Origin of the sequence: Paenibacillus sp. OV219, from assembly GCF_900110075.1 — a bacterium.
Taxonomy (GTDB): domain Bacteria; phylum Bacillota; class Bacilli; order Paenibacillales; family Paenibacillaceae; genus Paenibacillus_Z.
On record NZ_FOCJ01000001.1, the window covers coordinates 346029 to 461371 of the forward strand.

Annotated in this window: 92 protein-coding genes, 1 tRNA gene and 1 pseudogene (2 of these 94 cut by a window edge); 69 read left to right on the forward strand and 25 right to left on the reverse strand. The window is 49.7% G+C overall.

Going from position 1 to position 115343, the window contains the following annotated elements:
- Positions 1–538, forward strand: partial view of an excinuclease ABC subunit UvrA gene (gene uvrA / locus BMY11_RS01405; protein WP_090573480.1) — the end only. Its footprint begins 2381 nt before the window's first position; 538 of the gene's 2919 nt are visible here — the last part of the coding sequence; its start codon lies beyond the left edge, outside the window; the stop codon is at positions 536–538.
- 72 nt (positions 539–610) lie between these two features.
- On the opposite strand, the gene fabV is transcribed toward uvrA, so the two are convergent.
- Entirely contained in the window at positions 611–1801 is a 1191-nt protein-coding gene (gene fabV, locus BMY11_RS01410) for an enoyl-ACP reductase FabV (RefSeq protein ID WP_090572687.1), read from the reverse strand.
- 207 nt (positions 1802–2008) lie between these two features.
- Between fabV and BMY11_RS01415 the strand changes: the two genes are divergently transcribed.
- A complete protein-coding gene (locus tag BMY11_RS01415) occupies positions 2009–3814 on the forward strand; it encodes an MBL fold metallo-hydrolase (protein WP_090572688.1) in 1806 nt (601 codons plus the stop codon).
- A gap of 565 nt (positions 3815–4379) precedes the next feature.
- Here the strand turns inward: BMY11_RS01415 and BMY11_RS01420 are convergent.
- Positions 4380–5111, reverse strand: a complete 732-nt coding sequence (locus BMY11_RS01420) for a YwaF family protein (RefSeq protein WP_090572689.1) — start codon at positions 5109–5111, stop codon at positions 4380–4382.
- 78 nt (positions 5112–5189) lie between these two features.
- Here BMY11_RS01420 and BMY11_RS28680 point away from each other — a divergent pair, with 78 nt between their 5' ends.
- Positions 5190–5333, forward strand: coding sequence for a hypothetical protein (locus BMY11_RS28680; protein ID WP_177182455.1), 144 nt, complete (start codon positions 5190–5192; stop codon positions 5331–5333).
- Positions 5334–5424: 91 nt separating this feature from the next.
- On the opposite strand, the gene BMY11_RS01425 is transcribed toward BMY11_RS28680, so the two are convergent.
- Both BMY11_RS01425 and BMY11_RS01430 read right to left on the reverse strand, forming a co-directional pair.
- Positions 5425–6411, reverse strand: coding sequence for a phytanoyl-CoA dioxygenase family protein (locus BMY11_RS01425; protein ID WP_090572690.1), 987 nt, complete (start codon positions 6409–6411; stop codon positions 5425–5427).
- A gap of 93 nt (positions 6412–6504) precedes the next feature.
- On the reverse strand, positions 6505–7398 hold the full coding sequence (locus BMY11_RS01430) for an AraC family transcriptional regulator (protein ID WP_090572691.1): 894 nt from the start codon (positions 7396–7398) through the stop codon (positions 6505–6507).
- 208 nt (positions 7399–7606) lie between these two features.
- Here BMY11_RS01430 and BMY11_RS01435 point away from each other — a divergent pair, with 208 nt between their 5' ends.
- The 3 genes from BMY11_RS01435 to BMY11_RS01445 all read left to right on the forward strand — a co-directional run bounded on the left by BMY11_RS01435 (position 7607) and on the right by BMY11_RS01445 (position 10129).
- Positions 7607–8359: an IclR family transcriptional regulator gene (locus BMY11_RS01435; protein WP_090572692.1), complete on the forward strand. Its 753-nt coding sequence runs from the start codon at positions 7607–7609 to the stop codon at positions 8357–8359.
- Between the two features lie 28 nt (positions 8360–8387).
- A complete protein-coding gene (locus BMY11_RS01440) occupies positions 8388–9161 on the forward strand; it encodes an SDR family NAD(P)-dependent oxidoreductase (RefSeq protein WP_090572693.1) in 774 nt (257 codons plus the stop codon).
- A gap of 62 nt (positions 9162–9223) precedes the next feature.
- Positions 9224–10129, forward strand: a complete 906-nt coding sequence (locus tag BMY11_RS01445; protein WP_090572694.1) for a fumarylacetoacetate hydrolase family protein — start codon at positions 9224–9226, stop codon at positions 10127–10129.
- Positions 10130–10173: 44 nt separating this feature from the next.
- Here BMY11_RS01445 and BMY11_RS01450 read toward each other — a convergent pair whose 3' ends face one another.
- Positions 10174–10830 (reverse strand): endonuclease/exonuclease/phosphatase family protein, encoded by a 657-nt coding sequence (locus BMY11_RS01450; RefSeq protein ID WP_090572695.1) that lies wholly within the window; start codon positions 10828–10830, stop codon positions 10174–10176.
- A 116-nt stretch (positions 10831–10946) separates the two neighbouring features.
- Here BMY11_RS01450 and BMY11_RS01455 point away from each other — a divergent pair, with 116 nt between their 5' ends.
- The 4 genes from BMY11_RS01455 (at position 10947) to BMY11_RS01470 (ending at position 15747) form a co-directional block, all read left to right on the forward strand.
- Positions 10947–11789: an amidohydrolase family protein gene (locus tag BMY11_RS01455; RefSeq protein WP_090572696.1), complete on the forward strand. Its 843-nt coding sequence runs from the start codon at positions 10947–10949 to the stop codon at positions 11787–11789.
- Between the two features lie 103 nt (positions 11790–11892).
- The gene (locus BMY11_RS01460; protein ID WP_090572697.1) at positions 11893–13341 is read left to right on the forward strand and encodes an S-layer homology domain-containing protein; all 1449 of its coding nucleotides are present in this window, start codon (positions 11893–11895) and stop codon (positions 13339–13341) included.
- A 195-nt stretch (positions 13342–13536) separates the two neighbouring features.
- Positions 13537–14157: a PadR family transcriptional regulator gene (locus tag BMY11_RS01465; protein WP_090572698.1), complete on the forward strand. Its 621-nt coding sequence runs from the start codon at positions 13537–13539 to the stop codon at positions 14155–14157.
- Between the two features lie 54 nt (positions 14158–14211).
- Positions 14212–15747: an MDR family MFS transporter gene (locus BMY11_RS01470; RefSeq protein WP_090572699.1), complete on the forward strand. Its 1536-nt coding sequence runs from the start codon at positions 14212–14214 to the stop codon at positions 15745–15747.
- 76 nt (positions 15748–15823) lie between these two features.
- On the opposite strand, the gene BMY11_RS01475 is transcribed toward BMY11_RS01470, so the two are convergent.
- The gene (locus BMY11_RS01475) at positions 15824–16402 is read right to left on the reverse strand and encodes a GNAT family N-acetyltransferase (RefSeq protein ID WP_090572700.1); all 579 of its coding nucleotides are present in this window, start codon (positions 16400–16402) and stop codon (positions 15824–15826) included.
- 344 nt (positions 16403–16746) lie between these two features.
- On the opposite strand from BMY11_RS01475, the gene BMY11_RS01480 reads away from it, so the two are divergent.
- The 7 genes from BMY11_RS01480 to phoU all read left to right on the forward strand — a co-directional run bounded on the left by BMY11_RS01480 (position 16747) and on the right by phoU (position 24606).
- Positions 16747–18150 (forward strand): stalk domain-containing protein, encoded by a 1404-nt coding sequence (locus BMY11_RS01480; protein ID WP_090572701.1) that lies wholly within the window; start codon positions 16747–16749, stop codon positions 18148–18150.
- Between the two features lie 36 nt (positions 18151–18186).
- Entirely contained in the window at positions 18187–19050 is an 864-nt protein-coding gene (locus BMY11_RS01485) for a phosphate ABC transporter substrate-binding protein (RefSeq protein ID WP_090572702.1), read from the forward strand.
- An 87-nt stretch (positions 19051–19137) separates the two neighbouring features.
- Positions 19138–20097, forward strand: a complete 960-nt coding sequence (pstC, locus tag BMY11_RS01490; RefSeq protein ID WP_090573481.1) for a phosphate ABC transporter permease subunit PstC — start codon at positions 19138–19140, stop codon at positions 20095–20097.
- Positions 20094–21008 carry a phosphate ABC transporter permease PstA gene (pstA, locus tag BMY11_RS01495; protein ID WP_090572703.1) on the forward strand — a complete coding sequence of 305 codons (915 nt, stop codon included), beginning with the start codon at positions 20094–20096 and terminating at the stop codon, positions 21006–21008. Before pstC (BMY11_RS01490) ends, pstA (BMY11_RS01495) begins: the two co-directional genes overlap by 4 nt.
- A 365-nt stretch (positions 21009–21373) precedes the next feature.
- On the forward strand, positions 21374–22597 hold the full coding sequence (locus BMY11_RS01505; RefSeq protein ID WP_090572705.1) for a methyl-accepting chemotaxis protein: 1224 nt from the start codon (positions 21374–21376) through the stop codon (positions 22595–22597).
- A gap of 507 nt (positions 22598–23104) precedes the next feature.
- Positions 23105–23875, forward strand: coding sequence for a phosphate ABC transporter ATP-binding protein PstB (pstB, locus tag BMY11_RS01510; protein WP_090572706.1), 771 nt, complete (start codon positions 23105–23107; stop codon positions 23873–23875).
- A gap of 71 nt (positions 23876–23946) precedes the next feature.
- Positions 23947–24606, forward strand: a complete 660-nt coding sequence (phoU, locus tag BMY11_RS01515; protein WP_090573482.1) for a phosphate signaling complex protein PhoU — start codon at positions 23947–23949, stop codon at positions 24604–24606.
- A 112-nt stretch (positions 24607–24718) separates the two neighbouring features.
- On the opposite strand, the gene BMY11_RS01520 is transcribed toward phoU, so the two are convergent.
- Positions 24719–25615: a LysR family transcriptional regulator gene (locus BMY11_RS01520; RefSeq protein ID WP_090572707.1), complete on the reverse strand. Its 897-nt coding sequence runs from the start codon at positions 25613–25615 to the stop codon at positions 24719–24721.
- A 185-nt stretch (positions 25616–25800) separates the two neighbouring features.
- Here BMY11_RS01520 and BMY11_RS01525 point away from each other — a divergent pair, with 185 nt between their 5' ends.
- From BMY11_RS01525 to BMY11_RS01585, 13 genes are all read left to right on the forward strand, one after another.
- Complete coding sequence (locus BMY11_RS01525; RefSeq protein WP_090572708.1) at positions 25801–26742, forward strand: phosphate ABC transporter substrate-binding protein; 942 nt, start codon at positions 25801–25803, stop codon at positions 26740–26742.
- Positions 26743–26851: 109 nt separating this feature from the next.
- A complete protein-coding gene (gene pstC / locus BMY11_RS01530) occupies positions 26852–27790 on the forward strand; it encodes a phosphate ABC transporter permease subunit PstC (RefSeq protein ID WP_090572709.1) in 939 nt (312 codons plus the stop codon).
- Positions 27787–28674 (forward strand): phosphate ABC transporter permease PstA, encoded by an 888-nt coding sequence (gene pstA, locus BMY11_RS01535; RefSeq protein WP_090572710.1) that lies wholly within the window; start codon positions 27787–27789, stop codon positions 28672–28674. Before pstC (BMY11_RS01530) ends, pstA (BMY11_RS01535) begins: the two co-directional genes overlap by 4 nt.
- 16 nt (positions 28675–28690) lie before the next feature.
- Positions 28691–29452: a phosphate ABC transporter ATP-binding protein PstB gene (gene pstB, locus BMY11_RS01540; RefSeq protein WP_090572711.1), complete on the forward strand. Its 762-nt coding sequence runs from the start codon at positions 28691–28693 to the stop codon at positions 29450–29452.
- Positions 29453–29609: 157 nt separating this feature from the next.
- Positions 29610–30632 carry a CBS domain-containing protein gene (locus BMY11_RS01545; protein WP_090572712.1) on the forward strand — a complete coding sequence of 341 codons (1023 nt, stop codon included), beginning with the start codon at positions 29610–29612 and terminating at the stop codon, positions 30630–30632.
- Between the two features lie 98 nt (positions 30633–30730).
- Complete coding sequence (locus tag BMY11_RS01550; protein WP_143069190.1) at positions 30731–31162, forward strand: nucleotidyl cyclase domain-containing protein; 432 nt, start codon at positions 30731–30733, stop codon at positions 31160–31162.
- A 1-nt stretch (position 31163) separates the two neighbouring features.
- Positions 31164–32333: an EAL domain-containing protein gene (locus tag BMY11_RS01555; RefSeq protein ID WP_177182456.1), complete on the forward strand. Its 1170-nt coding sequence runs from the start codon at positions 31164–31166 to the stop codon at positions 32331–32333.
- Between the two features lie 126 nt (positions 32334–32459).
- The gene (gene polA, locus BMY11_RS01560; protein WP_090572715.1) at positions 32460–35120 is read left to right on the forward strand and encodes a DNA polymerase I; all 2661 of its coding nucleotides are present in this window, start codon (positions 32460–32462) and stop codon (positions 35118–35120) included.
- A gap of 133 nt (positions 35121–35253) precedes the next feature.
- Entirely contained in the window at positions 35254–37395 is a 2142-nt protein-coding gene (locus BMY11_RS01565) for an ADP-ribosylglycohydrolase family protein (RefSeq protein WP_090572716.1), read from the forward strand.
- Positions 37396–37551: 156 nt separating this feature from the next.
- Positions 37552–38424 (forward strand): DNA-formamidopyrimidine glycosylase, encoded by an 873-nt coding sequence (mutM, locus tag BMY11_RS01570; RefSeq protein WP_090572717.1) that lies wholly within the window; start codon positions 37552–37554, stop codon positions 38422–38424.
- 97 nt (positions 38425–38521) lie between these two features.
- Positions 38522–39244: an MntP/YtaF family protein gene (locus BMY11_RS01575; RefSeq protein ID WP_090572718.1), complete on the forward strand. Its 723-nt coding sequence runs from the start codon at positions 38522–38524 to the stop codon at positions 39242–39244.
- A 66-nt stretch (positions 39245–39310) separates the two neighbouring features.
- Positions 39311–39907 carry a dephospho-CoA kinase gene (gene coaE / locus BMY11_RS01580; protein WP_090572719.1) on the forward strand — a complete coding sequence of 199 codons (597 nt, stop codon included), beginning with the start codon at positions 39311–39313 and terminating at the stop codon, positions 39905–39907.
- A complete protein-coding gene (locus BMY11_RS01585) occupies positions 39904–40494 on the forward strand; it encodes a lytic transglycosylase domain-containing protein (protein ID WP_090572720.1) in 591 nt (196 codons plus the stop codon). The genes coaE and BMY11_RS01585 overlap by 4 nt, the downstream gene beginning before the upstream one ends.
- 84 nt (positions 40495–40578) lie before the next feature.
- On the opposite strand, the gene BMY11_RS01590 is transcribed toward BMY11_RS01585, so the two are convergent.
- On the reverse strand, positions 40579–40788 hold the full coding sequence (locus tag BMY11_RS01590; protein ID WP_090572721.1) for an alpha/beta-type small acid-soluble spore protein: 210 nt from the start codon (positions 40786–40788) through the stop codon (positions 40579–40581).
- A 133-nt stretch (positions 40789–40921) separates the two neighbouring features.
- Between BMY11_RS01590 and nrdR the strand changes: the two genes are divergently transcribed.
- Both nrdR and BMY11_RS01600 read left to right on the forward strand, forming a co-directional pair.
- Positions 40922–41386, forward strand: coding sequence for a transcriptional regulator NrdR (gene nrdR, locus BMY11_RS01595; protein ID WP_090572722.1), 465 nt, complete (start codon positions 40922–40924; stop codon positions 41384–41386).
- Positions 41387–41589: 203 nt separating this feature from the next.
- The gene (locus tag BMY11_RS01600) at positions 41590–42609 is read left to right on the forward strand and encodes a glycoside hydrolase family 130 protein (RefSeq protein ID WP_090573483.1); all 1020 of its coding nucleotides are present in this window, start codon (positions 41590–41592) and stop codon (positions 42607–42609) included.
- A gap of 721 nt (positions 42610–43330) precedes the next feature.
- Here the strand turns inward: BMY11_RS01600 and BMY11_RS01605 are convergent.
- The 3 genes from BMY11_RS01605 to BMY11_RS01615 form a co-directional block, all read right to left on the reverse strand.
- Positions 43331–43987, reverse strand: coding sequence for a transcriptional regulator (locus BMY11_RS01605; RefSeq protein WP_090572723.1), 657 nt, complete (start codon positions 43985–43987; stop codon positions 43331–43333).
- Between the two features lie 185 nt (positions 43988–44172).
- A complete protein-coding gene (locus tag BMY11_RS01610; RefSeq protein ID WP_090572724.1) occupies positions 44173–44880 on the reverse strand; it encodes a histidine phosphatase family protein in 708 nt (235 codons plus the stop codon).
- A 99-nt stretch (positions 44881–44979) separates the two neighbouring features.
- Positions 44980–45522: a pyridoxamine 5'-phosphate oxidase family protein gene (locus BMY11_RS01615; RefSeq protein ID WP_090572725.1), complete on the reverse strand. Its 543-nt coding sequence runs from the start codon at positions 45520–45522 to the stop codon at positions 44980–44982.
- 120 nt (positions 45523–45642) lie between these two features.
- Between BMY11_RS01615 and BMY11_RS01620 the strand changes: the two genes are divergently transcribed.
- From BMY11_RS01620 to BMY11_RS01645, 6 genes are all read left to right on the forward strand, one after another.
- On the forward strand, positions 45643–47046 hold the full coding sequence (locus BMY11_RS01620) for a MocR-like pyridoxine biosynthesis transcription factor PdxR (RefSeq protein ID WP_090572726.1): 1404 nt from the start codon (positions 45643–45645) through the stop codon (positions 47044–47046).
- 93 nt (positions 47047–47139) lie between these two features.
- Positions 47140–47212: transfer RNA gene (locus BMY11_RS01625), tRNA-Ala, on the forward strand.
- A 154-nt stretch (positions 47213–47366) separates the two neighbouring features.
- Positions 47367–47957 (forward strand): TetR/AcrR family transcriptional regulator, encoded by a 591-nt coding sequence (locus BMY11_RS01630; RefSeq protein ID WP_090572727.1) that lies wholly within the window; start codon positions 47367–47369, stop codon positions 47955–47957.
- A 135-nt stretch (positions 47958–48092) separates the two neighbouring features.
- Positions 48093–48494 carry a DUF6220 domain-containing protein gene (locus BMY11_RS01635; protein ID WP_090572728.1) on the forward strand — a complete coding sequence of 134 codons (402 nt, stop codon included), beginning with the start codon at positions 48093–48095 and terminating at the stop codon, positions 48492–48494.
- Positions 48491–49192: an NAD(P)-dependent oxidoreductase gene (locus BMY11_RS01640; protein WP_090572729.1), complete on the forward strand. Its 702-nt coding sequence runs from the start codon at positions 48491–48493 to the stop codon at positions 49190–49192. Before BMY11_RS01635 ends, BMY11_RS01640 begins: the two co-directional genes overlap by 4 nt.
- A 375-nt stretch (positions 49193–49567) precedes the next feature.
- Complete coding sequence (locus tag BMY11_RS01645; RefSeq protein ID WP_090572730.1) at positions 49568–51838, forward strand: ATP-binding cassette domain-containing protein; 2271 nt, start codon at positions 49568–49570, stop codon at positions 51836–51838.
- 17 nt (positions 51839–51855) lie between these two features.
- Here BMY11_RS01645 and BMY11_RS01650 read toward each other — a convergent pair whose 3' ends face one another.
- The 4 genes from BMY11_RS01650 to BMY11_RS01665 all read right to left on the reverse strand — a co-directional run bounded on the left by BMY11_RS01650 (position 51856) and on the right by BMY11_RS01665 (position 55410).
- Complete coding sequence (locus BMY11_RS01650; RefSeq protein ID WP_090572731.1) at positions 51856–52233, reverse strand: TroA family protein; 378 nt, start codon at positions 52231–52233, stop codon at positions 51856–51858.
- Between the two features lie 22 nt (positions 52234–52255).
- Positions 52256–53104, reverse strand: a complete 849-nt coding sequence (locus BMY11_RS01655) for a carbohydrate ABC transporter permease (protein WP_090573484.1) — start codon at positions 53102–53104, stop codon at positions 52256–52258.
- Between the two features lie 5 nt (positions 53105–53109).
- Positions 53110–53991, reverse strand: a complete 882-nt coding sequence (locus BMY11_RS01660) for a carbohydrate ABC transporter permease (RefSeq protein WP_090572732.1) — start codon at positions 53989–53991, stop codon at positions 53110–53112.
- 99 nt (positions 53992–54090) lie between these two features.
- Positions 54091–55410, reverse strand: a complete 1320-nt coding sequence (locus BMY11_RS01665; RefSeq protein WP_090572733.1) for an extracellular solute-binding protein — start codon at positions 55408–55410, stop codon at positions 54091–54093.
- Positions 55411–55663: 253 nt separating this feature from the next.
- Here BMY11_RS01665 and BMY11_RS01670 point away from each other — a divergent pair, with 253 nt between their 5' ends.
- The 4 genes from BMY11_RS01670 (at position 55664) to BMY11_RS01685 (ending at position 68876) form a co-directional block, all read left to right on the forward strand.
- Positions 55664–60103: an AAA family ATPase gene (locus BMY11_RS01670; protein ID WP_090572734.1), complete on the forward strand. Its 4440-nt coding sequence runs from the start codon at positions 55664–55666 to the stop codon at positions 60101–60103.
- A gap of 183 nt (positions 60104–60286) precedes the next feature.
- Positions 60287–65740: an S-layer homology domain-containing protein gene (locus BMY11_RS01675; protein ID WP_143069192.1), complete on the forward strand. Its 5454-nt coding sequence runs from the start codon at positions 60287–60289 to the stop codon at positions 65738–65740.
- 193 nt (positions 65741–65933) lie between these two features.
- Positions 65934–66986 (forward strand): cysteine peptidase family C39 domain-containing protein, encoded by a 1053-nt coding sequence (locus BMY11_RS01680; RefSeq protein WP_090572736.1) that lies wholly within the window; start codon positions 65934–65936, stop codon positions 66984–66986.
- A 222-nt stretch (positions 66987–67208) separates the two neighbouring features.
- Positions 67209–68876 (forward strand): methyl-accepting chemotaxis protein, encoded by a 1668-nt coding sequence (locus tag BMY11_RS01685; protein ID WP_090572737.1) that lies wholly within the window; start codon positions 67209–67211, stop codon positions 68874–68876.
- Between the two features lie 127 nt (positions 68877–69003).
- On the opposite strand, the gene BMY11_RS01690 is transcribed toward BMY11_RS01685, so the two are convergent.
- Entirely contained in the window at positions 69004–69846 is an 843-nt protein-coding gene (locus BMY11_RS01690) for an ABC transporter ATP-binding protein (protein WP_090572738.1), read from the reverse strand.
- Positions 69847–70302: 456 nt separating this feature from the next.
- Here BMY11_RS01690 and BMY11_RS01695 point away from each other — a divergent pair, with 456 nt between their 5' ends.
- The 8 genes and pseudogenes from BMY11_RS01695 (at position 70303) to BMY11_RS01730 (ending at position 78069) form a co-directional block, all read left to right on the forward strand.
- Positions 70303–70905, forward strand: coding sequence for a class I SAM-dependent methyltransferase (locus BMY11_RS01695; RefSeq protein WP_090572739.1), 603 nt, complete (start codon positions 70303–70305; stop codon positions 70903–70905).
- A 148-nt stretch (positions 70906–71053) separates the two neighbouring features.
- The gene (locus BMY11_RS01700) at positions 71054–71422 is read left to right on the forward strand and encodes a DoxX family protein (RefSeq protein WP_090572740.1); all 369 of its coding nucleotides are present in this window, start codon (positions 71054–71056) and stop codon (positions 71420–71422) included.
- Between the two features lie 503 nt (positions 71423–71925).
- Positions 71926–72324 (forward strand): annotated as a pseudogene (locus BMY11_RS29625) (D-alanyl-D-alanine carboxypeptidase family protein); the annotation flags it as partial.
- A 182-nt stretch (positions 72325–72506) separates the two neighbouring features.
- Positions 72507–73034: a VanZ family protein gene (locus tag BMY11_RS01710; protein ID WP_090572742.1), complete on the forward strand. Its 528-nt coding sequence runs from the start codon at positions 72507–72509 to the stop codon at positions 73032–73034.
- A 34-nt stretch (positions 73035–73068) separates the two neighbouring features.
- Positions 73069–73770, forward strand: coding sequence for a response regulator transcription factor (locus tag BMY11_RS01715; protein ID WP_090572743.1), 702 nt, complete (start codon positions 73069–73071; stop codon positions 73768–73770).
- A complete protein-coding gene (locus BMY11_RS01720; RefSeq protein WP_090572744.1) occupies positions 73763–74887 on the forward strand; it encodes a sensor histidine kinase in 1125 nt (374 codons plus the stop codon). The genes BMY11_RS01715 and BMY11_RS01720 overlap by 8 nt, the downstream gene beginning before the upstream one ends.
- 111 nt (positions 74888–74998) lie before the next feature.
- The gene (locus BMY11_RS01725; protein ID WP_143069193.1) at positions 74999–76234 is read left to right on the forward strand and encodes a plastocyanin/azurin family copper-binding protein; all 1236 of its coding nucleotides are present in this window, start codon (positions 74999–75001) and stop codon (positions 76232–76234) included.
- Positions 76192–78069, forward strand: a complete 1878-nt coding sequence (locus tag BMY11_RS01730) for a multicopper oxidase domain-containing protein (RefSeq protein ID WP_143069194.1) — start codon at positions 76192–76194, stop codon at positions 78067–78069. The genes BMY11_RS01725 and BMY11_RS01730 overlap by 43 nt, the downstream gene beginning before the upstream one ends.
- Here BMY11_RS01730 and BMY11_RS01735 read toward each other — a convergent pair.
- From BMY11_RS01735 to BMY11_RS01745, 3 genes are all read right to left on the reverse strand, one after another.
- Complete coding sequence (locus BMY11_RS01735) at positions 78066–80144, reverse strand: ATP-binding protein (RefSeq protein ID WP_090572746.1); 2079 nt, start codon at positions 80142–80144, stop codon at positions 78066–78068. The two genes, BMY11_RS01730 and BMY11_RS01735, sit on opposite strands and share 4 nt — an antisense overlap.
- A gap of 190 nt (positions 80145–80334) precedes the next feature.
- Positions 80335–81234, reverse strand: coding sequence for an NAD(P)/FAD-dependent oxidoreductase (locus BMY11_RS01740; RefSeq protein ID WP_090572747.1), 900 nt, complete (start codon positions 81232–81234; stop codon positions 80335–80337).
- Between the two features lie 34 nt (positions 81235–81268).
- Positions 81269–81763, reverse strand: a complete 495-nt coding sequence (locus BMY11_RS01745; protein ID WP_371262748.1) for an MOSC domain-containing protein — start codon at positions 81761–81763, stop codon at positions 81269–81271.
- Positions 81764–82056: 293 nt separating this feature from the next.
- On the opposite strand from BMY11_RS01745, the gene BMY11_RS01750 reads away from it, so the two are divergent.
- The 4 genes from BMY11_RS01750 (at position 82057) to BMY11_RS01765 (ending at position 90840) form a co-directional block, all read left to right on the forward strand.
- The gene (locus BMY11_RS01750; protein ID WP_090572748.1) at positions 82057–83496 is read left to right on the forward strand and encodes a MocR-like pyridoxine biosynthesis transcription factor PdxR; all 1440 of its coding nucleotides are present in this window, start codon (positions 82057–82059) and stop codon (positions 83494–83496) included.
- A 181-nt stretch (positions 83497–83677) separates the two neighbouring features.
- Positions 83678–84844 carry an epoxide hydrolase family protein gene (locus BMY11_RS01755; RefSeq protein ID WP_090572749.1) on the forward strand — a complete coding sequence of 389 codons (1167 nt, stop codon included), beginning with the start codon at positions 83678–83680 and terminating at the stop codon, positions 84842–84844.
- A 155-nt stretch (positions 84845–84999) separates the two neighbouring features.
- Positions 85000–86301, forward strand: coding sequence for an epoxide hydrolase family protein (locus tag BMY11_RS01760; protein WP_090572750.1), 1302 nt, complete (start codon positions 85000–85002; stop codon positions 86299–86301).
- A gap of 303 nt (positions 86302–86604) precedes the next feature.
- On the forward strand, positions 86605–90840 hold the full coding sequence (locus tag BMY11_RS01765) for a GGDEF domain-containing protein (protein WP_090572751.1): 4236 nt from the start codon (positions 86605–86607) through the stop codon (positions 90838–90840).
- Positions 90841–90953: 113 nt separating this feature from the next.
- Here the strand turns inward: BMY11_RS01765 and BMY11_RS29630 are convergent, their stop codons facing one another.
- Together BMY11_RS29630 and BMY11_RS01770 are read right to left on the reverse strand one after the other, a co-directional pair.
- Positions 90954–91265, reverse strand: a complete 312-nt coding sequence (locus BMY11_RS29630; RefSeq protein WP_143069215.1) for a metallophosphoesterase family protein — start codon at positions 91263–91265, stop codon at positions 90954–90956.
- A 218-nt stretch (positions 91266–91483) separates the two neighbouring features.
- Complete coding sequence (locus BMY11_RS01770) at positions 91484–91891, reverse strand: MerR family transcriptional regulator (protein ID WP_090572752.1); 408 nt, start codon at positions 91889–91891, stop codon at positions 91484–91486.
- A gap of 117 nt (positions 91892–92008) precedes the next feature.
- On the opposite strand from BMY11_RS01770, the gene BMY11_RS01775 reads away from it, so the two are divergent.
- The gene (locus tag BMY11_RS01775) at positions 92009–92773 is read left to right on the forward strand and encodes an SDR family NAD(P)-dependent oxidoreductase (RefSeq protein ID WP_090572753.1); all 765 of its coding nucleotides are present in this window, start codon (positions 92009–92011) and stop codon (positions 92771–92773) included.
- A gap of 290 nt (positions 92774–93063) precedes the next feature.
- On the opposite strand, the gene BMY11_RS01780 is transcribed toward BMY11_RS01775, so the two are convergent.
- On the reverse strand, positions 93064–93804 hold the full coding sequence (locus BMY11_RS01780; protein WP_090572754.1) for a spermidine synthase: 741 nt from the start codon (positions 93802–93804) through the stop codon (positions 93064–93066).
- Positions 93805–93904: 100 nt separating this feature from the next.
- Here BMY11_RS01780 and BMY11_RS01785 point away from each other — a divergent pair, with 100 nt between their 5' ends.
- The 5 genes from BMY11_RS01785 to BMY11_RS01805 all read left to right on the forward strand — a co-directional run bounded on the left by BMY11_RS01785 (position 93905) and on the right by BMY11_RS01805 (position 99463).
- On the forward strand, positions 93905–94891 hold the full coding sequence (locus BMY11_RS01785) for an ATP-binding cassette domain-containing protein (protein ID WP_090572755.1): 987 nt from the start codon (positions 93905–93907) through the stop codon (positions 94889–94891).
- Positions 94888–95709, forward strand: coding sequence for an ABC transporter permease (locus tag BMY11_RS01790; RefSeq protein WP_090572756.1), 822 nt, complete (start codon positions 94888–94890; stop codon positions 95707–95709). Before BMY11_RS01785 ends, BMY11_RS01790 begins: the two co-directional genes overlap by 4 nt.
- A 157-nt stretch (positions 95710–95866) precedes the next feature.
- The gene (locus BMY11_RS01795; RefSeq protein WP_090572757.1) at positions 95867–97186 is read left to right on the forward strand and encodes an MFS transporter; all 1320 of its coding nucleotides are present in this window, start codon (positions 95867–95869) and stop codon (positions 97184–97186) included.
- Positions 97187–97368: 182 nt separating this feature from the next.
- On the forward strand, positions 97369–98364 hold the full coding sequence (locus tag BMY11_RS01800) for a cell wall hydrolase (RefSeq protein WP_177182457.1): 996 nt from the start codon (positions 97369–97371) through the stop codon (positions 98362–98364).
- Between the two features lie 184 nt (positions 98365–98548).
- Positions 98549–99463 (forward strand): DHH family phosphoesterase, encoded by a 915-nt coding sequence (locus BMY11_RS01805; protein ID WP_090572758.1) that lies wholly within the window; start codon positions 98549–98551, stop codon positions 99461–99463.
- 41 nt (positions 99464–99504) lie between these two features.
- Here the strand turns inward: BMY11_RS01805 and BMY11_RS01810 are convergent, their stop codons facing one another.
- Entirely contained in the window at positions 99505–99714 is a 210-nt protein-coding gene (locus tag BMY11_RS01810; RefSeq protein WP_090572759.1) for a uracil-DNA glycosylase, read from the reverse strand.
- 62 nt (positions 99715–99776) lie between these two features.
- The gene (locus BMY11_RS01815; protein WP_090572760.1) at positions 99777–100250 is read right to left on the reverse strand and encodes a DinB family protein; all 474 of its coding nucleotides are present in this window, start codon (positions 100248–100250) and stop codon (positions 99777–99779) included.
- 340 nt (positions 100251–100590) lie between these two features.
- Between BMY11_RS01815 and BMY11_RS01820 the strand changes: the two genes are divergently transcribed.
- From BMY11_RS01820 to BMY11_RS01840, 5 genes are all read left to right on the forward strand, one after another.
- Positions 100591–102513 carry a methyl-accepting chemotaxis protein gene (locus BMY11_RS01820; protein WP_143069195.1) on the forward strand — a complete coding sequence of 641 codons (1923 nt, stop codon included), beginning with the start codon at positions 100591–100593 and terminating at the stop codon, positions 102511–102513.
- A gap of 119 nt (positions 102514–102632) precedes the next feature.
- Positions 102633–104021, forward strand: coding sequence for a GGDEF domain-containing protein (locus BMY11_RS01825; RefSeq protein ID WP_371262749.1), 1389 nt, complete (start codon positions 102633–102635; stop codon positions 104019–104021).
- Positions 104022–104109: 88 nt separating this feature from the next.
- Positions 104110–105126, forward strand: coding sequence for an NAD-dependent epimerase/dehydratase family protein (locus tag BMY11_RS01830; RefSeq protein WP_090572762.1), 1017 nt, complete (start codon positions 104110–104112; stop codon positions 105124–105126).
- A gap of 3 nt (positions 105127–105129) precedes the next feature.
- Positions 105130–106197: a dihydrodipicolinate synthase family protein gene (locus BMY11_RS01835; protein ID WP_090572763.1), complete on the forward strand. Its 1068-nt coding sequence runs from the start codon at positions 105130–105132 to the stop codon at positions 106195–106197.
- A gap of 193 nt (positions 106198–106390) precedes the next feature.
- A complete protein-coding gene (locus BMY11_RS01840) occupies positions 106391–109627 on the forward strand; it encodes an ABC transporter substrate binding protein (RefSeq protein WP_177182458.1) in 3237 nt (1078 codons plus the stop codon).
- Between the two features lie 93 nt (positions 109628–109720).
- Here BMY11_RS01840 and BMY11_RS01845 read toward each other — a convergent pair whose 3' ends face one another.
- On the reverse strand, positions 109721–110401 hold the full coding sequence (locus tag BMY11_RS01845; protein ID WP_090572765.1) for an MBL fold metallo-hydrolase: 681 nt from the start codon (positions 110399–110401) through the stop codon (positions 109721–109723).
- 112 nt (positions 110402–110513) lie between these two features.
- On the opposite strand from BMY11_RS01845, the gene BMY11_RS01850 reads away from it, so the two are divergent.
- The 4 genes from BMY11_RS01850 to BMY11_RS01870 all read left to right on the forward strand — a co-directional run.
- A complete protein-coding gene (locus BMY11_RS01850; RefSeq protein ID WP_090572766.1) occupies positions 110514–112604 on the forward strand; it encodes a response regulator in 2091 nt (696 codons plus the stop codon).
- 239 nt (positions 112605–112843) lie between these two features.
- Positions 112844–113209, forward strand: coding sequence for a GGDEF domain-containing protein (locus BMY11_RS01860; protein WP_090572768.1), 366 nt, complete (start codon positions 112844–112846; stop codon positions 113207–113209).
- A gap of 177 nt (positions 113210–113386) precedes the next feature.
- Entirely contained in the window at positions 113387–114832 is a 1446-nt protein-coding gene (locus BMY11_RS01865; protein ID WP_177182459.1) for a diguanylate cyclase domain-containing protein, read from the forward strand.
- 167 nt (positions 114833–114999) lie between these two features.
- Positions 115000–115343, forward strand: the start of a protein-coding gene (locus tag BMY11_RS01870; protein WP_090572770.1) for a methyl-accepting chemotaxis protein. Its footprint extends 1549 nt past the window's final position; the window shows 344 of its 1893 coding nt (coding positions 1–344); its start codon is at positions 115000–115002; its stop codon lies off the right edge, out of view.

Sequence of the window (115343 nt, forward strand, 5' to 3'; positions counted from 1 at the left end):
GCTGCTGAATGGGCGGAACATCGCACAAGTGCTCGATATGAGCATTGAAGATGCGGTATTGTTCTTCTCCGATCAATCGTACGTTCTACATAAATTAAATGTGCTAAATCAATTGGGCCTAGGCTACCTAAAGCTCGGCCAATCTTCTACTACCCTCTCTGGGGGCGAGGCGCAGCGAATTAAACTGGCGACCGAAATCAGTAAGCTGAAGCGAGGCTCACATAATCTATACATTCTCGACGAGCCGACGACTGGACTGCATCTGCACGATATTCAGAAGCTGATCGACTGTATGAACCAGTTGGTTGACAATGGACACTCCGTGCTTGTCATCGAGCATCACTTGGATGTCATTAAAGTTTCCGATTACTTAATTGATTTGGGACCAGATGGCGGAAGAGACGGCGGGACCGTCGTTGCACAAGGGACACCGGAGCAAGTAGCAGCAGTTGAAGCGTCGTATACCGGTAAGTTTTTGAAATCGATTTTATCCACGGATCATCAATATTGGGCTGAGCCTGTAGTTAGCCCTATGTAAACAAAGAGAAACCCGCGTACCTTGTGTATACGCGGGTTTCTAAGTTTTAAGTTTGTTTGCCCGTTTGGGGCATTAGTATACGTTTGGTGCTTCCACGGTCGGTTCAACGTCTGCTTCATAATCGACGCCTTCGGTCTCGAAGCCGAACAGCTGGAAGAACTCTTTGCGATAGCCTTCGAGATCCGACATTTCGTTAATATTCTCAGTCGTCATCGCTGCCCATAGCTTCGCTACTTCTTCCTGTACATCCTCGCGCAGCTCCCAGTCGTCGATTCGGATGCGGCCTTCAGCGTCCACCGGCACTTCGCTGCCAGTGTAGAGGCGCTCTGAGAACAGACGGTATGTTTGCTCGATGCAGCCCTCGTGAATTCCTTTCTCCTTCATCACTTTGTACAGTGCGGAGATATAGAGCGGGACGACAGGAATTGCCGAGCTCGACTGCGTGACAAGCGCTTTGCTGACGGTTACGTATGCGTGGCCGCCACTGGAAGACAGCTGTTCGCTTAGCTTCTTCGCTGTCGCTTCCAGATGATCCTTTGCCTGGCCGATGGAGCCTTCTCTGTAGATCGCTTGTGTAATTTGCGAGCCGATGTAGGAGTAGGATACCGTCACTGCACCTTCAGCCAGCGCGCCGCCTTGCTTCAAGGCATCAATCCACATCTGCCAGTCGTCGCCGCCCATAACATGAACGGTATCTGCGATTTCTTGCTCCGATGCCGGGTCGATGGACACCATGCTCACTTCGCCGGTATGGAAGTTAACGGTCTTGTTCGTGTATGTATCGCCGATCGGTTTCAGCACGGAGTTGAACGTTTCTCCAGTGCGCGGGTCGGTTCTGCGTGCGGATGCAACGCTATATACAACGAGATCGACTTGGCCGAGCTCTTTACGGATCAGCTCAACCGCCTTCTGCTTCGTCTCATCTGTAAACGCATCGCCAGTTACGCTGAACGATTTCAATCCAGCTGCCTGCGCCGCTTGCTCGAATGCAGCGGAGTTGTACCAGCCTGCGGACGCGGTACGACCGTTCTTGCTCTCGCCTTGGCGGTAAATGCCGACTGTGTTCGCTCCAGCACCAAATGCTGCTACGATGCGGGATGCAAGGCCATAGCCTGCGGATGCGCCGATAACGAGGACGTTCTTCGGTCCTTGGATGGGTGCATGCTCTTTCACATAGTTGATTTGCTCCTGCACTTGAAGGGCACAGCCTGTCGGGTGAGCGGTCGTGCAGATAAAACCGCGTGTTCTAGGTTTGATAATCATTGGATGGATTCATTTCCTCTCATGCAAAGTCGAATGGATAGTCGTGTAGAACCTCAATGTTCTGATAGTACCTTTATTGTAGGGAAAATTGCAACATTCCTGATGCCAAGCGGCAACTTTTTTTGTATGAGGTACAGGAGGCGCACACGCAAGTGGAGAAATTTTACAGAGTAAAGTGACTAGGAATATAAAGGAGCAGATGTAACGATGAGACAGCTGACCGAGCATTTATACCAACATGAGGATACTTGCCATGTGTATGTGATTGTTAATGGTTCTGAGGCGGTGCTCATTGATTTCGGATCGGGCTCCATTCTGGACGAGCTTGCGGCAATCGGCGTGGAGCGTGTAACAGATGTACTGATGACCCATCATCACCGGGATCAGGGTCAGGGGCTTTCGCGAGCTGAAGCTTGTGGTATACGGATTTGGGTACCGCATCACGAGCAGGATTTGTTCGCGAACGTCGATTTGCACTGGAATGGACGAGGGATTTACAACAATTATGATGTTCGACAGGACCGGTTTTCATTGCTTGCGCCTGTTGCGATTGCGGGAACATTGAAGGATCACTCGCGGCATGATTTTGGCGGTAGATCTTATCAGATCGTGCCGACGCCTGGTCATACAATCGGTTCGATCTCCATTGCTTCGGAGGTGGATGGACGGAAGGTAGCGTTCACAGGAGATCTCATCGCTGGACCAGGCAAAGTGTGGTCGATGTCTGCAACGCAGTGGACGTATAACGGCAGCGAAGGTGTAGTGAGTACGGTGCTGTCCGTCTCGGACTTGCGTGAGCTGGAGCTGGATATGCTGCTGCCGTCGCATGGCTTCGTCATGGAGGAACCGGCTGCTGCTATTGATCCTCTGGTTGCGAATATGAAGCAGCTGTTGCGGCTGCGCGGCAATGATGAAGTTTTGGAACAATGCAAGGAGCCGGACTATAGGGAGATTACGCCGCATTTGCTTTGGAATACGCGCTCTTTTGCCAATTCGTATGTATTGCTGTCGGAGAGCGGCAAGGCGCTGATGATCGATTACGGCTATCCATCGATTAATCAGGCGTTTTATGCGGGGACAGATCGTTCCTCGCGGCGGCCGGATTTGCGTCAAATTGCTTTCTTGAAGAAGCGGTATCATGTGCAAGCCATCGACGTTGTTATGCCGACGCATTATCATGACGACCATTTAGCGGGCTTCAATCTGCTGCGGGATGTGGAAGGCGCTAAAACATGGGTAGCGGAGAGCTTCGCGGATGTGCTGGAACAGCCGGGGCGATATGATGTGCCGTGCCTCTGGTACGATCCGATCCCAGTGGATCGGCGGCTTCCGCTTGGTGAGCCGATTACGTGGGAGGAGTATACATTCCGGCTTTATGAGCAGCCGGGCCACACATTGTATGCGGTGGCGATTTCGTTCGAGGTGGACGGCAAGCATGTGGTTGCAATTGGGGACCAGCAGGGCACGGATGGGAAGCTGAACAATTATGTGTATCAAAATAAATTCAGATCTCACGACTATAAGTTAAGTGCGGAGCTGTATCGGCAGCTGAAGCCGGATCTCATCATATCGGGCCATTGGGACCCGCTTGAGGTGACGGACCACTACTTGGAGAAGCTCGCTCGCGATGGCGAGAGCTTGAAGCAGCTGCATGACGAGCTGCTGCCTTTGAGCGAGATTGATATGGGCGCGGAGGGTTTCTGCGCTTGGATCAAGCCTTATCAGATCGAGCTAGTCGCTGGGGCGACGGTGGCGATCACGGTTGAGGTGCTGAACCCGCTGCAGGTGAAGGAGCGGGTAACGGTCCGGCTCGTTGCAGCTTGCGAGGGCCTCGTAATCGAGGCGTCGGAGCAAGTGGTGGAGCTTGCGGCGGGAGCAGCGGACGAGCTGCGCTTCGAATTGACAGCGGAAGCGGGCACGCGCGGCGTGAAGCGCGCGCGCATCGCCGCTGACGTCACCGTCGGCGCGCGAAGGCTCGGCCAGCAGGCCGATGCGATTGTGACCGTGGTGTAGGGTAGGGGGCGAGAGGACTGCTGCAGCCTTGGGTGCGGTTCAGGTGCTGAGAGCACGTATGTGATCTCTCACCGCCAAAGTGGCAGCAAGCAACTCGATTCGTGCTGCTGAGAACGTATGTGATCTCTCAGCGTTTGAAACCGGCAAAAAGTAGGCTGAGAGAACGTAATTGATCTCTCACCGCCAAAGGGGTAGCAAGCAACTCGATTCGTGCTGCTGAGAGCACGTGTGTGATCTCTCAGCGATAATTCGGGTGTGTTTATTGAGTTAAGAGAACGTATGTGTTCTCTCAGATTTAGGATAAGTATGGAAGATGTTGTGAGTCCCTATCTCGAGATTTGAAGCAACCGCAAGCTCGCTCAACTCCCCCTGAGAGAGGAAAAATCCTCTATCAGCTCCCGAAAGCCGTCTAAGACCGCAACGAGGGAGGAAAAACTCTCTCTCAACGCTATTTTCAGCGGATGGAGAGGCCGAGAAAACGTATTTGATCTCTTAGAGTTATTTTAATAGGTGGGAGATGCTGCTCTCTCAGAGTCGTCTCCCGTCGCTGGAGCTAGTCGACTGGCTATACCGATCTTCGCTGCCGTCGCCGTCGCCCAACCACAAAAGGTAAATACATCAAAGTAAAGATCACAACAGCGATCGCTTCCTCGACCAGCAAGTAATACGGGTAAGGTCCCAATACCGAGAGCAGCGAGGCGCCAGCAGGTTTGTGACGAAGGAACATATAATTGGCATCGAGCCAGAAGTCGATTCCGCCGACTACGATAACGAGAATGTTGAGGAATACCATCGTGATTCCGATGGATTTCCAGGTTGGACGATATCGCTCAACCCAGGTCAAATAGAGTGGTGCGAGTATGATCGCGATATGCACGATGAAGAAGTGGAAGAAGCGAAAATGCGGATACGGATAATCGAGATCAGGAGTGAAAATCGCCTGCAGCGCCCCTCCGATCCCTGCGAAGTAGACGATTTGGTAAAGCAGTCTGCTGCGCGTGACCAGCAATAGAATCGCAAGCATTTGCGAAATGCTGCACAGCTCGAGCGGGAGCGTATTCCTGGTATTCCAAAGCTGCTCGGCGGCATACCAATAGTAAAGACCTGCCTCGGGAACGACCAGTCCGAGGAGCAGTGAGGCACGAATCATAGTTCGAAGCCTCGTACGCTCACGAATGCCATCACGGAATAGATACAACAGCAGAGCAAGTCCAAGCAATATGGCGATCATGAACAGATGTGGAGCCGTGTAAGCGATGAATTGTTCCTGAGTATGAGGCGAGAAAAATGAATCCATATGCGGTAGCCCCCTTCTTACATTAACAATTCGGGGAGCTGCTTCCAAAATCCTTTGCAAATGTTGGGAGGGAAGCAGATGCGAGAGCTTGTCGGACTGTGCCAGCTATGCAACCATACCGTTTATTGCGAGGATGGTTTCTTGAACGGAGCCATCGAGGAGAGCGGTAGGCTTATCTGCTCGGATTGCGCTAAGGAGAGAGAAGAGAGAGAAGAGCAATAGCGGTGTCAAGAGTATGCATGTCCTGCTGCTGGCTAACCCGCCAAAACATAAAAAAGCCGAATGCGACATCAAGTCCGCACTCGGCTTATTGTTATTTTTTCTGCACAACCGGCATCATCATGCCGTCCATGCCCATCATGCTGACATTCTCGCCATCGGAATCGTCGCCGTCATAGAGATACACTTCTGTGCCGTACTTCGGCTCGGCATAAGGAAGATGTGTCCGGCCGCGGGCAAGAATTTGCCGGTAGTTGCCGGAATCGCCGTCGAAGTGGTCGTGATCCCAAGGCACCCAGGAGCGTGCGTTGCAATAGTGGAGCACGTAGGAGCGGCGGAAGCGATCGACCGTCTGATTCGGATACGATCTATGGAACAGATGCGAGTGGAAGAATAGGACATCGCCTGGCTGCATCGGCACCGAGATCGGTGGCGGATATTTAGCAACGACGCGGGATAGCGTATTGACCTCATCGTCGAGATGACTCACATGCTGCACGGCATGCAGGTCGGAGAATGCATCAACCGCGTGTACATTGCCGCCTCCGATACCGTCCGGCGGGTAAATCGGCTCATGATTGGAGCCCGGCACAACCCACAGGCAGCCGTTCTCTTCATCGACTTCTTCAAGGGCAATCCATGCGCCGATAAGCGTATCGGGGTGTGTCCGGATATAGCAAGCATCCTGATGCCAGCCTTGGCCGCCGCGGCCCGGAGGGTTAAGGAACATCATCGACTGCACGGCATAGATATCCGGGCCGATTAATGCTTCGATGACGTCGACGATACGAGGATTAAGCAAGCCGCGCTCTGCGGCCGGATTAAGTCGTGACAGCATATGGATACGCGTCTGCTGCTTAAATTCTTCATTAAGCGGATCGCTGGCATTGTTGCGGTCTTCATTTGGTGCAGTCTTCAAACGAGTATCTTCGGCAAGCTGGTAGAGCTCGGCGATGTCTTCTTTTGACACAAGTCCTTTAGCAACCAGATAACCATTACGGTGATAATGGGTATACTGGTCCGTGCTTACCAGATAACGGTCCTCCCGTTCACGAGACTTAGGCGTATAGTAAGTTCCCATCGTTATGAATTCCTCCAGTAAACGTAAATTATGCTTCTATTGTGCAGGAGTGAGGGAGCGTTTTCAATGGAGGAAAGAGAATAAACGATGTGTTTATTTGATATCAGCATTAACGACAATATGTCGGTTGACAAAGGAGCGGTCACGATGATCCTCAATTACCGCATGGCGGAAAATTGGGGATTTGCACCTTTCAATGTACTCCGTCGCCGTAATGCCACGAATGCGCTTATACATTTTTGAGAAGTGGTGCTCGTCCCCGAAGCCAGCCAAATAGGAGATTTGCTTCACTGTGCCTTGGCCCCGCATCATCAATTCTTCCGCATAGTGCAGCCGTCGTTCCAGCAGCATCCGCTTTGGCGTCATCCCGACAGCTGCAACGAACATGCGAGTAAAATGCTCATGTGACCAGCCAGACTGCTGTGCAATGCTCTCGATGGTGATCGGTTCTGTCAAATGGGCGTCCATGTAGGCGATGCTTCGGGCAATTTGCACAGGGTAGCTGCTTGCTGCGAACTCTGGTGTTTTGTCAGCGTAGGCGGCCAATTCCTCAAGTGCGGCATCGAACAGGGAGGTTAACCGACGCTTCCAATGATGCGATTGATGGTTGGCGACGACGACGATTTGCTGCAAGATGGCGGCAATAAGCGAGCTGTGGTGGGCCGGGACGACGTGCACCTGCTGCAGCATTGAAGTGAACCTCGGATCTTTTGCCCGGAGCAGCTCGTAATCGAAATGAACGAACAGATGCCGGACGTTGCGGTCACGGTCGAACAGATAGCGGTGCTGAACGCCTGGCTGAGTCAGAACGAAACAAGGTGTGTCGAGCAGAATAGACAGTTCTTCAACCTCATAAATCGTTCCGGTCCCGTCTGGAAAGTATACGAGCTCATAATCTTCAATTGCGCGCGGCCCAAGAATATGACCGCCTGCTTGAACGCGAATATCACCGATGCTGTTAATGACAGGTGTGACGCGTGCGTCCATCCGCTAAGTCACTTCCTTTCTGTCTTCTACCGTTATTATTGCTGAGAGGCAGGGAGCGGCGCAAGCTCTTCCTTTTGGAGCAGATGCCGTGTTTTTTATGTTGAAATTACTTGTGGCGCGAGCTATAGTGGAGATAGATTAGTTTACTATATAAAAGTTGGTTTTATATGCAAAACCAAATGGATATGGATGAGGCGATGGTGTAGCAGTGGCAGAGGAACGCAAATATTGGGTGCCTGCGCTAGAGAAGGCAGATAAAGTGCTGGCTGTACTCGCTAAGGAGCCGGCCAAGCATAAGCTGATTGACCTATCGCGGAAGCTGGACATTAACAAGAGCTCGATGTTCTCGCTTCTGAACACAATGGAGACGCTCGGTTGGGTGAGGCGCAGCGGGAGCGGGGGAGATACGTACTCGCTTGGGCATGCTTTTGCCGAATTCGGTTCGTCGTACTTGAAGCAGTATGATCTGCATCAGTCGTTCCAGGAGGAAGCGTCGGGCTCGCGTGATCGGCTGCAGGAGACGGTTCAACTGGCGAGGCGCGCGGGCAATCAGGTTCTCTACTTAGGGAAACTCGAAGCGGTAGCTCCAGTTCGGCTGCAATCCGAGCCAGGGATGCGGCTGTCGGCTCATGCAACGGCACTAGGCAAAGCGATGCTAGCTCAGCTGAGCGAGGAAGAGTTGCTTCGGTTATACCCAGAGGAGCAGCTTGCGCAGCTCACGCCACATACGATTAGCACCCGAAGCGCGCTGTTCAAGCAGCTGGAAGCGATCCGTGCAGATGGCTACGCGCTGGACGATCAGGAGTCCGTGATGGGCTTTCGATGTGTAGCGGCGCCGATCCGTGTAAGCAGCGGGGAGCAAGCGGCGGTCAGCTGTTCCATGCTGCTGCATCAATGGGCAGTGAAGTCAGATCAGGCAAGAGCAGAAATGCTGGATTTAGCAAAGCGGTTATCTGTGTAAAACGACTAAGTTTAGGGAGATGAGAGGCATGCGGTTGCAAAATAAAGTTATTCTCATTACAGGCTCAGGTTCAGGTATCGGCAAGGCGACGGCGATTCTGTTCGCTAGCGAAGGGGCGAAGTTGATTATTAACGACTTGTCCGAGCAGAACGGACAGGAAACCGTGCAAGAAATCGAAGCGGCAGGCGGCGAGGCGATCTTCATTCGCGCTGACGTCACGAAGCCAGATGAAGTATCCGCAATGGTAGATCAAATTATTGCCCGCTACGGTGTCATTGATGTGCTCTTCAACAATGCCGGCATCAGCGGCGTCGGCGTTCTCCATGAAATCGAGCCGGAAGCTTGGGATCGCGTCATTAATGTAAACATCCGCGGCGTCTTCGTACCGAGCAAGTATGTCATTCCGCATATGATCGAGCGCCGCAGCGGTTCAATCATCAATATGTCCTCTTGTATCGCGGAGATCGGACTAGCCCGCCGCGCTTCCTACGCGGCAACGAAAGGCGCTGTGCTTGCGCTGACGAAATCGATGCAGGTTGACTATGCGCAATATAACATTCGTGTGAATGCGCTGCTGCCGGGCACGATTATGACTCCTTTTGTGGAAAATTATTTGAAAACCTCGTACGACGATCCTGAGGAAGCAATCAAGGGGCTGAAGAAGCGCCAGCTGAGCGAAGAGCTCGGTTTCCCTGCGGACGTTGCGAAAGCGGCTCTGTTCCTTGCTTCGGATGAGTCCTCGTTCGTTATGGGCTCGCCATTCTATGTAGACGGCGGCGTTGTATTCGGCAAGAACGCATAACAAGTGTGATTCCATAGCAGCTTTAATATAAATTACGATTTGAATGGAGGCATTCGAGCTTTATGAAACTGGTTACGATCTCGAAACAAGGACGAGGCGCGCTCGGCGTTGCTGTCGCGAATGGCATCATTATTGATATTGAAGATGCGCTTCAAAACGTTCCAGCTACACATGAAGTACCAACTACGGTGACAGCGGTAATTGAAGGTGGCGAATCCGTGCTAGCTGCTCTACGCAGCTATGTTGCCGCATTACCTATAGCAGGTGCTGAAGCTTATGCTCGCAAGGAGAGCGACATTGAATGGGGACCGTGTGTAACGCATCCGAACAAAATCATCTGCGTCGGTCTTAACTACCGCAAACACGCGGAAGAGACGAACGCACCGATACCGGATTACCCGATTCTGTTCAACAAATTCAACAACACATTGACTGGTCATCTGAAAGACATCGCCGTGCCGAAAGTAACAGAGAAGCTGGACTATGAAGCAGAACTTGTTATCGTCATCGGTAAGAACACCAAATATGTGGCGAAAGAAGACGCGCTGAGTCACGTTTTCGGCTACTGTGCGGTAAACGACTTGTCTGCGCGCGATCTGCAGCTTCGTACGCAACAATGGCTGCTCGGCAAAACTTGCGACGACTTCAGCCCGCTTGGACCTTATTTGGTAACAGCTGATGAGGTTGGCAATCCGAACGACCTGTGGATCAAATCGACCGTGAACGGCGAGGTACGCCAGTCGTCGAATACGTCGGATATGATTTTCCAGTGTGATGAGATTGTGAGCTACGTATCGCAGCATATGACGCTTGTACCTGGCGATGTTATCTTGACAGGAACGCCTGAAGGGGTCGTACTCGGTTTGCCGCCGGAGCAGCAGGTATACTTAAAGCCTGGCGATGTCGTCACGATCGAGATCGAGAAGCTTGGCTCATTGACGAACCGTTTCGTGCCGGACCAAGGATAGTAGACATGAAGAAGGAGTGCCGAGGCACTCCTTTTTTATAGCATTTAGTCTAAGATTACAGTTGTGGTGATCGGATAGTGGTCAGAAGGGTATCGCCCGTTATAGAGGCTGCGGTCGATGGTAGATGACGAAATTCGTGCATCCTCCGACATGTAAATATAATCGATTGGACTTCCCGTATCGCCGCCTTGGAAGCCGTGATAGGTGCGGCTCAGTGGTTCTTCCAAGAACGAGAATGCGGAGATGAGGCCTGCCTCATGAATGAGTTCGATGACTTTGCTTGAAGGTTCGCAGTTGAAGTCACCAGTAAGCATAGATGGGATGAGGCTCTTTGAAGGGTTCATCTTGGAAAGGATGAGCTGTATGCCGTTCTGCCGCGCTTCTTCGCTCACATGATCGAGATGAGTGTTATAGACGATCCATTCCTTGCCTTCAAGGCTGCTGAATTTAGCCCATGTGCACATGCGAGCGCAGCATTCGTCTGGTGTACCACTGCTTCGGCTAGCCCCAATTGATTGATATTCGGGCAGCAACGCTTGCAGATCTTGCAGCATCGAAGGCAATCCTTCCTGGGTGCAAACGATGTCTGCTTGTGCTTGTTTGATTGCTTCAGCAACCTCATTAATCCGGTTAGGCCAAGCGTTGTCGCCATCCTCCAGAACGTGAACACGCAAATTGAAGGTCATAAAATTGAGCTGCATTAGTATCCTCCTTCGACGATATGATATGTAAAAATAGAAAACGCTTACAGATTTACCTGTTATAACCGATGAACGGCTTCAGGACGAACTAAATATGAATAAGAGGAGTATTAAAAATGATCAGAATAGATGCGCATCAACATTATTGGAAGCTTGATCGCGGTGATTACGGCTGGCTGACACCGGAAGCGGGACCGGTTCTATATCGCGATTATGGACCTGCTGACCTTGAGCCGGAGCTTGAACGCGCCGGTGTGTCCCGTACGATTATTGTCCAAGCGGCGGCTACCCATGCGGAGACAGAATATATGCTGCAGCTTGCCGAGCAATCGGAGTCGGTGGCTGGCGTAGTGGGCTGGCTTGATTTTGCCGATCCGCAGTGGCGTCAGGTGTTGGAGTCGTTCTCCTCGCATCCGAAGTTTGTCGGCATCCGCGTCATGATCCAGGACATGGGGGATGCGCGCGAGGTGCTGCAGCCGCAATTCGTGGAGGCGCTTCAAGAGCTGGCGGCGATTCAGCTGCCTGTCGATCTGCTGCTCGTATCGCATCAACTCCCTGAAGCCATTGAATTGCTGAAGCAAGTCCCTGGCCTGCACGCGGTTATTGACCATATCGCGAAGCCACGGATCGGCGAGGGAGTCATTGAGCCTTGGGCGAGCCAAATGAAGGAGATCGCGGAGTCGTTCCCAGGCGTGTATTGCAAGCTGTCCGGCATGATTACGGAGGCGAACCATCTGGAGTGGACGCCAGAGCAATTCGTCGCATATGTGCAGCATATCGTCGGCGTATTCGGCACGAAGCGCGTACTGTTCGGCAGCGATTGGCCGGTATGCTTGCTCGCTGGCAGCTACAGTGATGTGTGTGATGTACTGGCTTCTGCGCTGCCATCATCACTCGAAGCGGAGGAGCTCGAGGCGATTTACGGCGGGAACGCTGCTGCTTTCTATAAGCTGACCTAGCCGAATACTCCTTTTATACAACTTTCGCATAATATCCGGCACATGCCTGCTCTGTATACAATAGTAGAGAGCTGCATGAGATCGTTATGTGGGAGGTAAGAGGATGGCAAGTTTGAATGGTGGCGCATACGCGCGGAGGCTTATATGTCTGTTATGCGCAATGCTGCTCGTTACCGTTGCGCTGCCGCTTCCGAGGGCGCATGCGGAGGTGCACATCTCCAAGTTCCAGCTGATCATGAACGGCGCACCTTACTTAATTGGCGGGGTGAAAATTAGTTACAGTGTCGCGGATGACAGTGCACTCAACACGGATGTGGACAGCACGAATATTCAGTACTCCTCAGATAATGGTTTAAATTGGTATCCGGTTCAGGAGTTGAACGTGTACGCTCCTGGATTCGGGGGATCATTTAGTCTGCCATTGGATGTTTCAATAACAAGTGTAATATTGAAATTGGATGCCGAATACTCGCCACTTTTTGGATCCGACAGCCATCCTTCCATCACGATTGGCCCTTTCCCTGTCAAGCAGCCCGTTCAGCTAGACGGTCTGACCCTAACGGAAAATAAGGGCGGCTCCGTAACGCTTGCTTGGAATGATAATTCGAACATGGAATCGTACTATCAGATCAAACGAACAGGCGGCAAGGACGGCGAAAAAGTCTTATATGTCAATGATACGATGGATCATATGGGACCACTCAGCTTCACCGATCCCGTAACGAGCCCGGAAACACTCTATGTATATGCGGTGGAAATGATTATCGATAAGTTTACGCTGCCAGTTTATTTGATTCCTGGCGACGTGCCGCGTCTTTTTCAGACGAAGAAGAGGACGATACTCGATTCGAATATCGATGTTATATCGGTGGTTCCAGGAATTAAACTCCCTGATTTAGGTCAGATTGTTGGCGTTATTCCGGGAGGGTCGGGTGGCGACACAGGCTCTAGTTCTGGCTCTGGCTCAGGCTCAGGCACTGTTTCAGGACCACCGCCGCTCTCTGATGATCAGCTTGCAACTCTCGTTGCTGGAGCCAGCGAGTGGGCGAAACCTGATCTGATCGAGGCAATCAAGCAGAAACTAACGACGGATGCCGTACTTGGCAAATATCAGGAGTCGATTACAAGAGAGGAATTCGCGGGCATCGTCGTTCAATTATATCGTGTTAATACCGGTAAACCTCCGCAGCCCATCACGTCTAATCCTTTCTCAGATACGACGGATAATCAAGTGCTGGAAGCGAGCAATCTTGGCATTGTAAAAGGTACGTCAGCAACGACGTTCTCCCCGAAGGCGACGATTACGCGTCAGGAAATCTGCGTGATGTTGTACCGAGCTGCGCAAGCGGCCGATCCGGCGCTGGTGAAGGCAGATAACCACCCTTCATTCACGGATAAATCTCAAATTGCTGCTTGGGCGCTAGATGCCGTCGGTTTTCTGTCTAGCAAAGGAATTATGAAAGGCGTCGGCGGAGGCAAGGTCGATCCGCTCGGCAAAGTAACACGTGAGCAAGCGATCGCACTGATCATTCGTGCGTATAAGACGTTGTAATTTGCCTTTAGTCCACCACTGAATAGGAGCCTAAAGTACTTCCAAGTACTTCGGGCTTTTTATTTTGCTCTGGGGCAAGTTATAGAGAAATGTATAAATGAAATCAGTCCCGGGACCGTTGACTTTAATCATCCGAAACCGTATAGTCGAAATAGACTATGCGGTGTTACTGCGTTTCGAAGGAGTGTATGGGAGATGATCAAACGGAAAGTGAACAACATGCTGGCACTGGCTGTCTTGTCATTGCTCATTGAGAAACCGATGCATCCGTATGAAATTTCTGCAACGATGAAGCAGCGCGGCATTCCGGATGTGATCAAGCTGAACAACGGCTCGCTCTATTCCGTTGTAGAATCGCTGCTCAAGCAGATGTGGATTGTGCCGCTTCAGACGGAGCGGGAGGGGAAGCATCCTGAACGTACGATCTATGCGCCGACGGATGCAGGCCGTGCAGGATTTCATGAATGGATAAGGGAGCTGATCTATTCGCCGGTGAAGGAGTACCCGCACTTCCCGGCGGCTCTGTCGCTCATCGGCCACATTGCGCCGCAAGAGACGATAGAACTGCTCCATCAACGCGTCGGCTACATCGAGAAAGAAATTGTGGAGCGCCGTGCGAGTATTGAGCTGTTCCTGAGCAGAGGGCTTGCACGAATCTACATCGTGGAGCAGCAGTTCATCCTGCATCAGCTTGAATCGGAGTTTTCATGGCTTCAGGCTTTTATCCGGGAGATCAAGGACGGAAGCTTCACGGAGCTGCAGGGTGGCGAACAAGTGTGGTTGAACTCGGTACCGATTTTTGATGATGAGCTGTAAAGGCGGGGTACAACAACACGAAACATTATATGAACTGGAGGGGAGCTTCACACAATGGTGGCAAAGCGTAATAATGTTGGTATCGTAGTCGCTGGCTTGCTGTTAGGCATTCTGATGGCATCCATGGACAATACGATCGTTGCAACAGCAATGGGAACAATCGTCCACGATCTCGGTGGGATGGACAAATTCGTATGGGTGACATCTGCCTATATGGTAGCGGAGATGGCAGGCATGCCGATCTTCGGCAAGCTGTCCGATATGTACGGACGCAAGAAGTTTTTCATATTCGGAATTCTGACGTTTATGCTCGGCTCCATTCTATGCGGAACTGCGCATTCCATTGTCGAGCTTAGTATTTATCGCGCCATTCAAGGCATTGGCGGCGGAGCACTTGTTCCGATCGCATTCACGATCATGTTCGATGCCGTACCGCTTGAGAGTCGCGGTAAGCTTGGTGGTTTGTTCGGTGCAGTATTCGGTATGTCAAGTATATTTGGCCCGCTGCTTGGTGCGTACATCACGGATTACATCAAGTGGGAATGGATCTTCTACATTAACTTGCCGCTTGGCTTAATTGCCTTCTTTATGATCGCCTTCTTCTATAAAGAGTCGGTAGAGCATTCCAAGCAGAAAATCGACTGGGGCGGCGCCTTCACTCTGGTAGCCGGCATCGTCTGCCTCATGTTCGCGCTTGAGCTTGGCGGTAAACCGAATTATGCTTGGGATTCTGCGCGCATTCTCGGCTTGTTCGCCGGATTCGCGGTCATGCTCATCGCGTTTATCTTCATTGAGCGTAAAGTATCTGAACCTATTATTAGCTTCAAAATGTTCCGCAAGCGGCTGTACTGGACCAGTAACGCGATGGCGATGTTCAGCGGAGCGGCGTTTATTACTGCGTCTGTGTACATCCCGATCTTTATTCAAGGGGTACTTGGCGGTAAAGCGACAAATGCAGGTCTTGTCCTTCTGCCTATGATGTTTGCTTCGGTCATTACAGCATCTGGCGGCGGTTTCTTGATGACGAAATTGTCATTCCGCTCACTAATGTGGCCAACGCTGGCAATCCTTGTTCTTGGAAATATCTTGCTTACAACTATCGATGTTGATTCCACTCGTTTCATTGTAACGATCTTCATGATTCTTGTTGGACTCGGCATTGGCGCTTCGTTCTCGGTACTGAGCAATGCTGCGATTTATTCGTTCTCTCCTAGAGAACGTGGTGCCGCGAGCGCGACACTGAACTTCCTTCGTTCGCTCGGTATGACGATTGGCATCACGGTATTTGGTATTGTTCAGAGCCATGTTATGACAGGCAAGCTTAAAGATGCGTTTGCAGGTTCCGATGCCGGCCAAATTCCTGCCAATCTGGACCTAAGCGATCCGCGTGCGATTCTGACACCGGAGACGCGCAAGCTTATCCCAACGGAAGTGTTGGATAAGATCGTCGCGGCGCTGTCTTCTTCCATCACTTACACCTTCATGTGGGCGATCATTCCATCTATACTCGCGCTTGCCTTCGCGTTCTTCATGGGTCGCGAGAAGCTCGACGCGATTGCAGAGAGCAGCGAATACGGTCCGTCGCACTAAGTTGTTAAGCCAGTAGTTCTAACTTAAAAAAGCCTGTCGTTCTAAGCCCCATGGCTTAGGCGGCAGGCTTCTTTTTTTACGAATTAAGCAATAGTGCAAGCATGACGACATCAAGAAACTTGTGCGTCACTTCGTGCATCAGATACTGCTTCAGCACACCTTCTTCATGAAATCCGAGCTTGTGCAGCACTCGTATAGACGCTTTATTCTCCGGCAGCACCTCTGCCTGAATGCGATTAAACCCAATCGATTTGCGGCTGAAGTCGAGCACGCCGTTCAACGCCTCGGACGCGATACCTCTATTCCAATAATTGGGGTGCAGATCATAGCCAAGCGACAGGGGGAATTGAGGGACTTCATCGAACGTCCCTCTGGTCGGCATAAGGATGACGGACCCGATGACTTTGTCCTCTTCATGCTGGGATATGCCCCAAGCGAACAGCTTGCGATCGGTGTAAGCTTCATTCCAAGAATCGATTAACGACTCCGTTGCTTCGATCGTCGGCGGCCCGGCCCAATCTTGGTGCTGCATCACGCGCGGATCTGAATAGAAGTCGAAGACGTCTGTCGCGTCAGCTGCATGTATTTGCCGCAGGCGCAATCGTTTGGTTTGAATGAGTGGGAAGGAATGAAACAGTGAATTGGATACATCCATGGATAATCAACCTTTTATCTATAATGAGTGATAGTAAGATCTTATCTTGTAATTCTTAAATTCAAATGAAATGAATATGAAATCTGGCTGGTGATTACTGGGACCATCGTCGAAGAGCTGCTTCTACTGTCGTTATTGGCGACTGAAGCGGCTTTTTTTTGCGCTGAGGGGCTGAATTCTAGTTCTATGGCACTCCTTTACAATACATCCACAATAGATTAACTCTTACTTTACAATACCGGAGAACTAGATTAACGACCTCTTAACATTAGATCCATATAATCAATCTTGTACATAGTTGTTTAGGTAAAAGAAACCATACCAGAAGGGTGAGTACGAGCCAAATGTCTATGAAAAAAACGCTTATGATTTCTGCACTGGCAGCAGCGCTGAGCACTACAGCAACTGGGGTAGTATCGGCAGCAACTGCGAATCAAGTTACTTCGGCGGCAGCTACACTTAACGTAATGGTTAACGATTCTGCGGTTCAAGTTCGTTCTATTCAGGCGCAAGACGCTGCATTCGCATCGCTTCGTGACTTGGGAACAGCGGTAGGCGCAATATTCGTTGTCAACGTGAAAGCTGGCGTAACGGCTTACTTCCAAGGTCATGCAATTGAGCTTCACGCAGGTTCGAACGAAGCGCTTGTTGACGGCGAAGCAGTAACACTAGCGCAAGCCGTGCAAAACGTAAGCGGTAGTTACTATATCTCGTCCGAAGACTTCCTGAGCACGTTTGGTCTGGACGGAAATGTTGATGATGCTGGTACACTGTCGATTGATGTTGTACAGAAGGTACACGCAGACGCAGCTAACTGGATTGATGCAAGCCACCTGCTTGTTTCGGAGATGACAGAAACAGGTCGTAACGATTACATCGTTGATGCGCAAACAGCAGCATACCAACTAGTTCTTAGCTCAGAATCAGCTTCTAATCTGACCGTTTCCCCGAACGGTGCACTTGCGGTTTACACGAATGAAGACGGTATCGTAAATGTAATCGACTTGAAGAGCAGCAGCTTCGCTTCGAAGACCGTTTCCACGGATAACTCTATCAAGCCGGAGCTCGTATGGGCAGCTGATAGCAGCGCGATCTACTTCCTGCAAGGTGACAAAGGCTCAGTCATCGCGAAGATGAACCTCGCTGACGGCGCGATTACGAAAGTGCTTGAAGACAAGGTTGATTACAAATCAAACTTGGCCGTATCGAAGGACGGCACGAAGTTCTTCTACACCATTACGAAGCCAGGCACAGTAACGGCTGATGCGACGAAGCCAGTAGACGCTGACGATGTTGCAATTGACTCTACAGGTACGGAGCCGCAAGTATTCAGCTTCGACGCTACAGTAAAAGACGGCAAACCTGTTCAAGTAACATCGCAAACGGATGACAAAGTATTCGTTGGCGCAACAACAGACGGTTCGAAGGCTGTATACATCAGCTCTGTAGACAACAAGCCTTCTGCCTTGGTTGCAGTAGCAGCTGACAAAACATTGACTACGCTGATTGGCGATCAAGACGTGCTTGCAGCTACTATCGCTGGCGACACGGTATATGCACTTGTTGATTCCGGTGATGCATCTACGTTGATTAAAGTGGACGCTCTGACTGACGTGAAGGAAACGGTACGCAAGGTGGATAGCGATGCAAGCGAAGTAATCGCAGCTCCAGGCACACCAATTGCAATTGTGATTGACGGCAACGTTAATGTAGTGAATGGCGATACATTCAAGAAAGTAACAAACTAATAGATTGTCCCAAATTGAGAGGAGAACTTACATTCTATGAAAACAAAATGGTTTAAAGGCTTTGCATTTGCCGCAATTGCTCTGACAGTTGCACTCGGTTCCATCACTTCCGTTGCCAGCGCTTCGAGCAAGCTGAGCGGACGTATTGTCATTAACGGTTCTTCGGCGCTTCTTCCACTGACGCTGCAAGCGAAGAACGAATTCCAGAAGCTGAACCCGAAAGTGAAAATCTCGGCATCGGCAGCAGGCTCCGTAACTGGCCCGCAATCTGTACGTAAAGGTATCGCAGACATCGGCGCATGCGACTGGGATGCATCGCTTGACGTACCAGGCTTCAAAGCTTTCACAGGTCTTGTAGCTAACAAAGTAGCAGTAACACCTTTCGCAGCAATCACGAATAGCAACGTTGGCGTAAGCAGCCTGACAACGGTTCAACTGCAAGGTATCTTCTCCGGTAAAATCTCCAACTGGAAAGATGTTGGCGGTAAAGACGCTGATATCATTGTAATCAACCGTGCATTTGGTTCCGGTACACGCGTTAACTTCCAAGTAAAAGCGCTGAACGGCTCTGACTACATGACTAAAGGCGATAACTACAAAGAAGTTAAATCGAGCGGCGACATGAAAACAGCGATCGAGACTACGCCTAACGCAATCGGTTACATCGACCTTGTCTATGTAACTAGCAAAATGACAGCACTCAAAATCAACAATGTTGCTCCAACAGCAGCTAACGTAATCAACGGTACGTACAAAGTATGGGGCTACGGATACTACATGACTAAAGGCCAACCTACTGGCGCTGTAAAAGCATTCATCGAGTACATCCAAAGCGCGAAGTTCCAAAACGGCTCTCTGAAAAAGCTTAAATTTATCCCACTCTCCGCAATGAAGAAGTAATTGAGGGACGGATGGAGCCAGCTTCTGCAGTTGATACTTGCGAAGCTGGCTTTTCTTATAATCGAAAGGAGTTAAAGCGCCATGAGCATGATGGAAGTTCCCACTTCTGGCAAGGTAATGAAAGCGGATGAACTGGGGAGCAGTCTCAAAGCTTCATCAGGCAAGAAATTCGGCCGTAAGGCAAGGCTATCGCTGTATAATCGTACGTTTAAAGTCATCTGCATCGCCAGCGCCGTATTTGTATGTATCATCCTGTTCTCGATCTTGTTCCTTATGGGCCGGACAGGGGTGCTTACCTTTGAGACAGTTTCGGTGAAGGACTTCTTTTTCAGTACGGAATGGGTACCTGAGAATGATCAATATGGTGCATTTATATTTATTTTCGGTACGTTTGCACTTACTTTATTGACGATGCTGATTTCCGTACCGCTATCCGTTATCATCGCAGTTTTCTTGGCCGAAATGACACCGAGCTGGTTGAAGACGGCACTTCGTCCGATCCTTGACCTGCTTGTCGGCATTCCTTCAGTCGTATACGGTTTCCTTGGTATGACTGTTCTTATTCCGATGCTCCGCTCCGTAACAGGTACGAATATGGGTGATGGTATTCTAGCTGCGGCGATTGTCCTCACGATCATGGTACTGCCTACGATCAGCCGGATAATTGACGATTCTATCGTCGCTGTACCTAAGAAGTTCCGCGATGCTTCGTATGCACTTGGTTCAACCCGGTTCCAAACGATTACTCGAGTAGTTATTCCTGCTGCAAAAAGCGGCATTATGTATGCAGTTATTCTTGGCATGGCCCGTGCGATCGGTGAAACAATGGCGGTCGTCATGGTTATCGGTAATACGCCACAGCTGGCGAATGCACTATTCAAACCAACTTCGGTTCTGACAAGCAACATCGTCATGCAAATCGCGAATGTCCCGTTTGATTCCACTTGGAACTACGCGCTATATATGATGGGCTTTATTTTGCTCGTAATCTCACTCATTATGATTGTGGTTGTTCGCTTGATTCAAGGTAAAGGAGTGAAACAATGAGCACGGATACTTCCAAATCCACGACTTTGCAAGCGCAGGCGAACCCCTTCTCCTCGAGCAGAGGCTTGAACCATTTGAACAACCGCTTATTTACCGGAGTCGTATGGCTCGTCGGCCTTTGTACGATTGTTTTTATCTGTAGTCTCTTATTCCTGATCTTGCAAAAAGGGCTTCCAAAGCTCGACTTTGGCTTTCTCATTGGGCTGCCTAGTGAGATTGACGAGGGTGGAGGCGTCGGTCCGGTCCTATTCAACTCGTTCTATGTGCTGTTTATCTCGCTAGTGATTTCGATTCCGCTTGGCATGGCTGCGGGGATCTACTTGGCAGAGTTCGCGCCTGCGAATAAATTTATTGCTTTTATCCGGATTTGCGTTGAAGGACTCGCATCCGTACCTTCGATTATTTTCGGCTTGTTCGGTATCGCTTTGTTCGTCGAGCAGTTCGATGTCGGTCTAACGATTATTGGCGGTGCGGTAAGCTTGGCGTTCTTGAATTTGCCTGTGTTGACACGTGTAACAGAAGAGGCCATTCGCGCAGTGCCGCAAGAAATGAAGCAGGCTTCATTCGGGCTTGGCGCAACGCATCTGCAGACAATCCGCCGCGTAATCATCCCTGTCGCGCTGAACGGGATTATTACAGGAATCTGTTTGACAGCAGGCCGTGCTTTCGGCGAGAGCGCTGTTATTATTCTGACAGCAGGCGTTTCTTCATCGGGCGCCATGTGGGATTTCAATCCGCTGTCGCCAGGCGCGACGCTTGCTGTTCACTTGTGGTATGTACAGTCAGAAGCGATAGTCCCAGACGCTCAGCTCATCGCAGAGAAATCGGCTGCTGTGCTCGTGTTCGTTGTATTGCTCATCAATCTTGTGTTCCGTGTTCCGCTTTGGATAAACGCTCGTAGAATGCGATGAGTATGGAGGGGCTGTTTCGCCGATTTTTGGCGAATCAGCTTTTTTTTATTTGAGGCAGATACGGACCAGTTGAATGACGACGAATCCGGTTGCGCCAATCAAAAGCGTTCGTTCGATTATTTTGATGAAATTTATCGTAGTTCGGTCTGTTTCTTGTTTGGTCGGCGATTCTTCTCCTAATGAGCGGTTCCTAAAGAACAGCGTTATGAAAACGAGTGCAGCCAGCCCTTCGAAAACGAATTTGGCGATCACTGGTCTTAACTTGATCCTCTATTTTAACACTAGTTTAACATTTAACGGCAATAACGATAATCCTTTGTACCTATAGTTTGAAGTAGATACATAGCCCTGAAGGGAGAGAACTAATGTCTATTTTATTACTAGGAAGAAACGCTGAGCTCGAAACCGTTCAGAGAATGACTCCGGCAGCACCTACAACAACAGATGAACTGACCACAATGACCAACAACATAGATCATGCAGAAGCAATATCGGCAATAACTGAAATTGGCTATGAGATATTAGAGCCCTTCATTCGGAGCGTACCGATCGTTGGAATTCACCATACTTGTGAAGAAGTAATCGAACAGTTCGCCGTGACACCGGACAACGAATGTGTCGTCGTGTGCGATGAAGCGCATAAACCACTTGGGCTAGTGATGAAGAACAGATTGACGATTATTCAGACGCATCGTTTTGGCAGGGAAATCTATTATGGCAAATCAATTGCGAAGCTGATGGATGAGCGGCCGCTCACGGTGAACCAACAAATATTGCCGCAACAGCTATTGGATCTTGCGCTTGGGCGTGATGATAAGACGGTGTATGACTGTGTGATCGTTGCCGAGGATGATCGTTTTGTCGGCATTCTGACGATGTCGGATCTGCTTAAGCTGTCGCGGTTGATTCAACAGAAGACGGTACAATCGCAAGTAGCTACGATTCTCGGCGCAGAAAAGATGATTCGCGAGATCGACCGCTCCGTCGTTCAGGTGCACGAAGCTTCGCAGCTTGGCGAGTCGATGTCGCAGTCGATGCTCGACTTGACGCTTAAAGGGAAGAATGAGCTGGACAAGGTGTCCGCAGCCTTTCAAAACTTGTCGGCGCGAACCAATGTGCAGGAAGTTCAAATTAGCGAACTGCAGGATCGAGCTGGGGCGGTCGGCAAAGTATCGAAGCTAATTCGCGAGCTAGCGAATCAGTGTAATCTGCTCGCGGTGAACGCGACAATCGAGGCAGCCCGCGCAGGCGAGCATGGACGCGGCTTCACTGTAGTCGCGGACGAGGTGCGCAAGCTCGCGACGCAGACGAAGCAGTCTGCTGATGATATTAACTTGTTCATCAGTGCCATTCTCGAGGCTGTCAAAGAGACGGTACATCTGGTCAGCGAAGGTAAGTCGGAGGCGGATGCGAGCCAGTCGTATGTAAAGGAAGCCGCTGATGTGTTTCAACAGCTGTTCCACACTGCCGCAGGCAACAGCAGAAGCGCCGGCGAGATCGGCAAGCTCGCGAGCGATGCGTATCAGCAATCGCAGCGCGTCACCGAGCAGATGAAGCAGCTGATGTCGGATATGCAGGTCAATCGTTAGAGAGAAAGCGACTCGCTTTGCGGGTTGCTTTTTTTGTAAGGTGGTGAGGGGGGCGCATATCACCGAACTCTTCGCAACTAAGTAACAAGCGACCTAAACCACTACTTTGCTGCTGAGTGGTGCTGAGAGAGCATATATGATCTCTCAGCGCCGAAACCTGATCTCTCACCGCCGAAACTACTTAGTTATGAAGTTGAGAGAACATATATGATCTCTCAGAGTCGGAAGAGTGAACTGGCTCTGTGCGGAAGTTGCCGAGAAGAACAAATTCCGACTCTCAACAGGAATTCGACGCGAAACCTCATCTGAGAGTCGGATTATCCAACTCTCAGATGAGGCTTGATCATTCATGTACCTAGCATGACGCAAACTCATGCCGAGCAATTTTAATATAGAGTTTACAAAACGATCATATAAACATGACAATTGGAAGCTAATCTAGCATAGACACAATTGATCATGGATCGAATTCATTTGAATAGTCCACCCACCTGAAAGGGGTTCAGCATGCAAACTACAGCTACGCAAACCTTGATTGATATTAGCAAATTGAATTTACATTATGGAAACTTTCACGCGCTCAAGAACGTGAGTATGGATATCCCTGAAAAAGCGATCACTGCATTCATCGGGCCCTCCGGCTGCGGAAAGTCGACGCTGCTTCGTACGCTGAACCGGATGAACGACATGATTCCCGGTACACGCATTGACGGCAAAATTACGATCGGCGGAGCGGATATCTACTCGAAAGAAGTAGATGTCGAGACACTTCGCAAGAAGGTCGGCATGGTATTCCAACAGCCCAATCCGTTCCCGAAATCCATCTACGATAACGTTGCTTACGGCCCGCGTCTGCACGGAATTCGCAGCAAGAGCAAGCTAGACGAGATCGTGGAAACTTCGCTCCGTTCCGCTGCACTGTGGGAGGAAGTGAAGGATCATCTCAAGCGCTCGGCGCTCAGCCTCTCCGGCGGTCAGCAGCAGCGTCTTTGTATCGCTCGCGCAATCGCGGTAGGCCCAGATGTGCTGCTTATGGACGAAGCAACCTCTGCGCTTGACCCGATTTCTACGCTGAAGATCGAAGAGCTCGCGCAAGAATTGAAAGACAAATATACGATCGTAATGGTAACGCACAACATGCACCAAGCGGCGCGTGTATCCAATCAAACGGTGTTTTTCTTGAACGGTGAAGTGGTAGAGTACTCCGACACGGAGAAGCTGTTCTCGAACCCGCGCGACCAACGCACGGAGGATTACATTAGCGGACGTTTTGGTTAATCCAAAGCCGCCAGCAAGCAAGCAACCAACCAACCAATATGCCTAAAATAGAGGAGAGCATCTAACGCATGATGACGAAACGTAGAGAACTCGATCATGGACTTGAAGAGTTGAACGAAATGATCGTTGAGATGGGGCGCCGCGTTGAAACCGCGCTGACACAATCGATGCAAGCACTGGAGAAGGTCGATGTAACTGCAGCGAAACGGCTTATCCTAGAAGATAAAGAGCTGAACATGATCGAAGAAAAAATATCCGAGATCGGATCGCGCTTGATCGCAACGCAGCAGCCGGTAGCGAAGGATCTTCGGCGGATCCTCGTCGCCTTCAAGATTGCCAGCGATCTGGAACGGATGGGCGACCTTGCCGTTGATATCGCGAAGGTCGTTGTACGACTCGAAGGTCAATCGCTGATCAAGCCGCTGATCGATCTGCCGCGCATGAGCCAAATCGTGCAAATGATGACGTACGAATCCATTCAATCGTATGTCCAGGAAAATGTGAATATGGCTTACAAAATGGCAAAAGACGATGATCTCGTCGACGCCCTGTATGCGCAAATCATTCGCGAGCTGCTTACCATCATGATGGAAGATCCGAGAACGATTTCGCAGGCAAACCTGCTGAGCTTCGTTGGACGTTACATCGAGCGCTTCGCCGACCATGCAACGAATATTGGTGAATCCGTTGTTTATCTTGTAACAGGATCCCGTCCTGACTTAAACGCGTAGATATAGCCGAACTTATCGTACCCGCCAAACCGATATCCTATACGCAGCAGCTGATCCGAAGCGAGCAACAAGACGCCTTCGCGAAATCAGCTGCTTTTTTATATTTTGCTTCTTACTTAGCTAGCAGCTCCTTCATCAAGCCGCTCAATCGTTGAAGCAGGGCTGGATTCCAATAATCGCTGCGCCAAATTGCAGTCAATGGGTAAGGCTTCTGCGCCCCTGTTAAAGGAATCTGCACAATGCCCTTCGGCAGCTGCGAACTCTTCAAAGCCGGTAATATCGCAACTAAAGAGCCGGAGCGAACAGCGCTTAGCGAATGCTGAATCCGATCCGTCGACAGCGTTAAGGTCAGATTGACTTTCTCATGCGACTCCCAATCGAGCAGTGCTTCCTCCAGCTCGCTATCCTCGAGCTTTACAAAAGGCAATGCCGCTAAACGATACGAAGGTATTGCCGCTGACTTCGCAAGTGGATGCGACTCCGCCATATAGATCGCAAGCGGTCGCTCGTTTAGCATTTCTTCTAATAATGGAACCGAGTCATTCTGAGTCAGAGGAGTTAACAATCCGCCATTTACAATCAGATCGACCGTACCATCACGAAGCTTCGCTAATAATTCACTGCTCGATCCGGTCACAAGCTTAATCTGCACCTCGACAGCTTCTGTGACACGCGCATACCAATCGTCATCGAATAGAATTGCCGCCGCACAGTCCGTACAGCCAATAACGAACTGATGTTTTCCCGTCTGCTCGAGTACGGCAAACCGTGCTTCGGCTTCTCGATAGAGTTGGTCAATGCCCGCCGCATAATGACAGAGAAGCCTGCCGGCTTCGGTGAGCAACACTTTCCCGGTCTTCATCTCAAAGAGCGGCGTACCCCATTCCTCTTCGAGTTTCTTCATATGAAAGCTGACGGTCGGCTGCTTGACGCCAAGCTCTTCAGCCACTGCGGTGACCTTTTTCAACCGATCTAGCAATACCAAAATTTGCAATCTTAATATATTCATAATATTTGTACTCCCAAACGACATGATTATATATAGATTTTATAATACCCCCATACATTATTCAATTATTCTATATACTTTTATCATTGCGTTAACACTTCGAAAATACCACATTAATACGCCGCCCTTACAATAAGTCTTGTAAACAAATAAACCGCCTGGGAGCGGAAGGAGAAACTAACGAAATGAAAAAGGTATTACTCGTTGTTGTAGCACTGATGTTGACGATCGGACTTGCGGCTTGCGGCTCCAAAAATGAGAGCACTAACGGCAATTCACAAAATAGCAATGCAGAGAACACAGCAAACGCAGGCGGAGACGCTCTAAGCGGATCGCTTCTGGCAGCAGGCTCCACAGCGCTTCAACCACTCGTTGAGCAAGTTTCGAAGAAATTCATGGAAGACGCGAAATACGCAGACGTCACCGTTCAAGTTCAAGGCGGCGGCAGTGGTACTGGCCTGACGCAAGTATCCGCAGGTCAAGCAGACCTCGGTAACTCCGATATTTTCGCTGAAGAGAAATTCGTTGATGCAGATGCAGATAAAGCAAAAGAATTGGTTGACCATCAAGTAGCAGTCGTTGCAATGGCAACAGTTGTTAACAAAGAGATTTCCATCGACAACCTGACTAAACAACAATTGGTTGACATCTTCACAGGTAAAGTAACGAACTGGAAAGACGTTGGCGGCAAAGATCAAAAAATTACAATCGTTAACCGTCCAAGCAGCTCCGGTACTCGCAAAACGTTCGAGAAATTCGCGCTTGGCACGAAATCGGAAGACATTCAAGGTTCGATCCAAGAAGATTCGTCCGGTACGGTTAAGAAGCTTGTTGCAGAAACACCAGGCGCGATCGGTTACCTAGCACTTTCCTACATTGATGACACTGTAAAAACAGTGAAATACGAAGGCGTAGAAGCAAAGGAAGAGAACATCGTATCCGGCAACTATCCAGTATGGGCTTACGAGCATGTATACACAAAAGGCGAGCCTAACGCAGTAGCAAAAGCATTCATTGACTACCTAATGAGCGACGAAATTCAAAACAGCGACGTAGTAGAGCTTGGCTACCTCCCAGTTGGCAAAATGCAAGTAAAACGCGATGCAGCTGGCAACATCACAAAATAACACAAAATAATAAGTAACGCAGGAGGGATGAGCAAGAGTGATCCGCCTCTTGCTTCCTCTGGTGTTTAACCAAGGAACATAGAAATGCTTGTAGAAGGAGAGAAAATCCATGGAGCGGCCCGCTGCTACTGAAAAACAATATGTGCAACCTGTAAAATCAACAAGAGCTTTCGTTAAACCGCATTTGGTTGAAGAATGGGTAGGTAAGGTGTACACGGCGCTATGTATTCTTGTGCTTGTCGTGACAATCGGAGCTATCGTATATTTCGTCTCTTCCCGCGGTTTGACTACGTTTGTTAGTGATGGCGTCAGCCTCAGCGGGCTTCTCAGTGGATTGAAATGGGATCCTGAAGGCGACATTCCGCTATATGGCGCTTTGCCGTTCATCTTCGGCTCATTCAGCACTTCTCTGCTTGCGGCTTTGATTGCAGCTCCGCTCGGCGTATGCGCGGCGGTGTTTATGACACAAATTATGCCCGGTCTTGGCAAACGTATTCTGCAGCCGGTCATTGAATTGCTTGCAGGTATTCCATCTGTTGTATTCGGATTTGTTGGACTGAGCCTAGTCGTTCCGGCACTCCGCGCGATTTTCCCAGGTCAGGGGATCGGTATTGCGGCAGGGGCAATCGTATTGTCGCTGATGATTCTTCCTACAATTACGACAATTGCTACGGATGCACTTTCCGGCTTGTCCGCAGGTCTTAAGGAAGCCTCCTTCGCACTTGGCGCAACGCGCTGGCAGACGATTTACCGCATTGTCATTCCGACGACATTGCCTTCGCTTCTGACAGGCGTTGTACTCGGTATGTCCCGTGCATTCGGTGAAGCACTCGCCGTTCAGATGGTTATTGGTAACTCGCCGCACATCCCGCACTCGCTGTTCGAGTCGGCATCGACGCTGACTAGCGTGATTACGCTTGATATGGGCAACACGGTTATGGGCTCTGCGCATAACAATGCACTTTGGTCCTTGGCACTCATTCTACTCGCAATGACATTCGTGTTCGTATTCGTAGTTCGCTTCCTTGAAAGGAGAAGAAATCGATGAGCGCAAAAACGGCAGATCGTATCGCAACCGGGGTCATTTACGCTGTATCCGCACTCATCGTATTGATTCTTGCGAGCTTGCTCGGGTATATCTTGTTCCGTGGCATTGGCCATATCAGCTGGCACTTCTTAACTTCCGCACCGCAGACGATCAAAGCTGGCGGCGGTATCGGACCACAATTGTTCAACTCGTTGTTCTTGCTCGTGCTTACACTAATCATTACAATTCCGCTCGGCCTTGGCGCCGGCATCTATATGAGCGAATATGCGAAAGCAGGGCGTCTAACGGACTCGATCCGCTTGATCGTTGAAGTGCTCTCGTCGTTTCCTTCCATCGTTATCGGTTTGTTCGGTTTGCTTGTTATCGTCAACTTGTTTGGCATTGGCTTCTCGTTATTCTCGGGCGCACTGGCGCTCACCGTATTCAACCTACCTCTGATGGTTCGTATTACAGAGCAAGCTCTGAAGAGCGTTCCGCGTGAGCAGAAGGAAGCAAGCCTCGCGCTTGGCCTCTCCCGCTGGAAGACGATCACTTCGGTTATGCTGCCGATCGCAACACCTGCAATTGTAACAGGGACGATTCTTGCAGCGGGCCGTGTATTCGGTGAAGCAGCAGCGCTGTTATTCACAGCCGGCATGAGCTCTCCGCGACTTGATTTTACAAACTGGAATCCGCTTGACGCACGCTCTCCAATCAACCCGTTCCGACCGGCTGAGACACTGGCCGTGCATATCTGGAAGATCAACAGCGAAGGACTTGCACCGGATGCTGCGCAAATTGCAGCTGGCGCGTCGGCGGTTCTGATCCTTATGGTACTGATTTTCAACTTCTCGGCCAGATGGTTTGGAAGATACCTGCACCGTAAATTTACAGCGACCAAATAGGGGAGAGTGACAATCTGTGCATACACATGGCGGTTTATCTGCAAAAAATTTGCGTGTCTTCTATGGCGAGAAGGAAGCAATTAAAGGAGTGTCGCTTGATTTCGCTCCTCGTGAGGTCACGGCGCTCATCGGTCCTTCCGGCTGTGGTAAATCCACGTTTCTACGCAGCTTGAACCGGATGAACGATACGATTGACAATGCAAGTGTTACTGGGGAAATTTGGATTGATGGCCAGAACATTAACGAGCCAGGCGTCGACGTCGTGCTGCTTCGTCAGAAGATCGGCATGGTATGGCAGCGCCCGAATCCTTTTCATAAATCCATTTACGAGAATATCGCTTTCGGTCCCCGCTATCATGGCATCAAGGACAAGAAGCATCTTGACCATATCGTAGAAGACTGCCTCCGCAAAGCCGCGCTGTGGGACGAGACGAAGGACCGTCTGCACAATTCCGCACTGGCGCTGTCCGGTGGCCAGCAGCAGCGTCTCTGTATTGCGCGTTCTATCGCGGTTAAGCCGCAGATTATACTGATGGATGAACCGGCCTCCGCGCTTGATCCGGTATCAACAGCGAAGGTAGAGGAGCTTATCTCCGAGCTCAAGCAGGAGTACACCATTGTCATCGTTACGCACAACATGCATCAAGCTGCGCGCGTTTCTGACAAGACGGCGTTCTTCTATATGGGTAAAGTCGTCGAGTATGACAAGACCGACAAAATCTTCACGAACCCGTCAGAGAAGGCGACGGACGATTATATTTCCGGCCGTTTCGGCTGAATAATGGATCCGAATGCTGCTTATACGATAAGCGGCGCGGATCTTTTTATTTTTACATGAATTTAACAGTCTTTCACGTTCCCATCACATACATGTCCTACAATAGTAATGTTTGGAAGCGCCTACTATATGACTGGATACCTAAAGAGGGATGCAAGTGGACGAAATCGGATATGGGCTATTAGACCGCACGATGATTCAGCACCTTCGGGAAAGGTCGGGCAGCGGAGGCATCGGGATCATCATCGCACATGTATCCGCAGCAATGCCTTTGCCGGTCCAAGACGCGATGTCAGAATGGGTCATGCAGCAGCGAGGACTCATATGGCGGTATAGGATGGAGAACGATTATTTCTTCTTCTTGCAGCGCGTTGGCAAGTCGGAAGAGAAGCTGGACAAGCTGCTGCGTAGTGCTATCGACTCCCTTCAGAGCAAGCTGCTCCGTGGTTATGAAAGATTCGAGGCGAATAGCAGCGGCACGGGCAGCAAAATCATCATTGGCTTCGCGGCAGCAGTTCCATCAGCGACGGGGCGATCTGCGGAAGCGACAATCTACAAAGGAATTAGAGAAGCTGTACTTTCGATGTTAAAACAGCAACTGCAGCAAGTGCAAAGCGCGGCGATGGAACAAGCTGCGGTGGCATTGGAGCAGAGTGCGCCTTCCAGCGGAAGCCGGGAGATGGAACATCAGGAATGGAGTTGGGGAAGCGGGGCCAGAGGATTGCCTGCTGACTCGCCGGCGCCATTCTTAATCGGAGCGCTCGCGAAGCCGATTCCAACGTTCTCCCCGGCCTCGCTCGTGTCGGATCTAGCCCGTATGTTCGAGATCAACACGCTTGTGCAGGGAGCGGTAATCGCAAGTGAAGGCAAACCGCTAGGGCTCGTCATGAAGGAGAATATGAATCAGCTGCTTGCTGGACAGTTCGGATTGCCGCTTTATTGGAACCGCTCGATTACAAGAATGATGGATGAAGAAGCGCTCGTTGTCGATGCGAACCTGACCGTTGAGCAGGTTGCGCAGCAGGCGATGGCGCGTGATATTTCAAGGCTTTACCATGTCATCCTTCGTCGATACGCCGCTGCATCTCTCGTTGAATGGTCGCATTGCCGGGCAATCCGGTCAGCGGATTCGCTGTTCTCGCTTCCTCGGTGCGAAGCTGTGTCATACATTCCAGAATAGAACGAATGGATGCGGCGCCAATCAGCTTCTCATGCCGTGTAAGGCAAGCCATTCTCGATCATCTATGGCGATTTGGATTATTTCAAATGGTATAACGATTGCTACGGCTTCAGCAAGGAGATGAGCTGATTCGGTTTCTTGCTACTGTGATGGAGGACGTGACTCGACTTGCGGGGGAGCAGCATGATTTTGTCGGCCATATTGGCGGAGATGACTTCATCGTACTGTCGGAGACGGATGATCCTCCAATCAAGCTGTGCAAATATATGATTGCGCGTTTTGACGGGGGAGTTGGGGCCTATCATCAAGGCGCGAAGGCCAGCACAGCGGTTATGGACCGAAGCGGGAAGACGGTGGAGCAAGACGGCGTTACGTTATCGTTATCACTGCTGTGCTGGGATGGAGAGCATAAGGTGACGCCAGCGATGATCTCGCAGGCAGCTGCCAGATTGAAGAAACAGGCGAAGGCGGTGAGCGGCAGTGCCTATGTTGCAGCCGGAATACCTGAGAGCATCCGAGAGAGGGAATAATGTGATAGTAACAAATAAAGAGCAAATGGGGATCATCTATTTCGCATGGCACGGCAAGGCTCAGGAGCAAATGGAAATTAGCGGCAGGCTGAAGGCGGAATGGAAGCCGTTCGCCGAGCAGGTGCTGCAGGAGCAGAAGCCGGAAGGGCTAAGCGGATTATCGCGACTATGGCTGCGGGACGATCTGTTCGTCTGCATCAAGCTGCCTTATGTAGGGAGGGAACTGATGGAAGAACAGCTGCTCGAGCTTGGCAGTCAGATGAAACAGGATTGGGAGCAGCAGTTCGTTAATGCGGTATTCGGCGGCAATGTGCCTGAGCTTAGTCTTCATGCTGGCGTATCGATCCTCGACAATGGCATTCGTTCCGAGCAAGAACGGATGTACGAAGGCATCAAACAGGCTGTCATTCACGGCCAGTCGACGAGTGCGACAGAGCGCGGCCTGAAGCGGAGCACGCTGGATCAGATCTTGCAAGGTCGCCTCATTCAGCCAGTGTACCAGCCGATTATCTCGCTGCAGTGCGGGACCGGTGCGGCCTATGGCTATGAGGCGCTTACGAGGGTGCCGACGCAGCGATGGTTTGACGGACCGCTGCCGTTGTTTGATTTTGCCGCGGAAGAAGGTCTTACATACTCCGTTGATCGGCTTGCCCGGGAACGGGCGATCGAATGCAGCACAGGATTATCGAGCGGTCAGAAGCTGTTCATTAATATTACGGCGCAGATTATGCAGGATCCGACCTTTACGCCGGGACAGACGCTCTTGCTGCTCGAGCAATATGGGCTGTCGCCGCATCATGTCGTATTCGAAATTACGGAACGGAGCTCGATTGAGGATTTCGCCTCGGCGAAGAAGCTGCTCGAGCATTATCGCAGTCAAGGCTATGAAATCGCGATTGATGATGCGGGAGCGGGTTACTCGTCCTTGCAATCCATCGTTGAACTGAAGCCAGACTACATCAAGATCGACCGGTCGCTTATTAGCGGCATCCATCAAGATGAGATGAAAGGCCATCTCGTTCATACCTTCACAGAGCTAGCGGCACAGATGAACATTTCGCTCGTCGCAGAGGGCATCGAAGAGGAAGAGGAGCTTACGTTTGTGAAGGCGCTTGGCGTGCAATATGCGCAGGGCTATCTGCTTGGACGGCCAAGACCGACGATCTGTTAAATGAAGGATAATTGAACAAGCTTTTTCACTTGAACGCAGGGCTTTCCTCGCGTCTTTGGTGGGAAAGCTTGTTTGCTTTATGCTATGATAATCAGTAGGAAAAATAAGGTGAGGTGTGCCACTCAAATGGCTAAATGGATATTGATCGACGGCAACAGTATCATTTATCGGGCATTCTTCGCTCTGCCGCAGCTGACCAATTCGGCGGGGATGCATACGAATGCTGTGTACGGCTTTACCACGATGCTGCTAAAGCTCATTGAAGATGAGAAACCAACGCATATGCTTGTCGCGTTCGATGCTGGGAAGATTACATTCCGTCACGAAGGCTATGCCGAGTATAAAGGTGGACGTCAGAAGACGCCTCCGGAGCTGTCTGAGCAGTTCCCGGTCTTGAAGGAGCTCTTGAAGTCCTTCGGCATCGCCCAGTATGAGCTGCCAGGTTATGAGGCTGACGATATTATCGGAACGCTCAGCCGGATTGCGGATGAAGGCGGTATAGAGACGGTCGTCGTCTCTGGGGATAAAGATATGCTGCAGCTCGCTTCCGACAATGTTACGATTGCGCTCACTCGTAAAGGGATCACCGATGTGGAGCGCTATAATCCCATTGAAATTAACGAGCGCTATGGCCTGACGCCGCTGCAGATTATTGACCTGAAAGGGCTCATGGGCGATACGTCCGATAATATTCCGGGTATCCCAGGCGTTGGGGAGAAGACGGCGCTGAAGCTGCTGCACGAGTACGGCAGCGTCGAAGGCGTCATTGCAGGCGTGAATGAGCTGAAGGGCAAGATGAAGGAGAAGGTCGAGGAGCATCAGGAAAGCGCAGTGATGAGCAAGAAGCTCGCGACGATCTACCGTGAAGTGCCGCTTGAGCATCAATCGGACGAGCTTGCTTACAGCGGCTATGACGATGCGGCGCTCGGCGATGCGTTCCGCAAGCTGGAATTCAAGTCGCTCATCGAACGTCTTGGCTTGTCTGATGCAGGAGGCGCGTCGGATGTGCCTTCAGCAGAGGTGACATATGAAGTCGTCTCGCTGAGCGACATGACATCCTCGGCGGCAGTGTCTGAGCTGCTCGCTTCTTCGGAGAGCATCTATATTGAAGCGGTTGGTGACAATCCGCATCAAGCGCGATTGATTGGTATTGCGGTGGCAAACGGCGACCGTATCTTGACGCTGACTTATGACGAGCTCATGGATTCGAATCTGTCCAAGCCGGTTCGCGCTTGGCTTGAGGATGCGGACGCGCCGAAGAAAGGCTATGATCTGCACAAAGCGGAGCTGACCTTGTGGTGGATCGGTATTGAGCTGCGCGGAGTGGCGCTTGACTCGATGCTTGCTGCATATTTGCTCGACCCGACCGATACGAGCTTAACGCTTGCTGCGCTAATTTCGCGCTACAAGCTTGCTACTATTCAGTCGGACGAAGCGGTATATGGCAAGGGAGCGAAGTTCCAAGTGCCGGGTAGAGACGTGCTTGCCGCGCATTTGGCTGCGAAGGCGGACGCTGTTCGAAGACTTGTTCCGGTTCTGACGGAGGAGCTGGAGAAGGGCCATATGAGCAAGCTGTGCTACGAGCTTGAGCAGCCGCTTGCGGTTGTGCTTGCAGGCATGGAGAAGCAGGGCATTAAGGTGAATCCTGCTGTGCTCGAAGATCTCGGCGCAGAGCTGGAACGGAATATTTCGCAGTATATGAGCGATATCTACACGCATGCTGGCATGGAGTTCAACATTAACTCGCCCAAACAGCTGGGCGAGGTACTGTTCGAGAAGCTTGGCTTGCCGTCGTGGAAGAAGACGAAGACTGGCTATTCCACCGACGCAGAAGTATTGGAGAAGCTGGCGCCGTACCATGAGATCGTCGGCTTGATTCTGCACTACCGCCAGCTGGCAAAGCTGCAATCCACGTATGTGGAAGGGCTGCTCAAGGAGATTCGCCGCGATACGGGCAAAGTGCATACGTATTACCGGCAGACGATTGCTGCGACTGGCCGTCTGTCGAGCCAATTCCCGAACCTGCAGAACATTCCGATTCGTCTCGAGGAAGGCCGCCGTATCCGTAAAGCATTCGTGCCGTCGGAGCCGGGCTGGACAATTCTCGCAGCCGACTATTCGCAGATCGAGCTACGCGTCCTTGCGGAGATCTCGGGTGATGCGAATATGAAGGAAGCGTTCATTACAGATATCGACATTCATACGAAGACGGCGATGGATGTGTTCGGCGTAACGGCTGATCAGGTGGATTCGAACATGCGCCGCCAAGCGAAAGCGGTCAACTTCGGTATCGTCTACGGCATTAGCGATTTCGGACTCTCGAACAACTTGAACATTACGCGGGATGAGGCGGCAAGGTTCAAGGAGCAATATTTTGCCGCGTTCCAAGGGGTTCGGACTTACATGGACAATATCGTCGTGCAGGCGCGGGAGAACGGCTACGTGACGACGCTCTTGGATCGCCGCCGCTACTTGCCGGATATCCACGCGTCCAACTTCAATATTCGTTCGTTCGCAGAGCGGACGGCGATGAATACGCCGATTCAAGGTACAGCTGCGGATATCATTAAGCTGGCTATGGTGAACATGGACAAGGAACTCCGCGCGCGCGACCTGCGCAGCCGGATGCTGCTGCAAGTACACGATGAGCTCGTCTTCGAAGTTCCGCAAGAGGAATTGGAACTGATGAAGACACTCGTACCTGAAGTGATGGCAAGTGCGCTGAAGATTGGTGTGCCGCTACGAGCGGATGTCAGCTACGGCGGCAACTGGTATGAAGCAAAGTAATTTGCGAATAAATTGGAGAGGCTGCCACGGCAGCCTCTTTCTATTACAGGAATTACCTTGATAAAAACGAGTAATCCACCTATAATTATGCCAAATGTGTAACCGCTTACTTAAGATCAAGGAGGATTATGAAATGACACAGACAACGATACCTAACGATTATATGCAGCGGGTATATGCCGGCTGGCTAGGCAAAGTCATTGGCGTGCGCCATGGCGGCAATATTGAGCAGTGGTCGTATGACCGGATTGCAAGAACATTTGGAGAAATTACAGGCTACTTGCATACATTCAAAAACTTCGCGGCAGACGATGATACGAACGGCCCGATGTTCTTCCTGCGAGCGCTAGAAGATTACACGCATACGAGCGACATTACGGCAGAGCAGATGGGCCTCACTTGGCTTAACTATGCGCCGGACGGTCATAGCTTCTTCTGGTGGGGCGGCTATGGCAAGTCGACGGAGCATACGGCGTACCAGAACTTGAAGAACGGCATTATGGCGCCGCGTTCCGGCTCGATCGAGCAGAACGGCGCAGCTGTCGCCGAGCAGATTGGCGGACAAATCTTCATCGACGTCTGGGGACTCATCAATCCAGGAAATCCGAAGCTCGCTGCCGAGTACGCGGAGAAGATCGCAAGCGTATCCCATGATGGCAACGGCAAATACGGCGGTATGTTTATTGCGGCGTGTATTGCTGCTGCTTTCGTTCAGCGGGATATTAGGAGCATTTTGCAAGAGGGCTTGGAGGTCATCCCGGCAGACTGTGAGTTTACGCGCATGACGCAGGCTGTCATGGATTATCATGCCGAGCAGCCGGACGATTGGCGTGATGCTTTCTTCTATGTTAGAGAGAACTTCGGCTACCAACTATACCCTGGCGAATGCCATATTATCCCGAACGCGGCCGTTATCGTGCTATCGCTTCTCTATGGCGGCGGAGATTTCTCCCGTGCGATTAACATCTGTAACATGTGCGGCTATGATACGGACTGCAACGTTGCGAATGTCGGCACGATTATGGGCGTCATGAACGGACTGGACGGCATTGATGCATCCTGGCGCAAGCCGATTAACGATTTCCTCTGCTGCTCTAGCGTCATCGGAACGCTCAATATGCTTGATATTCCGTGGTGCGCGTCTTATATCGCAAGCTTCGGCTACAAGATCGCAGGTGTTGAACCGCCAGTGGAATGGGCTTCAGTGCTGAATGGTGAAAGTCCGCGTTTCCACTTTGAATATCCAGGCTCCACGCATGCTTTCCGTACCGATTCGGACCCAAGCGGGGCACACGTAACGAGCTTCGTCGAAAATACGACAGAGGCAGTGGCGAGCGGCAGCCGTGCACTTAAAGTGTTGTTCGATCGCGCGACATGCGGCTATGGTTATCGAGCGTATTATAAGACCTATTATCGTCCGGATGACTTCAACGACAGTCGGTACGATCCAAGCTTCTCGCCACAGCTCTATCCGGGGCAGATGATTAGCGCTCAAGTGATGGTACCTGACTTTGTGAGAGCAGGCATTCGGGCGCGCTTGTATGTACGCGACGGTAATGCTGATGTGCGCCATTACGGTGAAACGGTCGAATTAGTTCGAGGCGAATGGACTTCGCTTACGTTCGAGCTGCCATACATGGATAATGTGTGCATTGAGGAAGCCGGAATCGAGTGGATCCCGTCTGAGGGCTGGAACGATAATTTGGTTGCTTATGTCGACCATATGCACTTCTCGGGCACGCCGCAATATGCGGTGAACTTCCGGCATGAACGGACAGAGCGCTGGCACGGGCTTCATCTTCCAGTAAGCCAGTTCACGAGCCTTCGCGGACTATGGGCGCTTGAAGGCGGTGAGCTCTCAGGAAGCTACAGCGGTGAACCGGCGGAATGCTACACAGGTGATCTTTCGTGGCAGGACTATGTTTACGAAGCGGTCGTGCATCCCATTGCAGGCAGTCATCATAACATCCAGTTCCGCGTCCAAGGCGGCATCCGATCTTATGCTGTCGGTCTCGCACCTGGCGATAAGGTCAGTTTGTACAAAAATGCGCACGGCTATAAAGAGCTCGCTTCCGCACAATTCGCTTGGTCGCTGAACACCGATTATACGATTAAAGTGGCTGCGATCCAGAACCGCTTCCTCGTCTACATCGACGGGAATATGGTGCTCCAAGTGGAAGATACGGATGCGCCGTATTTAAACGGGCAAATCGGTTTCTCGAATATGGCGGGCAGCCATACGCATTACAAGCAATTTGAGGTGCGAGGTCAATAATAACGTTCCAGCTATAATAGCTCTCGTCGCATCTTGCGGCGAGGGCTTTTTTGCATACACCTCTAACTGAACCCCGCGAGTCCTTATTGCTAGGAGTTTTAGCCGCGCTGAGGTATAATGGTGGTTGAGCTTTTTGGCAGGGAGGGGAATTAGGTAATGCCGGAATTACCTGAAGTTGAAACCGTACGGCGTACGCTGAACGAACTTGTTGCAGGCAAACGGATCGAACGGGTTACTGTTACGCTTCCGCGAATAATACAAAAGCCGCACGAACCGGAAGTATTCGCTGCTGCGCTTGCGGGCCACACGATTCAATCCGTGGAACGAAGGGGTAAGTTTCTAAGGATAATACTGAATGGCCTTGTGCTCGTGTCGCATCTGCGCATGGAAGGCCGTTATGGTGTATATAAGCAAGATGAAGCGGTTGAGCTACACACGCATGTCAGGTTCCATTTCGTCGACGGCACAGAGCTGCGCTATAAAGACGTGCGCCAGTTCGGAACGATGCACCTGTTCGCGCCGGGAGAGGACCTGACGTTGCCGCCGCTCAATAAGCTCGGCATTGAGCCGCTTGATGAAGCGTTCACGCTGCAAGCATTCAAGAAAGAAGTCGCGCATCGCACGACGAAGATTAAGCCGCTGCTCTTGAATCAAGAATATATTGTTGGGCTTGGCAATATCTACGTCGATGAAGCGCTGTTCACATCCGGCATTCACCCGGAGCGGACGGCAAATTCACTTAAGGCTGCGGAATGGAGCCGCCTGTATGAGGCAATCCGGGCAACGCTTAGCCGCGCAGTCGATGCGGGCGGCTCCTCGATCAAGTCCTATGTTAACGGTCAAGGGGAAATGGGCATGTTCCAGCATGAACTGCTCATCTACGGGCGGGAGAAGGAATTATGCCGCAGCTGCGGCGGTCCAATCATTAAGACGGTTGTTGGCGGGCGAGGCACACATATTTGTCTACGCTGTCAGCCTTTGCCGAAGCTAAGAACGAGAGCGAAGCAAGTGGGGCAAAGCGCCAAATAAGGCACGACTTGAGGCGGCGCGCATATGATGTACCATTCATGTTCTAGGCGAATGCACAGAAACCTGTGCGTCACGTCATCATGGGAGGGACATCAAATTGCTTGTACATGCCGCATCATTGCTGCTGCTAGCTTTTGCCGTAAGCTTGGATGGATTTGGCGTTGGAGTTACGTATGGCTTGCGACGCATTCGGATTCCACTCTTCTCGATTGTCATTATCGCGTTCTGCTCGGGTCTAGTCGTCTGGCTGTCTATGCAAATCGGTTCGATCTTAACAGGTTATATGTCGCCGGTTATAGCAAAATGGATCGGTGCACTTCTGCTGATGTGTATCGGCGTCTGGGCACTCATTCAATATTGGCAGCGTCGAAAGGCCGGAGAGAACGGCGCGAATGAGGATGCTGCTGATCGGGCAGCGTCGCAAGTGAGCGGCATCGCCGTCACTGGGGTGGAACCCGCGGCAGGCGAGCTTGCTGCATCGGCTATTGTCAATCTCGAGCTCAAGCGGCTTGGTATCGTCATTCAGATTTTGCGTACACCGCAAGTGGCTGACGTGGATCGTTCTGGGACGATCTCGGCTTCGGAAGCGATTCTGCTTGGCTTCGCACTGTCGCTCGACAGCTTCGGCGCGGGGCTTGGCGCTGCGATGGTTGGTTTCAACCCGCTGCTGACCGCCTTTGTCATCTGTACCGCCAGCGCCGTATTTTTGCTTGCAGGCATGAGGCTCGGATTCCGCTTCGCCGGATGGCGCGGCATGCAGACGTTATCGGTATTGCCTGGCATTATGCTCATTGTGATGGGCTTTTTGCGGCTTATGTAGAATAGAATGTTATTGAATGTGAAAGCAAGCAAGTGTATAGGCTTATTCTAATATGAGGTGAATGGATTGAAACTCGGATTAACAGGCGGCATCGCTTGTGGCAAAAGCACAGTCAGCGCGATGCTTCTCGCGCGCGGCGCCAAGCTTGTTGATGCAGACCAGGTCGCTCGGGAAGTAGTGCTTCCCGGCGAGCCTGCGCTATTAGCAATTGCTTCTGAATTCGGACAAGCTGTCTTGAATGCAGACGGCACAATGAACCGTGCGGAGGTCGGCAGGCTTGTGTTTGGAAACCCGGAACGGCTCAGCAAGCTGGAGTTGATTCTGCATCCTGCAATTCGGAAGAGAATGTGGGACAGAATAGAGGCATATGAACTGGAAGATCCGAATCAGCTGATCGTCGCGGATATCCCTTTGTTGTTCGAAACAGGGCAAGATGCGATGTACGATGCGGTGATGGTCGTCTATGTGCCGCAGCGCATTCAGCTTGAACGGCTGATGCAGCGGAATCAGCTTACAGAGGAGCAGGCTTCTCAGCGAGTCGCGCTGCAGTTAGATATTGATGAAAAGAAGCGCAGGGCTACATACGTCATCGACAACAGCGGATCGCTGGCAGAGACGGAGCAGCAGGTTGAACGATTTTGGCGTGAGCAGGGATTGCCATGAACAAGATAAAACGAAGAAACAAATTACGTCGCAGAGTGGTCCTCATCCTCGTTATTGCATTTCTAACTTTATTATTCGTACGCTCTGAATGGATGAGCCATTGGATGTACCCGGTGAAATACCGTACGGATATTGTTGTTAGCGCGACCAATTACAAGCTCGAACCGCATCTCGTCGCTGCCATTATCCGCGTTGAGACGAACTATAAGCCAGGCGTCGTATCCAAAAAAGGGGCGATTGGCGTCATGCAGCTTATGCCGGATACAGCCAAATGGATTATCGAGCGCGGCGGGTTTACGAATGTTACGCTAGAAGCGATTTCGAACCAGCCTGATATCGGAATTGAGATGGGCTCGTGGTACTTGAGTGCGCTGTATAATCAGTTTGACGGCAATATGTATACGGCAATTGCTGCTTATAATGCCGGACCCGGCACGGTGAACCGCTGGCTAAAAGCCGGAACTTGGGACGGGAAGCTGGATACGGTAGATCAGGTGCCATACGGAGAAACAAGGCACTATGTACAGCGAGTCATTTATTATTATAATAAGTACAAGGACCTATATCCGGATTTGCTCGTCGAGTAACATCGTGGGTTTCGGTATCATGAAAAAAACTTTGGCCGGCTGCCTACCGGCAACCAGCCAAAGCCTGTTGATTAAGCCTTCAGATTATCGACCTGCTAGAGATTGCTCTGCAATTTGCACCAGTTTGCGGGTAATGCTACCACCGATGGAACCGGCATCTTTTGTTGTGATGTTGCCATAGTATCCATCTTGCGGAAGAGAAATGCCCAGCTCTTGTGCGACCTCATATTTCATTTGGTCTAGTGCAGCGCTAGCTTGTGGTACAACTAGTTGGTTGCTGTTTCCGTTAGCCACTGTCGTTCACCTCCTCGCGGTTGGTAACTGTATTATGTGCGGAATGCTTTTTTTAATAACAGGTAACGGTTGGTAAACGATTGCTGAAGAGATTTGGCGTTCACTTTGACATGAAGACGGAGGATATAAACCGATGAAATGCCCGTACTGCGACTATGCTGGGACAAAAGTGCTTGATTCCAGACCCGCTAACGAAAATAAATCGATTCGCCGCCGCCGTGAGTGCGAGAAATGCACAAGGCGGTTCACGACGTTCGAGATGGTGGAGGAAACGCCGCTGATCGTCATTAAGAAAGACGGCAGCCGTGAAGAGTTCAGCCGCGATAAGATACTGCGCGGACTTATTCGTGCCTGCGAGAAGCGTCCGGTCTCGATTGATCAGCTTGAAATCATTGTGTCTGAAGCGGAGAAAGAATTGCGTACGACGGCGCTTGCCGAAGTGGAGAGCCGCGAAATCGGCGAGCTCGTCATGTCACAGCTGCATCCAGTCGACGAAGTCGCTTATGTCAGATTCGCCTCCGTCTATCGCCAGTTCAAGGACATCGACATGTTTATGAAAGAGCTGAGCAATTTGCTTTCGAAGAACCCGATGGAGTAACCGAGAGTGAATAAAATAGTAAGGAAAGCCTACTGCCGCTGGTTTGTTTAGCGGTTAGTGGGTTTTTTATGTTTGGATTTCTGTTTGTGTTTGAATTGCTGTGGAAATGCGGTGTTCATCATTTTGGTAGCGTGATATAGTGGGATGAATGTTCTGTTTCTATCCGAATCATTCTGAAACCAACACGAAAGGCTGATGTAATGATGAAAATTACACGATGCGAAGCGAATCCAATTGTGACGCCGGGCTTGTACGATTGGCGTAAGGCCACGGTGTTTAACCCGGCAGTTATTATTGATAACGATAAATTTTATATGATTGAACGCACAGCAGGCAGTCTTGATCCGTTCCAATGCTTCTTCGGCTTACTTGAGAGCGAGAATGGTGTGAATTTCAAGCATGTGCTGGATAAGCCGGTTATTCATCCTGAGCAGCTTGGCTTCCCGCATGGCAGCATTCAAGATCCACGCCTGGTGAAATTCGACGATACGTTCTATTTGAATTATGCGCTGCGTCCTTGTTCAATGAGTTATTACCCAACAGGCGTCGGTATTCCGAACAACTCGCGTCCGTCATTTCCGGATGGCTGGGGCGAGGAGGAGGTTCACTGGCGGACGCGTTCGTCTATTGCAACGTCGAAGGATTTAATCAATTGGGAGTTCCTCTGCGATACGACTCCGCTTGATATTAATGACCGCGACAATATCTTATTCCCTGAGAAGATTGGCGGCAAATATGCGCTGCTCCGCCGTCCGGAGGAGTATATCGGAGAAGCATACGGCACAGAGAAGCCGGCGATGTGGATCTCGTACTCGGAGGACTTGATCACTTGGGAAGATCCGATTCTGTTTGCGACGGTGGAGCAGGAGTGGGAGTTCAAGAAGATCGGCGGATCGACACCTCCAATCAAGACCGACAAAGGCTGGCTCGTGCTATATCACGGCGTAGGCCCAGACCATATTTACCGCGTCGGCGCGATGCTGCTCGATCTGGAGCAGCCAGAGAAAGTTATCGCTCGTGCACCGGGCTTCGTCATGGAGCCGGAGACGTATTACGAGAAGTTCGGGTTGTTCATCCCGAATGTCGTATTCCCTACAGCGAATGTCGTGAAGGACGGCTTGCTGTACATCTACTACGGCGCGACTGACACGGCGATCTGCCTCGCGACTGTGCCTCTGGATGATCTGGTGGAGTATGTGATTACGGAGAGCGAGAAGCGATAGTTGGATAGATGGAAAAAACACACCTGGGGGCAGGTGTGTTTTTGTTATTAGCTACACGGTATGTGCGCGCACTCACCAACTAACTCGCGATCTAGTCCGCCGCAAACCCACGAACACCGCTCACTTACACGGCATCGCGCAAACTCACCAACTAACTCGCGATCTAGTTCGCCGCCAACCCATGAACACCGCTCATTTACACGGCATCGCGCACACTCACCAACTAACTCGGCTTGGCCCTAACCATTTCGTGTTAACGAATGCCCTCAACCATCTCGGGCTTAACGAATCGTACAGCCCTTATTTACCCGATTTCGGCTGTTCTAATCCGCTAACGAATTCAGGACACGTTATTGCCCCAATTTCCCTCCCAAAATGGCTCAATTGGGCGGAATAACGCTTCCTGAGTTCGTTAGAAAATCAAACCCGTCCAACTTGCTCGTATAACGCTTCCTGAGTTCGTTAGAGGAGGAACAGGGTATGGCATAGTAGAGTGGGGGAGGTTGTTGTGGCTCTTACAAACTCCGCCCAGCCGTCCCACCCCGGGCTAACGAATCGTATAGCGCTTATTTAGCCGATTTCGGATGTTCTACTCCGCTAACGAACTCAGGACACGCTATTGCCCCAATTTCCCTCCCAAGAAGGCTCAATTGCGTGGAGTAACGCTTCCTGAGTTCGTTAGAGCGGAGGAGCAGTGTTGTGGTGTTTAGTAACAAGCAAACTAAGTAATCCGTATCGCATACGTACGATACCGCAGCTTATCCCCGGCGACAACTAGCAGCTGATACTCGATCATTTTGTGCAACAGCCGCCGAGCATGTTGTTCAGTAATCCGCAGATGCGCAGCTAGCTCGGCAGGCGTGAATGGCCGCAGAAGGCGGCGCGCGAACCGCGCGGTTTCCGCTTCCTGCCAGCCCAAGTGCTGTGGCAGCTCTGTCGTGGTCACGAACTTCCCCATGAAAGAAAGCACAAGCTGCTGGCAGCGCTGAGTCTCTTCCGTTATCGAGAGGTAGGCGATCGGCAACAATAGCCAATCATCGAGTGCGAGCAAACTATGCCGCCAGCATAAGTCTTTGAACCTTCTTACATCGAGGTCCCTCGCATGAGGCCCGAAACCTTGTATCTCTATGCCGCCTTTCATCTCGCCGCCGGGCATATAAGCGAGGTCCACGTAGCGATAGCCGTTATTGAAATCTCTTACTTCCCATTCCGGATAGAGATGGTTGAAGTTGCGGACTACGGGGTACCAGATCATTCTTAGAAACTCACGTGTGCCATGGCCTAGACCTTTTTCAAGTAATTCGCGTCTTCGAGGGTTGCTCTCCTCCGATTTGTGGCTACTCAGCCATTCCTCATACGCATTTTCAAATAGAATCATCTTACTTTCACTCATCCTCTCATCATCAATAGCCGAGTAGACGCAAAAAAGCCGCCTTGCGTACAAAGGCACGATTAAGGTGCACCTTGCAGCAATGCGGCGTGTGCCTCACGACCAACGTGTATTTATTGTTCGTATAACGAAGGACTAGGCAAAAAGCATCTCCAATCATTTTTCCCCAATAGTTAGTCAATGTTATTCGCGAATAATCCGGCTGTGCTAGTCGGCAGCCCTGCCTTGTAAATATGGCCGATATCGCCAATGCCGTAACAGCGAGGCGCGGCAAAACCATGGTCGCGCTCTTCCATAACAATGGTTGTGACTGAGCTTGGGGCAATCCAAAAGCTGGACCAGACTAATGAAAGCGGCAATTCCAGCAGATGGGAGAGCCAAGCGAGGCCGAAGCCAAGATGACAGAAGATCGCAATCGTGTCCCGATTCGACTCCATAATTCGATAACGCCCGCCTTCGCGACGATAGCCGTTCCTTTCGAAGAATTGATCAGAATTGTCCTTGATGATCTGAAAATGATCGCGAAACTCCGGTTTGTTAAAGGGTGCGAGTTCATGCCAGTTATCTCGAGTAGGATATGGTCTATGTTCCCGAACCCAGGTGTGATCGCAGTTCCATGCTACTGTCGCCTCTCCGGAGGGATTTGTAATTTGCCAACCATCAAGCTCTGCAAGCCAAGGCAATATGGTAGGTTGTATCCCCGTTGCATCAGAAGTGTATTGCATCGTATGGAGTGCCCTGCCAAGTGGGGAGCTGTAGATTCGGTCAATTTTCGTACCCGCAAGCCGTTCTGCTAATGCCCCAGCTTCCAAGTGTCCGGGCGAAGTAATCGTGTTATTCGGGTAATCCGGTTCGGCATGTCGAATCAAATAGACTTTCATTTCTACCTCCTGCGGGTGGTTTGATTTTACAGGATTAGTATAAATGGCGCGTCATCAAGCCGCAATAGAATTACTCTCTTACATATATTCGAGTTTGATTTAGGTCGAGCTAATCGTTCTCCCCGGATAGAACATATGGTCAGGCTGCGCTTCATTTTCCTTAGCGGTGATAGAGGTAGTAACGAGCTTGAAAACAGCCGTCTTGCTTCCCATCGAGGACACATATCTCTCTAAGTGGCTCTGCGGCAGCGGCTTGTCGTAATAGCCAGGTACGTACTTGTTCAGCATCCCTTGCATGGCTTCCGTCGCTTCGACGATATCGGTCACTTTGAGAATCGTGCCATCAATAATGGTGCTCATGTAGGCGGTATCGGTGTGAGCGGGAATCGGCGATGTGATTGTCCCGTACTCTTCGCTGACGGTGAAGCAGGCTCGTGGATTTCGGTCGATCATCGTGATTTTGCGGCCTTCAGCTGCACCATGGAAGTAAATGGCACCTTCCCGCCAGTAATAATTAAGTGGTACGACATAGGGGATATCATCTGTGGTTAGGCCTAAAAATCCAATTTGGGCTTGCTCGAGAAAATGTTGGATGCGGGTTTGGTCGGTGCATGCGCGTTTAGCCAATCGTATTGGAAACATCGGTATCTCTCCTTCTGTTGCTGGTTGTGTCTGTCTTTGTTATAGTCATTTTAGTTGGAAATTGTCCCTGTCTGAAGTGACAGTTATACACAAAATTATGGGTACAGATGGTGAATGGATATGATTAGCTTAACCCCTAAACTTGAAAAAGAGAGCGAAAGCCCGCTGTACGACCAGCTCTATCGGTATATCCGTAAGCAAATCGAGGATGGCGCATTAGCCGTGAATGACCGCTTACCATCGATTCGTCAATTGTCCGCGCACTTATTGGTCAGCAAAAATACCATAGAGGCCGCTTATCAGCAGCTGCTATCAGAAGGTTATCTTCAGAGTCGCCCGAGGAGTGGGATCTTCGTGCTGCCGTTGGAGCAGTTGCCTGTTGCAAGCGTAAGGCAGATGAAAGAACAACCTTCCCAGGAAATAAGTGAGCAGGGGCGAGCGGGGACGATAGATTTTGAGTACGGGGACGTGGAATTGGAGCTTTTTCCGGTGAAGGTGTGGAAGAAGTGTTTGGCAGAAGCGATGGATGACCGATTGCATGAGGTCGTTGGCTACGGAGATCGGCAAGGCCACCTTGGGCTGCGTGAGGAGATTGCGAGGTATTTGTTCCAGTCACGGGGCGTTTCGTGCTCGGCTGATCAGATCTTCTTGAGTGCTGGAACTGCGCAGGCGATCAGCTTGCTGTGCCAGCTACTGCCGCTGACGGAGCGGATTGCGATGGAGGAACCCGGGTACAACGGGGCTAGAGCCGTGTTCGTGAACCACCTTAGAGAGATCGTTCCAATTCCGCTGGAGGAGGATGGTCTGTCGATTGAGGCGCTTCGGGGTAGTGGAGCAAATGTGGTCTATGTGACGCCTTCGCATCAGTTCCCGATTGGCATCGTAATGCCCGTTCAGAAGCGGGGGAAGCTGCTGCAGTGGGCATATGAGCAGGGCGGGTTTATTCTCGAAGATGATTATGACAGCGAGTTTCGCTATCAAGGTCAGCCAATCCCGGCACTCAAGGCGCTTGACCGTTCCGATCGTGTCATCTACTTGGGCACATTCTCGAAGTCATTTTTGCCAGGGGCGAGACTAAGTTATGTTGTTCTGCCAGAGTCGCTCGCGGATACATATAGGGAGGGGTTGCAAAATTATAGCCAATCCGTATCGACGCTGATCCAAACAGCGATGTATCTTTTTATGAGAGACGGCGGTTTCGAGCGGCATGTCCGCAAGATGCGGAAGCTTTACCAGACGAGGCACCGCACATTGCTTCGTGCGATCCATGATCAGCTCGAGAGCCGAGTCGGCGTTATTGGGCAAAAGTCTGGGATGCATCTTCTGCTTAACGTAATCGGACGCGACTGTGAGGAGCTTATCCAACTGGCAGCTCAGCGAGGCGTTCAGGTGTACTCGCCGATGAAGCACTGGACGAATCCGGCCGATTGTCCGAGATCGTATATCATGCTTGGTTTTGCCGGCTTGCAGGAGGAGCAGATTCGTGAAGGAGTGTCACGGCTTCGGCAGGCTTGGTTCGAGTAATGGAGCGGGTGAGAGGCGTGTTACTGTGAAAATAGTGCTTGTTCAGCCTGAGCGCCGCGTGCTATAATTCCCCTTGTGACACGCTATAATTACGGGGCCATAGCTCAGCTGGGAGAGCGCTTGCATGGCATGCAAGAGGTCAGGGGTTCGATCCCCCTTGGCTCCATATGAAATTTAACAGCCATCCTTCGGGGTGGCTGTATTTCATATGGGGCTCTACATCAGCCAGGAGGCAGTTGATCAATATTGACTTTGGTTGAGCACTCACTCATAATTTGTTGTAATGATAATGAAGATTATGACTAAAAGAGGTAGATCGTATGGAGCTCCGCAATAAAATTATGGATGCAGCTGAACAAGTCATCATTACAAACGGTTTGTCTAAATCGACCACGAAGGAAATCGCTCGAATCGCTGGATGTTCAGAAGGATCGTTGTACAATCATTTTAAAAGCAAGGAAGATCTGTTTATGCAGATCATGAAAAAGCATCTGCAAGGTTTTCTTGCGGTCCTGTTCCAGTTGAACGGAAATCGAGGCAAACAGCTCGTAAGGGAGAACCTGAATGAAGTGGCGCTTGCAGCGCTTGATTATTTTATACTGTCTATCTTTCTTACAGCATCGTTATTTACGGAGCCCAGTTTCCTAACTCGTCATCGGGAAGGGTTTCAAGAACGAAATGAAGGTCCTCATCGGGCTAACGAAATCGTAGCCGGGTATATTCGCGCCGAACAGAAACTCGGAAGAGTGAATGCTGATGTGAGCCCGCGCAGCGTTGCAGATTTGTTGCTTGGTGCATGTTTTCAGCATGCTTTTCATATGCAATTTTTAGGCGAGGTAGAGCCGGGTGAGACTAGAAAACAGTTTGTAGAGCAGCTATTGTCGACGATTATGCAAGGACTAGAGCCGTGAAGCTCAGGAATAATTCTTGACAATGAGAGGGAGGTTCCGATACGATGAGTGAGTGCGCACTCAGTACAATATAGCACTCTTTTTTAATCATCAATGAGTGTGCACTCACTCATATTGGGAAGGGATAGATTAACAATGACAAATCGAAATCAAACGGAGGCAAAAGTCCTGCCTATTCTTAAGTGGACGGCAATCTTTTTCGCTTTGGCAATACTAGCACAAGTATTTATCGCTGGAATGTCTTTATTTGTGGATTCGGCCGATTGGGTCGCACATAAGAACTTTGCCCGCGTATTTATCGTGTTTCCTGTTATTACGATCTTGCTATCATTCATCACTCGCTTACCAATCTCATATCGATTGAAGGGCATCCAGCAATTGGTGATGGTGGTCCTCATGTTCGTCACGGCTAATCTCTCGTCTAAGATCGGAATCCTTGGCGCGCTTCATCCGGTCATCGCATTGGGTATGTTTTGGAGCGCAACTTCACTTGCAAAACAGGCTGCAACAAGTCGCGCGAAGGGTGAAGCCAAATGAAAATCGTTATTTTTGGAGCAAATGGACCAACGGGTAGGCTATTGACGGAGCAAGCGTTAGCGGGAGGACATTCGGTGACCGCAATTACCCGTCATCCTGAGCAGTTTCCGATTGAACACGAGCAGCTTCGGGTGATGCAAGGTGACGTATATGACCTCGCGTCCGTAGAAAACGCGGTTGCAAGGCAGGATGCTGTCCTTTCGACCCTTGGCGTTCCATTCAGCCGTCAACCTATTCAAGTCTATTCGCAAGGCATCGATCATATTATCCAGGCCATGAACCGCTTCGGCGTTCGTCGTCTCGTCTGTGTAAGCTCAAGCGCAACCGAGCCTCATGCCGACCCTCAGGGAGGTTTCTTCTTTGAGAAAATCGTGCAGCCTGTCATCGTCAACACCATCGGGAAGACGTTGTATGAGGATATGCGACGAATGGAGAAGATGGTTAAAAATACGAATTTGGATTGGACGATCGTCAGGCCATCCGGTCTTTTCGAAACTTCCGAAGTAACACCGTATCAAATGGCAGAAAATCATATCAGAGGTAGATTCACATCCAGGGCAGATTTGGCGAATTGCATGCTTGGGCAGCTTTCAAGTGACAGATATCTTCAAAAAGTAGCGGCGGTGGCAACGGTTGCGGTGCAGCCAAGCATGCTTAAACTGATCATGCGAGAAGCGTTCCAGAGCAAGCACAAATAGTCATGAAAGAGGTCAGGGGTACGATTTCCCTTGGCTCCATACGAACAAAACAGCCATCCTTCGGGGTGGCTGTTTTTCGTATGGAGTCCATAAGGGGGCAGACCGCGCGGACGGTATGTCTCCAGGATTCCGACTTAGCGATTTTTTTCCGACAGTCATAGATTGCCTGATAGATTGACTACCAAACTTATACTTTTATGATGCAAGATGATCATTGATTTTGTCGAAAACGAGTCTTGGGATAGATTCGGGTTTCCTTATAGCAACGGGTCGTAATTGTTATCAGTGGCGTCTCATTCCGTCTACTAAAGGTTGTCGCGCGTTTCGTGTCGAACTATATAGGGTGCTGCTATCATTGATAGAAGGAGATTGTCCATGAAAGAGATGTTGAAGTTTCTTTTCTCGCAATTTGCGCGTTACCGATGGCAAATGACGGCGATTTTCTCGCTGATGATCGTAATGCTCGCTTTCCAAGTCACTTTCTCGTACAGCTTCAAATATCTCATTGACGAAATTCTTACTCCCGCGAGTTATGATAAACTTACTCTTTTCCTCGTGATTCTCGTATCGGGAGCGATCTTCGCTTCAGCTGCGGAACTGTTAATGGACTATATGCTCATTAAGACCGGAATTCGGATGCAGGATGAGCTTCGTTATCGCGTGTTCGGCCAACTACAGATCCTTCCGGAGTCTTACTACCGACGCACGAGTCCAAGCTCGGTTACGACACGGCTTTCTACCGATTTGAACACGATGCATGCCACATTCCTCGCGTTGGTAGGTTTTATTAGCTCGATCCTCGGCCTTATATTCTCTCTCACGATTCTGTATACGATGAACAGATGGTTTTTCTGGATGATCCTCATAGGTCTTCCATTCTGTTTCATCATTCCGAAGCTGATGAATAAGCCCACGCTAGCCGCTACGGATCTGTATAAAACGCAGGAAAACTTCAACGCGCTCGTGTTAGACCGGCTTCATTTTCACCAAATTATACGAGCTTTCGGGCTATTCGCTTGGGAACGCAAACGTATGATCTCGATGACGGACGAAGTCGCTCCGATGGGTCTTCGCGCGCAGTTCATGAGGGGATTGCTGGCCAAGTCGGTCTCAATAACTCTACTTATACTTAATGTCGTCATTATCGCTGTAGGTGCTTACTTAACGAAATACGATCTACTCACCGTGGGCGTACTTGCTTCGTTCCAAAGCTTTTATCTGCGTATTAGCAGCTATGCTTCTTCGCTGAACCGATATTTCCCACAGTTCGTGCAGGCTGATCTAAGCTGGGGAAGACTTCGTAAGGTTATCTTGAGCCAGCCGGGCAATCCGGAGGAGCTAAAGGTGACGGAGGTTGAAGTGACACTTGGAGTGGGGGAAGCGGAAAATAAGGCGCGGAGAGATGCGGAACTCAAAGCTTCCAGTTTCACACGCGAGCTCGAGCTGGAGAAAGTCTCATTTGGCTATTTGGATTCGGTTAATTCCATTAGTGGAATTACGTTAACCATCCCACAAGGAACGCATGTCGCGATCGTTGGCTCGAGCGGTTCTGGCAAATCCACTCTCGTTAACTTACTCATGAGATTCGATGAACCAAATGTTGGAAGACTCCGCCTGGATGGGGCTGATGCGCGCGAGGTGCCTCTCGACATCTACCGTAAATTGTTTGCCTTTGTGCCTCAGGAGGTACTTCTATTCCATACCAGTATTCGCGAAAATATTAGGTTCGGAAGGTTAACCGCAACGGATGATGAAGTAGAGACGGCGGCGATGCAAGCGGATATCCATGAATGGGTCACAGCCCAGCCAGGCGGGTACGAGTTCAAAGTAGGAGAGGGAGGGCGCAACCTATCCGGCGGACAAAGACAACGCGTAGCTCTCGCCCGCGCATTCGTCCGACTGCCGGATATCCTCTTGCTGGACGAGGCGACCTCGGCACTTGACCCTGTAGGGGAAGAGGCTATCTATAATTCGATCTTGGGAATAGCGGATTCGGCATCTCTGCAGGTAGCTCATGATGAAGGTGCAGCAACCGGAGCGGTAGCCGGAACGATCATCTCGGTTACTCATCGGTTACGAACAATCAAGCATGCAGATCGGATCTATGTTATCCATAAGGGCGAATTGGCGGGCGGCGGTACGCATGAAGAACTGCTCGAAAGCAGCGAAATTTATCGACGAATGTGGTCCAAGCAGGATGGATTCGTGATCAGCGAGGATGGAACCAGCGCGGACGTAACTTTGGAACGTCTAAGACAGATTCCTCTGTTCAGTACGCTAGACGAGGGGACTCTTGGGGACATCCAGCAAGCTCTCGTTACGGAAAGAGTGAACTCAGGCCGTACAATTATGAAGCAAGGCGAAGAAGGCAATCGCTTCTATATTCTTGTTCGTGGACAAGTAGAGGTGTTGCAGCAGAGTGAAGGAGAAGAAAGCCGCAGACTCGCAGTGCTGGAGGATGGCGATTATTTTGGAGAGATGGCTTTGCTTAAGGCGATTCCAAGAACGGCTACGATTCGGGCACTAACCCCGAGCACTCTACTGACCATGCACCGTGAATTATTCCAGAAGGCAATCGAGAATTCCCCCCAGTTAAAGCGTCAACTGGAGATCGGGTATGAGGAGCGGATTCTGACTCACCGATAAGTGAACAAGCGCTTGAGTTAATTTTGGTTATTTAGGGTGGTAGATACTGTTATTCTCTTGATAGAGAATCTCTGTACCGCGCGTATATTGTTCACCATAAATATAAATTTGTTTTTCATAGCTCTCAATGACAGTGACAGCGGGGCGATTTTACTCAGCTTATCAAAGTTTTTAACATCACCAGCAGCGATAATCAAATCAGGTTTAAGCTCTATGATCTTCTCCAGATTCTCATCGTTCACTTCCGCAATATCACCTAGATAGGCAGCAAGGGTAGGATTCATCTTGGACCATTCATCAACGGCTACCATTGGAATACCGAGCGTATGTAAATGTGGCATAAAAAAGAAGCACTGCAACCCATGAGGTTGTAGTGCTTCTTCTTTAGAAGCCATATCTTTGTATCGAGGTTACCGATCAGCCTTTAACGCCGCCGGCAGTTAATCCTTCTATAATCTGCTTCTGCAGGACGGCATAAATAATCATGACCGGAAGGATGCTGAATACGATTCCCGCAGACATTTGAGCATAATTGGTGTTGTAGATATCGCGGAAACCGACCATCCCGACTGGCAGCGTTCGCAATTCGTCTGTGGAAATGAAGAAATTTGCGAGCAGAAACTCATTCCAGTTTCCAATGAAGTTAATGATAAATACGGTTACCAATGCCGGGATCGTAATAGGCATAATAATTTTAGCGAAAATCCCCTTTGACTTCAAACCATCCATGACAGAAGCCTCTTCAATTTCACTCGGAATAGATCGCATAAACGCAGCCAGTATGATAACTGTAAATGGAATTGCTCCGGCGGTGTAAGGAAGAATTAGTGCCATATGGGTTCCCAATACGGGTTGATCAAATATGGAGATATCATTCAACATTTTGAAAATAGGCAGCAGTAAGGCATTACTAGGAATGAGCAAGCCGATAAGGATGAACTGGTACAGCCCTTTGCTTATTTTCAAATATCGCATCCTCGTAATCGCAAATGCTCCCATAGATGAGAAGATAATCGTCACGATCGAGCATAGTGTTGATATGTACAAGCTATTAAAAAAGTAAACACTGATCTTCGCATTCACCCATGCTTCATAATAGTTTTCAAAATGAAACGAAGCAGGGAAGCCGAAGGGGTTACTTGCAATCGCCTGATTATCCGACTTTATGGATGAGAAGAGGACGAACACGAAAGGGTAAAGGGTCACGATTAGATAACCTAATAAAAGAATATGGGGGATGCTTTTTCTCACGGATCTTAGCGTCATCGTCATTAGTATTCGACCCTTTCCACTCTTCTGGCAATTACAAATTGGTACAGTGCTGTAAGAATGAGAGAGAACATGAAGATCAATACCCCAATGGAGTTGCCATACCCATATTTCGCATTCGTTATCCCGTATTTAATTAAGTAGGTTGCCATTACATCCGTAACTCCACCTGGGCCACCATCTGTCATAACGATGATAATATCAGCCGCTTTCATAGCACCTGAGATGGAAAGCATGATCACAACCGAAATGATCGGCATAATGAGCGGCACCGTAATTCGGGTTGCGCGTGTAAAAGCGCTAGCACCATCAACTATTGCGGCTTCATCGATTTCCCTAGGAATCGCCAAGATTGCAGCAAGAACCATAACAATATAGAATCCCGTCCACTGCCATGCATTGGTTATTAAGATCGAGAACATGGCCCATTTGGTATCGGATAACCACATGACAGGTTGTATTCCAAGCTTTGTCAAAATTTGATTAAACAAGCCGATATCCGGTTCGTAGATGAAACTCCACAAGATTCCGATCACCGCAGTTGACATGACGGAGGGGATAAATACCGCCGTTTTATATAAACCTTTCAGTTTTTTCACGTTGCTGATTAAGAGTGAGAAGAAGATGATGATTGGAACTTGCACGAAAACCGAGAACAGAATGAATTTACCGTTATTAAGTACGGAGTCCCAAAACAAATTGTCATTAAACGCATGCTTAAAGTTTGTCAAACCATTAAACCGCGGTTCGGTAAGACCGTTCCATTTCATAAAGCCTGTGGTGAAGGCAGAGATCATCGGATAAATGAAAAACATGACATATAGCACAAGGAGAGGCAGCAGAAACAGGATATACGTCCATGGGTTTCTTAATGTTTTGTTCATCGTTTCCTCCGGGATAATCAGACATTTGCTGCATGAATCGGTTTTATAAAAAAGTACCACCCACGCTAGGAGGGTGGTACTTTTCTTACTTATTCTGGCTTAAAAATCGTCGTCGCTGTTTACTGTATTCTGAACCTTTTGAACACCGTCGAGCATGGCCTTAGGCGTAATTTTACCGCCAATTAGTTTTTGAATGCCTTCACTAATCGCCGTATTTACGTCAGGTTGAACGAGTGAATCAAATGCTGGGAAAGCACCGCTTGCTCTGTTGCCTACTGCAATGATTTCTTTCACCAGAGCGGAAGCTTTGGCATTAGCCAATTTCGAGCTGTCTACTTTCATGGAAGGCAAGACACCGTCTGCTTCAAGTCCGCGAATTTGCATCGTATCATTGTACATGTTCTTAATGAACGATTTTACGAATGCCAATTGCTTTTTGTCATTTTTAACTTTTGCCGAGAAACCGTATCCGTTGGAGAAGCCGCCGTTTACATAAGTTTGGTTGCCTTTGCCGCCAGCTACAGAAGGCATTGCGAAGTAACCAACTTTGTTCGTCAAACTACCGGCTTGCTTAGGATCCGCGAATACGCTGGAAGCCCAGGATCCGTCATACATCATGATGGCTTCACCACGAATGAGCTGGTTGCGCTGTTCGGCATAATCCAAGCCGAGCTCGCCTTTTTTAAAGTAGCCTTTTTTCACCCAATCTTGGTATTTCGTAAAAGCGGCTACCATTGGAGCACTATTCCATTTTGTTTTACCAGTTACGAATCCGTTCGTAATATCCGGACCTGCATAACGGGCCCACAATGTATTGGCTGTCATTAACGGCACCCATGCGGCTTTGGAAGCTTGGGCAAACGGTGTTTTTCCGTCTTTTTTAATGGTGGCTGCTAATTTCTCAAGATCGGATAATGTTGTCGGAACTTTTAGACCGTGAGCTTTAAAATAATCTTTGTTGTAGAAATAACCTTCTTGGTAGCCGCCGATAGGCAAACCGTATATTTTTCCGTTCACCTTAAATTCGTCCAAAGAAATAAACTTATTTGATAAACCAAGCTCTTTCAGAATCGGAGTTAGATCAAGCAGCCTATTTGCTTCTACATACAGCTGCGTATCGGATCCACCGAATAGATCAAAGATTGCAGGAGCTTTGTTAACGACCATTTCAGAACGTAATTTCTCTTTGCGGTTTACGTCTGAATCTACGCCGTCCAGTTTGTATTTGACTCCTGGAACTTCTTTTGTAACTTTTGCTAATACATCTTTTAGGATATTGAAGCGTTGTTGTTTCGCCTCGCCCAATTGCGTATGTCTTATCACAATGGTATCGGTTTTTGATGCTGCACCAGCCGTACTTAAGACAGTTGAAGCTGCAAGGACCAAACTAATTGATGAGACAAGAAGACGTTTCTTCATACGATGGAACCTCCCAATATGGTATATGTATCTATTTCAGAATAGAATTATTGGAATATTTTGAATAGGGATAAATTTCAATTATTCGAGGATAAATTTGTAACTTAAGTCTCAATTATTTGATTCGTTGTTCCTAACTTCGCTGGCGAAATCCTGTTAGCCTACGAATTCTTTGTACCATGAGAATCAGTAAAGTTATAATAGAAATGAACATGTAGGGCGGTTGATAGTTCCAGATGGGAGATTGGACATATTGTTAATAAGTGAGGATACGCTACTGAAGGAATTGCTGGATGGGAAGAGAATGAACGTTTCATCCTTTATACATATTGCGATAGCGTTGGCAGAAGCGGTTCTCACGGAACATAAGCGATACGGGGCGGTAAGACATTTGAATCCGACTTGCATTCGCATGCTGTCGGAACGGGATGCAGCGGTTCTTGGGGAGAACACTGCAGCGGATGTTGCCTATTTATCGCCTGAACAAACAGGCAGGATCAATCGTACGCCTGACGAGCGAAGCAATTTGTATGCGCTTGGTGTCATGTATTACGAGATGCTTGCAGGACATTTGCCGTTCCATGCACAGAGTGATGAAGAATGGGTACATGCACATCTTGCTATTGTGCCAAAGCCTCTTTGCGAGCTGCGTTCAGAGGTACCGGTTTCACTCAGTGATATCATCATGAAGCTGTTAGCAAAAACACCAGAGGAGCGCTATCAACATGCAACAGGACTACTGGTGGATTTGAAACAGTGCCGTTTATCTCAGGAGAATACAGGAATAATTAATGAGTTTGAGATTGCTAGATTAGAGGAGAGCAGTCGGTTCAAACTTCCGGGGACTCTCTTCGGCCGTGAGAAGGAAGCAGATGCGCTGCGATCGGCTTTCGAGCAGATTCGTACTGGCAGTGCAGCGTTCGTGATCGTCACGGGGCGTGCGGGTATCGGTAAGACGGCACTTATTCGCGAGCTCCAAATGCCGGTTATTTACGAAGGCGGCAAGTTTATTTCGGGTAAATGCGATCTGATGAATCGGGATATCCCGTTCTCCCCGATCCTTCAAGCGCTTCGTAAATTGCTTCGGCAAATCTGGAGTGAACCTACTGAAAGAATTGCGAAATTGAAGGCCCATTTAGCTGAGGAGTTAGGTCAAGGAGCAGGAGTAATTGCGGCGCTGTTGCCGGAAGCATCAGCGCTGCTCGGTGACTTTCCTCCCGTAGAACCACTGCCTCCTGCCGAGGCGGCTATTCGTTTTCGGCGATTATTTCCTTTATTCATGAAGAATTTGTCCAGCAAAGAGCATCCGCTCGTTCTGTTTCTTGACGATCTTCAATGGGCCGATCCAGCTACAATGGATGTCCTTCGGACATTGGCCCATGACCCAACTTTACAAGGATTGTTAGTTATAGGTGCTTTCCGTGAGGAAACGGCGCTGCACTTGACTGAACAGGGACAAGATCATGCTGCGGCTGCTGCATGGATTGAAGAGGCGCTCTCCTTGCTTAAGGAAGAAGAGCTGCTGCGGGTGCGGCATATAACGCTCGACCCCTTATCCTACACGGACGTTAAGAGATTCACATCTATCGTTATTCACGAGAATACGGATCGCGTTCGGCTCCTTGCCGAGCCTCTATACCAAAGAACAGGTGGCAATCCGCTTTATTTACATCGTTTTCTAGATGGCCTGTTTCGTGAACGTAAGCTCTATTATGAAGAAGAACTAACCAGCTGGGTATGGGATACGGATTCGGTTAATCAGATGCCTGAAGATCCTGATATTCATCATTTAATCAGCTCCAGGCTCCGTATGCTTCCAAGTGAAACGATCGTTCTGCTCGGAATGGCAGGAGCGGCTTCGCACCGCTTCCGCTTGGCAATGATTGCGAGGGTATGCGAACTGTCCTTGTCTGATGCGCGCAAGTTTATGCTCCCAGCTGAGAAAGAAGGTTTGATATGGCGCGAGGATGACACGGAGGAATCGGAAGCAGATGCAGAAGATTGTTATTATACATTCGTGCATGATCGCGTGCAGCAGGTAGCTTATCGAACCATCCCCGAATCGGATAGAGCAGCCTTGCACCTGCGAATCGGGCGTGTGTTGCAAGGTCTAGAGTTCGACCAGAAAGAAGAATCGATCTTTGACAAAGTGTATCACTTGAATCTCGGCTCCACTGAAATGGTGGATAAGACGGAGCAAAGAGAGCTGGCTGCATATAATCTTCAGGCTGGGTTGAAGTCCAAAGCTTCTACGGCATTTTCGGCTGCGTTGCATTTCCTGGAAAAGGGATTAAGTCTGATAGGGGGAAATGAGGAGGGTACAGATTCGCTATCCTATCGTTTACTTCTAGAGCTGCCCGAATGCGAATATATGTGCGGCCGCATTGAGCGTGCGGAGGAGCTGCTCGATCAGTTGATGACCCGTACAACGGACTTGATTGAGCGTTCCCGCATTTATCTGATTCGGATCGCCATGCATGCTTATTTAAGAAACGAAGAGTTAGCCGTAGAGATAGGGCTTCAGTCGTTAGCAGAGTTCGGCTGGGAAATACCAGTGAAGCCTTCTAAAGCTGCTTTACTAAAAGATTTGACACTGACACGTTTCGCCTTGTATAAGAGTCGTCACGAACTGCTTGGTTTGCCTATTAATCGTGATCCTGTCTATCGAGCAGTATCGGATCTGTTCATGGCGATTTCGGCTTCGGCATTTGTAACAAATACTGAATTGAGTGCCTTGTTGAACTGCCAGCTTGTCCGATATGGACTGAAGCATGGAAACAACGAAGCGTTTACCTATATGCTTGGCGCATACGGCGTAATGCTTACCTTTGCATTCCCACGTTCCGGCGCCGGTTCACGATTAACGAAAATCGCATACGGCCTTTCGACTCGCTTTGAAAGCTTGCTCATTAGAGGTCGACTTCACGTACTCATGGGTCTCGCCGGGCAATACCGCAGTCCGCAAGAGGCGGTGGGTTATTTTGAAAAAGCGGTAGGCTACGGGCTGGAAGCAAACGATAGTGCGTTCGTTGGATATGCAATGGAGCTGCGCATTCTCAACCATTCCGGCGACCTATATGCATTGTCTGCATTCTTGACGGAGTATGAAGAAAAATTCGGACAATTGCTGGATAAAGAAACGCTCATGCAATTTCGTATTGCGCGCATGTATATGGCAGAGATGCAGGGTGAATCCGGCGCTCTTGATGCGATCGGTCTTCCGGTGCAGGAGGAGCAGGTTTACTTGTCGCAAAAAAATCAGGTGTTCCATTACTGCACCTGCAAAATGGAAACGGACTATTTGGCAGAACGTTACCAACAAGCGCTTAAATGGGTGAATATATCTAGCTACCACTCATTCGAGACCAAGAAAATTCCACTTCAATCCCGCAAACAGCATGTTTACGAAACGTTGTCCATGGCTGCCCTTTATGCAGAAGCGCCGCAGGAAGAGCGTAAAGGTATTCGTGACGCGCTGAGTAAACAATTGCGATCCATGAAGCAATGGTCCGGCTATCTCGGATCAGAGTCTTCGGCTTACCTGCTCATCACAGCTGAATTGAAGCGAATTGAAGGAGATCGGGCAGCTGCTGCAAAATGGTACGATGAAGCGATTGCGGAAGCGCGAAGAGAAGAGTACGGGTTGATGGAAGCGATTTCCTGTGAACGGGCATCGATGTTCTATAGAGATGCGGGCAGTGTAACCGGGGCAGGTGTTCTCATGGCAGATGCATACGCCGCTTATTGGCGCTGGGGAGCTACTGCCAAAGCGAGAAAGCTGAGAGCGGCATACCCTGGGCTGCCTGCATCCGCATCAGCGCAGCAAGATGATGTGGCTATTGCTTCGGGAGAATCGGATGGTGTGAGAGCATCGGAACGATCAGAGCTGAAGTCGAGTAAGGAGCTTGTTCCAGACAAGGGGCAGGAGGAAGCCGCAGGCGAAAGTGTGGTTTATACAGGGGATGAGAAGCAGGCTATACGTCAAATTGCCGAGTGGTCAAGTGCAGCAGACAGCGAAGAGATCATGCTTCGTTATCTTGATGCGGCGCTCCGTTATACGGGTGCCGTGAAGGGGTGTATACTGAGCTGCCAGGAAGATCAATTTGCAGTAGTTGCGGAATGCGGTGCGTTCGATAGATCGGAAGAATCTCCGTATGCAGCAGCTATCGTTCGCTATGTCGTCAGAACAGGCGAACCGATCGTGCTCGCCGATGCCTCGAACAGCGTTTATGCCGCTGATCCGTACATCCGCCGCAGTCATTCGTTATCCATTCTCTGTATGCCCGTACTCTTTCCGGGGAACTCGCTGCCATCTGTCTTATTGTTGGAGAATAGCCTGATGTCCGGCGTGTTTAATTACGAGCTGCTGGAAGTGCTGGATATGATGATGGCCCGCATGGTTTACCTGAAGTCGCTTACGGATTCCCGATCCCGCGTGAACGAAACGAAAGATTCGGAGACGAATACTCTTCCCACAAATGCGGAACAGACGCTAATTGATACGCTGACGAGCCGTGAAACGGAAATATTGTATGCGTTGTCGGAAGGCTTATCCAATAAGGAGATCGCCATTCGCTTCGGAATCACAGAAGCAACGGTCAAGAGCCATGTGTTTCGTCTGTATGGAAAACTCGAGGTAAAACGGCGAGGGCAGGCGATCGCACGGGCAAGAGCGCTGCAATTAATGGTATAGCCCGAATTTAATAGAGAGACAAAAGCCACCAACCGGAGCTGCTAGGTGCTCGGTTGGTGGCTTTTTTTGCCATTTTTCGATATTTTATGCGGGTTTACAACTTTAGTTTGACGCTTTTTGCAGGCTTAAGCACTATATTGAGATCTTAATCAACGTTCACATTGTGCTAAGGGAGGAAGTAAAGTGGGTAAAAGGTATAGAAAAGGAATATCTATCATGTTGGCGATGCTGATCGTGATAGGCGGAATGACGGGAATGATCGAGCCTGGAGTAGGCAAAGCCTATGCTGCGGAAAGCTTCGCAGGAGGGATAGGTACATCAACCGCCCCTTATCAGATTGCAAGCGCTGATCAGCTTGATGCGGTAAGAGAAAATTTGGGGGCGTATTATGAGCTCATCGATAATATTGATTTGGGCGTTGATTCCGGCTACGCTAGCGGCGAGGGCTGGCTGCCAATCGGCGATAATGCAGATAAATTCCAAGGCCATATAGACGGCAACGGGTTTGAAATTACGAATCTAACGATTAATTGGACAAGTGATGAATATAGAGGCTTATTTGGTTCCATAGGTGAGCAAGGTGTGGTTACAAATATGAAGCTGGAAGACGTACATATTTCAGGATACCGCCATATAGGCGGCTTGGCCGGTGAAAATGCTGGAGCAATCAGCAACAGTTATGCTACAGGCAATGTTAGTGGAGATGTAGGAGAGGAAAATGATAGCGCTTATGTTGGCGGTTTAGTTGGCCGCAATATGGGTCAAATCAGCACTAGCTACTCCTCAGCAAGCGTGAGTGGCAACGAAACTTTTGGAGTAGGCGGCTTAGTTGGTGAAAGTTACGGCCTTATCAGCAACAGCCACGCGACTGGCAGTGTGAGTGGAACGGGTAGAGATAATGTAGGCGGTTTGGTCGGTAATAATGTAGGACCCATTAATCAGAGCTACGCCACAGGAAGTGTAAGTGGAGTTAATTATGTAGGCGGTTTGGCTGGTTATAGCGGTGATTCAATCAGCGATAGCCACGCGACAGGAAATGTAACTAGCACTGGTGCTTACTTGGGAGGTTTAGTCGGATTCAATGGCAGACCAATCAGTGGAAGCTACGCGACAGGAAATGTAAGTGGAACATCACAATCTAGTCCTTCGAATAATGTGGGCGGATTGGTAGGCTACAATATCGGAGGAACAATCAGCACCAGCTATGCCATAGGAGCTGTAAGCGGCAATCAAAATGCTGGCGGTTTGGTAGGACAGAATGATAGTGGAATTATCGGTGATGATTGCTTCTACAGGATGGAAACAACATCTTTGTCTTCTGGAACCGCTATCGGTACAACGAAGTTGAACGATGTTGGCGTCGGATTGGAATACTCGGTTAATGATGGTGAGTTTACCTCAATCGATGCTACTTCTGTCGATTTTAGCGGCTTAAATGTGGGTGATGTGATTCACGTCCGCGTAATTGCAGATGCAAGTGAAATCCTATTGACGGTTGGTCTCACGGATATTAGAGGGGCTACCCCGCCAGTTCTTTCAGCGGATGAGGCAGATAACCAAACTGCAAATGACATTGAGCTTACGTTCGAAGACGATTTAGCGTGGCGTGAAGCGATCACGGCGGTGGAGGACGGCGATACTGCTCTTGTAGAAGGTTCGCAATACACGATTGAAACGGGGAAGATCACGATTGCAGCCGGTGTGTTGGCGCAAGGAGATCATACGATCACGGTGACGGCGACCGGTTATGATGATGTGCAGGTTGACCAATCCGTGAATTTGAAGTACGCAGGTGCCGGAGCGGGTACATTAAGTGATCCTTATCAGATTGCAACTGCTGATCAGCTTAACCAGGTCAGGTATTTCTTGGGTGCTTCTTTCAAGCTGACGGCAACGATTGATTTGAGTACGTATACAAACTGGGAACCAGTTGGAAATAACGATGCAAGGTTCGAAGGAAGCTTGGATGGAAATGGATTTCAAATTATAAATCTTCATATTAATAGATCTGCTATTCAATATCAGGGACTAGTTGGTGTTGTAGGCTCTTCAGGCAAGCTTACAAACATGCAATTGAGAGATGTAAGTATTCAAGCTGATGAAGCTTTCATAGGCAGCTTAGCAGGTAGAAATTATGGAACGATAAGCAATAGCAGTGTTACAGGTACAGGTACTGTGCACGGGGGTAATTTTGTAGGTGGCTTGGTTGGTTGGAATGAAGGAACATTCACAAGCAGCTACGCGACAGTCTATGTAAGTACAGCTGGAGCCTATTCAGGCGGCTTAGCAGGTTACAGTAAAGGAACAGTTAGCAACAGCTACGCGACAGGCAATGTGGATGGATTTTACACTTCTGCAGGCTTGGTAGGTCAGAATGAAGGTCATATCAGCAATAGCTACTACACAGGCATTGCAACTGGAACTTCTTTCGTTGGCGGCCTGGTTGGTCAAAATTTCACATCAAACAACACGAACAATTACTATAATAGTGAAGCACCTAGACCATTGGATTCCGCAATCGGTGAAGGCAAAACGACATTAGATATGCAGATGAAGAGCACTTATGCGAATTGGAATTTCGATTCGGACTGGTATATCATTCCAGGTCAGTTTCCGCAATTATGGGCATTTACAGCTTTGACACCAGGAACGGACGTTGGAACAACGAAGTTGAACCATGTTGCAAGCGGTATGGAAGTTTCGCTGGACAATGGCGATACTTACACTGCGATCACAGGTGATGAACCTTTTGTCGATAGCATTAACGTAAATATAGGGGATCAGATATTCGTCCGTATCGTAGGAGATCCTTCGAGTGCTAAGATATTGACGGTTAGATTATCGGACATCAGACCGACAACAGCACCGACAACAGCGACGTTGGCAGCTGGAACAGAGCCGGGAACAACGATGTTAAACGGTGTGACGGATACGATGGAATACCAGGTAAACGCAGGCCCATATACGGCGATTGCAGGAACAAGCGCAGACAATATTTTTGCTAGCGCTGGCGATAAGATTTATGTTCGAGCAGCGGCAACAACACAGAAACCAGCTTCCGAAGCGCAAGAGTTGACGGTAGATGCAGCTAATATTACACCCGCATTACCCGTCTCCATAAGAGCCATCGCTGGGGTAACTGCACCAGTAGCAGGGGAGGCGCCAGTAACTACAATCGCTGCAACAACGGAATATACAGCGAAGATTACTTGGCCAACAGCGGGTTCAACTTTTGGAGGAAACAAAGTGTATACAGCCACCATTGTCATTAAACCGACAGCGGGGTATACATTAGCAGATGTCACTGAAAGCTTCTTTACCATAGCTGGAGCAACAACAGTGACCAATACTGCAGGTTCAGGAGTAGTAAAAGCGGTATTCCCAGAAACAGATTCAGCACCGATCACAATAGCAGATATAGTTGGGGTAACGGAGCCCGTAATCGGGGAAACGCCAGTAACGACAATCGCTGCCACATCGGAATACACAGCAACGGTTGAATGGTCACCATCGCCAGTAACATTTGCAGACAATACATCATACACTTCGACGATTACAATTACACCTAAAGCAGGGTATACGCTAACGGGAGTGAATGCGAACTTCTTTAGAGTAGCAGGAGCAACAACGGTAACAAATGATGCGGACTCTGGTGTTGTTACAGCGGTATTTCCAAAAACAGCAGCGATTATCGCATCACAAGCCATCGTTGGAGTAACCCCGCCAGTTACAGGTGCTGCGCCAGTAACAACTATAGCAGCTACAGAAGAATACACAGCTGCGGTTGCATGGTCCTCATCGCCAGTAACATTTGAGGGGAATACAGCGTACACAGCAACAATTATGATTACACCAACAACAGGACATACATTAGCAGGTTTGGGTACAGACTTCTTTACCGTAGAAGGAGCGACCACAGTAGCAACAGTAACAAATGAAGATGGTACAGCTACAGTAACAGCGGAATTCCCAGTAACGGCAACGGTTATCGCAGAATCAGCCATTGCTGGCGTAACGCCGCCAGTAACAGGAGAAGCGCCAGTCATAACAATAGAAGCTACAGCGGAATACACAGCAGCAATTACGTGGTCCTCATCGCCAGAAGCATTTGCGGGAAATACAGCATACACAGCAACGATTACGATTACACCTAAGGCAGGATATACATTAGCAGGTGTGGGTTCAACGTTCTTTACCGTAGAAGGAGCGACAACCGTAACAACCGTAATCAGTGAAGATGGTACGGGAGTAGTAACAGCTGAGTTCCCAGAAACAGAGAATACATCGCCAACGGCGTCATCCGTGACCATTACAGGAACTGCGAAAGTTGGCGTGCAACTGACGGGTATGCATACGTTCAATGACTCAGATACGGGAGATACGGAAGGAACATCTACATTCAGATGGTTGAGCAGTTCAAATGGCACAACCTATAATGAGATAGTAGGTGCAACAAGCTTGGCGTATACGCCGGTAACCGGTGATCTGAATAAGACCATTAAGTTTGAAGTTACGCCAGTGGACAACCATGGCTTAGCTGGAACGCCAGTGCTAAGCAACGCGACATTGGCAGTTGCGGCAGCAACGGCAAGACCATCCGGTAGCGGCGGAGGTAGCGGTTCGACATTACCAAACGATACTACCTTGACTTCGACAGATGGTACATTAACACTTCCTGCAGGCAGAACAGGCGAGGTTAGCTTGAACGATGAGGTTACTGTCTTTATTCCGGCAGATGCTTCTGTTGAAGAATTGAAATTAACGATTGAGAAAGTGTTGGACGCTCAAAAGCTTTTAACGGAAAATGATGTTCTTTCCAGTCCTGTCTATGAAATATTGAAAAATTTCTCGGAGAACTTCAGTAAACCGGTCACATTAACATTAAAATTCGATCCGGCGAGCTTAACGGGCGATCAAAGACCAGCCGTCTTCTATTATGACGAAGTGAAGAAAGCATGGGTGGAAGTTGGTGGCACGGTTAACGGCGATCACATTACCGTAGATGTCAATCACTTTACGAAATATGCGGTATTCGCTGTAGGTGATGCGGCAGAAGTGCCGGCAACGGAGCCTTCGCCAGACAACACGAAGCCAACAATTACCTTTAGCGACATCTCCGGACACTGGGCGGAGTCTGACATCAAGCAAGCGGTGAGCGGCGGAATCGTCGGCGGTTATCCAGACGGCACGTTTAGGCCGAAACAAACGGTGACTCGTGCAGAATTCACAGTGATGCTGGTGAATACGTTGAAACCGCAAGGAGAAGGAGCGAAGCTCGCTTTCACCGATGAAGCGAAGATTGGAGCTTGGGCACAGAAAGCAGTCGCGCAAGCGGTACAAGCAGGATGGATTAAAGGCTATGACGACTGGAGCTTCCGTCCTAATGCATTGATTACACGCGCAGAGATGGCAGCGATGATTGCTAGCGCACTGGGTCAATCAAATGTAGCGAATGCGGTAATCGGTTTCGCAGATGACAAGGATATTCCAGCGTGGGCCAAGGCCGGAGTTTCTTTCGTGAAGCAAGCAGGAATCGTGCAAGGGAAAGGCGATAATCGATTCGCCCCTCAAGACAAGGCAACAAGAGCTGAGGCTGTGACGGTATTGTTGAAGATGCAGGCACAAATCAGCAAGTAACGTACAAGAACGCGGAGGCTCTGTAGCGATTTCTATGCCGTTATGATTGTCTATCCTTTCTTCCTAATTAACACGCCAGAAGCTGGCGTGTTTTTTGTGGTTTAAACTTCAAGAGGGCGTACCGAGAGTTCAGCGCCCTGTGCTATATTTAATTTAAACATTGTTCAAATATTCTTTAAACGGAGGACTGGTAATGGAATCCTATAAAGACGCTGATCGATTATCCGATATTCGCAGCTTATTTGAAGGAATGAAAGGACATAACTTTGGCCTGCCAGATCGCATTACATTTATATTGGAACGCGTAGGTGGGCATGAAAAGCTTGATTTTTGGGATATTGCCGCGATTACCGGAGATACTGTCGCGCAGATTTACAATCATAATTTAACAACCAGCTGCGAGTACTGCGTATCAGGGTATCTAGCAGGGCCTGAACATATCGCCTATGTTTTGGATGTGCTCGGATATAGCCATGAGTACGCTAACGCCGGGCAAATCATCGCCGATAAGACTACTTATCAGCAGAAAATAGTAGATTATATAAACAAAGGTGTTCCGATTCTTGTAAAATCAAATCTTAACGATATACCGGAATGGGAGTCTGACGTAGGGACATACATCCTTATTGTCGGATACGAAAACAGCGGACAAACGTTGAAATTGCTTATTCATGACACCATTACAATCGACTATGAAATGAATGATGAAAATAAATTGGATTTGATTTTTATCGGTGAAAAACAACGCGAGGTTTCGCTTCAGGAAATCTACCTTAAGGTAGCTAAGAAAATGCCACATTGGCTAAGCCTGCCGGAACGTGACGGTATGTTTTTCGGTGCGGCGGCATATCGCGCATGGGCTGACGACATTGAAGCCGGTCGATTCGAGGAGGAAAGCCTTGGATTATGGGAAAATTACGGCGTTTACGTCTGTAACCTTGCCACAAGCGGAGGAGAGCCTACATATATCTTCAGAAAACTTGCTGATATGAATCCCGTGTATTCGGAATTGGTCCTTGTTGGCGAAAAAATACAAAAGCTGTTACCCGCAGAAACACCTACAGGCGGAAGAAGCCTATTGTGGATCCAATTGGAAGAACTCGACGGCGGTATGAATATGGGCGATGTTAAAGCTACTATGCGAGATCCAGAAAGACGTTCCAAAGTCGCTGCAGCCCTCCGTGATTACGCGGAACGGCTCGACCAAGCGCTGGAGTTGTTGAATGAAGGTTTACACCAATTGTAGTAGACAGCCATCCTACGGGGTGGCTGTTTTTACGTTTTCCATTTGCATAAAAATATCCAATCCCCGAACTTTCTTAACATTCGAGTGCTATGTTAGAGTTCATAATTCAATAAATCATATACACCGAGGTGACTTGTCTTGCTTACTTTCCCAAAACGTAAAAGCTTGGTCTTATCCACTACCCTAACGTTGTCTCTTCTCTTCCTATGCGTAATCGCTGTTATGGTATGGACGCTATACAATGAACAAAAGAATGCTGCATTCAATGATTTTCGAGATGTCGGTGAGAAGCTGAGAGCGCAAGCACAAGTCAGCAGCCCTCTCATCGATCCTATAGCCGAAGCCTATGCCAACAAAAAGACGCCTGCAGCGGATGACGTAACGAAACTTCAAAACCTACTGAGTGCTATGACAGATCCTGATCAAATAACTAACGCTTACTACATGTCCACGAATAAATTCGAGAAGGACGGTGAGCAGAATCTCATTACGATGATACAATCCAGCCAAAGCAGCGCCGGCAGTAATGATAACGGCACGGACTATCCCCTGGATGATGTGTTTCTGGACAGCTATAACCGTGTCATGGCAGGAGAATCCGTATTAACCGAGCCTTACTCGGATGACATCGGAACCTGGATTTCTTACTTGGCACCTATCAAAGACGAGGATGGACAAATAGTCGCCATGTTCGGACTGGACTTTGACTACGGCAAGGTGAAGCATAATTTGTCATCTCTACTATGGAAAGCGATCGGTATTGGAGGATTTGCAGCCGTTCTGGCGATAGGTATTTTATTCTTCCTTATTCGAATGGCGATTCGGCCGCTTCGATTGCTGGCAGCTACTGCCCAGGAGGCCGCGAAAGGTAATTTGACGATTACATTGCCCATAACGAGCAGCAACGAAATCGGTCAAGCGGCTTCCTCCTTCAACGAGATGATCCAAAGCTTGCGCGAGTTGACAGGCAGCATCAAGAAAACATCGTATGAAGTAACGGAGTCTTCGCTTCATCTGAAAGAAATTTCCGACCAAACGGCCAATGCCACTCAAGAAATTACAGTGGCCATTCAATCTGTCGCCTCCGGCACGGAATTGCAGCTTCGCAGTTCTCAGGAGTCCGGTCGCGCAATGACGGAGATGGCTATTGGCATCCAGCGGATTACCGAATCGTCAGCAGCCGTGTCTGATCTGTCATTCCATACGACCGAACAGGCAGTTGAAGGTGAACAAGCGATCTCAAGAACGTTACAACAAATGAAAACGATGGAATTGGGCGTCTTTACCGCCGTGGATACGATGCAGGAGTTGCAAGTGTCTAGCGGAAAAATTGGCGAAATACTAGGTCTCATTGCTGATGTCGCTAATCAAACGAACCTGCTTGCTCTGAATGCATCAATCGAAGCCGCCCGCGCTGGAGAACACGGCAGAGGGTTCGCGGTTGTCGCTCTTGAAATTCGTAAGCTGGCCGAACGTTCCAAGACATCCTCTGACGATGTTCGAGAAATCCTTCAGGCGATTGAGACCCAAACCTCAGAAGCCGCATCCAAGCTAATTATTTCTGCCGAGGAAGCGCGTGCTGTTACTGAATTAACAGAAGCAACAGGTGTGTCGTTCCGAACGATTCTCTCATCAGTGAAACAAGTGTCCGAGCTCATACAGGAAGTATCGGCAGCATGTCAGCAAATGTCCGCTAGCAGTCAGCAGATTGCCGCAACCTTAGAGGAGCAGACACGTATCGCCGATACGTCTTCTTCTCATTCTCATCATGTAGCGGCCGCATCCGAGGAGCAGCTCGCATCCGTCGAAGAAGTCGCTCGCGCATCCGAGCAACTTCGCTCAATGGCGAGCAAGCTGAGCGAGGCTGTAAGTAAGTTTGAGCTTGAATAATGGAGCGATATAGAAAAAAGGCGGTACCTTTGGGTATCGCCTTTTTCATTATGAGTGCATGGGAAATCGTAGAGTCCGGATTCATCGCATGCGCTAACGGTAGCCATGGATATGTAACATATGGAACTCACTTCGCATTCTCCGCAAAAATCGAATGAACATTACCCTCTGGATCGCCGTTATCGGATCCAGATTTTTCCACTATCCGCACATATACTCGCTTATTATACTCTTCCACAATAACAGGCGATTCGAAGAACTCGCTAAGTCGGTCTGTAGTGAGTGCATCCTCGGTTCTTCCGCTGTACACGACTTCGCCGGTGCGGAGGAGCAGCACATGAGTAAACACAGGTAAAATCTCCTCTGTATGATGCGTGACATAAATTAAAGTCGGCGCATCGTCGCTTTCGGCTAGATCCTTGATGCTGGAAAGCAGCCGCTCACGGGAGAAAAGATCAAGGCCGGTGCACGGTTCGTCCAGAATGAGTATGCGTGGCTTGGCCATTAGTGCGCGAGCGATTAGCACCTTCTGCTTCTCGCCCTGTGAGCAGGTACGGAACTCTCGGTCCCATAGGTGGGCACAGCCTAATTTCTCCATCAGCGATTGCGCGAATGCCAAATCCTCGTCTGAAATCGCATCATAGATTCCGATCGTTGCATGTTTACCGCTGATTACGATGTTCTGTGTCCGATCGCTGACATATAACTTCTCCTGCAGCGACGAACTGACCCAGCCGATAGATTTGCGCAGATCACGCAAATCAATTTCGCCGAAAGGAAAGCCGAGCACGCTGACGGATCCTTCAGATGGCCAAAAGTACCCGTTAACGATATTCAGCAGCGTTGTTTTGCCAGAGCCGTTCAGACCAAGCAAAGCCCAGTGCTCGCCTGGCGCGACCTGCCAATTTACATCATTTAGCAGTGTTAGCCCCTCGCGGCGCCATGTGACGTGATTCATATGAATAATCATTGGAAGATCCCCCTGTTCGATTCCTATATTATAACGAACGGAATGAAAAAGGTCGTTACAATTAGTGCCTCAGCAAATTCAGTCTATAACTAATTACCTAGGGATTTTAGGTCGATATATAAAGTTCGGTTGCCAAGAGACGAGGAAAGACCGGATTTTGACTATCACTATGTATCCAGAGAAGAATTTGAAGATGCGGAGCGCAGCGGTCGTTTTGTGCAAACGGTGGAAATCGATAAAGAACGGTACGGGATTCGCATAAGGGGCCGGACCGGAACTAGTCGATCATGTGCTGAATCATTACACGGAAGAAGTTGGGTATCGTAAAGAATGCGATCACGTCTTTCAAAATCTTCATTTAACGGATACGCTCAATCATATAAGGGAAGTCATTCGCAGGTATCGGCCAGATTTGCGTTAGGCTTCAGCTCTAGAGTACAAAGTGGAGGTAAAGGGATGGGAAATACAGATATTTTTGAAGCAATGGCAGGTAAATACGACACGACGGAAAGAATTCAAATCGCGAAGGTCGCGTCAAACGCTATTCGTGAATATATAGAGAACGGAACGGACAAAAGTGCGATTGATTTCGGATGTGGAACTGGACTTGTTGGACTGAATTTGCTGGATGATTTCGGGCACATCATCTTTTTGGATAGTTCACCAAATATGCTTGAACAGATTAATCTAAAAATAGCGGATGCCGGTATCCAGAATGCCAGTACGCTATGCTTCGATTTTGAAACCGGATTTAGTTCTGAGATCCGAGCGGATTATATCTTTATGGCTCAAGTTTTACTTCACATCAGAGATGTAGAGCACATATTGTCAAAGTTATATGAAGTGCTGAATCCGGGAGGGCACTTGCTGATCGTAGACTTCGACAAGAATGAGAACGTTTCAGCAGAAATGGTTCATAATGGATTTGATCAGGGAGCCCTTAACGATCTGATGTCCAAGATTGGATTCAAAGATATAAGCTCCAAAACCGTTTATAGTGGCAGTAAAATCTTCATGAATCAAGATGCTTCTTTATTTATTATGGATGCGAGAAAATAAGCATGTGAAACTTAGGCGCGACCTGAAATAGGTTGCGTTTTTTTATTTGACTCACATAAATTGCATCTTTACAGGACACCTTATGGTGTCGTATTATGAAATAGGACACTTTATGGTGTCCAATATAACAATGAAATGAGGACTTCAAATGCACATACTTTCCATCGTTCTTCAAAGCTGGCTGCTCTTCTCCATGGCTTTCTTTGGTGTAAGCAAGGTTACAGGAGCTCAGCATCAAGTAGAGTTATTCGATTCCATTCAATTTCCTCAGTGGTTCCGCGGCATTACGGGCATGATCCAACTTGCTACAGCCGCATTGCTCATCATCGGCTACTGGTATCCGGGAGCTGCCTCATGGGCAGGAATCGGGATCGGCATTATGATGCTGGTAGCGGTTCTCTCGCATGTCCGAGTTAAGCATTCGTTCGGTAAGATTTTCCCGGCACTCCTCAACATCGCTTTGGCAATTGCTGTCCTGCTGTTATTCGCAGACGATCTGTCACATCCTTTTAGCTAAGGCATCCATTTCCAGGTACGTCAAACACGTCGATTCTCGGCGTGTTTTTTGCTTTTCGGATGCTCCCGCAGTGTGGTTTTAATAAATTTTTTATTTTTTCCCATCCTAATTTTTAAATTCTCTCCATTACTCTTGAGGAGGTAAAGGAGGAGCGAAACATGAAAAAAATGATTGTTGTCATGATGTTGTTGCTTGTATGCGGCTTGATCATATTCGGGAAACAGTATGCTGCGAAAGAAAACGAGGTGAATGAGCAAGGGCCGAAACAAGCAGATCAGCCCCAATCTCAATCCCAATCTCAATCTCAATCTCAATCGGGACCGAAGCAGACTGTGCTCACCTTAGATAAGGACGACATCTACAAAGGCGATTTATTGCTCGTGAACGCACAGCATTCCGTGCCAAAAGGATACAAAGTATCGGATGTTATCAATTTGTTCGAGCATCAAGATTTGTTGAATGGCTTTGGCATACTGGACAATACTGTCGAGCTGCCGATGGATATGCTGAATCGATTTGACGAGATGATTGGTGCAGCAGAGAAGGATGGCGTCAGTCACTTTCTAATCAATAGCGGATACAGAGATAAGGCAAAACAAGCGGAGCTGTACGATAAGCTGGGATCGGACCAAGCGAATCCGCCAGGCTACAGTGAGCATAATCTAGGGCTGTCGATGGATATTGGATCCACGCTCGGAGCTATGAAGAGTTCGCCAGAGGGCGAGTGGTTGAAGAAGAACGCCTGGAAGCATGGCTTTGTCGTGCGTTATCCGGAAGATAAGACGGATATTACGGGCATTATGTATGAGCCATGGCATTTTCGCTACGTAGGTCTTCCGCACAGCGCAATTATGAACGAGTATGACTTTGTTTTGGAGGAATACTTGGCTTACTTGAAGGAGCAAAGCAGCATTCACGCAGAAGTTGCTGGCAAAATGTACACGATTTCCTATTATCCAATCAAAGGCAAGCTGGAGCTGGTGGTTCCGAGTGATGGAAGCTATACCATATCTGGGGATAATAGGGATGGAGTCATTGTAACGACATGGGAAGATGATTCATCAAGCAAGAAGGTGGCTGGATAATGTCGAAGGAACGAGTTATTCTGCTGCGTGTTCTTCTTGGAGCTTATTTGTATTTGGTCATGAAGGTCATCCTGTTTAAAGGCGGTTCCATCGACATCACCTATCTTAGGCAGCAGTTCGAGATGAGCTGGTATGATCCTGCGCACGTAGTGATGAAGATGAAGCAAGGGAATCTAATTCCTTTCCATGAAATAAGAAGGACACTGAACGACATGACCGACAATGGATTACTGAATCTGATCGGCAATATAGCGATTTTCTTGCCATTCGGCGTGCTGACTGGCTGGCTACACTCACAGCGGCGGTTAACCGTCTTAGCTGTGGTGATGCAATCTTTGCTGCTTAGCTCGGTGCTAGAAATTTCACAGGCGGTATTCTCGATTGGCCAATTTGATGTAGACGATCTTATTCTGAATACGTACGGGGGGTTGGTGGGATGTATCTTGTATGGGCTGTTTGCCGCCATTCTCGGCTTGTTTACCTCTCGAAGTGCCAAACAACTGACGCCTCCTGGACAAAACTGTTAAAATAGATGAAAACGATGCAAGTGAGGAGGTTACGATGAAGCAGCCGATTACGATTCTAATTGCAGATGATGATGCGGAGATTGCAGATCTGGTTGAGCTGCACATGATGAAGGAAGGATATCGTTGTATCAAAGCATTGGATGGCTCAGAAGCCGTAGACGCAATCCTGAAACACCATATTGATCTGGCGATTCTCGATATTATGATGCCGAAGCTGAATGGCTACGAAGTAACAAGGCAAATCCGCGACAAGCATCATATGCCGATCATCTTCCTAAGTGCGAAGACCTCTGATCTTGATAAAATAACCGGTCTTGTACAAGGTGCAGACGACTACATGACAAAGCCTTTTAATCCGATGGAATTGGTCGCACGGGTGAACGCACAGCTCAGGCGCTCCCTGCAATTTAGCCGACCTTCAGCTGCAGCAGGCAAGCCAATTGTTGAAGCGGGCTGCGTCGTCATTAATCCCGAGGAACGTTCGGTTCTCGTGAATGGAAATCCCGTATCGCTAACACCTAAAGAATTTGAAATCTTGCACTTGCTTGTTAGTTATCCGAAAAAAGTGTTCAGTACAGAGCATATTTTCCAACAGGTGTGGGGGGAAGAATACTACGAGGGCAACAATACGGTTATGGTGCACATCCGTACGCTGCGGAAGAAGCTTGGCGATGATTTGAACAAGAACAAACTGATCAAAACAATATGGGGAGTCGGTTATTCTTATCATGGCTAAACGATTTCGAAGCTTCAGATTCAACATGATTGTGCTCGTCGGTCTTAGCATGCTGTTATCCGGGGCGATTACATTCGTCATCTATAAGGTCGCACAAGGCTATTATCATACGACTAAGTATGAAGATCCATCGACCAAGCTTCGTGTGTTCATCAAACAGGTCGGGGACGTTAACTTCTTTCTCCTCTTCTTTATCCCGATGTCGATTTCTTTCTTCTTTCTGCTCACGAAGCAGTACGCGCAGTACTTTCGGGATATTTCAGGAGGCATTAACCAGCTTGCATCTGGCAATTTCGAGACCAGAATCGTCATTCCATCGACAGACGAATTCGGTGACATCGCGAGGGACATCAATCTGGCGGGGGAGAAGCTCCGTCAAGCGCTAGCGCGGGGAGATTTTGCAGAGAATAGCAAGGAACAGCTCGTTCTGAATCTAGCGCATGATCTCCGTACACCTTTAACGTCCGTTATTGGATATTTGGATTTTATACTGAAGAATGAGCACTTGTCTCCCGAGCAAGCCAAGCACTATACCTCCATTGCGTACACGAAATCGCAACGACTGGAAAGGCTTATTGACAACTTGTTTGAAGTCACCAGAATGAATTATGGAAAGCTGTCCGTTGACTATAATAATCCGGTGGATCTTAGCGAGCTGCTGCTTCAATTGAATGAAGAGCTCTATCCGTTGTTCGAGAAACAGAGCTTAATTTCTCGTTTGAATTTGACTCCTGCGCTAAAGGTTCGCGGCGATAGTGAATTGCTGGTTCGTGTGTTTGAGAATTTGCTTAGTAATGCAGCGCACTATGGCAGGGAAGGCGAGTACGTAGATATCGATTGCCAGCTCGACTCCGAGGAGGTCGTCGTTCGCATTATCAATTACGGAGACAGTATCTCTCCAGAAGATCTGCCTCATCTATTCGACATGTTCTATACAAGCGACAAAGCGCGTACATATCACGAGGGCAGCACGGGACTCGGCCTGTTCATCGCTAAAAATATCGTGGAGCAGCATCATGGTACGATAACAGTGAAGAGCAGCGTCGTTAGTACGATCTTTGAAGTGCGGCTGCCGTGTGAGCTAAATAAAGGCGAGACATCAATTCTCATTGAATGAGGAAAGATGGCTCGCTTTATTTGTTTTTTGGTAGTGAATTGGTAGTGAACGTGGAAGCGTCTAACAGCTAAGATGCCAATGGGTCATAATTAACATTGGGGAGGAAAGAGGATGAAATTCATTCGTATTATGCTTCTCGTCGCTATATTGGCGCTGACGGGGGTAACAGGTGCATTCGCAGCAGATGCGAACGCGCCGCAAGCTTGGGGCGTATCCGTAGGCAAAATGATGTCGAAGGATACAGAAATGTTTTCGATGCAGCCTGGCGTCATCTACATTCATGAAGGGGACACGGTGAAGTTCACGAATAACGATATGGCTGCGCCCCACTTGCTCGGCTTCTTGATCGGCAATCCACCGCCGGGTGAGGACTTTGATATTACCAAATTTTCGCCAGCTAGCGGCTCTTCTTGGGCAGGAGACACGATGCTGTTCTCTCCGGAAATGCATCCAATGCAATCGTATTCCATTACGTTTACCAAGGCAGGCGCGTACGCCTATTATTGCCTGATTCACCCGATAATGAAAGGCACGGTCGTCGTCCTACCAAGCGGTAGTCTCCTTCCGAGCAAGGCGGAGCAGGCTGCGGTGAACAATGCGCTGATTGACGATCAAACAAAGGTTGCTGCAGATTGGAAGACCCTCAACGGCAAAGTGAATTACGACAAGAACAAGGACGGAACGCTGACATACAAAGTACTCGCAGGCATGGGAAATACTCAAGTCATGGTCAACGCTTTCCTGCCAGGCGAAGTGTACATTAATGCAGGGGATACAATCCAATGGCTGGCTGGAGCGCCTGGTGAAGCGCATACTGCCGTTGTGAATGCACCGAAAGGGATGCAGGTATTTACGGAAAAAGGCGTGAATCCCGATGTAGTGACGCCGCATAGCCCGGTTTACGATGGCAAAGGCTTCGCTTCGGCGGGAGTGCTAATGTTGAATGTGCCAGATTTCGGCAGTCCGAGCTTCAAGCTCACCTTTACAAAACCCGGAACGTATACAGTGACGGATGTGCTTTGGGGCTACACTGGCAAGATCATCGTCGCTCCGAAAGGCGCTGTTAAGCTCACCGTGAATGACAAAGCGGTAGTGACAACGACGCTATTGAAGAACGGCCACGTCTTCGCCCCACTCTCCAGCGTTGCCAAAGCTTTAGGAGCTTCTTACCAGGTTTCCGGTAAAACGGTCCTGGTTGGAGGGAAGAAGCTAGTAGCTACAGCAGATACCACTCCATATGTGTCGAAAGGCGTGACATACATCGCTGTGGAATCGGTGGCACAGCTGCTCGGCAAAACCTATACGTGGGATCAAACAGCGAAGCTGTTGTCCATCCGTACGAAATGAAACCAGCCTTCCATGCAATAAAAGTTAGGGAGTATGCGCTGCTGCTATCAGCAGCGCTGCTCCTTAGCTCGTTGTTGATAGGGTTCGTGCTGCCGCGTCCTGCCGAAGGCGCCACCCAAACCGCCACCCAAACCGTCACCCAAACTGCATCCCCAACCATCACTCCAACCGTCACCCCAACTACGCAGGTCAAACGGTTCCATCTTTATGCGACCGACGGTGAAGTTAAGCTGGCGGACGGCAAACGCCTCTACATTTGGGGCTATAGCTTAAAGAATGAGCCCGGAACAGCGATACTGCCCTCCCCGACGCTTACGGTGAACGAGGGCGACAAAGTCGAAGTGACATTGACGAACATCGGTCCATTGGGCTCGCATATTAAGAAGCTGGCGCATACGATTCATTTTCACGGACTCGATACCGATCAAGCGAATGACGGCGTTCCCCATACGTCACAAGCGATACTGCCTGGCGAAAGCTTCACGTACCGCTTCACGGCGACACATGCAGGCACTTATTTCTACCATTGCCATGTGGATACAATCGAGCATTTACAGATGGGGATGCATGGTGCGTTTATCGTAAGGGCGAAAGGCGGCGCTCCTGAGGATTGGACTGGAGGTCCCCGCTATGACAAAGACTACGTGTTCCTGCTGAATGAGATCGACCCGATATGGCACGAAGCGGTCGAGAAGGGGGAAACGTACGATCGAACGGACTACCATCCGCGCTATTGGACAATTAACGGCAAATCGTATCCCGATACCGAGAGCGATCCAGCGACCATGGTCGAAGGACGGGTAGGAGATTCTATCCTAATTCGGCTAATTAACTCCGGCTACGACACGCACTCCATCCACATGCATGGTGAACATTTTCAAGTAATCGCTTCGGATGGCAGGCCACTTCCGGCTCCACTCACGAAAGATACGATCGAGATTGCTCCTGGGGAACGGTACGACATTCTCGTCAAGCTGACCCAGAGCGGACATTTTCCGATCCACAGTCATAACATCAAGGACAATACGAACGATGGTCTGTACCCTGGCGGCATGCACACCATGATGATGGTATCCCCGGCCTTGTCGGATAGAGTGGTTAATCTGACAAACGGGAAGAAGACTGCAATTATCGACGGTAAAAGCAAACCGATCGCAGCGGCGCCGTTCCTGCAAGGCAAGGAGCTTTATGTGCCTATCCGGCTGCTGCAAGAAGAGGTTCGTTTCGGCATGCGTCAAGGCGCGAAAGCGGGAGAGGTTGTGCTAACGCTGAAGGCAAACGAGCTGAAGCTGACGGCTGGAAGCAAGAACGCAGTCTATAACGGTAAGAAGGCTGCATTAACCTCACCAGTTCAACTATTAAGAGGAACGACGTTCGTTCCGCTCAGCGTAGCTGTGAAGTATATGGGCGTGAAGCTCGTGTCTTCAAGCGCAGCAGAATGGCGGTTGAAGCTGCCGCAATTGCCACCATCGCCGTCGACGTTCCCGGTGAAAGCGCCGACGACAGCAGAGGTTGGACCAGCCGATACTACACAGGCGGAGCCAACAACTTCAGGCACCGATCATACGATGCATGACGAGCATGGGACGAAAGTGACGATCAGCGCAACGGGCTTTTCCGTGAAAGAGCTGCATGTAAAGGCCGGAACTACAGTGACTTGGGTGAATGGCGACAAACAAGGGCATACGGTCACCGATTTGGACGGTCGTTTCAACAGTAAGACGATTCCGGCTACCCGCTCGTGGAGCTACACATTCAAAGATGTAGGCACTTATACGTACTATTGCTCCGTGCATCCAACGATGCAGGCGATTGTGATCGTAGATCCTGCCTAACGTAGCAGCTCGTCGCCGAGACGTCCGATTCCCTTCTTCAAATATCTGTAATAGGTCGTCATCGCAAGGCCGAGTCTTGTTGCGACGGTCTCGTGGGAGCCGATTCCTTCGATATAGAACAGCTGCAAAATCCGTGCCTGCAATTTCTCCTGATTTCTTCCGCCAGCCATCCGTTCAAGCCTAACAGTAATACGCCGAGCAATGCAGGCTGCTAGCGGTTCGTCTCCGTTATCGGATTCATTATCTGGTAGCAAGCTGCCGAGCTTCTTCACAAGAGTAAGATCGAAGCCGAGCGAGTGAAAGCATTCAAGAGCTTGCTTGACGAGTCCAAACCAAGTATCTTTCGATGGCGGATCTGGCTTCTCAGGACCCGTGCCCATGCGTATGCAAATGCCCGGAATTCGGTGGAAGAGCTCGTCGTTTCTAAGGTCGATGCGCGCTGCTTTCCAATGTATTCCACCTGCTGAGATGTAATCGGCCCAAGGGATCCGTTCGAAGCCAAGCCGGCAAATCGACTCAAGCGGTCCTTCAATTGGAATGATGATGGATACGAGCTTCCCCGCTATGCCAGTAGAGAAATGCTCTTGCACGATAACCGAGCTTAGCTCTGGCTCAAATTCGCGCTTGACGCCTAGTATCCAGATCAGATATTCCTTCTCCTGCAACTGCGTTTCCTGAATGAAGGTGACGAAGACGGGATTTGCCGCGAATATGGGTCGCGTAATCTCGTTTAGCGGTACAAAGGTGTAGATGCCCGCGACATCCTGATCATGGTAAACAACCCGAAACGAGGAGGGCTCTTCTTCCCAAATGGCGTCAAGGAAGGTATGCTGCAGCGTGTCATCATTCTGAAATGGAGGAAACGCAAGGAAAAATTGCTGCACCAGCTCACGGAGCAGAGGAATATGCTCTTTACTTGCGGCATCGATTCTGAATCCTGACCGATCAGTGGCAAAATAAAAGCTTCTCATAAATTCATCAGACATGAGAAATGCCTTCTCAAGCCGCAGCAGCTTCTTGCGTTCTTCATCGCTTGGCGACGTATGCGTCCAGCGCCGTTCGATCGCGGCTAGTGCCCGCTGCTTGTAGAGGGCATGCGTCTCGGGAGCGCGGTGTGCAAGCTCGGCATTCATCCATTTGCTTACGGCATCCAGAAGACAATAACCGCCTTGCCGGAACAGCTTGATGTAGGGAATATTGCAGAATTCGTTGAACTGTTCCTGCGTAATCTCTTCGCCGATAATCCATTGCAGCATATCTTGGTCGAATCGCCACGGAATCGAAGCGGCTCTCAGCAGCTTCTTGATATGGAGAGGCTCTTCGCCCTGGAATAGCTTGCGATCCATCGAAGCGATAATCGCTTGCGTCTGATCTCCGCCGAGAAAGGAAGGAACTCCGTGCTTCAGCACTGTGCTGCATGTCAGTGAGAGGGCAAGAGGAATTCCGCCCGAGAATTGTTCAACGGCATACCGCACTTCAGGATCGTTGATGCCCGATGTGATCAGGTAGCCTTCCATTTCTTTACGGTTCAGCGGCGCGAGTCTCATGTTTCGATACATGTTGCTCCATTCGAAAGCTGACAGCGTGCCTTCATCAAGTGGATGCTTTCCGGCTGTGCATACTTTGACGCGCACGGTCAGCAGCGGCAGCCACTTGTCGAATAGCCATTCTAGTGCTGCTCCCCAGCGTTCCATGCTATCGAGGAGCAAGACGATTCCGCCGCGCTGCTGCGCGACCTGGTTAATCAGTTCAGCTTCCTCTTCCCCTGGCGGCTTCGCCTCCGTCTCATTCGGCTGGAAGCCGGCATTTGCGAGTTTCAAACGCACGGCTTCCACGAAATGTATCGGCTGCGTGAAGGAACGCCCGTCGATAAAGAAGACGAGTTCTTCTCTTGCTGTCCATTGGAAGGCACGAAGCAAAGCGCTCTTGCCGATGCCTCCTGGTCCGCAAATATGGATGAGACACCAGTCGTCGTTGCTGTCATTTAGCTTCTGCTTCATAATGTCCAGCTCTTTCTCCCGCCCGACAAATCTCTTTTGCTCTAAATCGCTCAGCACTTGACGAACTAGCTTCATCGTGGACTCATCGCTCCCGTTAGACGGTATGTTTATGTATCATTAGTTTGATCTGATTTTAACCTTCCTTTATGTGAAAAGCTGTCGAACGGTATAACGTTTGGAAAATATTAGGCGTCAGCACGTATGCTCTCGAAACGCATACCAATGAACCCCATGTCTTCAGCGGACATGGGGTTTCTTGTGGAAGTTAGAAGTCCGCTTCGACGAGGTCGGTGTTTACCGCAATTGCAGCTTTGCAGCCTTCAGCGGCAGCGACAATCACTTGAGCAGGGGGCTGGAAGGACGTATCCCCAGCGACATAGACACCTGGAACACTCGTCCGGCCATAATGATCCTTCACAACGATGCCCATCTCATTGGTTCTACAAGCGAGCATGTCGATGATCTGGGAGGCGTGTGTCCATTGCGGGGTAACGAAGCCTCCGGCACGTTCAATGGAGAGTCCATCCTCGAATTGGACCTGCTGCAGCATTCCACCTGCTCCGATGAGAGCAGCGATCTTAGACTCGATGACCGCAATTCCGCGCTGGCGGAGCCTATCCTTCTGGTGGGGACTTAGCAGCGGCAGACCGTTGGTGCAGAACACCAAATCCTTGCTCCAGTTGTACACTTTTTTAGCTAGATAAAAGGCACTCTCATGATCAGCGATTAGAACGAGCGGTTTATCTCGAAGCTCCCAGCCATCGCAGTAAGGACAGCTGAATAAGCTTTTGCCGTAATAATCGTGAATTCCTCTAACCGCGGGTAGTGTTTCTCTTAGTCCTGTAGCAAGGATGACACTGCGGGCCACAAAGTTGTAGCCTTGCTCGGAAGTAGCTTGATAGACGCCGTTTATGTGGCGGACAGCAGTCACTTTCGAAGGACTGACTAACACAGTAGGGTATTTCCGCAAGTCTTGATGCGCCAGTTGCCGGAATTCGGTCGGGGCAATCCCGTCTCTCGTAATGAACCCGCTCGTTTGCCGTGTTACCGCGTTTCTTGGTTTGTTATCGTCGAATAGGATGACATTTCTTCTCGCGCGCCCTAGGACGAGAGCCGCATTAAGACCTGCCGGACCTCCCCCGATAATGATGCAATCCAGTAACATCCGTGATCCCTCCCATCCTAGATTTATATGACTGTCAGCTTGGTTTATTGCGGCGTTTCTCAAGCGTACTTCTCCAGCTGCCTGACAACTCGACCACGCTAAGCAGCCTCTCTATATCATCAAGATGGTCCTTATCGTGGTGCATGACCCGGTTTGCGAATGCCACGGTTAAAGCGAGCGGATGCTTTTGCAATAGGATCATATTGTCGTTGAAAAAGACCTTCCCCCGCTGAAGCACCCGGCAATAAAAACCGGTATATCCGGTTTCCTGCACCTTCAAGGGCATCTCTGGATACTGATAACGAGCGGCCAGCTTGAAACACGGCTGCCTTGGTTGGCTGATCTGAACAATCGCGCTGCCGAGCTGATAGATATCTCCGATGCACACATCCGCTTCCAGCAGCCCGCAAGTCGTCAGATTTTCACCAAAGCCTCCGAAGGGCAGCGGTCTCCCGAGCAAGTCATCCCAGAATGGATAGTGTTCATAGGCATATATGCAAATCGCCTTATCTTTGCCTCCGTGTCGCAACAGATCGGCTTGTTCATCCCCTATAAAATGCTCCCAGTCCAGCTCTAAAGGGCCATAGACGGGTACTTTGAAAATACCGGTTATCGTTATATCTCATAATAGTCGGCATTCCGATATTCAGCGAAATGAGCTCTCCGTGCTGCATTGGACAATCCTCCTTGGCGAACAATAAAATTTGATCGGCTCTTAATTTCGCCACTATACCAGAGTATGGTATGGAGATACATATCCATAACATCTCATTTTGTGCAATCCATAACTCCCCTAATATGATCAGAATGCAGGTGTTCCTAATGTTGCACATTAATCGCGATGACCCCAAACCGATCTGGCAGCAGCTGCTGGATCAAGTGATTAGCCATATCTCTAACGGGAACTGGCCGCAAGGCGAGCAGCTAATTCCTTCAAGGGAGTTAGCCCAGCAATTGGGCGTGTCTCGATCTACCGTTCAGCTCGTATATGAAGAATTATTAGCCCGGGGGTACATTGTCACTTCAAGACGAGGGGGTACTCGGGTTACCTCATGCTGGAATAGAGCAGTGGCAGAACCTAATCAAGCGGAGGCTGAAGGCCCGCTTCTACCTTCACTTCCCTATATAAATTCGTATGCCGATCAGTTGAAGGAATGGCTCAAAGGGGAGGAAGCCCAAGAAGTCAGGATTGATTTTAGCCCGCATGAGCCGTATGTGGACACGGTCTTCCAGAAGATTTGGAGGCAAACGTTCCAGCGCGCCTCTTCCCAATTAAGTCCAGCTGACTGGGCATACGGGGATTCATACGGATTTTTACCATTGCGTGAGCAAATCAAGCGATACTTGTCGCTCGAACGCGGCATTCATGTGCAGACGGATCAGATATTGCTGACTTCAGGCGCGAATCATTCCATTAACCTGATTGCGCAAGCGCTGCTGTCTGCTCAGGATACGGTCTCTGTCGAGGATCCGGGATTCCCAGCCGCCTGGATGGTCATGAAATATCGTCACCTGCACGTCGTTCCTATCCCTGTAGATGAGCATGGACTCGTTGTCGATTTGATTCCACCGGAATCCAAGCTAACGTTTGTAACCCCGTCTCATCAATGCGCGGTAGGGGCAGTTCTATCCGAGCCGCGAAGGCAGCAGCTGGTGCATATGGCGATGAAGAATCGGAGCTGGATCATCGAGGACGATTACGACAGCGAGTACCGTTATCGAGGGGATCCACTGCCGACGCTGTTTAGCCAAGCGCCTAATCACACGCTGTATATGTTGAGCTTCTCGAAAATGATTGCGCCGGGTATCCGGCTATCAGCGCTAGTTGGGTCGCAAGAAGCGATCGCGCAGCTCGCGCAAGTACAAGAGCTGATTTATCGTCATGTTCCGATTATGGAGGCGGCCACGCTCACTCGTTTTATTGAACTAGGCCATTTTATGAGGCATATGCGCAGGGTGCGGAACGTGTATCGAAGGCGCCACGAGACATTGACAAAAGCCATTATAGACAGCGGTTTAGCGAAACGGTTCACATTATCCGAGGTCGATACAGGATCGCATATCCTGCTTGAAGCGGAACCTTTGTTTGACGAAACAATTGCCGTCACACAGCTGCTGCAAAGAGGAATTCGTGTTTATCCGCTTGGTCCCTATTGCATGGAAAGCACAAGAAGGGGATGGGTTCTCGGCTTTGCGAAAGTGGAAGAGGAATTGATTGAGGAAGGAATCGCTCAGCTGGCGGATGTTTTGTTAAGGACTTAGAGTATCTCCACTATTTTCTCAGTATGGATTGCTCAAGCAGAGCTGGTTTGGACGTGTACGTCCATGCCAACCGTTGTTATAGTTCTTAAGCGGTAGATTTGCTGCTCAAGGCTGGCCGGCCATGCAATCCAACAACAGAGATAAAGAGGAGAGAAACTGATGACCTCAAACAAATAACGAGATTCGTCCATTTCATGTGAATATACCGGAAGAGGGACTAAACGACTTGCGCAACCGCATCAACGCAACAAGATGGCCTGACAAAGAAACGGTCTCGGACCAATCCCAAGGCACGACACTCGGAACGATTCAAGAGCTTGCTCGTTATTGGGCGAATGAATACGATTGGCGCAAGATGGAGTCGAGAATCAACGCCTTCCCGCATTTCCTTACCGAAATGGACGGCTTGGACATTCACTTCATTCACGTTCGTTCGAAGCATGAGAACGCCATGCCGATTCTCATTGCCCACGGATGGCCGGGATCGATCGTCGAGCAAATGAAGCTGATCGAACCGCTGACAAACCAAACGGAATACGGCGGAACCGAAGCAGATGCTTTCCACGTCGTGATTCCATCGATGCCTGGCTACGGATTCTCGGGCAAACCGACGGCAACTGGCTGGAATCCGAAGCGCATCGCGAGCGCTTATAGTGAATTAATGACTCGTCTTGGCTACGAGAAGTATGTGGCGCAGGGAGGCGACTGGGGCTCAATCGTCGTTAACATGATGGGCGTTCAGGAACCAGAAGGGTTGCTCGGCATTCACACCAACATGCCTGAGGTGATTCCGCCTGAGGTTGATGCGGCGATTTGGTCCGGCAATCCGTTGCCGGAGGGTCTTTCTGACGAGGAGAAGAAAGCGTGCGAGCAGATTTGCGAAAATAAATTTTATTACGCCTTCTTAATGGGAACGCGTCCGCAGACGCTGACTGGCCTTACGGATTCACCAGTTGGTTTGGCTTCCTTCATGATTGACCATGATTGGAAGAGTCATGCCCTGATCTCGAGATCTTTCGCCGGGGTTCAAGAAGGTCTGACACGCGACGACGTTCTCGATAACATCTCGCTCTTCTGGTTTACGAACAGTGCGATTTCTGCAGCTCGACTGTACTGGGAGAACGGTAATGCGGGCATTTCCTTCTTCGCCGTCAAAGGCGTCAAGCTGCCGGTTGCCGTCAGCGTATTCCCGGATGAGATGTATGAAGCGCCGAAGAGCTGGACAGAGAAGGCATACCCGAATCTGATTCATTACAATAGAATGCCTAAAGGCGGGCACTTCGCTGCTTGGGAGCAGCCTGAATTGATCATTTCCGAACTGCGCACGGCATTTAAGTCACTGCGTTAATATAGATGATAGACCTGGGTCATGGGAACATGATACGGGTCTTTCTTTTTTGAATGAAAGGGATAAGAATCCCGATTTGGATGGAACTTAAACAGAAGACTTAAAGACAGCAAGACATTCTCGTACGACTATCGCAAAAGGAGCAATACGTACTTATGAGCACCAATATTTGGTCGCGGTTAGCTATGCTGATTGCCTTATCCCTAGGTTTGGCAGCCTCCGGCATGTATATGAACACGGTTGGCGCGAGACCACAGGAATCTTCTGGGCAATCCCAATCGGATAAGAACGCCATCCGTCCGTTTCAGGTGCATTTCTCAGAAGCGGAGCTTGCCGATCTGCAAAGACGGATCATTGCGACAAGATGGCCGGATAAGGAGACTGTCTCCGATCATACACAAGGTGTGCCGCTGGCAACGATGCAGAAGCTCGCGGATTATTGGGCGAACAACTACGACTGGCGTAAGTTCGAGGCGAAGCTGAACGCTCTGCCGATGTACGTCACGAATATTGATGGGGAGGACATTCAGTTCATCCATGTCCGTTCGAAGCATAAAGACGCGATGCCAATTCTCCTCATGCACGGCTGGCCTGGCTCTATCGTTGAGATGCTGAAGGTGATCGATCCGCTTACCAATCCCACAGCCTATGGCGGCAAGGAATCGGACGCGTTCGATGTCGTCATTCCATCGATGCCAGGCTACGGATTTTCGGGCAAGCCAACTACGACGGGCTGGGGACCTGACCGAATCGCGCGCGCTTATAGCGAGCTGATGAATCGGCTCGGATACAAGAAGTATGTGGCGCAGGGAGGAGACTGGGGAGCGTTAATCGCTGATTTGATGGGCGTGCAGCAGCCAAAAGGACTGATTGGCATTCACACCAACATGCCGGGCGCTGTTCCGGCCGAGATTGAGAAGGCGCTTCAAGCCGGCAAGGGCTGCCCTCCCGGTCTGTCAGGCGACGAGAAACACGCGTGCGAGCAGCTCGACTTCTTCTACAAGCAAGTTGGGTATGCTCAGATTATGGGGACGCGCCCGCAGACACTCACTGGACTTGCGGATTCGCCCATCGGTATGGCAGCCTTCATACTTGATCATGACGCGAAGAGTTTGGATCTGATTGCAAAGGCATTCGACGGACAGCCTGGGGGGTTATCGCGAGACGATGTCCTCGACAACATTACACTCTATTGGCTCACGAACACGCCGATCTCTTCGGCGCGCCTCTACTGGGAGAACAAATATCCCTTCTTCAGCGTCAAGGGCGTCAAACTGCCGGTTGCCGTAAGCGCCTTTCCAGACGAGCTCTATCAAGCGCCGAAGAGCTGGGCAGAGCAGGCATATCCCAACTTGATTTATTACAACAAGCTCGATAAAGGCGGTCACTTCGCGGCATGGGAACAGCCGGAGCTCTTTGTACAGGAACTCCGCGAGGCAATAAAGCCGCTCCGCTAAACCGGGTAAAGCAGGAAGCCAGCCTCATTCACAGAAGAATGAGGCTGGCTTTCTCTACTCAGAGCTAGAAAGGAAATTTTACGCGCTTCGACCTGAACCGAAACCCACTTCGTTGTCGTCATTTCTTAGAAGCCGTAACGGTCGCCGTACGAGCAGAAGAGGTGGGTGAGATGCGGCGGAGATCACGATTGAAGCCGATGTCAACCGCCATTTTGAATAATTGAAGAGGCTGTAATATTAATCTTTTTCTTGCAAAATCCTGTTATACTGAAGGTGGAATTTCAACATGAAGGGGATTGCCTAGTGAACGAACGATTGCTCTCTATTGATACAGCGACTCCGCATTTAGGCGAAGCTTATATGAGATTCATCCCGCGCACTTGGCGTTTCTTCGAGCGTGGTCAAGTGATGAAGCGGATCGAGCAGTGGCAGAGAATCGCTGCGAATGGAATTGGGTTAAGAGAAATCGCAGATTGGACCGAGACGGATTCGCAGCTAGATGTTAGGCTGACCCCGCTTCCTGAAGGATTCATCCCGTTTGCAGCATTCGCGAGTCAAGATGGGCTTAGCGATTCCGATCGCGCACGGGTGATGGCATCGCTATTCGATACGCTGGGTCTACTGCATGTGGATCAGTTCTATATGGGGTTCCTTTCGCCGGATTTGATCAGCGTGAACCCGAATACGCTTCAGGTTATGCTGTGCTTGCAGCCGTTCCCATCCGTACATCCTTTCCTGGATTTCCATATTAAAGACTATCCGTTTGAACTCTTTAGCGCTCATTGCCGAACGCATACGATTACTCGGGCTTCCGATATCTATGCAGCCGGAACCATCATGCGCGAACTGTTTCGCGGTCATCTGGTGTATCCGCCGCTCAAGGTGTTGTATGAACGGTTGATTGGCGACCCATCTTTCTTGTTTATCGAAGAAGCGGCATATGAGATCAGCCGAATCTATGGACTGAGTCGTGAGCCTTGGGAGCAGACGATTGGGCCTAATGCTCATGCGTGGCTCTATCATGCAGAACCGCCAATATCGCCGGAGAGCCAGCGCCAATTCAGACGATTTCTGCGTGCGGAAGGATCGAAGCAGATTGCGCTCATCCACGAAGATGAGTCGCTCATTGCTGAAGTGCTCCGATTTCACATGAATGAAGTGCTGGAGAAGCAGTCATTCGTTACGATCAAATGCACGGATGTTCCATTCTCCACCATTATAGAGATGGTAAATCGGATCATCGGCGCCTTGACATTAACTTATTATCCGCAAGCAGAGCCGCAGTTCCGAGCACTGGCCAGACGTCAGCGTCAGCTGGTGCAGCAATACTACTTCGGACAAGACGTATCCGAGGCATTCGGCGAATGGATGCTTCGTTTCTATAAACAGTTGACTGCGATTATTTTTGTAGACAATATTTTCCTCATTTTTGATGAATGCTCAAATATGGATCTGGAATCATTCCAGCTGTTCAAATATACGTGGAGCCGATACAGTGAACAGCTGCCACGGTTGTTCACGATCTTCTGCGGCAAGGCGTTGGTTCAATCGGATATGAATGAAGAGCTGTATCATATCCAATTTCTTCCTCGTAATGCCGTGGCATATAGCGGGCTAATGCGCAAACGACTTTGTCGAGTCGAGCCGCAAACGCTGCAGCATCTCGCCAATTGGCTCACTAATCAGGCGATCGATCCGAAGTATACGAGTATGATGTTGGAATCGTTCATTGATCAAGGGCTGTTGCAGCTGACACCTGCAGGATGGGTAGCTGGAGCTCGTGATCTTCCGCAAGAAGGCACGAATCCGATCACCATTACGGAACAGAAGCTGGATCAGCTGAGCGAAGAAGAGACGGATTTGCTCGCGCTGTTCTGCTGCTTGCCAGCGCCGATCCGCGTATGGAATTTGTTCAACGCGAATAAGCTCCCACTTAGTCAGCTGTATGTCAATTTGCATCGTCTGGCGCAGCTAGGTCTGATTCTGTTCTTCCATCAGAATAGTGTGATCGTACATAACAATGTGAAGGAGCGTCTTGCTCTCCGCTATGATATGGCGCAGGCTTATACGCAAGCGGTCGCCTACATGCTGGAGTTCGAGAAGTATCCATCGCTAACGTTGCTTAATCTGGTGCGCAAATCCGGTGATAAGCGGCGGGAGTATGCACTGCTGATGCTCTATTTCCGCAGAAATCGCAAGGCGCTCTCTTCTGAGCAGTCGCGGCTGCTGCTGGAGCAGATGATCGGGCTGCACGAGCTGCTTCAGCGTCCGACGATGCAATGCTTTTATCGGCTTATTTTGCCAGTGTACAATGGTTTCCGCGAGATGAAGCGCTGTGAAGAAGTTTGCATGAAGCTGTATGAGCTGAGAGGCCGCGACGGCGATCGATTCAAGTGGATGTTCTATAAAATGCTGCAAAATGAACTTGAGCTCGCCGACCATAAAGATGAGCTGTTCGCCTACCTGGAGAATCCGAAACACAGGCTCAGCGATAAGCTCGATGCGCTGTGCCCACTCGTGGCCAACCGCGTATATCTGAATCTCGAGCCGCATGAGAAGGAGTACATCAAAGAGCTGTACATCGGGCAAATTTATCCGAACCGCCATCTCATTCCGGAATGGGAGTTCATCGACTCCTCCTACTATTGCATTGCGTTTATATTTGAGAATTTCCCTCAATTGAACACATGGGGACTTGCGCTGTTGAACAAAGTGGAGTCAATGCTCCATTACAGCTTCTACCCGGATCTCATTCTGAGAGTGTATAACATGTACATTCATCAAAATAACGCGCGTATGGCAAGAAGCTACATCGAAAAAGTGATCACAGGTGCAACTCAGCTTGGACATCCGAATATGCTCGAGGTTGGTCACGCGAACGGCATGGAAATATCGCTTATTCTCGGTGATATGCCAGCATTCCATTATCACTGGAACCAGCTCGTCGACATTAAGCGCAGGGATGTTCTTGAAGGCGTTCGCGATATGATCCGGATGTATGCCTGTGAATCTCGGCAATGGGAGCTGCTTGACCGCATGGGTCAAATTCCGGATACGAGCGACTATGCGAAGACAAGAATGGAGCTTTACCGCGTCTACGCTGCGCATCGCAGGGGAGAGCGAATGTTTCCGCAGCCTGCTATTCAAGAGGAGCAGCCGGCCATGTTCGTTGGAGCGCTTAGGCTGCTGCAGCTCGGGTTAGTAGAAGAAGCATGCCGCCATCTCCAGCGGTGCATCGGCGGTGCAGAGCGTGCGGGGAGATTCCCAATGCTGGAGGGCTGGACATTCCGCGAGCTGCTGCTAGCGATGCTCAGCATTCAGTCAGTGAGCGAGACGATTACAATCGATGAGATTGGCGAGTGGATTGCTCGTTTCAAACAATTTATTGAAACGAACGCCTATGATTTGTTCTGGGCGGATTACTATTATATCTCTGCGGTGTGGGAGCTTCGGCAAGGCGCAGTCACGAACGGGATGCTGCTGCTGCGCAAAGCGATCAACGCTTATTATCTGATCCAGCAGAATGACCGGGCTGTAGAAGTTAAGCGGGAGATGGAAGCTTACATGGAGCCGTTAGGGTTGCCTGTAGGCTGGGAATTGGCGGACAACGCGCAAGTCATACAAATCATGCAAGAGCGCAGAAGCTTCCTAGAGCAATCGCTCGATTACTTGACGACGATACGATTATTCGACCGTTTGCCGGATTCGCTTAATCTGAGCATGGTGATCGATCGCGTCACGTTTGCGCTTTTTGAATATTATCCGGTTGCTTATGCATCCATTCTGTTCGACCTGAAGTTCCATAAATCGCAGAACTATTATTCCGCTTTCGGTCCAATCGGCCGAAACATGCTGACTGAATATCGCGCGGGCGAGAGTCAGTTGCAGCGAGTAAGCATCGCACTGTTTGGCGCAAAGCACCGTTCGATCCGGATGGATGTGTTCCTGCATCAGATGAACGATAATGTCGCGCATCAATTGGATCAGCTGCTGCATATCGTTAAACCGCATATCGCGAATGCGGTACTGTATGAGGAAATGATGATCGACAGCTTGACTGGACTCTATTTGCGTCAGCATTTTATGGATAGGCTTGTGCAAGAGGTTGAAATATCGAAGCAGTATGGCCTCGACGTCTCGGTTCTGATGATCGACTTGGACGACTTCCGCAAAGTCAATGAGCTCGGCCATCAAGTTGGCGATGAGGTGCTGAGGAAGATCGCTGATACGATTCGGTCGCTGCTCAGCCAGCATGATATTCCGGGCCGCTACGGCGGTGAGGAGATGCTCATTATTCTGCCTAAGACAGACGGGAAGCATGCGATGCAGCTGGCATCGGATATTCGCAAGCAGATTGAATTGGAATTCGGCAGCGGATTCGGCCAGCCTTATCGAGTAACGGTCAGCATCGGCGTCGCTTCGATGGAATTATGCCATGCAGGTACGGCGGAGGAGCTTATCCGATATGCCGATGATGCGGAGATAAAGGCGAAGAAGACCGGGAAGAACAAGGTGGTAGCGGCTTGGATGCTAGCGTGAGTAAGCAAATGTAATGGAAATAGAAATAGTAATAGAAATAGAAATGAAAACAGTAATGGAAATGAAAAGAAACGCAGGCCGAGTGACGGTTGCGTTTCTTTTTGTGTTGGCGTTTAAAGCTGACCACCATGAAAAATCCTAAGAATGAACTCTCTTTCAGGCACTTCAAGCTTATGATACGAATGTAAGAATCGCTCGTTATTATAAGGTACTTCAATAATCCTCGCGCTGATCCCATTCTCGTTTACTGTAACGATGCCATATCTAGCTTTGGGTAGATGATAACATCCGAGTGAACCAGGATTAAAGTAGGTTCTAGCAGTAGAAACAAAGTGATGAACAATATGATGGTGCCCAAAGCAGACGAGCTCATAATCGGCTTCAGCATAAGTCTGCTCTAGACTTTCTGCAGTTGGCTGGCCAATTACTCATAACCTCTATAAATTTAGGATCTATTCGATCTGCCAACCATTGATGATGTGCTCGTTCGTTATGATGACCAGGAGGCGCTTCCTCCTGATTGAATGCGGCAATGACAGCTATATCGTGATTACCAATCACAAATGAAACATCATCTCTACTTGTCAGTAGATCCAGCACTTCATTTGAATCCGGTCCCCCCTAGTGCTTGGTTCAAGTTGGATTAGTTCGCTCGATTGCGCACGCGCTCTTTCATTTTCTCCATGAGCGGAATATTGCCGGGGTCGTTGTAAAATCCGATCTTCTCATCAATCAGCTGCAAATTGTGCTGAAGTCTCTCGATTTGGCGCTCTACCTCAAGCCGGTGCTCGGTCAGCATACTCTTCCGTTCTTCTATCGTATCCGCACCTAGTGCCGCCCACTGGCTGTATGTCTTCATTTCTTTGATTGGCATTCCGGTATCCTTCAAGCAGCAGATCAGCGCAACCCAGTTCATGTCTGCCTCGGTGAAGATGCGATTGCCGGATTTGGTACGCTCAACGAATGGAAGGAGCCCTTCTTTGTCATAATAACGCAGCGTATGTGCAGAGAGTCCGAACTTCTGTGCGACTTCGTTAATGGAATAATTCATATTTTAACAGCCTCCTATGGCTTGACTTAGAGTTAACTCGAAGTGATATTCTCACTTTAGACCTCACGGGCCGAATGGTCAAGAGGCCAAACCACATACACAAGGAGCAATGCATTTATGAATCATACAACGAAAATCGCACTCGTAACAGGTGGAAGCCGCGGACTTGGGAGAAACACGGCATTAGCGCTGGCTGGCAAAGGAATCGGTGTCGTTATCACGTATCATACCCAGCAAGCGGCTGCTGATGAGGTTGTTCGTGAAATTGAGCAGGCAGGCGGCACAGCAGCAGCCATTCAGCTGGACGCTAGCGTTGTGTCTTCGTTCGATGGCTTCGCAGCTTCACTCAGCGACGTGTTGAACTCCAATTGGGACCGTGACAGCTTCGATTATCTCGTTAACAATGCTGGTATTGGCAAGAATGTGCCATTCCCGAGCATGACGGAAGAGGTCTTCGATAGCCTTATGAACATTCATTTCAAAGGCGTCTATTTCTTGACGCAGAAGCTGCTTCCGCTGCTCGCAGATAACGGCGGCATCGTGAACGTATCCACTGGACTAGCGCGATTCGCGATGGAAGGGTATAGTGCGTATGCGTCGATGAAAGGCGCGATCGAGGTGCTGACACGCTATTTGGCGAAGGAGCTCGGCAAGAGAGGAATCCGCGTCAATGTGGTTGCTCCTGGCGCAATCGAGACCGACTTCGGCGGCGGTACGTTGCGCGAGAATCCACAAGTGAAAGCTCACATCGCCTCGATTACGGCACTAGGTCGCGCCGGTGTCCCGGACGATATCGGCGGCGTCATCGCATCACTCTGCACAGAAGATATGCGGTGGGTGAATGCGCAGCGCATCGAGGCTTCGGGCGGTATGCTGCTGTAAGCATGAGCGCAGAGTTACAGGCAATATAAAAGAAGGACATGGCTAATGATGCCATGTCCTTCTTTCGTTCAGCTGGCTTAGAACGTGAACTTCCGCTCGCTGCGCTGCACTTATACAATATGTAAACTCGGGAGTTACGAAGCTAGGCGCGCGCAATCGTTCCCATGCGGTAAGCGAACTGCTGCGGCAAGGTTTTCTTACCTAACAAATGGTTATAAAATCATTCGGAAGCCTAAGCTGGCATCGGTCTCAGAACCGATGCCAGCTTATTTTATAGAGGTATGATTATACTAGTGGTCTTCGATGAGATAACCTTGCTCCAGCGTGATTGGGACAAAACCAACCATCTTACTCTCCTGGAAGCGGATCGGCCGCTCGCTCCCGATAATAATGATATTTCGCAGCTCGGACTTGCTTAATGAAGGTAGCGAGAACACACGAGTGTGCGCAAATACGGTTTGCAGCGTCGAATGGACAGCGGCTGTAATCGTATCTTGCCCGCCTTTACCCATCATATTCAAAATAACAGCGCCATCTTCTGTGAGCTTAGCAGCTGTCAGCTCGAAGAAGGATCGGGAAGTTAGATGCCTAGGAGTCCCTTTTGCCGTGAAAGCGTCTAGTAGGACGTAATCGAATGTGTGTGACGTCTGCTCTTCAAGAATGGCTCTCCCGTCACCGATTCGTACATGGTCATCCCTGCAGCCGAACAGATCTCTGCTTAGCTGGACGACTTGTTTATCAAGCTCTGCTGTCACGAAGCGAATTCCAGGGCAGCTGCGTGCAATCGTGCCAATGCCGTGCCCGATTAAGTAGACGTTTCCGTAAGAGGGGTTATTGCACTGCATGAGATGAATCATTACCCTTGGATATTCGAATACAATTCGATCGGGGTTGTCTAGATCCATTGCGCCTTGCATGGCATTCTCAGCGAACTGGAGCACTCTGAAGCTGCCGCGTTCACCCCCGAGCTCATTCGTGTCGCAGACAGTAATCTCATGCTGGCTTGATTTTTCATGAAATAAGATTCGCAATTATTTATGCTCCTTAACTTTGTTCATAAAGCTGTTCATATTCCGTTCATAGAGTAAGAGTAAGATTCGTTTAGTCAATAGTCAACTAGGAGGAATTAACTTGAAGCACGGATATAGTATAGAGCCGAAATCGAACGATTTAGCGGTTGATGCGCAAGGGCTTGTGAAGCTGTTTGGCGATAACCGCGCAGTAGATGGTGTTGATTTACAAGTAAAAGCAGGTTCGATTTATGGCGTACTCGGACCGAATGGAGCAGGGAAGACGACAACGATTCGGATGCTCGCAACGCTGCTTCGACCTGATGCCGGTTCGGCGCGGATCTTTGGCTATGATGTGCTGAAGGATTCGCAAATTGTCCGCCAACTCATTGGTGTAACCGGGCAATACGCATCGGTTGACGAGTCGCTTAGCGCAACGGAAAACTTAGTGATTTTCTCCCGCCTGCTTGGACTTGGCCGTGCGGAATCGAAGCGCAAAGCAGCGGATCTGCTCGAAGAATTCGGCCTCACGGAAGCGGCGAAGCGCCCGCTGAAGAATTTCTCCGGTGGTATGCGCCGCAGACTCGATCTTGCAGCAAGCTTGATCGCGCAGCCGCCCCTCATCTTCCTCGATGAGCCGACAACGGGGCTTGATCCTCGTACACGCGCTCAAATGTGGGAAACGATCCGCAGATTGGTGAAGACGGGCTCGACCGTACTGCTCACGACACAGTACTTGGATGAAGCCGATCAGCTGGCGGACCGGATCGCCGTTATCGACCGCGGCCACGTCGTTGCTGAAGGCACGGTGGATGAACTGAAAGCATCTGTCGGAACGTCGTCCTTGCAGCTGCGTGTGCAGCAGGAAGCAGATATTATGGAAGCACGCCGTATCGTCAATCATATGCTCGCGGTCCAATCCAATGTTTCCTCGGAAGCGACAAAGATTACAGCGCCAATGGCTGATCCCGACCGCGTTACAGATTTGCTTCTAGCGCTTCGAGAAGCAGGGATTGCGCTTGCAGAAGTCAGTGTACAGAAACCAACGCTTGATGAAGTATTCTTATCGATTACGGGTCAAGGCGTTCAAGAGGGGGCAACTAAATGAGCAGCAACAGTCAGGCATTAAGAACAGGCACCAATCGTCCTCTGCGAAGACATATCAGCTTTAGTCAAACCATCCGCAACTCGCTTACGATGGCGTATCGGGGATTGCTCAAGATTAAGCGGACACCAGAGCAGCTATTTGACGTAACGCTTCAACCGATCATTTTCACACTCATGTTTACGTACATCTTCGGCGGCGCGATCTCCGGTGACGTGCAAAGCTACCTGCCGGTCATTATTCCGGGTATTCTCGTGCAGACCGTAATTACAACATCAGTTGTAACCGGGGTCCAGCTACGCGAGGATATGGACAAAGGCGTGTTCGACCGATTCAAATCATTGCCAATTGCCCGTATTGCTCCACTCGCAGGGGCACTGCTTGCCGATACGATCCGGTATACCATTGCAACAACGCTCACGTTCTCGATGGGTTACATCATGGGTTATCGTCCGGAAGGCGGGCTTGAGCATGTTGTTCTCGCAGGCTTGCTCGTCATTGTCTGTTCGTGGGCAATGAGCTGGATCTTCGCATTCTTCGGCGTTATTGCACGTACAGCTTCTAGCGTACAAGGTATTTCGATGCTCGTGCTGTTCCCGATGACGTTCTTGTCGAACGCATTCGTCCCTACGGATACAATGCCGAAGTGGCTCCGTTATATCGCGGACATCAACCCGATCTCGCATCTTATCTCAGCAGTCCGTGATTTGACCAATAAAGGTACGGTTGGCTGGGATTTGGCTATATCGCTAATCGGCGCAGCAGTCATCGTTTTGGTCTTCGCACCGATTACGGTTCGCGCCTACATGCGCCGGACATAGCATAAGGTCTGAGCATGAACAGCTCGGCAACATATATTTCTTCAATTAAGCCCTTGAGCAATCAAGGGTTTTTGTTTTGGCTATGTTCTTTTTGCTGCTTTCAAATTAGAATAGCAATAGAGCAATAGAGGATGGCCACATAACTGGAGTGAATGAAATGAAGTCTATCAACCGCGTCCTGCGGCAAAATATTAAAAATAACCTATACAATGGCATTGCATGGTCGATTGGATTTAATTTCGTAACACCATTTATTCCAATTCTGGCAGCCAGGCTTGGCGCGTCGAACAATGATTATGCACTGTTATCTTCGGTGCCAGCCATTCTGACGATCTTGCTGACGTTCCCGGCCTCCATGTTGATTGGAAGGTACAGGCAGCAGAAACGGATTATTTCCGGCATGATTCTGCTCAGCCGCTTCAGTTACCTGCTGCTGTTCTTCCTGCCTTACTGGCATGTATCGCCGATGGTTGCCTTGATTGCGCTCGTCAGTGCTTATAGTGCGACCAACACCATTATCGCGGTGTCCTATCAATCGATTATGGGCGAGATTATCCCGTCCAGCTATCGGAATAAGGTGTTCGCGCAGCGGAACTTATGGATTGGGATAACGGGTATGGTAACGGCGCTCGTGGCGGGATACGGGATTGACCACTTTGCCTATCCATACGGGTTTCAAGCGGCGGTAGTTCTCGGTTTCATTGCTTCACTTATTGAAACCTGGTATTTCCATAAGCTGCGTATTCCGAGCGAGGAAGAGGCAGTAGCTGAGGTGAATGGCGAAATCATGGCAACTAATCAGCCATCTGAAGCGGAAGCCCGCACTGCTGTCATCAAACAGCGCTCGCGTTTATCGTTTAATCCTGTTCAGGCGTATCGGAAGATGTTCGAAGTCGGCGGCGGTTGGCCGTTCATCTTGTTTTGCGGCTGTGCGACTTTCTACACCTTCTCGTGGATGGCGGCTTGGCCCATGTATTCCAAACTGAAAGCGGACATTCTGCATGCGACTAATACGCAGATCAGCATCACTACTGTCGTCGGTTCCATCGGTTCCTTGCTCGCCTTCGGCTTGTGGGCAAAGTTGGCGGACCGGAGAGGGAATGGCTTCACGGTATTTGTCTCTTCGTTGGCACTTGGCCTGGCTCCATTCTGGTGGGCATATGCCCCTTCAATGAACTATGTCTATGTGTACGATTTTATAGGTGGCTTCGTCACAAGCGGCTTTCAACAGTCCATCTTCAATCGCCTACTCGAGATTGTCCCAGAAGAGACGCGGCATCCGGCTATATCGCTCTACACAACACTGTCCCAAATTTCTGCGATTTTCGCACCGCTTGTCGGCATGAGTCTTTTCACCTGGATCGATTACGTGCCAAGCATGATTTTAATAGGAATCATTCGCGTCGTTGGCGCACTGTGCTTCCTGTTCATTTTACTTCCGAAGCGAGAGAAACGTGTGACGAGAAGCTTGAATTAATAGCCAAGGATAGGACAGTCAGGAGCTTTTCTCCTGGCTGTTTTTTTATGCTTTAAGCGGTCAAACGGAAGCCGCAGACGAACAATTCTGTGAAAATGTTAATGAAACTTGTGTAAAGAGCTGTGTTATAATCTGGCAAGATGGTTTTGCAGCTCAAACCAAACGCCATCAAGGAGGTACACATGATTAAAGCAATCAAGCCTGTTAAAGGGCTTCTTATCGCAATGATTCTGGGGTTACTTCTTAGTTGTACGATGTCGCTCTCCATTGCAGGAGCACAGGAAGCTGATTCTGATCAATCTGTATCCGTTCAAGTGAATGGCAAGCAGGTACTGTTATCTAAGCAGGCAACAGTCATTAATGGAAGAACTTATGTACCGGCCGCTCGCATTGCGAAGCTGCTAGGAGCATCCGTAAACTGGAATAATAACGATGAAGAATTAACGATACATACGGCATTAAGCGATGAGATTGTAATCGGAAACCGCGTCCCGGTCGTTTATTTCAATGACGTCCGTTATCGGATGGACGCGCTTCCAATATTGAAGGACGACAGACTGTATTTGCCGGTGCGCCAACTGGCAGATATGCTGCATTCAGACGTTACGGTAGACGCGCAATCGGACACCGTTGAGCTGGCATTGGCACAGCCTGCGTTTGTAAGTGAAGAGAAGGGCCTGGGTGAAATCAGTATTGAAGCCGGCATAAGCAAGGCACAACTGCTGAAGCGCAACGGACTGAGCAGCGAAGCAGAAGCGCCTGTTGGCACGAAGCTCAAGGTTGTTATCCCTTCTTTCTTCAGCAAGCCTGCGGCTGCTTACACCCAATCGGATCTTATGCTGCTTGCGAAGATTACGATGGTGGAATCGGGCTATGAATCGTATGAAGGTCAGCTTGCGCTGGCGAATGTCATTCTGAATCGGGTGAAGGATACGAGATTCCCAGATTCGATCAAGGAAGTTATCTATTCAGGCAGACAGTTCCCGCCGGCTCATAACGGTATGCTCGATAACAGCACCCCGCATGCAAGAGCGCTGCGCGCTGCGAAGGATGCGCTGAATGGACGTAACAATATCAGTGAGGCCGTCTATTTCTACAATCCAGAAGTGACGAGAGGGTCTTTCTGGTCGAGCCTTGAGGTCGTTGTGAAGATCGGCCATCATAGCTTTGCTAAATAATGGATTAGAGTCCGCGATTGAACTATTCGCGGGCTTTTTTTATTTGCAGTTGGAATGTCAGAAGTGGTGCAGCAGAGTTTGTCGCACCTTGTCTAAAATCTAGTAATCTTTGGTTTTTTCCGCCTCATTATCTGGTATAATAGTCCTGTTATTGGCGTGATAGAATTACTTAGTGGGGGCGAACATGATGAGGCTCGTTACGAGAAGCGATTTCGACGGATTGGTGACGGCGGTACTGCTTAGAAAGCTTGGTATGATCGATGAGATGAAGTTCGTGCATCCTAAAGATATGCAGGATGGTACAATTGAAATTACGAAGAACGATATATTAACGAACATTCCATTCGTTCCAGGCTGCGGCCTATGGTTCGACCACCACGCCAGCGAGCTGAAGCGGTCACAGGAAGAGAAGTTTGAATACGAAGGTGAGATTCGCATTGCAGATAGCGCGGCGCGAGTCGTTTATGAATATTATGGCGGCCGGGACAAGTTTGGTCCGTTCTTCGACAGCATGATGGAGGGCGTAGACAAGGCGGATGCGGCAAAATTCAGTAAGGACGATATTTTGCAGCCGGCAGGTTGGGATTTGCTGTCCTTCATTATGGATTCCCGTACGGGCCTTGGCCGTTATCGCGATTTCCGGATCAGCAACTATCAGCTCATGGAGAAGCTTGTTGGCCTATGCTTGGAGCAGTCGCTTGATCACATCATGCAGGATGAAGATGTGTTGCAGAGGGTTGAGCGGTACTACGAGCTGGATGTGCTATTCCGTGAGATGCTTACCAAGCATACACGAATTGAGGGCCATGCAATTGTGACGGATCTTAGAGGTGTAGAGCCAATTTATCCGGGCAATCGGTTCCTTATTTACGCGCTCTTCCCTGAGCAAAATGTTTCCTTATGGATTGTTGACGGCTTCCAGAAGCAGAACTGTGCGATTGCGTGCGGTCACAGCATCGTGAACCGGACCTGTGACGTTTCGGTCGGATATTTGATGCGCGCGTATGGTGGCGGCGGGCACGAAGCGGCAGGAACATGCCAAGTGCCGTATGACCAAGCGGATGAGACGATCGCAGCGATTATCAAGCAATTCAACTAATAGAAATCCCGCTCGAAGCAGGTTCGCTTGCACGAGCGGGATTATTTTTTTGCGCTGCTTTGCGGCGGCTTCGTCATCGACTTCGGTTCGAAGTTCATGCATGGCTTGCCGGAGGAGGAGAGGACGGCGGCGCTTGGCATCGCGGACCCTTTGAATTTGAAAGCTTTACAGCCTCTTGGATAGTTCTTATCCCAAGTGATGTAGAAATGGCGACATTTCATACAGTCGATACGTGTTTGCTCGGTTGTCATGTTACTAATACTCCTTTGCTGCTACTGCTGCTGTACGCTATGATGCTTGGAAACAGACGAAGCTAGAGCTTCAATAGCATTTTATATATACTAATTCTACTCGTATGAAGCCCTTCATGATAGTAGGCAAAGCCTGCAAACTCGCCGATCGTTTCCATTGTAAAGCCAGAAGGGGTTGTGAGTGGCGCGATCGCCTGCTCGTGGAAACGTCCTTCCAGTGCGGAGCGAATGCGGCCCGGCTGCTCGCGGAGCATCTCTAGCAGCTCAGCCAGTGAAGGAGTCGGCTGATCGGCCCAGCTTAGCGGCGAAGTGCCGTTGCCGAACAGCTCGGCAAAGTGCGGAGGAAGCTCGAGAGGCAAGCCTGCTGAACGGAACGTTGCCCGCTCGTGCACGGTGTATATATGCCCCAGATGCCAGAGGATGTGGTTACGGAATCCTTCTGGAATTTGTAGCGCGGCGTCTTCATTGATACTCTCTGCGACCTTCAGCGTACTTACCCGGGCAAAAGCTATTTGGTTCAAAATAATTTGTTCCATTGCATGAATCTCTCCTTCTCTCCAATTCGCGATTCTTCTCTCATTATATCGTAAAAGCAATAATGATTTTCATTGTTCATTAGAATATTGTTTGCTATTATGAATGGGAATCTAGTGGAAAAATTTGCCGAAAGATAGGTCGGAATGACTACAACATAGATAATAGCAGATCACCAACCTAGCCATTTCTTCAACCAGGTGACAAGTCTTACTCGTCATCTGGTTTATTTCGTTTGCATAATGGGAGAGGGGGACTATCCTAGAAATTCCGAGCGACAGCAACACGAGAGTTAACGCAAGTGGACAACGATGAATCCAACTTTGACAACGAGGTGAGCTTGTGAATTTGAAGCGAAAGTTCCAATTCTCCAACATAGCGAATACGCTAGCGATATTGCTGTTTATTTTTATTTTTGCGATATTCTCCATATTAGGGACCGTTATTTATAGCAGTACACGCAGCGTCATTGTTCATCAGCAAGAGCAGATGATTGAGGCGAAGACGCAAGCAATCGTCGATCAAATCGATGCCCTCTTCAAGGAGAAGGGCAGTATCGTCAAGCAGATGGCGACGAATTCGCTGTTTCTCAATTATGTCGAGACGACACCTGGTCTTGCGCAAGCGAAATCATCAACTTACGCAGCAGAGACAGAGCGTACGCTCATGTCGATCTTCAAGACTGACTCGAATTTGGCAGATACATGGGTCGCTAACATAGCAGGCAATATGTGGCTCGAGCATGACGGCTTAACGAACAAGTCGGACTTCGATATGAAGAGCCGTCCTTGGTTTAAGCCGGCGTTAGAGGCGAACGGACTGTATTACTCGGACCCTTACGTCGATCAAGTAAGCGGCAATGTGCTCTTCGGTATTTTCTATCCGATCAAGGATGCAAAGGATCAGGTTGTCGGCTTTACGGCTGCTGACATTGCAATGAAAGATATGCCGGCTATTATGCAGAGCTACACGCTCGGTGAGACTGGCTATTCCTTCTTGCTCTCGAAGACGGGTGATATTCTTTACCATCCAGACAAGGATAAAGTGCTTAAGGAGAAGCTAAACGAGAGCAAAGGCGATATGGGTGAGGTCGGTAAGAAAATGGTAGCAGGCGAATCCGGGCTGCAGCTGGTCGACGACAATGGCGTGAAGCGATATGTCGGCTACGCGACAAGCAAAGAAACCGGATGGTCGGTCGGTCTTACCATTACCGAGAAAGAAGCGATGGGCGATTTCAACAATGTCACGTATATGACGTTTGGCGGCTTTGCGGTTAGTCTTGTCGTGCTTGTCTTCATTACTTATATTACGCTGCGGTACATGCTTCGGAATATTCCACAGCTACTGGCGAAGCTCAAGCTTATTGAGAATGGCGATTTGACAGTGCAATTCGATCTGAAATCGAAGAATGAAATCGGTCAAATCTCCCAAGGGCTCGCTAGCATGGTGCAGCAAATTTATAAAATGATTGCAACCGTTACGAGCACCTCGCAGAGCGTAACGAGCGGTGCAGCTGAAATATCGGCAACGACTGAGGAAGTTGCCAAAGGCAGTATGAATCAGGCGGAGTCGGCGCAGACTGCATCCGAGCTGATGAAGGTGTTGACGAATACGGTAAGTATCGTCTCAAGCAGAGCGCAGGAAGCGGTTGAGCTGACGAAGAAAACGAACCAAGGCGCGGTCGCCGGCGGTGATGCCGTTCGCACGACGATCAGCAGCATGGACCGGTTATCGAATCAGATGTCTGAGCTGGAGAAGGATTCGAGCCGAATTGGCAATATCATTCAAGTCATCAACGATATCGCTGAGCAGACGAATCTGCTGGCGTTGAATGCTGCGATAGAAGCGGCACGGGCTGGCGAGCAGGGAAGAGGCTTCGCGGTCGTCGCCGATGAGGTGCGCAAGCTGGCGGAACGAAGCGGCGAAGCGACCAAGCAGATCGTCACGATCATTACGAGCATGCAGCACAGTACCCAAGAGAGTGTTCGCGCGGTTGCCGAGACGGCTACCTTGTCACAGCAGACAGGACGAGAGCTCGATAACATAGTGCGTATGGTGGGCGAAGTCGCAAAGCAATCCGAAGAGATCGCACGCGCGAGCCATGGGCAATCTATGCAATCGATGGAGGTTATGAAGGAGATTGAGTCGATTGCAGCAGTCAGCGAACAAGCGGCAGCAGCGGCGGAGCAGACAGCGAGCTCGTCCCAATCCTTGACGTCTATTGCGCAAGTGTTGAACGATACGGTAACGAAATTCCGTTTGTAATGAAAGGGATTCGATGACTTAAGCAGAAGGTCCACGATTTCGATCGTGGGCTTTTTGTGTTATTTTGGATATAAAATACAGTGTACAGCTTAAGTCTGTTGAGCGATGGAGGGTTAACGATGCAGAAGAGCTTGATTGGCATAACGTCGGAGTCGACAGAGAGGACGCCAGCTGCTGCGATGGGGATCTCGATCGGTATTATTGGTACCTCTCAGCTTGTCGGCCGGATATTACAGGTGGTGAAGGCATTCCCTTCTTTTCGCCCGATTCCGATGGTTTATGAACAGGACATGGAAGCGCCAGTGTTGGCGCAGCAGCTCGGTGATACCGTAGAAGTGCTGCTCGCTTCAGGCCCGGTTCCATATAATCGTATACGTGAAGAAGCGGATATCCAGGTGGCGCTGCATTATGTGCCTTTGACAGATACGGGGTTCTACCGTGCGCTGTTCCGCTTGAAAAATACAGTCGGCGGTTCGGAGAGAAGATTGCGGATCTCGATAGATACGTTAAGCAAGCAGATGGTACAGAAGTCACTCAGCGAAATTAACGAGTCGCTTACTGAAGTGGTTTACTATGAAGGACCGGACTATGCCTCGAAGGAGCAGTTGATTGCCTATCATCAGGGGCGATATGAGTCGGGTTCCTGCAATGCGGCGCTGACAGCGGATGAATCGGTGGCGCGCGAGTTGACGGCGCTCGCGATCCCGAATGAGTGGATCATACCGACCGATCAGAACATTACAGTAGCGTTGGAGCGGGCGCTGCTCTCGACGGAAACGCGCCAGAGCCGGGAAGCACAGGTCGTCGTCGGGCTCGTCAATATAGATCAGTTCGAGAAACGAATCCATGTACATATGTCCGAGCATGAAGTTCAGAAGCTGAAGCTTGACATTCACCGGATGCTGCTCGACTATGTCGAATCGCTAGACGGGTATTTGACGCCGCTCGGCGGGGATGAATATCTGTTCTTTACGACGCGAGGCATCTTCGAACGGGTTACAGGTGGCTATAAGAAGATTTCGCTTGGCAAAAGCATCTATCAGAAGTTTGGGCTGTCGCTAAGCATCGGCGTGGGCTTCGGTCGTTCGGCGAATGAAGCGGGCACGCATGCCCGTATCGCGCTGCGCAAGTCGAAAGAAGCGGGCGGAGACACATGCTTCATTGTGGGGGAGGATAAAACAGTGATCGGGCCGCTCGCGATGGCGGATTCGCTGGAATTCGCCTTGTCACTTACCGATGCGGGGCTGCTAAAGAAAGCAGAGGATGCCGGTATGACTTCAGGCTACCTTAGCAAGCTGATGGCTCAGGTGGCGCGAACTGGAAAGACCGATTACATGGTGCATGAGCTGGCGGCGATTATGGACATTAGCGTAAGAAGCACACACCGTTTGCTGCTCCAGTGGATGGACCATAGCTTAGTTGCAATCGCAGGAGTCGAGAAGGTGCCGAAGGGCAGACCGCGCCAAGTTTTCCGATTGACGTTTTTGCGGGATAAGGCGGGGATTTAAAGTCAATTTAAAGATTTGTCTTTTAATGATCTCACCCTCTAAGATGGAAGGAGAACTTATACCTATTCATGGAGGGGGAGCATGAGGCATGCGGACGATTGAGGAGCTGGAGGCGAAGCTGGCGGAACCGTCGGAGGCGTTGATCCGGGACGTAAGGGAGATCAAGGGAGATATACTGCTGCTCGGTATCGGCGGAAAAATGGGACCAAGCCTCGCGCGGCTGCTGCTGAACGCCATTCGTGTGGCAGGTGTGGACAAACGTGTTATCGGCGTGTCCCGATTCTCGGAGCCGGGACTGCAAGCACAGCTGGAGGCAGATGGCGTGGAGACAATCGCCTGCGATCTGTTAGACGATGAGTCGCTTCAAGCCCTTCCAGATGCGCCGAACGTCATCTATATGGCTGGTACCAAATTCGGCACCACCGGGAACGAGTCATTCACATGGGCGATGAATGCGTACCTTCCGGGCCGAGTCGCCGAGAAGTACTGCAATTCCCGCATCGTCGTGTTCTCATCCGGTAACGTCTATCCATTCACGCCGGTTGGTTATGGCGGAGCAAACGAATCGGTACCGCCTTCACCTGTTGGGGAATATGGGCAATCGTGCTTGGGACGGGAGAGGGTATTCGAGCATTTTTCCAAACGAAACGGAACCCCAATGCTGATCTACCGGCTCAACTATGCAATAGATATGCGGTATGGCGTATTGCTCGAGCTAGCACGATCAGTGAAAACGAACAAACCGATCAACTTGACGATGGGCTACGCCAATGTCATCTGGCAAGGTGATGCGAACGAGATTGCGATTCGCTCTTTGATCGCCTGCGAAGCACCTGCCGCTTACATGAACGTTACGGGACCGGAGACCGTTTCGGTCCGCTGGGCGGCAGAGGAATTTGGCAAGCGGTTTGGCGTGCAACCGGTATTCGAAGGTATTGAAGCAAGTGATGCGTTGCTGAACAATGCGGCGAAATGCCAGCAACGATTCGGCTATCCGCGGGTGTCCTTGCTGCAAATGATAGATTGGGTGGCGGAATGGGTAGAAGCGGGCGGAGCGACGCTCAATAAACCGACGCACTTCGGGGAGCGAAAGGGGAAGTTTTAACCAATGAGCAAGAGCAGAACCTTATCCCCCGAGCAGCAGCGTGCGCTGCATGAAGGGCTCGTTATACCGGCGCATCCTCTCGCGCTTGATGAGCAGCGTCGACTCGATGAGCGGCATCAGAGGGCGCTAACCCGCTATTACATGGCTTCGGGAGCAGGCGGTATAGCTGTGGGCGTCCATTCCACGCAGTTCGAGATCCGCGATCCGAAGCACAATCTCTATGAGAAAGTCCTTCGGCTAGCGGCGGAGGAAGTGGATCTCGCCAATCTGCAGCGGCCATTCCTCCGCATTGCGGGCATATGCGGTCCTACAGCGCAAGCGCTCAGTGAAGCCGAGACTGCAGCGGCAATCGGTTATGATGCGGGGTTGCTTAGCATGGGTGGACTTGTTGATCAGTCTGAACTCCAGCTATTGAAGCGCACAGAGCAGATTGCAGAGCAAATTCCGGTTGTCGGCTTCTATCTTCAGCCATCGGTTGGCGGCAAAATATTCTCCTACGAATTCTGGCGTGCTTTTGCCGATATTCCAGGCGTCGTCGCAATCAAGCTGGCACCGTTCAACCGCTACCAAACGATTGATGTCGTTCGAGCGGTATGCGAGTCCGAGCGTAGAGATGAGATTGCCCTCTATACCGGCAACGACGATAATATCGTGAACGATTTGCTGACGCTCTACCGGTTCCAAGTACGCGGCCAACCGGTTGAGAAGCGAATCGTCGGCGGCCTTCTCGGCCACTGGGCCGTATGGACGCGGAAGGCGGTCGAATTGCTCGAAGTAATCAAGCAAGCAAGGCAGCAAGCGCAGCTGCCAGCAGACTGGCTGACGCGAAACATCGAAGTGACTGAGACGAATGCTGCTTTCTTCGATCCGGCACACGGCTTTGCCGGCTGCATACCTGGCATTCATGAAGTGCTGCGCCGGCAAGGGCTTATGCAAGGGACGTGGTGCTTGAACCCGCATGAGACGCTCTCGCCAGGCCAGCGGGAGGAGATTGACCGGATGTACCGGGATTATCCGCATCTGAACGACGACGAATTCGTGAAACGGAATCTAGCGGATTGGCTCTCCTAGCATGCCTTACAAAACCCGTAGAAGGGGTGATATTCTCCCTTTTAACGGGTTTTTTCTATGAATTTCCTTTTTCGACGCGTATCTGACATGAATCGACAAAATTCCTTTACTTTTTCGCCGTTCATTCAATACAATGGTGGAAAGCAAGGAAACTTATTTCCATTTCGATAAGCAAGGAAGGCGGAGCGAGCACATGACCAGCCATTGCAAGACTGGATTGAACCGAACGATTGTACTAGCTCTATTCGCGCTCATGTTGATGCTCTCTACGGCAGTGCCTTATAGTTACGCTTTTGAAACCGATCAGCAGATATCTGACAAAAAAGTACTTATTCTACATTCGGCTGCCCCGGATTATCCAACAACCAAGCTGTTCGGGGATGCGTTTGCAAGTGAGCTTAAGGCCCAGGCGGATGTTACGATATATCAAGATTATTTGGATTTGACCAGGTTTGGCTCTCAGCCAGGCTACGAACAGACGATTGTGTCGCTGCTGAAACAGAAATATGAGCTTAATCAGCCTGACTTGCTCGTGACGACGAGCTACGCGATGCTGCCATTTATGAAGAAATTCGGTGAGCAGTTATTTCCTGGTGTACCTGTCATCTACGCCTACAATGAGTATGAAGGCGTACTACCTGACCCGATGCCGGCCAATTATACCGGCGTAATCGGAGATTTCGAGTTGTCTGGCACAATTGATCTTATTAAAAAGTCGAAACCGCAGACGGATAAAATCTATGTCGTTATCGGCAGCTCACCTAATGAACAGACTGCGCTGAGGATGGCGAAGTCAGAAACGGCTCGTTACGAGAATCAAGTGCAGTTGGAATACTTGAACGGTCTTACTTATTCGCAGTTGCTAGATAAACTGCAGCAAGCGGAAGGCGTTCATGCAGCGATCCTGTTTGTTTTTCTATTTCAGGATAAGACGGGCAAATCCTATATTCCAGCCGAAGTTGTGAAGAAGATCATAGCAGTGTCACATATGCCGGTCTATTCGCCTTTCACTCAATTCATGGGGAACGGTATTGTCGGCGGTGCCATGCACAACTTTGCCGACATCGGCGTCACGGCTGCGCAGCGCGCCAAGCTGATCCTTCAAGGGGAGCCTGCTAGCGATCTGGAGACGGTCATGATTAGCGATCGAGCAGTCCAAGTTGATTGGAGAGCGCTTGCAAAATGGGGCATTAAGGAGAGTCAACTGCCGAAGGGTAGCGATATTCTGTACAAGAATCCGACCATATGGGAGCAGTATCACTGGTACATGATCGGTGGTGTCGCGCTAGCGGTCCTGGAATTTGTGCTTGTTATGGTGCTGCTGCTCACCAGGACGCTCCGCAAGCGGGCGGAAGATGCGCTTCGGGAGCACAAGGACCATCTGGAGGATCTCATTGAGGAGCGCACACAGGAGTTGGCGCTAAAGAATCTTCAGCTCAGTGAGGCCAAAGAATTGGCTGAGAGCGCAAGCCGGGCTAAGGGCGAGTTTCTTGCCAATATGAGCCACGAAATTCGGACCCCGCTGAACGCCATTGTCGGGTACAACTATTTGTTGCAGAAGACCGTGATGTCCGATAAGCAGCTCGATTACGTCGATATGACGATTCAGTCAGCGAAAGGCTTGCTGACAATCATTAACGACATTCTGGATTTCTCCAAAGTAGAAGCGAAGATGATTACGCTTGAGTATATCGATTTTGATTTGTACGAGGTGCTGAACAACATCTCGAATATGGTCAGCTTCAAGGCGTTTGACAAAGGGCTGCGCATGCATATCTCCATTCATCATGAAGTGCCGCAAGTGCTGCATGGTGATCCGTTCCGGCTCAATCAAGTGCTGCTCAATCTTGTTAACAACGCAGTCAAATTCACGGAGCAAGGGGAAGTAACCGTTGCTGTCAGTGTGTTAGAGCAGCAGGCGAATAGAATAAAGCTACAGTTCCAAGTGACGGACACGGGTATCGGCATCTCGCCAGCGGAGCAAGAGCATCTGTTCAAGACATTCTCGCAAGGGGATATGAGCACGACGCGCAAATACGGCGGTACGGGACTTGGTCTTGTTATTAGCAAAAGTCTTATCGAACTGATGAGTGGTACGATTGCGCTCGAGAGCGAGATCGGACATGGCAGCTGCTTTACGTTCACCGCTTTGTTCGAGGAAGGCGATTACGATCTATTCAAGGAAATTCGCCAGATGAATTCGACGTACCTGCGCGTTCTGCTCGTTTGCGATAATCATCAGATGCAGCTTGTTATGAAGCAACAGCTGGAGCAGTTCCAGTACATTGTCACCATTGCAACGTCTGCGACAGAGGCGTTTGACAGCATTCATAAGTATGGCGGCTATGATTTGCTGCTTATTGATTGGAAGCTTAGAGATCACGATGGAACGGAAGTATTCAAGCAGATTTATGAGGCGTTCCCCTTCCTGAAGAAGACGATTGCACTTATTAGCGATACGCATAATTATGAGCTGCAGCGCCATCTGGACGATACGGACCTCGACAGGGTGCTCCCTTATCCGATCAGCCAATCCCAGCTGTACAATGAAATAACTTCTGTGATCAGACAGAAGCCATCATCGGTTGCCGGAGGAACGGTGCAGCAGGAGGGCATGGAGAAGTTCGCGATGCTGAATGCCGCACGTGTCCTGCTCGTTGAAGATAATGAGATCAACCAGCATGTCGCGAGGTCGATTCTGGAAGAGACCGGTGTAATGGTCGACATTGCCGAGAATGGGCTTCAAGCAGTCGAGAAAACAGCGGCAGCGCATAAGTTCGATGCCATTCTGATGGATGTGCAAATGCCTATTATGGATGGCTATGAGGCGACGCGGAAGATTCGGGAATCGGAGGTTGCGGCGGCAAGCGAGTACCGTATTCCGATCATTGCAATGACAGCCGACGCGATGAAGGGCGTTCACGATAAAGTGCTAGAAGCGGGTATGGACGGTTATATTACGAAGCCTTTCGAGCCGATTGAATTGTTCGTCATGCTGCAGAAGCTCATTCTACAATCCAAATCCGTCGTTGTACCGGTAACAGCACAGCAGCAGACAAGCGACATGTCACAGCTGCCTGATCAGCTTCCGGGTCTTGATATTAGCCAGTTCATGGCGCGGTATCATATGAAGCCGCAATCTTATCTGCATATTCTCAGCCAGTTTGCAGCAAAGTCAGCCGGGGCGGTGAAGGACATTTCCTCTGCCTTCTCAGTGGGCGATATTGACGGAGCGCGCTTCCTAACGCACACGTTGAAGGGCGTTGCGGCTAACATTGGCGCAAATGCACTGCATATGGCGGCGCTCAAGCTGGAGACGATGATCCATGAGGGCAAATATGCGAAGCTGGAGGTTGTACTGGATACGCTCGAGGACAAGCTGAAAGAAGTGTTGGACTCGATTGCGAGCCTTGTGCGGCATTCCCGTTAGCTCAAGAAAAGAAAAAAGAAGGCGGTTTTCCATGGCTGCGTCTGTGTAACAGATAGCCGGAAAACCGCCTTCCCTATAGCGACTAAGGTTCTGCTATGACTGAGGCGAAGTAACGATCGCTTGCAGCCGCTCTTGCAAATTGTCTGTGCATACGCCGCCGTGATAAGCAATAACACTGCTAAGCTCAAGCGCTTGAAACTTCGTGATGGATTGCAGCGCGGTCTTCGGGTCAGGTGTAAATGCCGGGTTGAATGTTTGCAGCACACCGTCCCCAGCCGTAAGGGCATCACCGGCAATTAAAGTTTGGCTTGGGATATGGTAGAGCGATGTGTGATCAGGCGTATGGCCTGGCGTGAACACGACCTGAATGCCGCCAGCATACGGAAGAATATCTCCGTCATGCAGCACCGCATCGACGTGCACCGGCTCTGCGAGAGACTTGCTCTTTACAAGCGGTTCCTTACCGGTTAGGTAGGGTACGGCAACTTCATGGGCGATGACCTGCACTTGATCGCCAAACAGACGTTTAAGCTCCGGCAAGCTACCGATATGATCGCGGTCCTGATGCGTGATGATGATCTTGGTCAATTTCTCGAACGGGATCGAAGCTTTGTTGAACGCGGCGCGAATGACATCCACTTGGCCTGGAAGTCCGGTATCAACGAGAATGATTTCCTGCTCATCCCATAGAACTGTTGGATAGATGACGAACGGATTGCCTTGGATGGACATGCTGATTTCGATGGCTTGAATGCCAGCGCCAGATTGCGTCACAATGAACACCGCCTTATTAGTCATAAATATGTACGATAATATTATTTATCGGAAACGGTCCAAATAGCAAGTTATTAGCGGAATGACTTTGCACAGATGAGGAGGCTAAATTGTGATTAAAGACTTCGCGCTCAGTCTGTTTCTATTAACCTTCTTTCTCTTTTTTCTAACAAGGTTCTTCTATTGGTTTCGTACTGATATAGAGCTGGATACAAGGAAAAAGCTGATTCTTGGCGTGGTATGCGGCCTGCTCGGTATTCTGCTGATGTACAACGGGATCGCTTATAACGGTTTCGTATTTGATGTGCGATCGGTTGCGCTGCTCCTTGCCGTCTCGTTCGGAGGGCTGAACTCCAGCTTAACTGCATTAGTTATTATCAGCATTCCGCGTGTGATGATGGATATCTCTTCACTGCCAAGGGTTCTGATGGTCGGACTTCTGATCTGCTTGGCCAGCTCCTACTTCTACGCGAGAACGAAAGGGCATTGGAGCCGATGGCTGCTCATTACGATAACCAATAGTTTGATACTGGGTGTATTTTCTAGTATGTATCATATGCCCTTCTATCACTATACTCTTCCTTATAGCGCTGCGAACATCATTGCCACGATCGTCGTAGCGGGCTATCAAGAGTTTCTGCTGCGTACATTTAACCTCATGTCCGGCATGAATAAGCTGCGCAAGGATATGGTTGAGTTGCTGCGCATGCAGCCGGGACTTACTTTCAAGTACATTCGCCTGAGCGATGGAAGCTTCTTACATACGATGGCGGAAGGGCTGTTCTTTGAGTCGGTTCAACAGACGCATGACTTCTTGCTTGAGAAGCCATTCACGCCAGCGATGATGAGGCCGAATACCGTTATGTATTATGAGCAGGCTTGGGCCGGTGAAGAAGCGCTCTTCCAGAGCGAGCTGATGAACCGCGATATTATGGTGTTTCTGAAGCCGGTCAGGTCGGAGCAAGGTATCGTTGTTGAAGTCATCGGCACGTTCATCGATATCACGGAGAAGGTGATCGCAGAGCGGGATGCGGCCCAGAACGAGCGGCGCCGCCTAGAGGCGGATGCGGCAAGCGAAGCGAAGACGCGATTCCTTGCGAAGATGAGTCATGAGATCCGAACGCCTCTGAACGGGATTGTCGGACTCTCTCAGCTGCTCCAGAAAACAAGCTTAACGAGTCAACAATCCGGTTACTTGAAGGGGATGCAGTCATCATCACGGATATTGATGGGCATCATCAATGATATCTTGGACTTCTCGAAAGTGGAATCTGAGAAGCTGGATCTTCATCTGGATGACTTCCGGATTCGTGCTTGGGCGGACAGGCTAACAGAGACCTTAATCGTCCTTGTCGGCAGTAAGCCAATCGATGTTCGCGTACTAATTGACGAGCATTGTCCGGCAATCGTTCAAGCCGACGAGCTGCGCTTGGAACAAATTATGCTCAATCTATGCAGCAATGCGATCAAATTCACGGCGCGGGGTCAAGTAGAAATTAAAGTCCAACTCCTTGCGATCGAAGCGGCGGGGCAAGAAGCTCGGCTTCGATTCTCCGTGCAGGATACGGGCATCGGGATGAAAGAAGAGCATCTGACGAGCTTGTTTCAACCGTTCAAACAGGGAAGTCCCGCAATTGCCCGCATGTATGGTGGTACTGGACTTGGCCTTGTCATAAGCGAGCAGCTGTTGTCACTGATGGACAGCAGCCTTCAGGTGGAGAGCGAGTATGGACAAGGCAGCCGTTTTACATTCGAGCTTACTTGCTCAATGGTGGAAGCGAGCTTGGCAGAAGTGGTCGAAGAGGCTGCAGCGGCATCGGAGGTAGCAGTCGTTCAAACCGGATATATCTTAGTCGCAGAAGATAACGAGATTAACCAAATTATTGTGAGAGAGATCCTTGAAAGTCGCAGCTTCAAGCTCGATATCGTCGCCAATGGCGTTCAGACGCTGGCGATGCTTGCGGATCGCAGCTATGATCTCATCCTGATGGATGTGCATATGCCGGAGATGGACGGAATTGAAGCGACGCTGCGGATACGTGAGCAAACCCGCTATCAGAATGTGCCGATTATCGCGGTTACAGCGAACGTGATGGAATCGGACCATCGCCGCTATTTGGCTGTCGGTATGAATGGCATCATTACGAAGCCATACGATGACACGAGGATGATTCAGATTATTACGGATCATTTGCACAAATAAAGTAAGCCTGTCATTCTTCAACGTACGGGAAGTTTAAATGATCGAATGAACACCCCTGGGTACATCTGTTGGCGCGTGCTCGGGGTGTTTGTGCGCTCTTTTGAAGAAATAGAAATAATCACGTATAAGCAGGAATTTGTCAAAAAAAAGCGGATTTTGTCGATAAATATTGCTATACTCTTAACACAGAGAGAGGTGCAGTTATACTGCTCATTTCAACCGGTTGGGGGGCATCAGCGATGAATTCATTGAAGAGCAAGTTTATTATGATCGCCTTAACGCTAGTTTTAATTCCGCTACTCATTACAAATCTATTTCAAATTTCTCGAGCTGAAGACGTGTGCGGCCGTTACGGTGGTGAAGAGTTTATTCTATTGCTGCCTGGGGTTGATGCGGATGTAGCGTATGCCGTACTTGATCGTCTGCATGAGGCGCTTAGGAAGACGCCTGTTATATCTGGTCGGCACGTTACCGTCTCTGTAGGGATTGGGGAGTATCCGGAGCATGCCCGCAACTTGAAGGCGCTGTATGCGCTCACGGATGCAGCTTTGTATCAAGCAAAGCATGAGGGGCGCAACCGCACGATACGAGTTGTTCAGAGCTAACTCATAATCCCTATAAACACGCCCATATCTGGCGTGTTTTTTAAAACCTTGGGATGCCAGAGGGAACTGGACTAACAGAAATTTAACGAAAAGCTGTCAACTTTTTTAACATGTAGCCTCTATACTGAAGCTGATCTAACTTTGTTTTGAAGATCTTTAATGAATAGGAGGTTGAAAATGGAGCCGACAAGTCATTCATCACTTTCCGATTTTGACCATCTGGTAAAGCTGAATCTCATGAGAGAGAAAATGATTCAAGGACAACGGCATATTTTGAAGCATATTCTGAGAGGCGAGCCGCTAAAGCTCGTTCTTGATCACATTATAGAAATGGTTGAAGACCTTGTACCAGGCTGGATTTGTTCCATTATGCTGCTTGATCAAGAGAAGAACTCGCTCTATGTGATTGCGAACCGCAGCCTGCCGCAGCACTACGTTGACGCGGTGAATGGCAGCTTGATTGGCGCGGCCTCTGGCTCATGTGGAACGGCTGCATACCGCAACGAGACGATCATCGTCGACGATATTGCGCGTCACCCGTTCTGGTCGAAGGAGAAAGCGATCCCGCTCGCTATCGGGCTGCGGTCCTGCTGGTCATATCCAGTGCGGTCGTCTGATCAACAGGTGCTGGGGACCTTCGCCATCTATCAGCGAGTTACTGCTTCTCCAATGGAAGATGATGAGGAAATCATCATGACGTTCACGCGTCTCATTGAGCTCGTGCTTGAACAAACGAAGCTGCGGCTGGAAAACATTCAGAATGAGCAGCGGTACAAATGCTTATTCGACAATAATACAGATGCGGTGTGCTCTTTTGATCTCGAAGGCAGCTTCCTATCGGCGAATCAAGTGACATTGGAAATGCTCGGATATACGCTCGAAGGGCTGCATTTAATGACGGGAAGAAGTTTTGTGGTGAAGGAAGACACGGAACAGGTAATGAAGCTTATTCATGGGGCACATCTAGGTAGCTCCGTTAACGGAGATATTCGGATCATGAACCGGTTCGGGAGAATCATTCCGCTCAACATGACCTTAATTCCAATTATTGTGAATGAGAAGATCGAGGGCTTATTTGGCATTGCCAAGGATTTCACCCAAATTTACGAACAGCAGGCGAAGATTCACAGGCTTGCTTATTATGATTTGTTGACGGGATTGCCGAACCGGCGGATGCTGATGGAGCGTTTATCCGAGGCGCTGACTGAGGTGAGGGCGGTAGATCGCACCGTTTCGCTTATTTATCTAGATATCGATCATTTCAAAAGCGTCAACGATCGTTATGGCCATCATGTCGGTGATGCGCTGCTGCAGCAGTTTGCGGAGCGGCTTAACCGTTGTACCTTCGAAGATGAGATTGCAGCTCGAATGGGAGGCGATGAATTTACGATTCTGTTGACTGGCGAGCGCTCAGAGACTCGTGCGGTTGCAATCGCGGAAGCGGTGCTGCTGGCCTTTGAAGAGCCGGTTCTGGCTCATGGTATCGAGCTGACGGTGACGCCAAGCATCGGTATAGCCACATCGAAGCGGGGCGGCGAAGATGTAGATACGCTCATACGTAGTGCGGATACGGCGATGTATACGGTAAAAACATCCGGTCGCCAAAATTACCATATCTATTAGTACAAACAAAGATTTCCCATGCGGCTATGCCGATGCGGGAAGTCTTTTTTTCTTTTATGGAAGCTATTATGCAAATATCTAATAAATGGCTTACATCAAATTCGGTACATTCTTAACATTTATCTCCTATTCTATGATTATGTTGAAGATGAATTGGGGGTACAAATGTGAATTCAGTAATGGGTAAAATAACTAGCTTATTTACGTTCCGCAAGCTCGGCAATCGGCTACTAAGTGTGACATTGCTTATCGTAATTGTCATAGTAGCTGCAATGTCGATCGCATTTTTCTTACCGAACTCCACGCTGTTCCGTGAACAGATTGACAAGGAATTGGCACTTACGACGAAGACCATTGCGGAGTCGTTCGATCAGGATTTGATTCAAGAGCGGACAAAGCTCGAGACGATGGCAAGATTCGCGCAGCAGTTCGGCAGCGATGCTTCCCGTCATATGGAAGCTGTTCAGGGACTGGCCGCGACGAACGCTGAATTCTCACAAGGCGTCGCATT

What these genes read in the sequence shown, in the direction of transcription:
- fabV (WP_090572687.1), bottom strand. Translation starts at nt 1,801, where the DNA reads ATGATTATCAAACCTAGAACACGCGGTTTTATCTGCACGACCGCTCAC.
- BMY11_RS01415 (WP_090572688.1), top strand. Translation starts at nt 2,009, where the DNA reads ATGAGACAGCTGACCGAGCATTTATACCAACATGAGGATACTTGCCAT.
- BMY11_RS01420 (WP_090572689.1), bottom strand. Translation starts at nt 5,111, where the DNA reads ATGGATTCATTTTTCTCGCCTCATACTCAGGAACAATTCATCGCTTAC.
- BMY11_RS28680 (WP_177182455.1), top strand. Translation starts at nt 5,190, where the DNA reads ATGCGAGAGCTTGTCGGACTGTGCCAGCTATGCAACCATACCGTTTAT.
- BMY11_RS01425 (WP_090572690.1), bottom strand. Translation starts at nt 6,411, where the DNA reads ATGGGAACTTACTATACGCCTAAGTCTCGTGAACGGGAGGACCGTTAT.
- BMY11_RS01430 (WP_090572691.1), bottom strand. Translation starts at nt 7,398, where the DNA reads ATGGACGCACGCGTCACACCTGTCATTAACAGCATCGGTGATATTCGC.
- BMY11_RS01440 (WP_090572693.1), top strand. Translation starts at nt 8,388, where the DNA reads ATGCGGTTGCAAAATAAAGTTATTCTCATTACAGGCTCAGGTTCAGGT.
- BMY11_RS01445 (WP_090572694.1), top strand. Translation starts at nt 9,224, where the DNA reads ATGAAACTGGTTACGATCTCGAAACAAGGACGAGGCGCGCTCGGCGTT.
- BMY11_RS01450 (WP_090572695.1), bottom strand. Translation starts at nt 10,830, where the DNA reads ATGCAGCTCAATTTTATGACCTTCAATTTGCGTGTTCACGTTCTGGAG.
- BMY11_RS01455 (WP_090572696.1), top strand. Translation starts at nt 10,947, where the DNA reads ATGATCAGAATAGATGCGCATCAACATTATTGGAAGCTTGATCGCGGT.
- BMY11_RS01460 (WP_090572697.1), top strand. Translation starts at nt 11,893, where the DNA reads ATGGCAAGTTTGAATGGTGGCGCATACGCGCGGAGGCTTATATGTCTG.
- BMY11_RS01465 (WP_090572698.1), top strand. Translation starts at nt 13,537, where the DNA reads ATGATCAAACGGAAAGTGAACAACATGCTGGCACTGGCTGTCTTGTCA.
- BMY11_RS01470 (WP_090572699.1), top strand. Translation starts at nt 14,212, where the DNA reads ATGGTGGCAAAGCGTAATAATGTTGGTATCGTAGTCGCTGGCTTGCTG.
- BMY11_RS01475 (WP_090572700.1), bottom strand. Translation starts at nt 16,402, where the DNA reads ATGGATGTATCCAATTCACTGTTTCATTCCTTCCCACTCATTCAAACC.
- BMY11_RS01480 (WP_090572701.1), top strand. Translation starts at nt 16,747, where the DNA reads ATGTCTATGAAAAAAACGCTTATGATTTCTGCACTGGCAGCAGCGCTG.
- BMY11_RS01485 (WP_090572702.1), top strand. Translation starts at nt 18,187, where the DNA reads ATGAAAACAAAATGGTTTAAAGGCTTTGCATTTGCCGCAATTGCTCTG.
- pstC (WP_090573481.1), top strand. Translation starts at nt 19,138, where the DNA reads ATGATGGAAGTTCCCACTTCTGGCAAGGTAATGAAAGCGGATGAACTG.
- pstA (WP_090572703.1), top strand. Translation starts at nt 20,094, where the DNA reads ATGAGCACGGATACTTCCAAATCCACGACTTTGCAAGCGCAGGCGAAC.
- BMY11_RS01505 (WP_090572705.1), top strand. Translation starts at nt 21,374, where the DNA reads ATGTCTATTTTATTACTAGGAAGAAACGCTGAGCTCGAAACCGTTCAG.
- pstB (WP_090572706.1), top strand. Translation starts at nt 23,105, where the DNA reads ATGCAAACTACAGCTACGCAAACCTTGATTGATATTAGCAAATTGAAT.
- phoU (WP_090573482.1), top strand. Translation starts at nt 23,947, where the DNA reads ATGACGAAACGTAGAGAACTCGATCATGGACTTGAAGAGTTGAACGAA.
- BMY11_RS01520 (WP_090572707.1), bottom strand. Translation starts at nt 25,615, where the DNA reads ATGAATATATTAAGATTGCAAATTTTGGTATTGCTAGATCGGTTGAAA.
- BMY11_RS01525 (WP_090572708.1), top strand. Translation starts at nt 25,801, where the DNA reads ATGAAAAAGGTATTACTCGTTGTTGTAGCACTGATGTTGACGATCGGA.
- pstC (WP_090572709.1), top strand. Translation starts at nt 26,852, where the DNA reads ATGGAGCGGCCCGCTGCTACTGAAAAACAATATGTGCAACCTGTAAAA.
- pstA (WP_090572710.1), top strand. Translation starts at nt 27,787, where the DNA reads ATGAGCGCAAAAACGGCAGATCGTATCGCAACCGGGGTCATTTACGCT.
- polA (WP_090572715.1), top strand. Translation starts at nt 32,460, where the DNA reads ATGGCTAAATGGATATTGATCGACGGCAACAGTATCATTTATCGGGCA.
- BMY11_RS01565 (WP_090572716.1), top strand. Translation starts at nt 35,254, where the DNA reads ATGACACAGACAACGATACCTAACGATTATATGCAGCGGGTATATGCC.
- mutM (WP_090572717.1), top strand. Translation starts at nt 37,552, where the DNA reads ATGCCGGAATTACCTGAAGTTGAAACCGTACGGCGTACGCTGAACGAA.
- BMY11_RS01585 (WP_090572720.1), top strand. Translation starts at nt 39,904, where the DNA reads ATGAACAAGATAAAACGAAGAAACAAATTACGTCGCAGAGTGGTCCTC.
- nrdR (WP_090572722.1), top strand. Translation starts at nt 40,922, where the DNA reads ATGAAATGCCCGTACTGCGACTATGCTGGGACAAAAGTGCTTGATTCC.
- BMY11_RS01600 (WP_090573483.1), top strand. Translation starts at nt 41,590, where the DNA reads ATGAAAATTACACGATGCGAAGCGAATCCAATTGTGACGCCGGGCTTG.
- BMY11_RS01605 (WP_090572723.1), bottom strand. Translation starts at nt 43,987, where the DNA reads ATGATTCTATTTGAAAATGCGTATGAGGAATGGCTGAGTAGCCACAAA.
- BMY11_RS01610 (WP_090572724.1), bottom strand. Translation starts at nt 44,880, where the DNA reads ATGAAAGTCTATTTGATTCGACATGCCGAACCGGATTACCCGAATAAC.
- BMY11_RS01615 (WP_090572725.1), bottom strand. Translation starts at nt 45,522, where the DNA reads ATGTTTCCAATACGATTGGCTAAACGCGCATGCACCGACCAAACCCGC.
- BMY11_RS01620 (WP_090572726.1), top strand. Translation starts at nt 45,643, where the DNA reads ATGATTAGCTTAACCCCTAAACTTGAAAAAGAGAGCGAAAGCCCGCTG.
- BMY11_RS01630 (WP_090572727.1), top strand. Translation starts at nt 47,367, where the DNA reads ATGGAGCTCCGCAATAAAATTATGGATGCAGCTGAACAAGTCATCATT.
- BMY11_RS01635 (WP_090572728.1), top strand. Translation starts at nt 48,093, where the DNA reads ATGACAAATCGAAATCAAACGGAGGCAAAAGTCCTGCCTATTCTTAAG.
- BMY11_RS01640 (WP_090572729.1), top strand. Translation starts at nt 48,491, where the DNA reads ATGAAAATCGTTATTTTTGGAGCAAATGGACCAACGGGTAGGCTATTG.
- BMY11_RS01645 (WP_090572730.1), top strand. Translation starts at nt 49,568, where the DNA reads ATGAAAGAGATGTTGAAGTTTCTTTTCTCGCAATTTGCGCGTTACCGA.
- BMY11_RS01650 (WP_090572731.1), bottom strand. Translation starts at nt 52,233, where the DNA reads ATGGCTTCTAAAGAAGAAGCACTACAACCTCATGGGTTGCAGTGCTTC.
- BMY11_RS01655 (WP_090573484.1), bottom strand. Translation starts at nt 53,104, where the DNA reads ATGACGCTAAGATCCGTGAGAAAAAGCATCCCCCATATTCTTTTATTA.
- BMY11_RS01660 (WP_090572732.1), bottom strand. Translation starts at nt 53,991, where the DNA reads ATGAACAAAACATTAAGAAACCCATGGACGTATATCCTGTTTCTGCTG.
- BMY11_RS01665 (WP_090572733.1), bottom strand. Translation starts at nt 55,410, where the DNA reads ATGAAGAAACGTCTTCTTGTCTCATCAATTAGTTTGGTCCTTGCAGCT.
- BMY11_RS01680 (WP_090572736.1), top strand. Translation starts at nt 65,934, where the DNA reads ATGGAATCCTATAAAGACGCTGATCGATTATCCGATATTCGCAGCTTA.
- BMY11_RS01685 (WP_090572737.1), top strand. Translation starts at nt 67,209, where the DNA reads ATGGTATGGACGCTATACAATGAACAAAAGAATGCTGCATTCAATGAT.
- BMY11_RS01690 (WP_090572738.1), bottom strand. Translation starts at nt 69,846, where the DNA reads ATGATTATTCATATGAATCACGTCACATGGCGCCGCGAGGGGCTAACA.
- BMY11_RS01695 (WP_090572739.1), top strand. Translation starts at nt 70,303, where the DNA reads ATGGGAAATACAGATATTTTTGAAGCAATGGCAGGTAAATACGACACG.
- BMY11_RS01700 (WP_090572740.1), top strand. Translation starts at nt 71,054, where the DNA reads ATGCACATACTTTCCATCGTTCTTCAAAGCTGGCTGCTCTTCTCCATG.
- BMY11_RS01710 (WP_090572742.1), top strand. Translation starts at nt 72,507, where the DNA reads ATGTCGAAGGAACGAGTTATTCTGCTGCGTGTTCTTCTTGGAGCTTAT.
- BMY11_RS01715 (WP_090572743.1), top strand. Translation starts at nt 73,069, where the DNA reads ATGAAGCAGCCGATTACGATTCTAATTGCAGATGATGATGCGGAGATT.
- BMY11_RS01720 (WP_090572744.1), top strand. Translation starts at nt 73,763, where the DNA reads ATGGCTAAACGATTTCGAAGCTTCAGATTCAACATGATTGTGCTCGTC.
- BMY11_RS01725 (WP_143069193.1), top strand. Translation starts at nt 74,999, where the DNA reads ATGAAATTCATTCGTATTATGCTTCTCGTCGCTATATTGGCGCTGACG.
- BMY11_RS01735 (WP_090572746.1), bottom strand. Translation starts at nt 80,144, where the DNA reads ATGAAGCTAGTTCGTCAAGTGCTGAGCGATTTAGAGCAAAAGAGATTT.
- BMY11_RS01740 (WP_090572747.1), bottom strand. Translation starts at nt 81,234, where the DNA reads ATGTTACTGGATTGCATCATTATCGGGGGAGGTCCGGCAGGTCTTAAT.
- BMY11_RS01750 (WP_090572748.1), top strand. Translation starts at nt 82,057, where the DNA reads ATGTTGCACATTAATCGCGATGACCCCAAACCGATCTGGCAGCAGCTG.
- BMY11_RS01760 (WP_090572750.1), top strand. Translation starts at nt 85,000, where the DNA reads ATGAGCACCAATATTTGGTCGCGGTTAGCTATGCTGATTGCCTTATCC.
- BMY11_RS01770 (WP_090572752.1), bottom strand. Translation starts at nt 91,891, where the DNA reads ATGAATTATTCCATTAACGAAGTCGCACAGAAGTTCGGACTCTCTGCA.
- BMY11_RS01775 (WP_090572753.1), top strand. Translation starts at nt 92,009, where the DNA reads ATGAATCATACAACGAAAATCGCACTCGTAACAGGTGGAAGCCGCGGA.
- BMY11_RS01790 (WP_090572756.1), top strand. Translation starts at nt 94,888, where the DNA reads ATGAGCAGCAACAGTCAGGCATTAAGAACAGGCACCAATCGTCCTCTG.
- BMY11_RS01795 (WP_090572757.1), top strand. Translation starts at nt 95,867, where the DNA reads ATGAAGTCTATCAACCGCGTCCTGCGGCAAAATATTAAAAATAACCTA.
- BMY11_RS01800 (WP_177182457.1), top strand. Translation starts at nt 97,369, where the DNA reads ATGATTAAAGCAATCAAGCCTGTTAAAGGGCTTCTTATCGCAATGATT.
- BMY11_RS01805 (WP_090572758.1), top strand. Translation starts at nt 98,549, where the DNA reads ATGATGAGGCTCGTTACGAGAAGCGATTTCGACGGATTGGTGACGGCG.
- BMY11_RS01810 (WP_090572759.1), bottom strand. Translation starts at nt 99,714, where the DNA reads ATGACAACCGAGCAAACACGTATCGACTGTATGAAATGTCGCCATTTC.
- BMY11_RS01815 (WP_090572760.1), bottom strand. Translation starts at nt 100,250, where the DNA reads ATGGAACAAATTATTTTGAACCAAATAGCTTTTGCCCGGGTAAGTACG.
- BMY11_RS01825 (WP_371262749.1), top strand. Translation starts at nt 102,633, where the DNA reads ATGCAGAAGAGCTTGATTGGCATAACGTCGGAGTCGACAGAGAGGACG.
- BMY11_RS01830 (WP_090572762.1), top strand. Translation starts at nt 104,110, where the DNA reads ATGCGGACGATTGAGGAGCTGGAGGCGAAGCTGGCGGAACCGTCGGAG.
- BMY11_RS01835 (WP_090572763.1), top strand. Translation starts at nt 105,130, where the DNA reads ATGAGCAAGAGCAGAACCTTATCCCCCGAGCAGCAGCGTGCGCTGCAT.
- BMY11_RS01840 (WP_177182458.1), top strand. Translation starts at nt 106,391, where the DNA reads ATGACCAGCCATTGCAAGACTGGATTGAACCGAACGATTGTACTAGCT.
- BMY11_RS01860 (WP_090572768.1), top strand. Translation starts at nt 112,844, where the DNA reads ATGAATTCATTGAAGAGCAAGTTTATTATGATCGCCTTAACGCTAGTT.
- BMY11_RS01865 (WP_177182459.1), top strand. Translation starts at nt 113,387, where the DNA reads ATGGAGCCGACAAGTCATTCATCACTTTCCGATTTTGACCATCTGGTA.